The organism is Nonomuraea sp. NPDC049504, assembly GCF_040676845.1.
In the GTDB taxonomy this organism is placed as follows: Bacteria; Actinomycetota; Actinomycetes; order Streptosporangiales; family Streptosporangiaceae; genus Nonomuraea; species Nonomuraea salmonea.
Genome location: NZ_JBFAPT010000002.1, coordinates 335497 through 449856 on the forward strand (window position 1 = coordinate 335497; position 114360 = coordinate 449856).

The 114360-nt window shown below is 70.9% G+C and carries 101 protein-coding genes (2 of these 101 cut by a window edge); 61 read left to right on the plus strand and 40 right to left on the minus strand.

All coding sequences use genetic code 11. The features are described 5' to 3' along the window. From AB0K28_RS04885 to AB0K28_RS04905, 5 genes are all read right to left on the minus strand, one after another. Positions 1-613, minus strand: the 5' portion of a protein-coding gene (locus tag AB0K28_RS04885; protein ID WP_364365177.1) for a DUF4097 family beta strand repeat-containing protein. It extends 116 nt beyond the left edge of the window; 613 of the gene's 729 nt are visible here — the first part of the coding sequence; the start codon lies at positions 611-613; the stop codon falls past the left edge of the window. A gap of 102 nt (positions 614-715) precedes the next feature. Further along, positions 716-1552 (minus strand): LLM class flavin-dependent oxidoreductase, encoded by an 837-nt coding sequence (locus tag AB0K28_RS04890; RefSeq protein ID WP_364365180.1) that lies wholly within the window; start codon positions 1550-1552, stop codon positions 716-718. After that, positions 1549-1734 carry a hypothetical protein gene (locus tag AB0K28_RS04895; protein WP_364365183.1) on the minus strand — a complete coding sequence of 62 codons (186 nt, stop codon included), beginning with the start codon at positions 1732-1734 and terminating at the stop codon, positions 1549-1551. The genes AB0K28_RS04890 and AB0K28_RS04895 overlap by 4 nt, the downstream gene beginning before the upstream one ends. A gap of 74 nt (positions 1735-1808) precedes the next feature. Beyond that, on the minus strand, positions 1809-2156 hold the full coding sequence (locus tag AB0K28_RS04900; RefSeq protein ID WP_364365186.1) for an STAS domain-containing protein: 348 nt from the start codon (positions 2154-2156) through the stop codon (positions 1809-1811). A gap of 34 nt (positions 2157-2190) precedes the next feature. Continuing rightward, entirely contained in the window at positions 2191-3630 is a 1440-nt protein-coding gene (locus tag AB0K28_RS04905) for an LCP family protein (RefSeq protein WP_364365189.1), read from the minus strand. A gap of 82 nt (positions 3631-3712) precedes the next feature. On the opposite strand from AB0K28_RS04905, the gene AB0K28_RS04910 reads away from it, so the two are divergent. Continuing rightward, positions 3713-4729 carry a glycosyltransferase family 2 protein gene (locus AB0K28_RS04910; protein WP_364365191.1) on the plus strand — a complete coding sequence of 339 codons (1017 nt, stop codon included), beginning with the start codon at positions 3713-3715 and terminating at the stop codon, positions 4727-4729. A 326-nt stretch (positions 4730-5055) separates the two neighbouring features. Here AB0K28_RS04910 and AB0K28_RS04915 read toward each other — a convergent pair whose 3' ends face one another. Together AB0K28_RS04915 and AB0K28_RS04920 are read right to left on the minus strand one after the other, a co-directional pair. After that, entirely contained in the window at positions 5056-6792 is a 1737-nt protein-coding gene (locus tag AB0K28_RS04915; RefSeq protein WP_364365194.1) for a CDP-glycerol glycerophosphotransferase family protein, read from the minus strand. A gap of 26 nt (positions 6793-6818) precedes the next feature. Beyond that, positions 6819-8078, minus strand: a complete 1260-nt coding sequence (locus tag AB0K28_RS04920; RefSeq protein WP_364365197.1) for a bifunctional cytidylyltransferase/SDR family oxidoreductase — start codon at positions 8076-8078, stop codon at positions 6819-6821. A gap of 111 nt (positions 8079-8189) precedes the next feature. Between AB0K28_RS04920 and AB0K28_RS04925 the strand changes: the two genes are divergently transcribed. The 6 genes from AB0K28_RS04925 to AB0K28_RS04950 all read left to right on the plus strand — a co-directional run bounded on the left by AB0K28_RS04925 (position 8190) and on the right by AB0K28_RS04950 (position 13946). Then, entirely contained in the window at positions 8190-9608 is a 1419-nt protein-coding gene (locus AB0K28_RS04925; RefSeq protein WP_364365200.1) for a CDP-alcohol phosphatidyltransferase family protein, read from the plus strand. An 11-nt stretch (positions 9609-9619) separates the two neighbouring features. Further along, entirely contained in the window at positions 9620-10228 is a 609-nt protein-coding gene (locus AB0K28_RS04930; RefSeq protein ID WP_364365203.1) for a DUF5941 domain-containing protein, read from the plus strand. A gap of 76 nt (positions 10229-10304) precedes the next feature. After that, the gene (locus tag AB0K28_RS04935; RefSeq protein WP_364365206.1) at positions 10305-11039 is read left to right on the plus strand and encodes a phosphocholine cytidylyltransferase family protein; all 735 of its coding nucleotides are present in this window, start codon (positions 10305-10307) and stop codon (positions 11037-11039) included. Positions 11040-11067: 28 nt separating this feature from the next. Beyond that, on the plus strand, positions 11068-12108 hold the full coding sequence (locus AB0K28_RS04940) for an iron-containing alcohol dehydrogenase family protein (protein ID WP_345409547.1): 1041 nt from the start codon (positions 11068-11070) through the stop codon (positions 12106-12108). After that, on the plus strand, positions 12086-12853 hold the full coding sequence (locus tag AB0K28_RS04945; protein ID WP_345396486.1) for a CDP-alcohol phosphatidyltransferase family protein: 768 nt from the start codon (positions 12086-12088) through the stop codon (positions 12851-12853). Before AB0K28_RS04940 ends, AB0K28_RS04945 begins: the two co-directional genes overlap by 23 nt. A 208-nt stretch (positions 12854-13061) precedes the next feature. Further along, the gene (locus AB0K28_RS04950) at positions 13062-13946 is read left to right on the plus strand and encodes a glycosyltransferase (protein WP_345396489.1); all 885 of its coding nucleotides are present in this window, start codon (positions 13062-13064) and stop codon (positions 13944-13946) included. Between the two features lie 45 nt (positions 13947-13991). On the opposite strand, the gene AB0K28_RS04955 is transcribed toward AB0K28_RS04950, so the two are convergent. The 5 genes from AB0K28_RS04955 to AB0K28_RS04975 form a co-directional block, all read right to left on the minus strand. Then, positions 13992-14705: an acetoacetate decarboxylase family protein gene (locus tag AB0K28_RS04955; RefSeq protein WP_364365210.1), complete on the minus strand. Its 714-nt coding sequence runs from the start codon at positions 14703-14705 to the stop codon at positions 13992-13994. Positions 14706-14717: 12 nt separating this feature from the next. Further along, the gene (locus AB0K28_RS04960) at positions 14718-15758 is read right to left on the minus strand and encodes a glycosyltransferase (protein WP_364365213.1); all 1041 of its coding nucleotides are present in this window, start codon (positions 15756-15758) and stop codon (positions 14718-14720) included. A 56-nt stretch (positions 15759-15814) separates the two neighbouring features. Further along, positions 15815-17602: an acyltransferase family protein gene (locus AB0K28_RS04965; RefSeq protein ID WP_364365216.1), complete on the minus strand. Its 1788-nt coding sequence runs from the start codon at positions 17600-17602 to the stop codon at positions 15815-15817. 173 nt (positions 17603-17775) lie between these two features. After that, entirely contained in the window at positions 17776-19434 is a 1659-nt protein-coding gene (locus AB0K28_RS04970) for an LCP family protein (RefSeq protein ID WP_345396504.1), read from the minus strand. A gap of 162 nt (positions 19435-19596) precedes the next feature. Beyond that, a complete protein-coding gene (locus AB0K28_RS04975; RefSeq protein ID WP_364365219.1) occupies positions 19597-21051 on the minus strand; it encodes a hypothetical protein in 1455 nt (484 codons plus the stop codon). Between the two features lie 363 nt (positions 21052-21414). On the opposite strand from AB0K28_RS04975, the gene AB0K28_RS04980 reads away from it, so the two are divergent. The 3 genes from AB0K28_RS04980 to AB0K28_RS04990 all read left to right on the plus strand — a co-directional run bounded on the left by AB0K28_RS04980 (position 21415) and on the right by AB0K28_RS04990 (position 25528). Next, entirely contained in the window at positions 21415-23433 is a 2019-nt protein-coding gene (locus tag AB0K28_RS04980; RefSeq protein WP_364365222.1) for a hypothetical protein, read from the plus strand. A 100-nt stretch (positions 23434-23533) separates the two neighbouring features. Further along, entirely contained in the window at positions 23534-24463 is a 930-nt protein-coding gene (locus AB0K28_RS04985; protein ID WP_364365225.1) for a glycosyltransferase family 2 protein, read from the plus strand. A gap of 3 nt (positions 24464-24466) precedes the next feature. Next, on the plus strand, positions 24467-25528 hold the full coding sequence (locus AB0K28_RS04990; RefSeq protein ID WP_364365228.1) for a glycosyltransferase family 4 protein: 1062 nt from the start codon (positions 24467-24469) through the stop codon (positions 25526-25528). Here the strand turns inward: AB0K28_RS04990 and AB0K28_RS04995 are convergent. Genes AB0K28_RS04995 through AB0K28_RS05005 form a run of 3 tightly spaced genes read right to left on the minus strand, consistent with a single transcriptional unit; the run spans position 25429 to position 26960 of the window. After that, on the minus strand, positions 25429-26388 hold the full coding sequence (locus tag AB0K28_RS04995; protein ID WP_364365231.1) for a lysylphosphatidylglycerol synthase transmembrane domain-containing protein: 960 nt from the start codon (positions 26386-26388) through the stop codon (positions 25429-25431). The two genes, AB0K28_RS04990 and AB0K28_RS04995, sit on opposite strands and share 100 nt — an antisense overlap. 9 nt (positions 26389-26397) lie before the next feature. Beyond that, positions 26398-26754 (minus strand): hypothetical protein, encoded by a 357-nt coding sequence (locus tag AB0K28_RS05000; RefSeq protein WP_364365233.1) that lies wholly within the window; start codon positions 26752-26754, stop codon positions 26398-26400. Further along, positions 26748-26960 (minus strand): SPFH domain-containing protein, encoded by a 213-nt coding sequence (locus AB0K28_RS05005; RefSeq protein ID WP_345396524.1) that lies wholly within the window; start codon positions 26958-26960, stop codon positions 26748-26750. Before AB0K28_RS05005 ends, AB0K28_RS05000 begins: the two co-directional genes overlap by 7 nt. A gap of 93 nt (positions 26961-27053) precedes the next feature. Here AB0K28_RS05005 and AB0K28_RS05010 point away from each other — a divergent pair, with 93 nt between their 5' ends. From AB0K28_RS05010 to AB0K28_RS05040, 7 genes are all read left to right on the plus strand, one after another. Then, positions 27054-27881, plus strand: a complete 828-nt coding sequence (locus AB0K28_RS05010) for a class I SAM-dependent methyltransferase (protein ID WP_364365236.1) — start codon at positions 27054-27056, stop codon at positions 27879-27881. Further along, complete coding sequence (locus AB0K28_RS05015) at positions 27878-28783, plus strand: lysylphosphatidylglycerol synthase domain-containing protein (protein WP_364365239.1); 906 nt, start codon at positions 27878-27880, stop codon at positions 28781-28783. Before AB0K28_RS05010 ends, AB0K28_RS05015 begins: the two co-directional genes overlap by 4 nt. A gap of 94 nt (positions 28784-28877) precedes the next feature. Next, the gene (locus AB0K28_RS05020; RefSeq protein WP_364365242.1) at positions 28878-29993 is read left to right on the plus strand and encodes a glycosyltransferase family 1 protein; all 1116 of its coding nucleotides are present in this window, start codon (positions 28878-28880) and stop codon (positions 29991-29993) included. Positions 29994-30013: 20 nt separating this feature from the next. Next, the gene (locus AB0K28_RS05025) at positions 30014-31105 is read left to right on the plus strand and encodes an NDP-sugar synthase (RefSeq protein ID WP_345396539.1); all 1092 of its coding nucleotides are present in this window, start codon (positions 30014-30016) and stop codon (positions 31103-31105) included. 20 nt (positions 31106-31125) lie between these two features. After that, a complete protein-coding gene (locus tag AB0K28_RS05030; protein WP_364365245.1) occupies positions 31126-32022 on the plus strand; it encodes a DNA-3-methyladenine glycosylase 2 family protein in 897 nt (298 codons plus the stop codon). Positions 32023-32072: 50 nt separating this feature from the next. Further along, positions 32073-34619: a bifunctional FO biosynthesis protein CofGH gene (locus AB0K28_RS05035; protein ID WP_364365248.1), complete on the plus strand. Its 2547-nt coding sequence runs from the start codon at positions 32073-32075 to the stop codon at positions 34617-34619. Positions 34620-34701: 82 nt separating this feature from the next. Next, on the plus strand, positions 34702-36450 hold the full coding sequence (locus AB0K28_RS05040; protein ID WP_364365251.1) for a substrate-binding and VWA domain-containing protein: 1749 nt from the start codon (positions 34702-34704) through the stop codon (positions 36448-36450). A gap of 3 nt (positions 36451-36453) precedes the next feature. On the opposite strand, the gene AB0K28_RS05045 is transcribed toward AB0K28_RS05040, so the two are convergent. Both AB0K28_RS05045 and cofD read right to left on the minus strand, forming a co-directional pair. Beyond that, complete coding sequence (locus AB0K28_RS05045; RefSeq protein ID WP_364365254.1) at positions 36454-37731, minus strand: coenzyme F420-0:L-glutamate ligase; 1278 nt, start codon at positions 37729-37731, stop codon at positions 36454-36456. Then, entirely contained in the window at positions 37728-38666 is a 939-nt protein-coding gene (gene cofD, locus AB0K28_RS05050) for a 2-phospho-L-lactate transferase (RefSeq protein WP_364365257.1), read from the minus strand. Before cofD ends, AB0K28_RS05045 begins: the two co-directional genes overlap by 4 nt. A gap of 181 nt (positions 38667-38847) precedes the next feature. Between cofD and AB0K28_RS05055 the strand changes: the two genes are divergently transcribed. The 4 genes from AB0K28_RS05055 (at position 38848) to AB0K28_RS05070 (ending at position 45676) form a co-directional block, all read left to right on the plus strand. Next, a complete protein-coding gene (locus tag AB0K28_RS05055) occupies positions 38848-40707 on the plus strand; it encodes a hypothetical protein (RefSeq protein ID WP_364365260.1) in 1860 nt (619 codons plus the stop codon). Positions 40708-41024: 317 nt separating this feature from the next. Further along, a complete protein-coding gene (locus tag AB0K28_RS05060; protein WP_176903063.1) occupies positions 41025-41285 on the plus strand; it encodes a WhiB family transcriptional regulator in 261 nt (86 codons plus the stop codon). A gap of 114 nt (positions 41286-41399) precedes the next feature. After that, positions 41400-44372, plus strand: a complete 2973-nt coding sequence (locus AB0K28_RS05065) for a glycosyltransferase family 2 protein (RefSeq protein WP_364365263.1) — start codon at positions 41400-41402, stop codon at positions 44370-44372. After that, on the plus strand, positions 44372-45676 hold the full coding sequence (locus AB0K28_RS05070; RefSeq protein ID WP_364365266.1) for a DUF5719 family protein: 1305 nt from the start codon (positions 44372-44374) through the stop codon (positions 45674-45676). The genes AB0K28_RS05065 and AB0K28_RS05070 overlap by 1 nt, the downstream gene beginning before the upstream one ends. A gap of 306 nt (positions 45677-45982) precedes the next feature. Here AB0K28_RS05070 and AB0K28_RS05075 read toward each other — a convergent pair whose 3' ends face one another. Further along, positions 45983-46423: a metallopeptidase family protein gene (locus tag AB0K28_RS05075; RefSeq protein WP_364365269.1), complete on the minus strand. Its 441-nt coding sequence runs from the start codon at positions 46421-46423 to the stop codon at positions 45983-45985. A 287-nt stretch (positions 46424-46710) separates the two neighbouring features. Between AB0K28_RS05075 and AB0K28_RS05080 the strand changes: the two genes are divergently transcribed. The 5 genes from AB0K28_RS05080 to AB0K28_RS05100 are packed head-to-tail and all read left to right on the plus strand — an operon-like array spanning position 46711 to position 50729. After that, positions 46711-47079 (plus strand): DUF3499 domain-containing protein, encoded by a 369-nt coding sequence (locus AB0K28_RS05080; protein WP_106236645.1) that lies wholly within the window; start codon positions 46711-46713, stop codon positions 47077-47079. Positions 47080-47123: 44 nt separating this feature from the next. Next, positions 47124-48479: a phosphomannomutase/phosphoglucomutase gene (locus AB0K28_RS05085; RefSeq protein WP_364365272.1), complete on the plus strand. Its 1356-nt coding sequence runs from the start codon at positions 47124-47126 to the stop codon at positions 48477-48479. Beyond that, positions 48476-48643: a Trm112 family protein gene (locus AB0K28_RS05090; protein ID WP_345396568.1), complete on the plus strand. Its 168-nt coding sequence runs from the start codon at positions 48476-48478 to the stop codon at positions 48641-48643. The genes AB0K28_RS05085 and AB0K28_RS05090 overlap by 4 nt, the downstream gene beginning before the upstream one ends. Next, positions 48640-49746 (plus strand): SIS domain-containing protein, encoded by a 1107-nt coding sequence (locus AB0K28_RS05095; RefSeq protein WP_364365275.1) that lies wholly within the window; start codon positions 48640-48642, stop codon positions 49744-49746. Before AB0K28_RS05090 ends, AB0K28_RS05095 begins: the two co-directional genes overlap by 4 nt. Before the next feature lie 47 nt (positions 49747-49793). Beyond that, positions 49794-50729 (plus strand): cation diffusion facilitator family transporter, encoded by a 936-nt coding sequence (locus tag AB0K28_RS05100; RefSeq protein WP_345396574.1) that lies wholly within the window; start codon positions 49794-49796, stop codon positions 50727-50729. Between the two features lie 7 nt (positions 50730-50736). Here the strand turns inward: AB0K28_RS05100 and AB0K28_RS05105 are convergent, their stop codons facing one another. Further along, the gene (locus tag AB0K28_RS05105; RefSeq protein WP_364365278.1) at positions 50737-51078 is read right to left on the minus strand and encodes a MerR family DNA-binding transcriptional regulator; all 342 of its coding nucleotides are present in this window, start codon (positions 51076-51078) and stop codon (positions 50737-50739) included. Between the two features lie 104 nt (positions 51079-51182). Between AB0K28_RS05105 and ahcY the strand changes: the two genes are divergently transcribed. Then, the gene (ahcY, locus tag AB0K28_RS05110) at positions 51183-52610 is read left to right on the plus strand and encodes an adenosylhomocysteinase (RefSeq protein WP_364365281.1); all 1428 of its coding nucleotides are present in this window, start codon (positions 51183-51185) and stop codon (positions 52608-52610) included. 77 nt (positions 52611-52687) lie between these two features. Continuing rightward, on the plus strand, positions 52688-53923 hold the full coding sequence (locus AB0K28_RS05115; RefSeq protein ID WP_364365284.1) for an adenosylhomocysteinase: 1236 nt from the start codon (positions 52688-52690) through the stop codon (positions 53921-53923). Positions 53924-53929: 6 nt separating this feature from the next. Here AB0K28_RS05115 and AB0K28_RS05120 read toward each other — a convergent pair whose 3' ends face one another. Then, complete coding sequence (locus tag AB0K28_RS05120; protein WP_364365287.1) at positions 53930-54568, minus strand: DUF305 domain-containing protein; 639 nt, start codon at positions 54566-54568, stop codon at positions 53930-53932. A 167-nt stretch (positions 54569-54735) separates the two neighbouring features. Between AB0K28_RS05120 and AB0K28_RS05125 the strand changes: the two genes are divergently transcribed. Together AB0K28_RS05125 and AB0K28_RS05130 are read left to right on the plus strand one after the other, a co-directional pair. Continuing rightward, entirely contained in the window at positions 54736-56136 is a 1401-nt protein-coding gene (locus tag AB0K28_RS05125; protein ID WP_364365290.1) for a hypothetical protein, read from the plus strand. A gap of 94 nt (positions 56137-56230) precedes the next feature. Further along, positions 56231-57664 (plus strand): hypothetical protein, encoded by a 1434-nt coding sequence (locus AB0K28_RS05130; RefSeq protein ID WP_364365293.1) that lies wholly within the window; start codon positions 56231-56233, stop codon positions 57662-57664. 33 nt (positions 57665-57697) lie between these two features. Here the strand turns inward: AB0K28_RS05130 and AB0K28_RS05135 are convergent, their stop codons facing one another. Beyond that, entirely contained in the window at positions 57698-58687 is a 990-nt protein-coding gene (locus AB0K28_RS05135) for an RDD family protein (RefSeq protein ID WP_364365296.1), read from the minus strand. Positions 58688-58738: 51 nt separating this feature from the next. Between AB0K28_RS05135 and AB0K28_RS05140 the strand changes: the two genes are divergently transcribed. Then, positions 58739-59731: a stage II sporulation protein M gene (locus AB0K28_RS05140; protein ID WP_364365299.1), complete on the plus strand. Its 993-nt coding sequence runs from the start codon at positions 58739-58741 to the stop codon at positions 59729-59731. 24 nt (positions 59732-59755) lie between these two features. Here AB0K28_RS05140 and AB0K28_RS05145 read toward each other — a convergent pair whose 3' ends face one another. From AB0K28_RS05145 to AB0K28_RS05165, 5 genes are read right to left on the minus strand one after another with little or no spacing between them, the layout of a single operon-like run. Then, on the minus strand, positions 59756-61129 hold the full coding sequence (locus AB0K28_RS05145; RefSeq protein ID WP_364365302.1) for a DUF58 domain-containing protein: 1374 nt from the start codon (positions 61127-61129) through the stop codon (positions 59756-59758). A 34-nt stretch (positions 61130-61163) separates the two neighbouring features. Then, positions 61164-62147, minus strand: coding sequence for a MoxR family ATPase (locus AB0K28_RS05150; RefSeq protein ID WP_364365305.1), 984 nt, complete (start codon positions 62145-62147; stop codon positions 61164-61166). Further along, the gene (locus AB0K28_RS05155) at positions 62137-63306 is read right to left on the minus strand and encodes a DUF4350 domain-containing protein (protein ID WP_364365308.1); all 1170 of its coding nucleotides are present in this window, start codon (positions 63304-63306) and stop codon (positions 62137-62139) included. The genes AB0K28_RS05150 and AB0K28_RS05155 overlap by 11 nt, the downstream gene beginning before the upstream one ends. Further along, the gene (locus AB0K28_RS05160; protein WP_364365311.1) at positions 63303-64058 is read right to left on the minus strand and encodes a DUF4129 domain-containing protein; all 756 of its coding nucleotides are present in this window, start codon (positions 64056-64058) and stop codon (positions 63303-63305) included. The genes AB0K28_RS05155 and AB0K28_RS05160 overlap by 4 nt, the downstream gene beginning before the upstream one ends. Then, positions 64055-65347, minus strand: a complete 1293-nt coding sequence (locus AB0K28_RS05165; RefSeq protein ID WP_364365314.1) for a glycerophosphoryl diester phosphodiesterase membrane domain-containing protein — start codon at positions 65345-65347, stop codon at positions 64055-64057. Before AB0K28_RS05165 ends, AB0K28_RS05160 begins: the two co-directional genes overlap by 4 nt. Before the next feature lie 268 nt (positions 65348-65615). On the opposite strand from AB0K28_RS05165, the gene mtrA reads away from it, so the two are divergent. The 6 genes from mtrA (at position 65616) to AB0K28_RS05195 (ending at position 72667) form a co-directional block, all read left to right on the plus strand. After that, positions 65616-66293: an MtrAB system response regulator MtrA gene (gene mtrA / locus AB0K28_RS05170; protein WP_043620615.1), complete on the plus strand. Its 678-nt coding sequence runs from the start codon at positions 65616-65618 to the stop codon at positions 66291-66293. 18 nt (positions 66294-66311) lie between these two features. Further along, on the plus strand, positions 66312-68057 hold the full coding sequence (gene mtrB / locus AB0K28_RS05175) for an MtrAB system histidine kinase MtrB (RefSeq protein ID WP_364365317.1): 1746 nt from the start codon (positions 66312-66314) through the stop codon (positions 68055-68057). Further along, positions 68044-69780 carry an LpqB family beta-propeller domain-containing protein gene (locus AB0K28_RS05180; RefSeq protein ID WP_364365320.1) on the plus strand — a complete coding sequence of 579 codons (1737 nt, stop codon included), beginning with the start codon at positions 68044-68046 and terminating at the stop codon, positions 69778-69780. Before mtrB ends, AB0K28_RS05180 begins: the two co-directional genes overlap by 14 nt. A gap of 52 nt (positions 69781-69832) precedes the next feature. Continuing rightward, positions 69833-70501 (plus strand): phosphoribosyltransferase family protein, encoded by a 669-nt coding sequence (locus AB0K28_RS05185; RefSeq protein WP_364365323.1) that lies wholly within the window; start codon positions 69833-69835, stop codon positions 70499-70501. A 626-nt stretch (positions 70502-71127) separates the two neighbouring features. Beyond that, positions 71128-71796, plus strand: a complete 669-nt coding sequence (gene raiA, locus AB0K28_RS05190) for a ribosome-associated translation inhibitor RaiA (protein ID WP_364365326.1) — start codon at positions 71128-71130, stop codon at positions 71794-71796. A gap of 172 nt (positions 71797-71968) precedes the next feature. After that, the gene (locus tag AB0K28_RS05195; protein ID WP_364365329.1) at positions 71969-72667 is read left to right on the plus strand and encodes a response regulator transcription factor; all 699 of its coding nucleotides are present in this window, start codon (positions 71969-71971) and stop codon (positions 72665-72667) included. A 312-nt stretch (positions 72668-72979) separates the two neighbouring features. On the opposite strand, the gene AB0K28_RS05200 is transcribed toward AB0K28_RS05195, so the two are convergent. Together AB0K28_RS05200 and AB0K28_RS05205 are read right to left on the minus strand one after the other, a co-directional pair. Then, positions 72980-74164 carry a crosslink repair DNA glycosylase YcaQ family protein gene (locus tag AB0K28_RS05200; protein ID WP_364365332.1) on the minus strand — a complete coding sequence of 395 codons (1185 nt, stop codon included), beginning with the start codon at positions 74162-74164 and terminating at the stop codon, positions 72980-72982. Positions 74165-74528: 364 nt separating this feature from the next. Then, entirely contained in the window at positions 74529-74789 is a 261-nt protein-coding gene (locus tag AB0K28_RS05205; protein WP_345396606.1) for an HGxxPAAW family protein, read from the minus strand. A gap of 224 nt (positions 74790-75013) precedes the next feature. Between AB0K28_RS05205 and secA the strand changes: the two genes are divergently transcribed. Further along, entirely contained in the window at positions 75014-77803 is a 2790-nt protein-coding gene (secA, locus tag AB0K28_RS05210; protein WP_345396609.1) for a preprotein translocase subunit SecA, read from the plus strand. A gap of 174 nt (positions 77804-77977) precedes the next feature. On the opposite strand, the gene AB0K28_RS05215 is transcribed toward secA, so the two are convergent. The 4 genes from AB0K28_RS05215 to AB0K28_RS05230 form a co-directional block, all read right to left on the minus strand. Then, positions 77978-78388 (minus strand): Rv3235 family protein, encoded by a 411-nt coding sequence (locus tag AB0K28_RS05215; RefSeq protein WP_345396612.1) that lies wholly within the window; start codon positions 78386-78388, stop codon positions 77978-77980. A 221-nt stretch (positions 78389-78609) separates the two neighbouring features. Next, a complete protein-coding gene (locus AB0K28_RS05220; protein ID WP_364365863.1) occupies positions 78610-79842 on the minus strand; it encodes a PTS transporter subunit EIIC in 1233 nt (410 codons plus the stop codon). Between the two features lie 240 nt (positions 79843-80082). Further along, complete coding sequence (locus AB0K28_RS05225) at positions 80083-81396, minus strand: PTS transporter subunit EIIC (protein ID WP_364365337.1); 1314 nt, start codon at positions 81394-81396, stop codon at positions 80083-80085. A gap of 70 nt (positions 81397-81466) precedes the next feature. Then, positions 81467-82207, minus strand: coding sequence for a GntR family transcriptional regulator (locus tag AB0K28_RS05230; RefSeq protein WP_345396618.1), 741 nt, complete (start codon positions 82205-82207; stop codon positions 81467-81469). Positions 82208-82334: 127 nt separating this feature from the next. On the opposite strand from AB0K28_RS05230, the gene AB0K28_RS05235 reads away from it, so the two are divergent. The 11 genes from AB0K28_RS05235 to AB0K28_RS05285 all read left to right on the plus strand — a co-directional run bounded on the left by AB0K28_RS05235 (position 82335) and on the right by AB0K28_RS05285 (position 91126). Further along, positions 82335-83369 (plus strand): SIS domain-containing protein, encoded by a 1035-nt coding sequence (locus AB0K28_RS05235; protein ID WP_345396621.1) that lies wholly within the window; start codon positions 82335-82337, stop codon positions 83367-83369. 38 nt (positions 83370-83407) lie between these two features. Continuing rightward, the gene (locus AB0K28_RS05240) at positions 83408-83644 is read left to right on the plus strand and encodes a PTS glucose/sucrose transporter subunit IIB (protein WP_345396624.1); all 237 of its coding nucleotides are present in this window, start codon (positions 83408-83410) and stop codon (positions 83642-83644) included. 10 nt (positions 83645-83654) lie between these two features. Then, complete coding sequence (locus AB0K28_RS05245) at positions 83655-84101, plus strand: PTS glucose transporter subunit IIA (RefSeq protein ID WP_364365341.1); 447 nt, start codon at positions 83655-83657, stop codon at positions 84099-84101. A gap of 183 nt (positions 84102-84284) precedes the next feature. After that, positions 84285-84545: an HPr family phosphocarrier protein gene (locus AB0K28_RS05250; protein WP_345396628.1), complete on the plus strand. Its 261-nt coding sequence runs from the start codon at positions 84285-84287 to the stop codon at positions 84543-84545. Further along, positions 84542-86209: a phosphoenolpyruvate--protein phosphotransferase gene (gene ptsP / locus AB0K28_RS05255; protein ID WP_364365344.1), complete on the plus strand. Its 1668-nt coding sequence runs from the start codon at positions 84542-84544 to the stop codon at positions 86207-86209. Before AB0K28_RS05250 ends, ptsP begins: the two co-directional genes overlap by 4 nt. Positions 86210-86267: 58 nt before the next feature. Continuing rightward, positions 86268-87563 (plus strand): beta-N-acetylhexosaminidase, encoded by a 1296-nt coding sequence (gene nagZ / locus AB0K28_RS05260; RefSeq protein ID WP_364365347.1) that lies wholly within the window; start codon positions 86268-86270, stop codon positions 87561-87563. A gap of 41 nt (positions 87564-87604) precedes the next feature. Continuing rightward, positions 87605-88249: an HAD family phosphatase gene (locus AB0K28_RS05265; RefSeq protein ID WP_345396630.1), complete on the plus strand. Its 645-nt coding sequence runs from the start codon at positions 87605-87607 to the stop codon at positions 88247-88249. An 89-nt stretch (positions 88250-88338) separates the two neighbouring features. Beyond that, entirely contained in the window at positions 88339-88845 is a 507-nt protein-coding gene (locus AB0K28_RS05270; protein ID WP_364365350.1) for a hypothetical protein, read from the plus strand. A 103-nt stretch (positions 88846-88948) separates the two neighbouring features. After that, positions 88949-89389, plus strand: a complete 441-nt coding sequence (locus AB0K28_RS05275; RefSeq protein WP_345396635.1) for a DUF2690 domain-containing protein — start codon at positions 88949-88951, stop codon at positions 89387-89389. A gap of 223 nt (positions 89390-89612) precedes the next feature. Next, the gene (locus AB0K28_RS05280) at positions 89613-90239 is read left to right on the plus strand and encodes an HAD family hydrolase (RefSeq protein ID WP_364365353.1); all 627 of its coding nucleotides are present in this window, start codon (positions 89613-89615) and stop codon (positions 90237-90239) included. 179 nt (positions 90240-90418) lie between these two features. Next, the gene (locus tag AB0K28_RS05285) at positions 90419-91126 is read left to right on the plus strand and encodes a haloacid dehalogenase-like hydrolase (RefSeq protein WP_364365355.1); all 708 of its coding nucleotides are present in this window, start codon (positions 90419-90421) and stop codon (positions 91124-91126) included. 64 nt (positions 91127-91190) lie between these two features. On the opposite strand, the gene AB0K28_RS05290 is transcribed toward AB0K28_RS05285, so the two are convergent. Next, the gene (locus AB0K28_RS05290) at positions 91191-92702 is read right to left on the minus strand and encodes a penicillin-binding transpeptidase domain-containing protein (RefSeq protein WP_364365358.1); all 1512 of its coding nucleotides are present in this window, start codon (positions 92700-92702) and stop codon (positions 91191-91193) included. A gap of 147 nt (positions 92703-92849) precedes the next feature. On the opposite strand from AB0K28_RS05290, the gene AB0K28_RS05295 reads away from it, so the two are divergent. The 3 genes from AB0K28_RS05295 to AB0K28_RS05305 are packed head-to-tail and all read left to right on the plus strand — an operon-like array spanning position 92850 to position 96640. Then, positions 92850-93767 (plus strand): LysR substrate-binding domain-containing protein, encoded by a 918-nt coding sequence (locus AB0K28_RS05295; protein ID WP_345396640.1) that lies wholly within the window; start codon positions 92850-92852, stop codon positions 93765-93767. Continuing rightward, the gene (locus AB0K28_RS05300; protein WP_364365361.1) at positions 93764-94621 is read left to right on the plus strand and encodes a serine hydrolase; all 858 of its coding nucleotides are present in this window, start codon (positions 93764-93766) and stop codon (positions 94619-94621) included. Before AB0K28_RS05295 ends, AB0K28_RS05300 begins: the two co-directional genes overlap by 4 nt. Before the next feature lie 57 nt (positions 94622-94678). Beyond that, on the plus strand, positions 94679-96640 hold the full coding sequence (locus tag AB0K28_RS05305; RefSeq protein WP_364365364.1) for an acetoacetate--CoA ligase: 1962 nt from the start codon (positions 94679-94681) through the stop codon (positions 96638-96640). On the opposite strand, the gene AB0K28_RS05310 is transcribed toward AB0K28_RS05305, so the two are convergent. Next, positions 96627-97265, minus strand: coding sequence for a GNAT family protein (locus AB0K28_RS05310; RefSeq protein WP_364365367.1), 639 nt, complete (start codon positions 97263-97265; stop codon positions 96627-96629). The two genes, AB0K28_RS05305 and AB0K28_RS05310, sit on opposite strands and share 14 nt — an antisense overlap. Positions 97266-97406: 141 nt before the next feature. Here AB0K28_RS05310 and AB0K28_RS05315 point away from each other — a divergent pair, with 141 nt between their 5' ends. Then, a complete protein-coding gene (locus tag AB0K28_RS05315; protein WP_345396652.1) occupies positions 97407-98204 on the plus strand; it encodes a L,D-transpeptidase family protein in 798 nt (265 codons plus the stop codon). 162 nt (positions 98205-98366) lie between these two features. On the opposite strand, the gene AB0K28_RS05320 is transcribed toward AB0K28_RS05315, so the two are convergent. From AB0K28_RS05320 to AB0K28_RS05335, 4 genes are all read right to left on the minus strand, one after another. Next, positions 98367-99950: an NADH-ubiquinone oxidoreductase-F iron-sulfur binding region domain-containing protein gene (locus AB0K28_RS05320; protein ID WP_364365866.1), complete on the minus strand. Its 1584-nt coding sequence runs from the start codon at positions 99948-99950 to the stop codon at positions 98367-98369. A gap of 61 nt (positions 99951-100011) precedes the next feature. After that, entirely contained in the window at positions 100012-100851 is an 840-nt protein-coding gene (locus tag AB0K28_RS05325; protein WP_364365370.1) for a ferric reductase-like transmembrane domain-containing protein, read from the minus strand. 74 nt (positions 100852-100925) lie between these two features. Continuing rightward, positions 100926-102395 (minus strand): DUF1996 domain-containing protein, encoded by a 1470-nt coding sequence (locus AB0K28_RS05330; RefSeq protein WP_364365373.1) that lies wholly within the window; start codon positions 102393-102395, stop codon positions 100926-100928. Between the two features lie 15 nt (positions 102396-102410). Further along, the gene (locus AB0K28_RS05335; RefSeq protein ID WP_364365376.1) at positions 102411-103037 is read right to left on the minus strand and encodes a DUF4142 domain-containing protein; all 627 of its coding nucleotides are present in this window, start codon (positions 103035-103037) and stop codon (positions 102411-102413) included. 108 nt (positions 103038-103145) lie between these two features. On the opposite strand from AB0K28_RS05335, the gene AB0K28_RS05340 reads away from it, so the two are divergent. From AB0K28_RS05340 to AB0K28_RS05355, 4 genes are all read left to right on the plus strand, one after another. Beyond that, positions 103146-103700: a sigma-70 family RNA polymerase sigma factor gene (locus AB0K28_RS05340; RefSeq protein ID WP_345396666.1), complete on the plus strand. Its 555-nt coding sequence runs from the start codon at positions 103146-103148 to the stop codon at positions 103698-103700. Beyond that, complete coding sequence (locus AB0K28_RS05345) at positions 103700-103903, plus strand: zf-HC2 domain-containing protein (RefSeq protein ID WP_345396668.1); 204 nt, start codon at positions 103700-103702, stop codon at positions 103901-103903. The genes AB0K28_RS05340 and AB0K28_RS05345 overlap by 1 nt, the downstream gene beginning before the upstream one ends. Positions 103904-103987: 84 nt before the next feature. Next, positions 103988-104791, plus strand: a complete 804-nt coding sequence (locus tag AB0K28_RS05350; RefSeq protein ID WP_345396671.1) for a tryptophan 2,3-dioxygenase family protein — start codon at positions 103988-103990, stop codon at positions 104789-104791. 38 nt (positions 104792-104829) lie between these two features. Then, positions 104830-109704 (plus strand): NAD-glutamate dehydrogenase, encoded by a 4875-nt coding sequence (locus AB0K28_RS05355; protein ID WP_364365380.1) that lies wholly within the window; start codon positions 104830-104832, stop codon positions 109702-109704. A gap of 35 nt (positions 109705-109739) precedes the next feature. Here AB0K28_RS05355 and AB0K28_RS05360 read toward each other — a convergent pair whose 3' ends face one another. Beyond that, positions 109740-110756, minus strand: a complete 1017-nt coding sequence (locus AB0K28_RS05360) for a hypothetical protein (protein ID WP_364365383.1) — start codon at positions 110754-110756, stop codon at positions 109740-109742. A 47-nt stretch (positions 110757-110803) separates the two neighbouring features. Here AB0K28_RS05360 and prfB point away from each other — a divergent pair, with 47 nt between their 5' ends. Continuing rightward, a complete protein-coding gene (gene prfB, locus AB0K28_RS05365; protein WP_345396680.1) occupies positions 110804-111922 on the plus strand; it encodes a peptide chain release factor 2 in 1119 nt (372 codons plus the stop codon). Here prfB and AB0K28_RS05370 read toward each other — a convergent pair. After that, positions 111905-112099 carry a hypothetical protein gene (locus AB0K28_RS05370; protein WP_364365386.1) on the minus strand — a complete coding sequence of 65 codons (195 nt, stop codon included), beginning with the start codon at positions 112097-112099 and terminating at the stop codon, positions 111905-111907. The two genes, prfB and AB0K28_RS05370, sit on opposite strands and share 18 nt — an antisense overlap. A 202-nt stretch (positions 112100-112301) precedes the next feature. On the opposite strand from AB0K28_RS05370, the gene ftsE reads away from it, so the two are divergent. The 3 genes in view from ftsE to smpB are tightly spaced (at most 47 nt apart) and all read left to right on the plus strand, a layout consistent with a single transcriptional unit that may run on beyond the window. Next, the gene (gene ftsE / locus AB0K28_RS05375) at positions 112302-112991 is read left to right on the plus strand and encodes a cell division ATP-binding protein FtsE (protein ID WP_020541427.1); all 690 of its coding nucleotides are present in this window, start codon (positions 112302-112304) and stop codon (positions 112989-112991) included. Positions 112992-113011: 20 nt separating this feature from the next. Further along, complete coding sequence (ftsX, locus tag AB0K28_RS05380; protein WP_345396686.1) at positions 113012-113923, plus strand: permease-like cell division protein FtsX; 912 nt, start codon at positions 113012-113014, stop codon at positions 113921-113923. Positions 113924-113970: 47 nt separating this feature from the next. Continuing rightward, positions 113971-114360: the 5' portion of an SsrA-binding protein SmpB gene (gene smpB / locus AB0K28_RS05385; RefSeq protein WP_345396689.1), read on the plus strand. The gene runs 78 nt beyond the window's last position; only the first 390 of its 468 coding nucleotides appear in the window; its start codon is at positions 113971-113973; the stop codon falls past the right edge of the window.

The window sequence follows — 114360 nt, forward strand, 5'->3', positions numbered from 1 at the left end:
CCGCGTACGCGCCCGACGGCACCCGAGCCGTCACCCGCCCGTCCTGTGACCGCAGGTCGAGGTCCTTGGGCCGGGTGGCGAAGGTGAGGTCGATGGCGCCGTCGGAGGTGCGGACGCGGACGTCGGGCGACTTCAGGTTGACGCCCCGCACCGAGCCCTCGGCCCGCAAGCGAAGGCGGCCGGATGAGCCGGTCACCTGGATGCGCTCGCGGCTGACGGCGTCCACGTCCTGGGCCAGGTCGTTGAGGACGACGCCGTCAGGGGCGTCGACCGAGAGCCGGACGCCGGGCGGCACCCTGACGTGGTAGCGGGCGCCGCAGTCGCCGAACACCATGGTGCAGTCGGCGCTGAGCCGCAGGGTGCCGTCGCGCAGGGACCACGCTGATTCGCCGGTGGCCGCCTTGCCGCGCAGCCACCGGTCGACCTTCACGGTGTCGCCGGTGCCCTGGAGCACGCGGACGCCGCCCACGGAGACGTTGATGGTCAGGGCGGTGCCCGTGTGCGGGAATGCCCTGGTCGTGTGGACGTCCTTGGCGTCCAGGTCGATCCCGCAACCGACGGTGGCCGCCGCCAGGAGCGTCGTACTTGCCGCAAGTGCCGCGATCTGCCTCATGCCCTCGATGCTGGCCGAACGGGACGCCAGGGCCATCAGCCGTCCGGCCGAACGAACCGCCGCGGGCATCGACCATTCGGCCAAAGAGGGTCAGAAAGAGGGTCAGAGGGCGGACAGCAGAGTCCTCACCTGTCCCAGGGGGTCGGGGCCGAGCGGCCGGACGGCGACCGTGGTGGCGCCGGCCGCCCACAACTCCTTGACGTGCGCCGCAGCCTGTTCGGGCGTGCCCTCGGCGACCGCCACCTCCGACGGCTCGACCCCGAGGAACCCGGCCTGCCCCTCGACAAGGGCCTGGGAGCCCGCGGTGGTGGCGCCGAGCCGCAGGTAAGCGAACACGACCAGCTCATGCGCGGAGGAAGCACCGATCCGCGAGACGTAAGGGGGCAGGTCGGCGGGCGCGATGCCCTCGGGCAGGATCGTGCCGTCGGCCACCCGCCCCGACAGCGCCAGCGAGCGCGGCCCCTTCACCCCGGCGAGCACGGGCGGCACGACGACGGGCGGGTGCACCAGCGAGACCCCGTCAAGACGTACCTCCTTGCCGGCGAGGGTGACGGTCTCGCCGCGCAGCAGGGCGCGTACGGACGTGATCGTCTCCTCCAGAAGGGAGAGCGGCGACGGGACGGCGGCGCCCACCTGGCGCATCCAGTCGCCCACCCCGTGGCCGATGCCGGCGGCCAGCCGCCCCGGGTGCAGCCGTGCGAGGTTGCCCAGCTCCATGGCCAGCAGCGCCGGGTTGCGCAGCGGCGCGGGCGTGATGCCGATGCCGACGCGCAGCCGGGAGGTGACGGCGAGCGCGGTGGCCGCCGCCGAGACGCCGCCGGTCCAGCCGAGGTCCTCGACGACCCAGAGGTCGTCGACGGACGTCTCGTCGAGCGCCCGCGCGAACGGGACGAGCTGCTCGGGCGGAAGGTCCCGGTCGTACATGACCGCGAGTCTCACGATGTCCTCCAGTAATAGCGGAACAACCGGCCGACCTCCGAGTATCCAGCACGGCGGAACGCGGCGGCAGTGGGGGCGTTCGCGACGTCGGTGGCGGCCACGATGCGGCGCGGGCCCTCGGCGGCGAGGGTAGGGGTGCCGTGCGCGAGGAGATCGCCGACGTAGCCGCGCCCCCCGGCCATGTTCTCGCACGCCTGTGCGCCGCGGACGGCACCGGGGCACCGGCGTCCAGCGGATTTCACCAGGAAAGGTGGAGTCAGGCGGCGCTGCCGAGCGCAGCGCGTGCCGCGTTGAGCGAATCGCTCGTCTCGAAATGGCGGTCGAGATGGGTGATCGTCAGCAGATGGCGGATCATTCCCGGCGCGACGACGAGGATCATCCGGCCGTTCATGTTCTGGATCATGTTGTACGCCGCCACGAGCACCCCGAGCCCGACGGAATCGCAGAAGGGCACCTCGGTCAGATCGACCACGAGATTGGGCGGGCCGGGGGCGGCCAACGCCTGCTCCAGCTCCGCGCGGAGCCTGGGCGCTCCGGCCACGTCGAGATCGCCCACGACGTGCAGAACCGTGCAGGGGTCCTCTCGCCAGCAATCGACCACCATGGGCCTCACCTGCCCGTCACCCGGATTGTTATACCTATTTCTTACATATGTTCTCCATTGCCGTTTTAGTGGTTGGTGTAACGCTCGGCTTGGCACTTGGGGTGGCCGTTGACTTCCGTTGCTGGACTTTCGGCTGGTCGCTGCCCAGAATCAGCTCGATGCCGTCGATGTCGGCCGCGCGCAGCTCGGCGCCTGGAATGGCGGTGGCGACCAGTTTCGCCGATTGCTCCATGCCTGCGCCGTACCTGATGAAGGTCTGTTTGTAGTCCTTCTTGCTGGTGTTGCCGGGCTTGCCGGGCACCTTGAACCCGTACGCGACGAGTGCCTCCTTCGTCCGCGCCGCCAGGCCGGTGATGAGCGTGCCGTTCTTGACCTTGAGCGTGACGTCGCCGGGCGCGAGCGCCGTCGGCTTGGCCGACGGCTTCGGGGACGTGGACGCGGTCGGCTTGGCCGGGTCCTCGTCCGCGCCGATCTTCCTGAACATCTCGCGGGCCGCCGCCTTGTCCCACAGCACCGCCGACTCGCCGGTGGGCGTCTTGAAGTCGACGTCGGCCAGCGGCACCTCGGCGAACTTCACGTCGCCCAGCGACACGTCGCGCAACTGCGTGGCCAGGCCCAGCAACCCGTCGTCGGGATCGACCTTCACCGTGCTGAGCGTCGAGTTGACGAACGAGGCCAGCTTGCCCGGGTTGGCCAGCGTGTCGGCGCTGAGCGCCCGGTTGAGCAGCGCCGAGATGACCTGCTGCTGACGGTCGATGCGGTCGAGGTCGGAGCGGGCGGTGGCGCGGGTGCGGGCGTAGCCGAGCGCCTGCACGCCGTTGAGCTGGTGGGTGCCGGCCGGGAGGTTGAGAGCGATCTTGGTGTCGTCGATCGGCACCGGCGTGCACACCGTGACCCCGCCCAGCGAGTCGACGACGTCGATGAAGCCCAGGATGTTGACCTCGATGTAGCGGTTGATCTCGAGCCCGGTCGCCGCCTCGACGGTCTGCTTGGCCAGCTTCGGCCCGCCGAACTGGTACGCCGAGTTGATCTTGTGGTCGCCCTTGCCGGGGATCGTCAGCCACGTGTCGCGCGGCAGGCTCACCACCGTCACCTTCTTGTGGTCCTCCGACAGGTGGATGACCATCATGGTGTCGGTGCGCTGACCGGCCTCGCGGCCCAGCTTGAGCCGGTTCTGCTGCTGGCGGGTGAGGTCGTCGCGCTTGTCGACGCCGACCAGCAGGATGTTCTCGGCGCCGCTCGACGAACGCGCCGTCACCCCGGCGTCGACCGTGCCGATCTGGCGCGGCGTCGCCCACACCACGCCCGTCGTCGCCAGCACGCAGGAGGACAGGAAACCAGCGAGTATGACGTTGCGGCGGCGGGCCTTGGCGCTCCTGCGCGGCTTTCGGGTGCGTGCGGGTGAGAGCTTGACGCCGCCGTAGGCGTCGCCGCCCACGAGCACACCGCCGTCCTCCTCGCCCGGGTCGCCCATCCCGTCCCCCTCTTGCTCACGCCGGAGTATCGGGCGTTGGATTGCCCTCCTGCCTCGGTCGTACAGTAGCGTGAGCCCCGCCATGAAGCAGTTCCCCGACTCGCCGCACGCGCCCGCGGAGACGCGCGGCTGGCCCCCCATCTCCGTCATCATGCCGGTCCTCAACGAGGAGCGGCACCTCCGCGAGGCCGTCGATATGGTGCTCGCCCAGGACTACCCCGGCGAGATCGAGGTCGTCCTCGCCGTGGGGCCGTCACAAGACCGCACCCAAGAGGTCGCCGACGCCATCGCGGCGGCCGACCGGCGGGTGACGGTCGTGCCCAATCCGACAGGACGTACGCCCAACGCCCTCAACGCGGCCATCGGCGCCTCACGCAACGGCATCGTCGCCAGAGTCGACGGGCACGCCATGCTGCCCTCCGACTACCTGCGCGTCGCCGTCGAGACGCTGGCCGAGACCGGCGCCGACAACGTGGGCGGCATCATGGCCGCCGAGGGCATCACACCCTTCGAACAGGCCGTCGCCTGCGCCATGACCTCGAAGATCGGGGTCGGCGCGGCGGCCTTCCACGTGGGCGGCACCTCCGGCCCTGCCGACACCGTCTACCTCGGCGTCTTCCGCCGCTCGGCGCTCGACCGGGTGGGCGGCTACGACGAGCACTTCCAGCGGGCCCAGGACTGGGAGATGAACCACCGCATCCGCCAGACCGGCGGGCTCGTGTGGTTCCAGCCCCGCATGCGGGTCACCTACCGGCCGCGGCCCAACGTCAAGGCGCTCGCCAAGCAGTACTTCCACTACGGGCGGTGGCGCCGGGTGGTGGCCCGCACCCACGAGGGCACGATCAACCTGCGCTACCTCGCGCCGCCGGCCGCCGTGCTGGCGATGCTGCTCGGGCTGGTCGTCTCGCCGATCTTCCCCCTCGGGCTGATCATCCCCGGCGGCTACCTGCTCGCCATCGTCGCCGGCTCCGTCCTCACCGGTGGCGGCCTCCCGATGAACGCCCGGCTCCGGTTGCCGCTGGTGTACGCCACCATGCACTGCTCCTGGGGCTGGGGCTTCCTGACCAGCCCGAAGAAACTCTCCCGCCCCCTTCGCTGACCCCCCGTACGCCAAGGACCCCGCCGCACTCCGGCGGGGTCCTTTTAGAGAGAATAGGGGTACGGCGCGCCCCCGCAACGGGACGGCGACGCGTCCACAAGAGCCCCACACCTCAAAGAACCCACGTGGTACGGCGGAGGATGGCGCCTTGCCCACCCCCACACTTCCTGCGTGGTACGGCGGATGATGGTCTTGCTCACCTCCACACTTGCTGCGTGGCGCGGCGGATGATGGCCTTGGCCACCCCCACACTTGCTGCGTGGTGCGGCGGAGGATGGTGTTGCCCACCCCCACAGCCCGAAGGGCCTGTTTTGTGCGGTGGGTGGTTAGGAGTCGGTGAAGTGGCGTTCTATGGCGGCGTCGAAGCGGGTCAGGGCGTCTGGGTACTCCGGGCCGAACAAGTAGCTGCGGAGCTTGACGCGGGCCCTGGCCAGGGTGTCCTCGCCGTCCAGGAACTCCGTCAGGCCCGACAGGTCGGCGTCGATGAGCATGCCCGCCTCCGTGCTCGGGTAGCGCTCGTGGAAGGCGGACTCCGGGAGGCCGGCGACGTTGGTGACGGCGTAGGGCTTCTCGCTGGCCAGGAAGTCGGCCACCACGCTGGAGATGTCGCTGATCAGCAGGTCGCACTCGTTGAAGCAGTCGTACAGGTGCGGCTCGGGGCCGGTGACGATGAGATGGCGGATGCGGGGTTCCTCTGCGGCGGCGCGGGAGGGGTGGCGGGCCTTCGACGCGGCCAGCTCCGCGGCCTCGATCATGGCGACGATCTTGCGGTGCGCCCGGGTCGCGGCCTTGTCACGCTGCCCGGTGAGCGGGTGCGGCTTGTAGATGACGCGCAGCGGCGGCTGGTGGTCGAGCAGCGCCCGCACGATGCGCGGCCCCATGGTGACGAGCGAGGTGTGGAACAGGTCGTCGTTCCAGCCCTCCCAGGTGGGCGCGTAGAGGACGGTCCGGTACGGCAGCCCTGGCCCCTTCGTCGAGATGCCCTCCAGCTGCGGCCTGCCGACCTCGTGGATGTTCTCGTCCCTGACGCCCACCTTGGCCCGCCGGTAGCGGTCGCGCCCGGCGGGCCCGGCCACCCACACCTCGTCGTAGACCCGCGAGAACGGGTTGAACGACGCCTCCTTGTCGCTGTCGCCGTGGTTGAGGAAGGCGCTGCGCAGGGTGGGGATGCGCAGCATGTGGACGTTCCTGCCGACGTTGGAGACGTACAGGCAGAGCTTGGCGCCGGCCAGGGCACGAAAGCTCATGAGGTCGGCCGACGACGGGATGCACACCATCGGCAGGCTGGTGCCCTCCAGGTGGGCGGCCATGCCGCGCTCGCGCAGGACGACGATGGCGCGGCGGCGGATGCGTTCGAGGGTGGGCAGCCACATCCTGGCCTGGTAGGCGGCGGCGGTGGCGCCGGAGAAGTACAGGATGACCTCGGGGGCGTACCGCTCGATCTGCTCGCCGACGACCTCCAGGACGCGGGCGCGGTCGGTGAGGGGCGCGGCGCGGCGGACGTACGGGATGAGCGCGAGCGCCCCGGCGAGCCCGGCCGCGAGCGCGAGGGCGGCTCCGAGCGTGGCGGGCGCGGCCCCCTGGACGGCGCCGAGCACGGGCAATGCGTCGAGGTAGAGGAAGACCACGCTGCGGCCGTCGCGCAGCGGCCCTGGCGGCAGCTTGGGGATGCGCAGCGCGGAGACGTCGAGGTTGCGGGTGGTGACCGGCATCCTGCTGAGCATCTGCCGCAGCCGCAGGGCGAGGCCGGTGTGCAGGGCGCGGACGCCGTGCACGGCGAGCATCCCGGCCGCCAGCGCCACGAACCACGGCGAGTCGGCGCCCGTCGTCCGCGCGACCAGCAGCAGCGCCAGGGTCTCGCGGACCGCGAAGCGCAGCGTGATGCCGAGGTGCACCTTGGCCAGCGCCTCGGTGAGGGGGCGGGCGGCGCGCGGTGCGGCGTACTCGACGGCGTAGGACGCCAGAGCTGCCGCCCCGAACAGCATCGGCGCCGGCCACAGGGCCGCGACCAGCAGGACGGGGTAGCAGCCGAGCAGTGCCGCGCTCACGATGAGTCTCCTCATGCGAACGCACGGTAACAAGGTGCGGGTCAAGCGCCGTCAACGCGCACGTCTATGACTTGCCCTGATAGGTCGGAGATGAGAATGTCCAGCGAGGTCTGAGCGACCAGGAGCGGAGAGGCACCGGTATTGACGCAGTTGACCCGGATGCCGTCAGAGGCCCATTCGAGGGCCAGCGCCCGGGTCAGCGCGGCCACCGCCGCAGCGCCGGAGGCGTGCAGCGCGCCCGAACCGGGCGGCACCTGGAACAGCAGGCTGCGCCGCAGGTGGGGCCGGGCGGCGCGGGCCACGTTGAGCGCGCCCAGGTGGAGGGCGGCGACCGCGTCGGCGACGGTCTCGCCGCCCGCCCGCGCCAGCTCGCCCCGATGGCCGGGCCCCGCCGCGACCACCACGTGATCGGCGGGGCCCACGTCGCCGAACGCCTTGGCCACGGAGTCGTAGTCCTCGACCCGCACCCCATCGGCCCTGCTCAGCACGCGGACGTCGGCCCCCTTCGACGGCACCGGCAGCGCCTCGCCCACCACGACCACGACCTGCCCGGCCAAGGCGTCGTCGCCGCCGCGCGGCACCGGCGCGGGCAGCTCGAAGAGCAGCTCGGCGATGTGCAGGTCGGCGGGATGGGTGACCTTGATGTTGCGCTCGCTGCCCGGCACCAAGTGGATCGGCACCTCGGGAAGGTAGCGCAGCACCACGCCGCAGTCGTCGGTGCCGCCGGCGAAGCCGGGATCGGCCATCGCCAGCTCGTAGGCCCGCCTGATCACCGACAGGCGGAAGCACTGCGGGGTCTGGCTGCGCCGCAGCCGCGACCGGTCGAGCACCTCGCCGATCACCTCGCCGCCGTCCTCAGGCACGGCCGTGAAGATCGTGTCGGAGCTCGGGATCGCCACGTTGACGGCCTCGTGGGTCTCCAGCGCGCGGACACAGTCCGTGATGATCCGGGGCTCCAGAAGCGGGCGTACGGCGTCGTGCAGCAACACGTTGCACTCCTGCGCGCCGATCGCCTGCAGGGCCCGCCACGTGCTCTCCGTACGGCTCGACCCGCCGTCCACGACCTTGCTCACCTTGCGGTAGCCGCCGGCCGCCACGATCTCCCGCACCCGGTCGGCGTATCCGGGCGTCATCAGCACCACGACCTCGTCGATCTCCGGCGCGCGCTCGAACGCGGCCAGCGAGTGCTCGATGATCGTCCGCCCCGCCACCTCGATGAGCTGCTTGGGCGTGGCCGCCCCGACCCGCTGTCCGACACCGCCCGCGAGGAGCACTCCGACCGATCGCAGCCGTGAATTCATACGGGCAGCGTAACGGTGCCGGTCCGTGATATCGCGTTGACCTGTCGCTACGCTGTGTCTACGCACCCCCCAGTCCACGCACTCCACCCCGACCGGGAGGAGACCTGCGCTTTGCCCGACTCATTGACCCGCGAAAGCACGGCCACGTCGGTCGTGCTGCTCGCCACGACGCCCGCCGGCAGGCTTCTCAGCGGCGACGGCACCCTGCTCGACCGGCTCAACGACCAGCTCGCCACCCTGCCCGTCCGCGAGGTGCAGGTGATGAGCGCGGGCGGCGGCCTCGCGGCCGACCTGCGCGGCATCGCCAAGATCGTCCGCACCACCACGGGCGCGGTGGCCGTGCTGCCCGCCGACCTGGTGGCCCACACCGAGGCGCTCGCGCTGCTCCTCGAACATCCCGCGCGCTGCACCGCCGCGCTCATCTCGCACGACGCGACCGCCGCCCCGATGCGCCCGCCCGTCCGCGTCGAGGGCGGCAAGGTCGTGGCCGCGGGCAGCTCGTTCCACCTCGTGCCCGAGTCCAACGCGACCTTCCGCGGCGTGCTGCAGGCCGGCGAGGCCGACCTCGGCACGCTCGCCGACGTCGCCGAGGAGCTGGCGGAGCTGGCGGAGGAGGGCAGGCTCGGCCCCGTCACCCCGGTGGAGGCGGTCGACCTGCTGCTCGTCGGGCTCGTCAGGTCGGGGGTGGGCGTGCGGGCGGCGGCGATCGGCTCGCTGCACGCCGACCGGGTCACCGGCCAGAACGCCGCCGACGCCGCCGTACGCCGGCTGGCCGAGGTCGACGAGGCCAAGGTCAGGCTCGACACCTCGGTCAAGGCCGACGACGGCTTCTTCGCCACCTTCTTCGTCTCCACCTGGACCCGCCACCTCATCAAGCCCGCCGTACGGCTCAAGCTCACGCCCAACACCGTCACCGGCATCTCGGCCGGGCTCGCGGTGCTGGCCGCCGTGTGGTTCTCGGGCGGCACCCGCGGCGCGCTCGTGCTGGGCGCGGCGCTGCTCTACCTGTCGTTCGCGCTCGACTGCCTCGACGGGCAGCTCGCCCGCTACACCCGCGGCTTCTCGCCGCTCGGCGCGTGGGCCGACGGCATGTCCGACCGGTTCAAGGAGTACGCCGTCTACGTCGGCCTGGCGGCCGGCTCCGCCGACCCCGGCATCTGGTACCTCGCCGTGGCCGCCATGGTCCTCCAGGTGGTCAGGCACGGCATCGACGCCACGTACGCGGGGGCGGTCGAGGACGGCGCCCGCGTCGGCGCGTCCTGGGGCCGGCCCACCCGCAGCCTGCTGGAGACCCAGGACGTGCGCCGCGCGCCGGGCGGGGTGCTCAAGCTCGCCCACCGGCTCGAACGCGACACGATCGCCCGCTGGCTGAAGAAGATGATCGTGCTGCCGATCGGCGAGCGCATGGCGCTGATCGCCGTCACCGCCGCGTTCTGGAACGCCCGCGTGACGTTCCTGGCGCTGCTCAGCTGGGGCGGCGTGGCCGCCCTCTACCAGCTCGCCGGAAGGATCGCGAGGTCGGCCAGGTGATATCGGTGCAGATGACCCCCGTACCCAACAGCACCGTCGTCGCCTACCGCGACGACGGGCCGCTCTCGCGCGCCATGGGCCTGCTCGTGGCCGGCCAGCTGCCGCCGCTGCCGCCGGTGCTCGCCGGCACGTTCGTGACGGGCGTGCTGCTGGTCATCGGCGTGGCGGGGGCCGACGGGCTGGCCGTGTTCGCGCCCGCCGTGACGCTGCTGCTGGCGGGCCCAGGCAGCACGCACCCGCACGACGGCAGGTTCGACTGGCTCGTGCCGCCGATCCTGCGGCTCATCGAGTACACCTTCATCGCCGCCTGCGGCTTCGCCAACGGCGTGCACCCCGTGCTGATCTTCGTGCTGCTCGGCGCGCTCGCCTTCCATCATTACGATCTGGTCTACAGGCTGCGTCAGCGCGTCTATCCGCCGCCGTGGCTGGCCACCCTCGGGCTCGGCTGGGACGGCAGGATGATGGCGATCTCGCTGATCGCCCTGTCAGGGTGGCTGAGCAGCGGTTACGTCGTGCTCGCGGTCTATCTCTGGGGCCTGTTCTGCTGGGAGAGCCTCACGTGCTGGCTCGCCGCACCCCGATCCGGGGTCGAGGCCGCCGAGGCGGGAACGCAAGACTGACGCCGGATTACCCGCACGGGGTCCAAAGACGAATACTCTTTGGGCCACGGAAGTCATGCCGACTGAGGAGTGCACGTTGCTGGGAATGGTTCTGGCCGCTGGGGCCGGACGACGCCTGCGGCCGTACACCGACACGCTGCCCAAGGCGCTCGTGCCGGTCGACGGCGAAACCACGATCATGGACATCTCGCTGCGCAATCTCGCCGAGGTGGGCCTGCGCGAGGTCGTGGTCGTCGTCGGTTACGCGGCGCAGGCCGTGCAGGAGCGTAAGGACGAGCTGGAGGAGCGCCACGGCGTCCGGCTCACCCTCGTGCACAACGACAAGGCCGAGGAGTGGAACAACGCCTACTCCCTGTGGTGCGCGCGCGACTACTTCGCCCAGGGCGTGCTGCTGGTCAACGGCGACACCGTGCACCCCGTCTCGGTGGAGAAGACCCTGCTGTCGGCCCCCGAGACGAGCGACGTGCTGCTCGCCGTCGACAACGTGAAGAAGCTGGCCGACGAGGAGATGAAGGTCACGCTGACGCCCGAGGGCGCGCTGCGGCGCATCACCAAGCTGATGGACCCGGCCGACGCCTACGGCGAGTACATCGGCGCCACCCTCATCCGCCCCGGCGCGGCCGACCGGCTGGCCGACGCACTGAAGACCACGTACGAGCGCGACCCCCAGCTCTACTACGAGGACGGCTACCAGGAGATGGTCGATCGCGGCGAGCTGATCCACGCCGCGCCCATCGGCGAGGTCGACTGGGTCGAGGTGGACAACCACGACGACCTGGCCAAGGCCCGCACCATAGCCGTCCACTACTGAGGGGGCGCGCATGCCGCTTCTCGCGAGGATGTTGCCGGCGCCCTTGACGATGGACGTCAGGCGGGGCGCGGTGGCCGAGCTCGGCGCCCTGCTGGCCGACAGCCGCGTGGCCACCTCCGGCCGGGTCGCCGTGGCGGTCGGCCCCGGCCAGGGCGACCACATCGAGAGTCTCATCGCGCCCACGCTGGGCGAGGCCGAGGTGTTCAGGGTGGCCGACGGCACGGTCGACGCGGCCGTCTCGCTGGGTGCCGACCTGCGCAAGGGCGCCTACGAGGTGGTGGTGGGCGTCGGCGGCGGCAAGACGATCGACGCGACCAAATACGCCGCGTCGCTGGCCGGCATCCCCATGGTGGCCGTGGCCACCAACCTGTCCCACGACGGCATCTGCTCGCCCACGGCCTCGCTGGTCTACGAGGGCGGCAAGGGCACGTTCGGGGTGCCGATGCCGCTCGCGATCCTCGTCGACCTCGACTTCGTGCACAGCGCACCGAAGTCGCTGGTGCGGGCGGGCGTCGGCGACGTCATCAGCAACCTGTCGGCGATCGAGGACTGGCAGCTCGGCAACGTCGAGCGCGGCGAGCCCATCGACGGGCTGGCCTGCTCGATGTCGCGCACCGCCGCGGAGGCGCTCATCGGGCGCAAGGACTCCATCGAGTCCGACGCGTTCCTGACCGTGCTCGCCGAGTCGCTGATCCTGTCGGGCATCTCCATGGTCGTAGCGGGCTCATCCCGGCCCGCGAGCGGTGGAGATCATGAGATCCTTCATGCCGTGGATCAGCTCTTCCCCGGCACCTCCAACCACGGCGAGCTCGCCGGCATCGGTGCCGCCTTCTGCTTCTTCCTGCGCGAGGACGCCGCCCGCGTCGAGCAGGTCGTCGGCTGCCTGCGCCGCCACGAGCTGCCCGTCGTGCCCGGGGACATCGGGCTGAGTGCCGAGCAGTTCGCCGAGGTCGTCGCACTGGCCCCGGCCACTCGCCCCGGCCGTTACACGATCCTGGAGCACCTGCGGATGCAGGATTCGGAGATTCGCGATCGGGTGGGGGACTATGTCCGGGCCTTCGGTAGCTGAGCTGAGGCGGGTGGCCCAGCCCGCGGGCCACCTGGAGCGCCGCAACGGCGAGCACTGGGCGGGCGTGCTCTACATGCGCCGGCTGTCCATCTACGTCACCTGGGCGATGACCAAGACGCCCGTCACGCCCGACCAGCTCACCTGGGTGATGACGGTGGCCGGCGTGGCGGCCGGGTTCGTGCTGGCGCTGCCGGGGCTGTGGGCGGCCGTGCTCGCCGCCCTGCTCATCCAGGTCTACCTGCTGCTCGACTGCTCCGACGGCGAGCTGGCCCGCTGGACGGGCAAGACCTCGCTCGCCGGGGTCTACCTCGACCGGGTGGGCGCCTACTTCGCCGAGGCGGCCGTGCTGGCCGGGCTCGGCTGGCGGGCCTCCGAGGTGCTGCCCGACTGGTACACCGTGCTCGGCTTCGCGGGCGCGCTCGGCGCCATCCTCATCAAGGCCGAGAGCGACCTGGTGGAGGTGGCCAGGGCCAAGGGCGGGCTGGGCGCGGCCACCGAGGCGGCGGCCGTGCAGTTCCGCTCGGGGCTGCTCGGGCTGGGCCGCCGGATCCTGGCGGCGACGCAGTTCCACCGCATCATGCAGCCCATCGAGCTGTCGCTGCTGGCCGTGGTGACCGCGATCATCGACGCGGTCATCGGCGTGCCGACGGCCACGCGGGTGCTCGTGGTGGCCTGCGCCATCGCCGCCGCCGTGCAAGTGGTGCTGCATCTGATCAGCATCATGGCATCGAGACGACTTGCTTGATCTCCACCGGAGACGACTTGCTTGATCTCCACCGGAACCGCCGAGGCGTCTTGTCCGTCGTATTGATCGGACGTCCGCGGTTCGGTGGGGGTTCACTGTCGGTTCCGATACGCTTAGCTTCACCATCCAGGACCATGCAGACCAGCAGACTCGGTGATCATGAAAGAATGCTCCGCTCGTGTTCTCAACGCGTCAGGACGATGATTCGTTGAAGATCTCGTGCGTCATCCTCACCATGGGCAACCGGGTTGCGGAGCTGAACCGGGCGGTCGATTCCGCGCTCAACCAGGTCGACGGCGACGTCGAGGTGGTGATCGTAGGCAACGGAGCCGACGTGCCCCAGTTGTCGGCGACGCCACCCGAGGGTTCGGCCGCGGTCGTGAAATCGATCCGGCTCGACCACAACACCGGCATCCCGGCCGGCCGTAACCGGGGCGTCGAAGAGTGCTCAGGCGACGTCGTGCTGTTCCTCGACGACGACGGCTGGTACGCCGACCAGAAGGTCGTCTCCCACGTGCGCGACCGCTTCGCCACCGAGCCCGACCTCGCGGTCATCTCCTTCCGGGTGATGGACCCCGACGGCGGCATCGGCCAGCGCCGCCACGTGCCGCGCCTGCGGGCCGGCGACCCGCAGCGCTCGTCGCCCGTCACCACGTTCCTCGGCGGCGCGTCGGCGATCAGGCGCTCGGCCTTCCTCCAGGTCGGCGGGCTGCCCGAGCGGTTCTTCTACGCCCACGAGGAGACCGACCTGGCCTGGCGGCTGCTCGGCGAGGGCTACCGCATCGAATACGACGCCGAGACGGTGATGTACCACCCGCAGGTGCCGCCGACCAGGCACACGGAGTTCTACCGCCTCAACGCCCGCAACCGGGTCTGGCTGGCCCGCCGCAACCTGCCGTGGCCGCTGGCCTTCCTCTACCTCACCAACTGGGTGGTGCTCACGCTGGTGCGCGAGCGCGGCTCCTCGGCCGCGCTCAAGGCGTGGTTCTCCGGCTTCTTCGAGGGCCTGCGCACCCCGGCCGGCGAGCGGCGGCCGATGGCGTGGCGCACCGCGTGGCGCATGGTCAAGCTGGGCCGCCCGCCCATCGTCTGACGTTCACGGCCCGACGCTCACGGCCCGACGCTCGCAGCCCGACGTTCACAGCCGTCTGGCCTCGCCGAAGCACATCGCGGCGTGCGCGACCGTGCTGCTGAACATCGCCCGCTTGGGCAGCCCCAGCTCGCTCAGCTCCTTGGCGATGGGGTGGTTGCCCAGGCGGATCAGCGCGCCGCTGGGACGCACCTGGGCGCCGCGCGCCCGCACGGTCCACGGCACGACCCTGGTGAGGCCGTCGCGGTGCGTGTAGGCGTCGAGCGGCGCCATCACGCTCGCCCCCGGCACCGGCACGCCCGGTTTGACCAGAAGATCGAGCACCAGCCGCCCGTCCTTGCGCAGGATGCACCGCTTGTACGGCGACCGCAGCCGCAGCTCGATGTCGGCCAGCTCCTTCGGAAACCCCCACAACGACCGCCCGGCCTCCAGCGTGAACGTCTGGTCGACCGGCAGCCAGTGCACGAACACCCCCGCGTGCCGCAGCTCGCCAGGGCCCACGCTCGCGGGGACGCCCGGCCTGCGCACCAGGAAGGCCATGCCGAACTCGTGGTAGGCGTCGAGGTCACCGTCGCGGTAGTCGGCGAACACCAGCACGCACACGGCCTTGCCGGGCAGCACCTCGGCCACGTCGAGCCCGGAGTAGGCGATCACCGCCCGCGCGGCGTCGGCACGCACCGGGTAGAAGGCACTGCACACCTCGGCGTCCCTCACCCGCACGGGCATGTCCAGCGTCCGGCCCTGGATCAGATGCGATGCCATGGCACCAGTACATCAACCGCCACGTCCTGTGGCCATTCCCGCGCCGGGTGGCGTCCGGCTGTGTCGGGGCAACGGAAACCAGCCCGCGGCGCCATCGTGGCCCGCCCTGGACGGGCGCGCGGCCCACGTCTCGGCCCGCTGGACGAACGCGGCCGCGTGGTCGGGCCAGTGGTGGTGCAGGCGGGCCTCCACGTGCCCGAGCGCGCCCAGCTTCAGCCGCAGCGCCGGGTCCTCCTTGAGGTCCAGGACGGCGTTCAGCACCGCGTCCACGTCCAGCGGCACCACCAGCCCGCAGCCGGCCGGCTCGACCGTCGCCGCACCCTGCGGGGTGGTGATCACCGGCAGGCCGCGGCCCATGTAGTCGAGGATCTTGGTGGGCGGCGTGGCCACCGTGGCGTCGGCCAGCGACAGGCCCGCCAGCGCGCCCTCTGCCATGCGCAGGGCGTGGCGGAGCGGGACGTGGCCGTACCAGTCGAGCAGCCCCACCCGTTGCGCGTCGCGCAGCAGCGGGCGGACGCCGGGGGCGGCGGCGCCGATCAGGTCGAGCCTGATGCCGTGCGGCACCAGCCGCTCGGCCAGGCCGATCAGCTCCATCACGCCGCGCTCCACCGACAGGCGGCCGAGGTGCACGACCCTCGTGTCGCCCGGCGCCGGCGGGGCGGGGGAGACCAGGGTCGCCTCGGGCACCTCGGCGGGGGTGATCACCTCGTGGCGCCGGTGCGCGCGGGCCAGCCGCCTGGGGGAGACCTGCTCGCGTACGTCCCAGACGACGTGAGGACGCCGGTGGGGCAGCATGCGCAGCAGCCGGTGCTCGTGCACGATCAGCAGGTCCGCGCCCCGCAGGCCGCGTCTGAGCGCGGCCCGCGCGCGGCCCGGCGAGGCGAGGTGCGCCACGTCCACCGCGGTCAGCTCCATGGCGGGTGTCACGTTGAAATGGGTGAACGGCGCCACGTAGGTCACCTCGTGGCCCGCGTCGAGCAGCGCCCGGATCTGCCGGTGCATGATCCGGGCGTCCTCGGGATGATGGACGGTCGTGGCGACACATGCGCGCATGTGTCGATGCTCCGCGCCCACCCGGTCAACGGCGTTAATGCGGGGAAAACGATCGCTTAACTTCGTGAGGGGCGGCGATAGAGCCAGGTCAGGCGGGGTTCGAGCACCCACTTGAAGAGCGTGCGGGTCTCGGCCAGGCACAGGATGATGGCCAGCGCGAAACAGCTCGACGCGATCGCGAGCACGCCCAGCGGGCCGTAGAGCCACGGCACCGACAGCCAGCCCATCTCCTTGGCGATCAGCACCGGGATGCCGTGCAGCAGGTAGCAGTAGAGCGTGCGGGTGCCGAGGTCGGTGTACCAGGTCTCCTTCCTGGGCACCAGCGCCAGCACCGCGAAGCACATCGCCAGGGCGCAGATCAGCAGGCCCGTACGCACGCCCAGGCCCATCCACCAGGACAGGTGCAGGTCCTGGTAGCTGTTCTTGTAGTAGAACGGGCCGAGCGGCGACTTGGGCGCGATGTAGATGGCCACCGCCGCCGCGCCCAGCACGGTGAACACCGCGACGATCTTGATCCAGCGGCGGTTGAGCATCTCGAAGTGCTCGGGCTGCATCACGAGGCCGATCACGAAGAACGGCAGCAGGCCGAAGAAGCGGTCCATGCTGAAGTCGCCCGAGATCTGGGAGAACCCGGCGAACAGGTAGATCGCTATCGCCACCGGCACGGGGTATCTCATCCGCTTCCACACCGGTGTGGACAGGCGCCAGAACAGCAGGGCCAGCAGATACCAGTTGAGCCACGCCGGGTCGATGATCGTCAGGCTCCACTTCTGGCCCAGCGCGAAGCGGAGCGCGGCGTAGCCGACCTCGACGATGACGTACGGGATGAGGAACGTGTCGACCAGTTTGTTGGTCTTGGCGTTGGAGTTCCAGAAGTTTCTGGACAGGTAGCCGCTGATCAGCACGAACAGCGGCATGTGGAACGTGTAGATGAAGATGTAGGCCGCCCGCGCCGAGTCGGCGGCCAGCGTCGGCACCAGGGAGTGGCCGATCGGCACCAGGGCGATCAGGACGAACTTGACGTTGTCGAGGAACGGGTCGCGCTTGCGCTTCGGCTTTTCCGGCTGCTGCTGCGGCTCCGGCCGCTCCTGGCCGCCCGCGCCCGGCGTCGCCGCCGGCCGCTGCCCGGCGCCCGCTGCCACCGGAACGGCGGGCTGCTCGGCACGTCGGCCTGCGGTTCGCCCCGCGGGCCGGCCGGCCGGCTGCCCCTCGGGCTGTCCAGAGGGCACCGCCTGTCCCGGCTCAGGGCCCCCCGCCACCAGGACCCCGTCAGGCCCCGCGACCGGCTCCTTGGCCCGCCGCCCGCGCGGCGCCACGGGCTCGTCACCCGCCACGGCCCGAGCCCGCCTGCCCCCAGGGGCGGCGGCGTCGCGGCCTTGCGTACGCGGCTCGCCGATCTCGGGGGCGGCGGCGCGAGCCTGTCCGGCCTCGAAGCCACGGCCACGGGCCGGGCCGGCCTCGGGGGCCCGGCCGCGGTGTTGTCCTGCCTCCGCGCCACGGCCGTTGGCGAGCGGTGGGCCCGGGTCCGCGCGCCGGTCGTCGGCGAGCGGCCGGGCCGGCTCGGAGCCGTGGCCGTTGGAGTAGGGGTGGCCGGCGTCGGCGCCTCTGCGGCCGCGCGAGCGTCCGGCCTCGGGGCTCGTGCCGCGAGACCGGGGGGCGGGAGCGTCCGGGGTGATGGCCGGCTGGGGCTGCGTCAGCTCGCCTGGCGCCACCCCGTGCGGGTCGGTGGACTCGCTCCAGAAGGTCTCTTCCGGCAGCGGCCAGCGGGATCCCGTGTTGGCAGGTCCCTCCTCTTCGGGACGCCGCGGGGTCGTGGCCGGTCGGGAGGAACTGGTGTCAGACACAGAAGGAAGTCGCTCAGCTTCGCTCGGGGCCGGGGAACACGACGGCAGCGCGGTGATGGACTGTTGCGGGCCCGTTCAGCGCTGCGTCGCCGACCGCCACAGACTATCCCGCCTTCAGACTCCTGTCTCTCGTAGCGAGCCAGAACGGCTCGTTACACAGGGAACTTGGAGCCTCAGGTGCACACGTTCTTCTGCTCGGACGCGGTGATGGTGCTGTTGTTGACGCTGTCGGGCAGCTTGGTCACCTTGACCGAGTCGAAGTCCTCGCCGACCACGAGCTGGATCACCGGCGTGCCCTTCGCGGGCGCCCCGGCACCGGCCGTGGTGGCCACGGCCCCGGTGTACGGCTGCGCCCCGACCGCCTTCACCTTCCCGGACGCGGCCTGCGGCTTCGGCAGGACGGACCCGCCCAGAGTAAGGGCGTGGTCGGCGGCGGTCTCGGCGGTCTTGGAGTAGTGGATCTCGCTCTTGGCCAGGCTCGCACCGCCCGGGGCCTCGTAGTTGCCCAGGCCCACGACCGTGAAGCCCTGCTTGGCCAGCTCGTCGGCGACCTCGCGGGCCTTGCCGACGGTCTTGGTGCCGTTGAGCACCTGGACGCGCACCTGCTCAGGCTTGATCTTGGCCTTCGGCTTGGCCGGCGTGTCGGCGCCCGCCTCGGCGGTCTTGGTCACCTCGGTGTCGGTCTTGATCGAGGTGAACAGCTCGTTGGCGTCGGGCTGCTTCCAGACCACCCGGTTGGTGTCCTCGGGGTCGGGGACCCAGGGCACGGTGGTGAACTTGACGCCGTTGGCGGTCATCTCCTTCGCGCTCAGCGCGATCTGGATGAGCTGCTCGGTGTCGTTGGCCAGCTCGGGGTCCATGGTGACCGAGCCGGCCGCCGCGGCGATGAAGTCGCGCAGCCTGCCCACGTCGGTCAGCAGCTCGCTGCTGGTGGCCTTGGCGACGACCTTGCTGAGGAAGATCTGCTGGCGCTTGATGCGCTGAATGTCGCTGCCGTCGCCGTATTTGCGCAGGCGTACGTAGCCGAGCGCCTTCTCGCCGTTGAGCAGGCTCTTGCCGGGCGGCAGCACCAGCTTGGACGCCTTGTCGTTGACGCCCGACTTGAGGCAGATCTCGATGCCGCCGAGCGCGTCGACGATGTTCTTGAAGCCGCTGAAGTCCACCTCGACGAAGTGGTTGACGCGGATGCCGGTGAGGGTCTCGATGGTGGAGATCGTGCAGGCGATGCCGCCCGAGTTGTACGCCGAGTTGATCATGTCGCGGCGCGGCGGCATCTCCTGCTTGGTGGCCTCGTTCTTGCACTTGGGGATCTGCACCATGGAGTCGCGCGGGAAGCTGATCAGCCGCGCCTTGTCGCGGTCGGGCGACAGGTGCAGCAGGATGATCGTGTCGGTGCGCTTGCCGCCCGCGTTGGCCTCGCGGGCCAGCTGCTGGCCGTATCTCGCGTTGCCGGCGCCCGCGCGCGTGTCGGAGCCGACGAGCAGCACGTTGAGCGCGCCCGTGTCGGGCGGGCGCGGGTTGATGATGTCTTCCTTGACGCTCTTCTCGTTGATGTTGCCGAAGGCGTCGCGATAGGCGGTGTACGCCGTCAGCGCACCCGCCACCATGACCGTGGTGACGCCGATGCTCACGTACGCCAGCACGCGCATCTTGGTCTGGCCGCCGCCGGAGCCGCCGGAGCGGTGGCTGCGCGGGGGACGGTCGTCGGGCGGCGGTGGCGGCGGCGGGGCGGCGGCGGCCGCTCTGCGGGCCATCCTGCTGCCCGGCTGGGTGGCGGCCGATCGGCGGTCGTGCACGGAATCGACTACCGGCACGCTCCTGTAGTCAGTCATACGCCCCCGACCTCACTCCTTGCGCCGCCGGCATGGTCGCTCCGCGCCACGAGACTAGGTCACGTACGGCGTGCCACGGGTCATGAACGTGGGGAACGGCCGTGACCCGGGTGTGATGTTTCCGCCGCACAGCATACTCAGAGCCGGACATTGGGTGGAATATCATCGCCAAACTCTTTCTCCGCGACCAGGGCGTCCTCGCTCGTCACGCCCCCGGCCGCTTCGCTCTCGTTCGCGTCCTTGTTCGCGTCGTCTCCGCTCCGCGGGCCCGATGGCGAGGGCCGCCGCCAGACAGGCCACCGGCACGGCCGGCAGGACGTACCGGTAGTCGAACTCAGCGGCCGCGGCCGGCGTGATCAGCAGCACGACGGCCACCGACCAGGGCGCCAGCCAGGGCGGAGGCGTCGTCAGGCCGTTGCCTGGGCGGTCGCCCGCGCGTCTGCGGGCGATCGCCGCCACCGGTGGCACGAGCAGGACTGCCAGCAGCAGCGTGCCGGGCAGGCGCGCCACGCTCTGGTAGGCCCGTAGCCAGCCGGCATATGGCTCGACGATCTCCGTGCCGATCGCACCCTGCTCGTAGAGCTTGGCATACTCGGCGCCGACCTGCGCGGGATAGCGGCCAGGTGGCCCGGGGCGCTCGTCCGGGAACTGGTAGTAGCCGTAGATCTCGGCGTCCGGATAGACCGGGCGGTCCCAGCGGAACGTGCGGGCCAGCTCCGACAGCACCGACCCGGCGTAGTCGAGCGGCTGCTTGGTGATCGCCAGCATCGCGAACCTGCCCGCCAGGTCGTCGGTCTCCTTCGTGAACGTGATGCCGGGCCGCCGCACCAGCGGGGAGTCCTGGGCCCAGATGTACTCCTGCGAGGGCGGCCGCTGGTCGGGCGGGCGCGCGTCGCACAGCTCCCGCAGGTCGGGCGGCGGGTCCATCTCGGCGCAGTCGGCGAAGGACATCGTGCGGGCGTACAGGAAGACGCCGTTCGCGCCGATCAGGCCCACCCGCTGGTACGTGGCGTAGAACCAGGCCCCGTACGCGAGGAGCGGCACCAGCGCGACCGCCACCAGCACACCCGCCAGTCTGATCCGCCCGCGCAGCACGAACCAGGCCGCCAGCAGGACGATCAGCGGCTGCCCGACGGTCCTGGTCAGCGTGGCCGCCGCCAGCAGCAGGCCGATGCCCGCCACCGTCGCAGGGCGGGCCGTCGTGGCCAGCACGACCGCCGTCGCCACGAGGAACATGAAGAGCGTGTCCGAGACGAGCAGGTGCTCCAGCTCGATCTGGTACGCGTCCAGCAGCACAGGAACCGCCGCCAGCGTCGCCGCCCACCTGGGTGCTCTGCGCGCCGTCCGGTAGATCAGCACCCCGGTCGCCAGGCCCAGCAGGTGCTGCGCCACCGTCACCGCGCCGAACGCGTGCAGCGGTTCCAGCAGCTTGAGGAACATCGAGTAGCCGGCCGGGCGCACCAGGTCGGGGCGGGGCCTGAAGACGGTGACGATGTAGGTGTAGGAGTCGGGGAACCACAGCGCGGGCCGGTACCCCAGCATGGCGAGCAGCCGCAGCACGGCCCCGAGCCCCAGCACGGCGAGGAACCACCGATGCCGCCGCACCCGCTCCCGCACCCCGGCCCCCCTCCGCCGCCTTCCTGCCCGCTCCTCCGGAGGCTCGGCGCGCTGAGCCGGCTCGGTGCGTTGCCCATGCTCTTCCGCGCGCTGAGCCGGCTCGGTGCGTTGCCCCTGTTCCTCCGCGCGTTCTTCCGCGCGTTCTTCCGCGCGCGGACGCGGGCTCGCGGGTCGCGCGGGCTTTTCTGGGGGTGCGGGGTTCGCGGGCCTTTCGGCGTGCGGGTCCGCCATCAACGGCTGGTCCTTCCCATCTCCGGCACGTCGCGTACGCTACCGGCGTTTTCGCCTCTCCCGTGCCTCCGGGGCCTCTGGCGGCTGCCGTGGCCGCGAGGGGTGTGCGGGGTTGGATACGCTCGGTCTCCGATGGAACACGATCATCGTCCCGGCCGGTGGCTCGCCGCGCTGTCGGTGCTCCCCGCGCTGGCCGTGGCGGGCTGGTTGCTGGCCGGGCTGCCGCTGTTGCTGCTCGGCCGGTTCACGCCGGTGCTCGTCACCGTGCTCGGGGTCCCCATGGCGGTGCTGCTGTGCTGGGCGGGGACCCGCGGCCTGTGGGCCGGAGCGCTGCGGGCGGCTTGGTGGCAGCTCGGCGGGGTCGTCGGGGTGGCGGTGGCGTCCGGGGTGTTCAACGTGCTCCTGCACAGCGAGCAGCTCGCCGTCAGGCGTGATCCGGCCACCTACGCCCAGTACGCCGCCTGGATCGCCGCCCACGGCTCGCTGCCGATCCCGGCGCAGGCCGAGGCGTTCGGCGGGCCCGACGCGGGGCTGGAGTTCGACAGCGTCGGGTTCTACGCGGTGGACGGCGGGGTGTTGCCGCAGTTCATGCCAGGGCCGCCGATGCTGTTCGCGATCGGTGACTGGCTGGGGGCGCCGTTCGTGGTGCCGGCCGTGCTGGGCGCGCTCGCGGTGCTCACGCTGGGCGGCGTGGTGGCGCGGCTGGCGGGCGCGCGGTGGGCGGTGCTGGCGGCGACGGCGTTCGCGGTCTGCATGCCGGTCCTCTACACCTCGCGGACCACGTTCAGCGAGATCCCGTCGATGATCCTGCTGTTCGGCGGGCTGGCCCTGGCGTACGACGCGCTGGAGCGAGCCCGTGACGGCCGGCCGGGCCGGGGCACGGCGGGGCTGGCCGGGCTGGTGTTCGGGCTGGCGGTGCTGGTCAGGATCGACGGGCTGCGCGACGTGCTGCCGGTGCTGGCGTTCGCCGGGCTGCTGATCGCGCTGCGCAGGCTGGGCAGGCCGGTGGGGCGGCTCGGGCCGCCGCTGCTCGCGGGACTGGTCGCCGGGGCCTGCGTCGGGCTGGCGGCGGCGTATCTGCTGGCCAGGCCGTACCTCGACTATCTGAGCGGCTCCGTGCGGCCGCTGCTGCTCATCTGCGCCGCCGTCCTCGTGCTCACCCTCGCAGGTACGGCCGCCGCCCCCGCCCTGGCCCGGATCAGCCTGCCGGGCTGGCTGCCGAGGACCGGCGCGGTGCTGACCGTGCTGCTGATGGCCGCCCTGTACGCCCGCCCGTGGTACCAGACCGTGACCAGGGATCCGGCGAACCCGGAGGACTGGCGCACGTACGAGATGATCCGGCAGATCCAGCGCGCCAACGGCCTGCCGGAGGACGGCACCCGCCTCTACTTCGAGAACTCCCTGCACTGGCTCACCTGGTACGTCGGCCCGGCGACGCTCGCCCTGGCCACGATCGCCGCCGCCCTCCTGGTGCGCAGGCTGCTGCGCGACGGCTCGTCGTTCGCCTGGCTGCTGCCGCTCGCGGTGGTGGGCTGGACGACGGTCACGACGCTGCTGCGCCCTGAGATCACCCCCGACCATCCGTGGGCCGCCCGCCGCCTGGTGCCGGTGGTGATCCCCGGGGTGATCCTGCTGGCCGCGTACGGGCTGGCCCGGCTGCGCCGGCTCATGGACCGGCACGGCCCGCTGGTGCTGAAGTGGGGCACGGTGATGGCGGTGCTGCTGGTGCTGGCGCCGCCGGTGGTGACGTCGATCGGCACCGCGTTCACGCCGGTCGAGCGGGGTGAGGCGGCGGCGGTCGAGGAGATGTGCGCGCGGCTGCCCGACCGGGCGTCGGTGCTGTTCGTGGAGCGGGTGACCGGCGACCGGTTCGTCCAGGTCGTACGGGGAATGTGCGGAAAACCGGCCGCCAAGGTCAAGCGGGCGGGCACCGACGTCGCGCCGGAGCGCGAGGTGCGCCGCCAGATCGAGCGGGTGCGCGCGGCCGGCCGGGTGCCGGTGCTGCTGGGCGCCGAGGAGCCGCAGGTCGCGCCGTACGGGCGGCCCACGCAGGTGATGCGGCTGGTCACCCGGCAGGACGAGCGCTCGCTCATTGAGGCCCCCAATGCCACATGGTCACTGCGGATCAACGTGTGGATGGCCGTCGCTTGACCGGGATGGGTCACACTGGAAGGAACAGCCCTGGAACCGGGGGCACCCGGTGGAGTGATGTGCACTCGCCTTTCGGCGGGGCAGAGTAACCTCGACCCCCGTGAGCACGCCTGAGACCCCCAAGAGTGGAACCGCCGTGGAAGAAGCGCCGTACGTCACGATCGTCCTGCCCTGTTACAACGAGCAGGACCACGTCATCGACGAGGTGGAGCGCATCACCAAGGCGATGGACTCGAGCGGCTACACCTACGAGCTCGTCGCCATCGACGACTGCTCCACCGACGACACGCTGGCCAGGCTCAAGGAGGCCGCGCCCGACTATCCCCACCTGCGCATCCGCGCCTTCCACCGCAACGGCGGCTCCGGCACCGTGCGGCGCATCGGCACGCAGGAGGCCAGGGGCGAGATCGTGGTGTGGACCGACGCCGACATGTCCTACGCCAACGAGCGCATCCCCGAGCTGGTGCAGATCCTGGAGAAGGATCCCTCGTTCGACCAGGTGGTCGGCGCCCGCACCAGCGAGGAGGGCTCGCACAAGCTGCTGCGCGTGCCGGCCAAGTGGGTGATCCGCAAGGTGGCCGAGATGCTGGCCGGCCAGAAGATCCCCGACCTCAACTCGGGGCTGCGGGCCTTCCGCAAGTCGGTGGCGCGGCCCTACCTGCGGCTGCTGCCTCCCGGGTTCTCGTGCGTCACGACGATCACGCTGTCGTTCCTGATGAACCAGCACGACATCTACTACCTGCCGACCGACTACGCGAAGCGGGCCGGCAAGTCGAAGTTCAGCTTCGTCTCCGACGCCTACCGCTACATCCTGCAGGTGCTGCGGATGATCATGTACTTCAACCCGCTCAAGGTGCTCATGCCGCCGGCGCTGTGGCTGGTGGGCATCGGGTTCGTCAAGGGCGTCTGGGACATGATCGAGCACCCGTTCTACTTCCCCGCCAACACCGTCATGATCTTCCTGTCGGGCATGCTGATCGGGTCGGTCGCGCTGCTCGCCGACCTGATCGTGCGCTCGCGGGGAGAGTGACCGGTGCGCATCGCGATCGTCGGGCCGACGTATCCGTACAAGGGGGGCGGGGCCCAGCACACCACGGAGCTGGCGCACCGGCTGGCGGCGCTGGGCCACGACGTGGTGATCGAGTCGTGGCGCGCCCAATATCCGTCGTTCCTCTATCCGGGGCAGCAGACGATCTCCGCGCCTGAGGGCACCCCCTACGACAGGACCGTGCGCCGGCTCGACTGGCGGCGGCCCGACGGCTGGGTGGCCGCCGGGCGGCGGCTGCGCTCGGCCGACCTGGTCGTGCTCGCCGTGCTCAGCCCGGTGCAGGTGCCCGCCTACCTCGGCATCCTGTACGGGCTCAAGCGCCGCACCAAGGCGATCGCCCTGTGCCACAACGTGCTGCCGCACGAGCGCAAGCCCTACGACGAGCCGCTGATGAAGGCGCTGCTCAAGCGGGTCGACGGCGTGCTGGCCCACTCCGAGCAGCAGGCGGAGCTGGCCTGCGGGCTCACCTCCAAGCCGGTCAGCGTGGCCGGCCTGCCGCCCCACCTGCCCTCGACGACCGCGGAGCGCTCCGCCGAGGTGCACCGCAGGCTGCTGTTCTTCGGCATCGTGCGGCCGTACAAGGGGCTCGACCTGCTGCTGCGGGCGCTGCCCGACGGTGTTTCGCTGACCGTGGCCGGTGAGTTCTGGGGCGGGCTCGACGAGACCAAGGCGCTGATCGCCGAGCTGGGCATCGGCGACCGGGTCGAGCTGCGGCCGGGCTACGTCGCCGCGGGCGAGGTGCCGAGGCTGTTCGCCGCCGCCGACGCGCTCGTGCTGCCCTACCGCAGCGCCACGGCCAGCCAGAACGTCTGGCTCGGCCACGAGCACGGCGTGCCGGTGATCGCGACCAGGGTGGGCGCGCTGGCCGAGCACGTCACCGACGGCGTGGACGGCCTGCTGGTCGAGCCGAACGACGTGGGGGCCCTGCGCGAGGCGATCGAGCGGTTCTACGCCTCGGGCGAGCCCGAGAGGTTGCGGTCGGGGGTCAAGGCGGTCGATCCCGAGCCGTTCTGGTCGGCGTACGCGGGCACGCTGCTGGCCGCCTGACGGCCGAGCAGCACGAACAGCCCCGCGAGCGCCGCGTCGGCCAGCGTGAACGCCACCCGCGACACGATCGCCACCGCGAGCGCCGGCGGCGTGCCGATGACCGGCCCGAGCACGAGCACCAGCGCGCCCTCCCTGACGCCGACGCCGGCCGGCACCACGACGGTCAGGATGCCGGTGGCCCAGGCGAACGCGTAGGCGCCGGTCGCGATCACATAGAGGTCGGCGCTCCCGGCGACCAGCCAGATGTGCAGGCCGTAGACGAGCCAGCCGAGCGCCGTCCAGCCCACCGCCACCAGCACCGTACGGCCGGGCAGCACGCTCTCCAGCGGCTCCTTGCGCGCGATGCGCAGGGCCAGGTTGAGCCCCCAGGTCAGCACCTTGGGATGCAGGCAAACGATGATCACCGGCACCAGCAGCACGAGGTACCACGCCTGCCGCACCGCCTCCAGCGTTCCCAGCGTGGCCGCGGCGATCGAGATCGCCACCCCGAGGTTGATCACCAGGCCCAGCGAGATCGTCGCGAACGTGCGCCGCGGCGGGCTGCCGTGGTCGCGGCCGAGGTCCATCATCGCCGCGTACGCCCACACCGCACCCGGGATGTACTTCCCGAGCTGCCCCACGAACATGATCCGCCCGGCCACCCGCACCGGCACCCGCGTGCCCAGCCCCGCGAGGATCTCCCGCCAGGCCACCAGCATGAAGAACTGGCCGAGCAGCACCGAGCCGAAGGCTCCTAGCACCGCCCAGGGCGACATGCGCGCGAGCGCGCCGGTGGTCTCTTCCCAGTTGGCGGCCAGCCCGTAGCCCAGGAAACCGAGCGCGACCAGGGCGAGGAGGAGGCGCAGCAGGCGGCGGAGCATTGGCTCAGGTTACGCGCGGTACGCCTGGTAAAGCCAGACGACGACGGCCACCAGCGCCAGCGCCGCCAGCACCGCAGAGACGATCTTCACCACGCTGTACGGCCGCTCGCCCTGGACCTCCCCGCTCACCCCGTTGATCAGCACCTGGTACGTCCTGCCGCCGATGTCGCGCCGGCAGTCGCCCTCGATGGCCTCGGCCATGACGCCCTTCGCCCGGTCCATGCCCGCCCGCGGCTCGACGTCGTAGCGCAGGCTGTGGTGCCCGGCCACGTACGCGGGCGCGTACGGCACCGCCCGCCCGAGCGGCCACGGCTGCAGCGCGTCGAGGCGGTCGGCGGGGAGCCGGTGCGTGGCCGGGATCAGCACGTCGTCGACATTCCTGGCCACCCTGCCCTGTGCCGGGTACCAGCGGGTGCGCCGCTCGCGGCGGGTGACTCGCGCACGACGAGCCGGGCGCCCATCTTGATCTCGTTGTCGTGGCGGGGGAAACGCCAGACGAGGGTGTCGCGGCTGTCGTCCAGCCATTCGACGATGTCGATGAACTCGCCGCGAATCTTGTCGAGAAGTGCCACTATGCCCCCGTTCGTCAGCCCCCCGCCAGGTCGGACACCGTACCAAAGCGGTTTGACGTCGGATGGGCGCAGAGGTCGGTACGGTTGGGAGTCGTGGTGAAAGAACGGGTCGCGCAGCTCGAATACTCGGAGTTCCAGTCCGCCATGCTCGACGAGGAGAAGCGGCGGCGGAAGGCGGCGAAGATCATCGCCGTCCTCGAGCACTTCCACGGGCCGCTCGACGGGCTCACGGTGGGCGACGTCGGCTGCTCGGCCGGCTTCATCGCCGACGAGCTGGCGCGGGCCGGTGCCCGCCACACGCTGGGCATCGACATCGACGTGCCGGGGCTGCGCAAGGCGGCCGACCGGTTCGGCGAGCGGGTGGCGTTCGTCTGCGGCGACGGCACGGCGCTGCCGTTCCCCGACGGCTCGATCGACGTGCTGGTCTTCAACCACATCTACGAGCACGTCGTCGACCCCGACGCGGTGGTGGCCGAGATGCACCGGGTGCTGTCCGACGACGGCGTGCTCTACCTGGGGCTCGGCAACCGGCTCGGCATCATGGAGCCCCACTACAAGCTGCCGTTCCTGTCCTATCTGCCGCCGGCGCTCGCCGACCGCTACGTCCGCGCGTCCGGCCGGGCCGACCACTACTACGAGCGGTTCAGGACGCGGCGCGGGCTGCGCAAGATGCTGCGGGCCTTCCACATCTGGGACTACACGTTCCCCGTGCTCGCCACGCCGACCACGTTCGCGGGCGGCGAGCTGTTCCCGGGAGTGCTCGGCAAGGTGGTCAAGGCCGTCCTGTCGCGTACCCCGCGCGGAGTGCTCAAGCTGCTGCTGCCGGTCGTGCCGACGTACCTGTGGGTGGCGACCAAGCGGGCCCGCCGCCCGGTGGGCGCGCATCTGCCGCAGCCGCCCGAGCGGGTGCGGCCGCTGTGACCACCGACGAGGCCGCTTCCGAGGCCGTTCCCCGGCGCTCACCTGCTCGCCGGTTGGTGAGATACGGCTTCCTGGCCGTCGCGCTCGGCTTCGGCGCGTGGGCGGTGATCAGGGAGTGGGACGCCGTGGTGGCCGGGTTCGCCAGGCTGTCGGTCCCCGCGCTCGCCGGCTCGCTGGTCGCGGTGGTCGCCGCGCTGCTCGGAGCCATGCTGACCTGGCGCACCCTGCTGGCCGACCTCGGCTCGCCGCTGCGCCTGCGCCCGGCCGCGAAGGTGTTCTTCGTCGGCCAGCTCGGCAAATACATCCCCGGCACGGTCTGGCCGATGCTCGCCCAGATGGAGATGGGCCGCGACCTCGGCGTGCCGCGCCCCCGCAGCGCGACGGCGTTCTTCCTGATGATGCCCGTCCAGCTCGCCACCGGCCTGCTGGTCACGCTCGTCACGCTCGGCTGGGACCGCTACGGCTGGCTGCTGCTGTTCATCCCGCTGCTGCTCGTGCTGCTGGAGCCCAAGGTCGTCAACGCGGTGATCGGCTTCGCCCTGCGCAAGCTGAAGCGCGAGCCGCTCGAACGCTCGCTGACCAGGCGAGGCATGCTGACCGCGCTCGCCTGGGCGCTGGCCGGCTGGGTGGCCTACGGCGTCCACCTCTACTTCGTCGTCCCGCAGGGCGGCCTGGTCTTCGCGGTCGGCGCGTTCGCGCTGTCGTGGTGCCTCGGCATCATGACCTTCGTGATCCCCGCGGGGGCGGGTGTCAGGGAGCTGGCCATGGTCGCGGTGCTGGCCCCGCAGCTCGACCGGGGCTCCGCCATAGCGGTCGCCCTCGCCTCCCGGATCGTGATCATCGCCGGTGACCTGATCTGCGCCGGAACCGCCGGAATCGCAGCTCGTCGCGACTCAGTGTGATTTGGCCCACGATTTAGGGGAGGCTGGTCATAAGCTGAAATTTCAAGAGGGAGACGCCCGTCCCACGTTGATCTTGAGGGGAGAAGATCTTCGTATGCCTCGTGTGCTCGTCGATGCGGCGGCGGTCCCCGCGGACCGCGGCGCGCTGATCAGATACGTGGACGGGCTCGTGGCCGCGCTCGACCGCGCCGGCGCCGAGCTGTCCGTTGTCTGCCAGCGTTCCGAAGCCGAACGCTACCGCCGCCTCGCGCCGTCCGCCGAGATCATCCCAGGCCCCGTCGCCATCACCAACAGGGCCGCCAGGCTCGCGTGGGAGCAGAGCGGCCTGCCGCTGCTGGCCCGCAAGGCGGGGGCCGACGTCATCCACGCCCCCTACTACTCCATCCCGCTCGGCTCCGGCGTGCCGACCGTGGTGACCGTGCACGACGCGACCTGGTTCACCGAGCCCGACCAGCACGGCCCGCGCGCCTCCTTCTTCCGCTCGGCCACCCGCACCGCCGTCCGCCACGCCCGGCGCATCATCGTGCCGTCCAAGGCGACCAGGGACGAGCTGGTCCGCGTGCTCGCCGCCGACCCCACCCGCATCGACGTCGCCTACCACGGCGTGGACCTGGCGCAGTTCCACCCGCCGACCGAGGAGGAGATCCAGCGGGCGGCCACGAGGTGCGGGCTGCACGGCCAGCCGTACGTCGCGTTCCTGGGCGCGCTCGACCCCCGCAAGAACGTTCCCAACCTCATCCGCGGCTTCGCCGCCGCCGTCAAGCGGCTCGACCGGCCGCCCGCGCTGGTCATCGGCGGCGGCGTGCACGAGGACGACGTGGACGCCGCCTGCCGGGAGGTCGAGGCCACGGTCAGGGTGATCAGGCCCGGCTACCTCAGCGCGCCCGACCTGCCCGGCTTCCTGGGCGGTGCGCTCGTCGTGGCCTTCCCCTCGCGCGGCGAGGGGTTCGGGCTGCCGGTGCTGGAGGCGATGGCCTGCGGCGCGCCGGTGCTGACGACTCACCGTTCGTCGCTGCCCGAGGTCGGCGGCGACGCCGTCGCCTACACCGAGCCCGACGCCGACAGCATCGCCACCGCGCTGGGCGAGCTGCTGGCCGCCCCCGAGCGCAGGCGGCAACTGCGGGAGGCCGGGCTCGCCAGGGCCCGCGAATTCACCTGGGACGTCTCGGCCGAGGCGCATCTCAGCTCCTATCAACGCGCGATCGAATAGTTCGGTAACCTCACGGAGTGATGGAGAGCTCTTTGCCAGACCTCGAGGCGATCCTCCTGGTCGGGGGGCAGGGCACGCGCCTGCGTCCGCTGACACTGGGCACGCCGAAGCCGCTGCTGCCGACCGCCGGGGTGCCGTTCCTGGCCCACCAGCTGGCGCGGGCGCGATCGTTCGGCGTGCGCCGGATCGTGTTCGCGACCTCCTACAAGGCGTCCATGTTCGAGCCGGCCTTCGGCGACGGCTCGGGGTTCGGGCTCACGCTCGAGTACATGACGGAGGAGACCCCGCTCGGCACGGGCGGCGCGATCCGCAACGCCGCGGAGGCGCTCACGTCGGGGCCCGACGACCCGGTGCTCATCCTCAACGGCGACATCCTGTCCGGCCACGACATCGGCGAGCAGGTGCGTCTCCATCGCGCGCGCGAGGCCGCTGTAACGCTCCATCTGACGGAAGTGGACGACCCGAGCCGGTTCGGCTGCGTGCCGACCGACGACGAGGGCCGCGTGACGGCCTTCCTGGAGAAGACGCCCAACCCCGTCACCAACCGCATCAACGCCGGCTGCTACGTCTTCACCCGCTCGGTGATCGACTCGATCCCGCGCGACGAGGTTGTGTCGGTCGAGCGCGAGACGTTCCCCGGGCTCATCGAGTCGGGGCGGCTCGTGCTGGGCTACGCCACCCGCACCTACTGGCTCGACGTCGGCACCCCGGCCGCGTTCGTGCAGGGCTCGCGCGACCTGGTGCTGGGCCGGCTGGCCTCGCCCGCGCTGCCCGGCCCGACCGGCGAATACCTGGCGCTCGACGGCGCGCGGGTCTCGTCCGAGGCGAAGGTGCTGGGCGGCACGGCCGTCGGCGCCGGCGCGGTGATCGAGGCGGGCGCCACGGTGGCCGGCTCGGTGCTGAGCGACGGCTGCGTGGTCGAGGCGGGCGCCTCCGTCACCGACTCGGTGCTCGGCCAGGGCGCGCGCGTCTGCGCCGGCACGGTGGTGCGCGACGCGGTCATCGGCGACGGCGCCATCGTGGGGCCCGGCAACGAGCTGCAGCACGGCGTACGCATCTGGCCGGGCGTCGAGCTGCCCGAGCGGGCGCTGCGCTATTCCAGCGACGTCTGAGCACGCGGCAGACTGGACGTGTGAAAGAGCGCAGGTGGGTGCCCGGCGGGCCGCTCGACGTCGAGCTGGCCCTGCACCCGCACCGCAGGGGCGGCGGCGACCCCACCTGGCGCAAGGGCAATGACGGCTCGGTGTGGCGCACGTCAAGGACTCCCGACGGGCCCTGCACGCTCCGGGTGAGCGTCGCGGCCGGCACCGTGCTCGGGCGGGCGTGGGGGCCGGGCGCCGACTGGGCGCTGGAGACGCTGCCCGCGCTGCTCGGCGCGGACGACGACCTGTCCGGGTTCAGTGTCCGGCACGAGGTGCTGGCCGAGGCGGTACGCAAGCATCCTGGGGTGCGCATCGGGCGGACCGGCCGCGTCATGGAGGCGCTGGTGCCCGCCGTGCTGGAGCAGAAGGTCGTCGGCAGGGAGGCGTGGCGGGCCTGGCGCTGGCTGCTGACGCACTACGGCGAGCCCGCGCCTGGTCCCGCGCCCGAGGGCATGCGGGTGGTGCCTGAGCCTGTGGTGTGGCGGCAGATCCCGAGCTGGCACTGGCACCGGGCGGGCGCGGAGGCCGTCCGCGCGCGGACCATCGCCACCGCGGCCTGGCACGCCGGCAAGCTGGAGGCGGCGGCCACCACGCAGGAGCTCGACCGGCTGCTGCGGGCGCTGCCCGGCGTCGGGGTGTGGACCTCGGCGGAGGTGCGGCAGCGGGCGCTCGGCGACCCCGACGCGGTCAGCGTGGGCGACTTCCACCTGGCCAAGCTGGTCGGCTACGCCCTGACGGGGGAGAAGACCGACGACAGGGGGATGCTGCGGCTGCTGGAGCCGTACGCGGGGCATCGGCACCGGGCGACCGTGCTGGTCTGGCTCACCGGGCTGCGCCCGCCGGCCAGGGGGCCGCGCATGCCGGTGCGCGACTACCGGTCGTTCTGAGCCGACCCTGGGTGCGTACGGCGAACTCAGGCCGACGTACTGTGCACCTTATGAGTTCTGACTCCGCGCTCCGCCGCGCCCTCGCCCGCGCCAGGGACGGCAAGACGCTCGACGTCACCGAGGCGACCGTCCTGCTGCACGCCCGTGACGGCCACCTCGACACGCTCCTCGACCACGCCTCCCGGGTGCGCGACGCCGGGCTGCGGACCGTCGGCCGCGAGGGGATCATCACCTACAGCAAGAAGGTCTTCATCCCGTTGACCCGGCTGTGCCGGGACCGCTGTGGTTACTGCACGTTCGCGACGGCGCCCCACAAGCTGCCCGCGCCGTTCCTCAGCCCTGACGAGGTGCTGGAGATCGCCCGGCAGGGGGCGGCGATGGGGTGCAAGGAGGCGCTGTTCACGCTGGGCGACCGGCCGGAGGATCGCTGGCACCAGGCGCGGGAGTGGCTCGACGCCCATGGCTATGACGACACGTTGTCCTACGTCCGGGCCATGGCGATCAGGGTGCTGGAGGAGACCGGTCTGCTGCCGCACCTCAACCCCGGGGTGCTGAGCTGGCGCGACCTGCAGCGGCTGAAGCCGGTGGCGCCGTCGATGGGCATGATGCTGGAGACCACGTCGCGCCGGCTCTATGAGGAGAAGGGGCAGCCGCACTACGGCTCGCCCGACAAGGACCCGGCCGTGCGGCTGCGGGTGCTGGAGGACGCCGGGCGCTCCAACGTGCCGTTCACCACGGGCATCCTCATCGGCATCGGCGAGACCGTCGAGGACCGCGCCGAGTCGATCTTCGCGATCAGGAAGGTGGCCAGGGAGTACGGCGGTGTCCAGGAGGTCATCGTGCAGAACTTCCGCGCCAAGCCCGACACCGCGATGCGCGGCCTGCCGGACGCCGACCTGCAGGAGCTGGCCGCCACGATCGCGGTCGCCAGGCTCGTGCTCGGCCCCCGCGTACGCCTCCAGGCGCCGCCCAACCTGGTGGACGCCGAGTACGAGCTGATGATCAGGGCCGGCATCGACGACTGGGGCGGCGTGTCCCCGCTCACCCCCGACCACGTCAACCCGGAGCGGCCGTGGCCGCAGATCGACGAGCTGGCGGCACGCACGCGCGATGCCGGGTTCGCGCTCAGGGAACGCCTGACCATCTACCCCGAGTACGTCCGCGCCGGCGAGCCCTGGCTCGACCCTCGCCTGTTCGCCCACGTCGCCGCGCTCGCCGACCCCGACACAGGCTTGGCCCGCGAGGACGCGGTGCTCGAAGGCCGCCCGTGGCAGGAGCCCGACGGCGGATTCGCCGCGTCCGGCCGGGTGGACCTGCACGTCGAGGTGGACACGACCGGCCGCACCCACGACCGCCGCGACGACTTCGACCACGTCTACGGCGACTGGGACGCCCTGCGCGAACGGCTCGGCACGGTCGCCGCCGCCACGCCCAGCGACGTGCGGCAGGCGCTGCGGCGCGCCGGGTCCGACCCGGCCGGGCTGACGGACGCCGAGGCCGTGGCCCTGCTCGGCGCCGACGGCGAGGCGCTGGACGAGCTGGCCGCCATCGCCGACGGGCTGCGCCGAGAGGCGGTGGGCGACGACGTCACCTACGTCGTCAACCGCAACATCAACTTCACCAACGTCTGCTACACCGGGTGCCGTTTCTGCGCCTTCGCCCAGCGCAGGACCGACGCCGACGCCTACACCCTGAGCCTCGACCAGGTCGCCGACCGCGCCGAGGAGGCGTGGGCGGCTGGGGCGACCGAGGTGTGCATGCAGGGCGGCATCCACCCCGACCTGCCCGGCACCGCGTACTTCGACATCGCGCGGGCGGTCAAGGAGCGCACGCCGGACATGCACGTGCACGCCTTCTCCCCGATGGAGGTCATCAACGGCGCCAGCCGGACGAACCTGTCCATCCGCGACTGGCTGGAGGCCGCCAAGGAGGCCGGCGTGGACTCGCTGCCCGGCACCGCGGCCGAGATCCTCGACGACGACGTGCGCTGGGTGCTCACCAAGGGCAAGCTGCCGGCCAAGGAGTGGATCGAGGTCATCACCACCGCCCACCGGGTGGGCATCCCCACCACCTCGACCATGATGTACGGCCACGTGGACAACCACCTGCACTGGGTCAGGCACATCAAGCTCATCCGCAGGCTGCAGGAGGAGACCGGCGGCTTCTCGGAGTTCGTGCTGCTGCCGTTCGTGCACACCAGCGCGCCCATCTATCTCGCGGGCGTGGCCAGGCCGGGCCCCACCGCGCAGGAGAACAGGGCCGTGCACGCGCTGGCCAGGATCCTGCTGCACGGCGCCATCGCCAACATCCAGTGCTCCTGGGTCAAGCTCCAGGACGATTTGTGCCGCCAGGTGCTCCAGGGCGGGGTCAACGACCTCGGCGGCACGCTCATGGAGGAGACGATCAGCCGGATGGCCGGGTCGGAGAACGGGTCGTACAAGACGATCAGCGAGCTGCGCGCGATGGTCGAGGTGAGCGGCCGCCCGGTCAGGCAGCGCACCACCGAGTACGGCGTCCCGAGCGCGGAGCGGCTGGCGGCCTCGGCGGCCAGCGACGGCGTCTGCCAGAGCGTCAGAAAGGTCCTGCCACTGGCCTAGTTGTAACATGTTCTAACAACGTCTTGCGTGCGCCAGGTGAGGCGCTGGGAGAATCGTCACTCCCCCGGGAGAGAGGTTCACCGTGCGGTTGGGTCGGCACCACGCCGCGCTGTCCCCCGAGCAGCGCCGCAGGAAGGCGTTCAGGCGCGGCATGCTGGCGGGGCTGACGGCCGTGGCGATCGTCGCGGCCGGTCTCGTCGTCGTCTTCGGCGGCGGCGGCCTGCTGTGCCGCACGCGAGAGCCTGTTCTGGTCGACGTCGCGGCCGCCGTGGACATCGCGCCGGCCGTCATGGAGGCGGCCGACGCGTTCAACGCGACCAAGACGGCCGCGGGTGGCCGGTGCGTGCTCGTCCAGGTGACCGAGCAGCCGCCGGCCACGGTCCTGCGCACGCTCATCGGCGACCGGGCCGGCGTACTGCGCGAGCGGCCCGACGGCTGGATCGCCGACTCCTCGGCCTGGATCAGGCTGGCCCGCCAGCAGGGCGCGAGCGCGCTGCCGGCCGAGGAGAGCGTGGTGGCCACCTCGCCGCTGGTGTTCGCCACGCGGTCGTCGCTGGCCAGGCGCTTCTCCGTGGGTGGCACGCAGATGAACTGGCGGATGGTCTTCCCCTCGACCGTACGCGGGCGGCTGGCGCCCACCGCGGACGAGCCCGACGTCGTCCGCGTGCCCGACCCCTCGCTGGCCGGCGCCGGCATCGCGACCGTGGCCGCCGCGAGGGACGTCGTCGGCTCGGGGCCCGACGCCGACAAGGCGCTGACCGCGTTCGTCCGGTGGGCGCAGGCCGGCTCCGCGCCCGACTACCGCAGCATGCTGGCCGCCGTGGACGACCGCACGTTCTGGCAGCGGCCCGTCGTGATCGTTCCGGAGCAGTCGGTCTTCCAGCACGGCCTGCGGCCGTCGGCCGACCCGGTGGTGGCGCTGCACCCGCGCGAGGGCACGATCAGCCTCGACTACCCGTACGTCGTGACCGCCGGCGACCCGGCGGTGGCCGAGGCGTCCAGCGCGTTCGCGGCGTGGCTGCGCGGCCCGCAGGCGCAGGAGATCGTCAGGCGGGCCGGGTTCAGGTCGGGCGACGGCCGCCAGGGCCCGATCTCGCCAGGCCCGCAGCTCCCCACCACCGCCCCCCTGACCAGGACGTCGGTCTCACCGGATGACATCGACGAGGCCCTGCGCGCCTGGAGCCGCCTGGCCCCCGCGACGAACATCCTCGTGCTGGCCGACACCTCCAAGCACATGGCCGAGCGGCTGAACGGCCGCCCCCGGCTGGACGTCGCCCTCGAAGCCGCCAAGATCGGCCTGCGGCTCTTCCCCGACTCCACGCACATGGGCCTGTGGGAGTTCGCCGGCGGCATCGGCGGCATCAAGGGCTACCGGCAGCTCGTCGGCCTCGGCCCGATCAGCGAGCCGGAGCGCGGCCAGGTCGTCCGCAAGGGCCGCCTCGACGAGCTGACCAGCACGATCACCGCCCATCCGCGCCGCGACAGCTCCCTGTACGACGCGGTGCTCAGCGGCTTCCGCAGGGTGACGAGCGACTACCGGGAGGAGATGAACAACGCGCTCCTGGTCATCACCGCGGGCAAGGACGACGGCGAGGGCGTCAAGCTGCCCGACCTCGTACGGCGGCTGCGCGAGGAGTGGGACCCCGACCGGCCCGTGCAGATCATCGTCATCGCCTTCGGCAAGGGCGTGGACCGCGACGGGCTGGCGCAGATCGCCGCCGCCACCAACGGCTCGCTGCACGAGGCGCAGGAGCCCGGCGAGATCATCGACGTGTTCCTCGCCGCGCTGGCCCGCCGCCTGTGCCACCCCACCTGCAAGCCGACGACCTGACCGTCAGCGGACGACGATGAAGTCGGCCGGGTCGCGGGGGGCGCGGTCGCGCGGCGGCGCGGCGGCGTGACCGACGGCCACGCAGCCCATCGGGTCCCACGACTCGGGCAGATCGAGCACCTCGCGCACCACAGGCCGGCAGAACATCGTGGACGACACCCACGCCGAGCCCAGCCCCTCGACGGCGAGCTGGATGAGGAAGTTCTCCACCCCCGCGCCCGTCGCCACCACGAACATCTCCCGCTCCGAGGCGTTGCGCCGGTCGTCGCGGTAGGTGTGGGAGCCCTCCATGACCAGGCAGGGCACGACCAGGTAAGGGGCGTTGCGCAGCACGTCGCCGCGCCTGACCCGCTTGGCGATCGACTCCTCGGAGAAGCCGTCGCCGCGCAGGTCGGCGATCCACGCCTCGCGCATGGCGTCGAGCAGCTTCGTCCTGGTCTCGGGCGACTCCAGCAGCACGAACCGCCACGGCGTCGTGTGGTGCGGCGCGGGCGCCGCGATGCCCGCCGCGACCGCCCTGCGCACCGCCGCCGGATCGACGGGCTCGCCGGAGAACTCCCTGATCGTCCGGCGGGCGAACACCACGTCACGCGAGCCGTGACGGAACAGGTCCTCGTCGGCCGGGCGCACCAGCGGACGGACGCCTGGCCCGTCGTCGTCGGTCACCAGATGGGAGAGCCCGCGCACGATCGCCACGGGGACGCCGTCGAGCTTGCCCTTGACCAGCTCGGCCGCGCTCGCGATCTCGTCGGCCAGCGCGGTGACCGTGGCGCTCAGCTGGTTGCCGTAGGAGTCGGCGCGGCCGCGGTAGTCGTCGAGCGGGCGCAGCCCGGCCACGCCGATCGCCACGTCGGTGAGGCCGTTACGCCAGGGACGCCCGAACGTGTCGGAGACGATCACCCCGGCGCGGCGGCCGAGGCCCGCCCTGATGCGCCGGGCCGAGGCGTCGGAGTCCTCGGGCAGCAGCAGCACCGTGCCGGCCTCGGTGTTGGAGGCGTCGACCCCGGCGGCGGCCATCACGAAGCCGTGGCGGGTCTGGGTGATGACGGTGTCGCCGCGCCGTGCGACCACCCGCGCCGTCTCCTCCGCGATCGCCGCCGTGCGGTCGGGCGCGTGGCGTACGCGGCCCTCCGCCTTGCTCACGATCTTGGACGTGACCACCACGATGTCGCCGTCGCGCACGTCCGCGCCGGCGAGCAGCGCCGCCACGTCGTCGCCCGGCCGCACCTCGCCGATGCCGGTCACCGCAATCACTTCGACGTGCTGGGGAGTGGTGGTCATCGGCTGAGCTCCTGAGCGAGGTCGAGTGCGGTACGGGCGATGCCGGCCGCGGCGTCGGCGTCGTGCATGAGGATCGGCCCGGCGACCACCTTGACGCCGTCGAGCGCGACCCCGGCGTCCTCCCCGGCCACCAGCCAGCCGTCGATCAGGTCGGCGCCGTACAGCTCGAGCACGGCCTGCGCGGTCGTCTCGACGCCGATGGCGGTCAGGCAGGCGTCGGCCATGCCGCGCACCGGCGCGCCGCCGATGATCGGCGAGACGCCGACGACGGTCTTGGGCAGCAGCGCCTCGCGGATGCCCGGCACCTGGAGGATCGTGCCGATGCTCACCACCGGGTTGGACGGCGGCAGCACCACCACGTCGGCCTGCTCGATCGCCTCCAGCACGCCCGGCGCGGGCTTGGCCGTGTCGGCGCCGACCAGCGCGAACGACTGCGCGGGCACCGAGGCGCGCAGGCGTACCCACCACTCCTGGAAGTGGATCGCGCGCCTGCCGTGCTCGTCCTCGATCACGACGTGGGTCTCGCAGCGGTCGTCGGTCATCGGCAGCAGCCGCACGCCCGGCTGCCAGCGCGCGCAGAGCGCCTCGGTGATCTGCGAGAGCGGGTAGCCGGCCTCCAGCATCTGCGAGCGCACGATGTGGGTGGCGAAGTCGCGGTCGCCGAGCCCGAACCACTGCGGCTCGACGCCGTACGCGGCCAGCTCCTCCTTGACGACGTGGGACTCCTTCGCCCTGCCCCAGCCCTGCTCCTCGTCGATGCCGCCGCCGAGGGTGTACATGATGGTGTCGAGGTCGGGGCAGACGCGCAGGCCGAACAGGGTGATGTCGTCGCCCGTGTTGCCGATGACGGTGATGGAGGCGTCGGGGGCGGCGGCGCGCAGGCCGCGCAGGAACCGGGCGCCGCCGATGCCGCCGGCGAGGGACACGATGTGCATGCGGACCAGTCTTCCACCGGCCCGCGGCGAGCCCGTCGCGGGATCTGTTTTGCAGGAGCGGTCCGCCTTATATGTCGAGGTATTAGCCGATTTGATAGGCAAGTGCTTTCTGTGACTCCCGGCGGCTGAGTCGGTGATGTGGCAAACTCCCTTCGGACCAATGGGTCTGATGGGGGTACTTGTGAGCAAACTTGACGTAGCCCGGCTGAAGGAGCCGGCCGCTTGGATCATGCTCGTCACCGGGTTGATCAGGGTGTTGCTGGCGATCGGCCACCTTCTGGTCGGGTCGTCGGCCCTGTCGTCGTTCACGGAACGCGCGGCCACCAACCTGTCGAGCCTGACCAACCCGGTGGTGACGGCGCTGCTGCTCGGGTCCGTGCTCCTGGTGACCAAGGTGGGCGAGCCGTCGCCCAAGGCCAAGCCCATCGCGTACGGCGCGGCAGCCGGTCTCGGCCTCGCCGCCCTGTTCGGCCTCGTGGCGTTCTTCGCCGGGCTGGCCGCGGGGCTCGGCGGGCGCGGCGTGATCGAATTCGTGCTGACCGGGCTGACCTCCCTCGCCCTGACCGCCATCGCCCTGGTCTACCTCCTTCCGCAGGTGCTGCCCGAGCGGCCGGCGGCGCAGGTGTACCACGGCCAGTTCGGGCCGCAGCCCGGCTTCTTCGACCAGCAGCCGCCGTACGGGCAGCCCGGCCAGCCTCAGGCGGGGCCCGGCCAGCCCGGTTTCCCGCAGCCCGGCTACAACCAGCAGGCCCCCGGCGGGCCCGGTTACGGCCAGCAGGAGCCCGCGTACGGCCAGCAGCCGCCCTCCGCGCCCGGCTACGCCCAGCAGCCGATGAGCGGCCAGCAACCGGCCCCCGGCCAGCCCGCTCAGCCCGGCCAGCCCGCCCAGAGCCAGCAGCCCGCCCAGCCCGCCCAGCAGCCCGTTCCCGGCCCGCACCCCGGCTATGGCCAGGAGCCCCCGTCAAGCCCCGGCTACGGCCAGCAGGACCCCGCGTACGGTCAGCAGCCGCCCTCCGCCCCCGGCTATGGCCAGCAGCCCCCTTCCACGCCCGGCTACGCCCAGCAGCCCCCTTCCACGCCCGGCTACGCCCAGCAGCCGATGAGCGGCCAGCAGCCCGTCCAGAGCCAGGAGCAGCCCCCCGCTCCCGCCTACGGCCGGCAGCCGCCCTCCACGCCGGGCTACAGCCCGCAGCCGCCGAGCTTCGGCGGCCAGCCGGAGCCACCTGCGGCCCCGCAGATCAGGGGCGCCCTGCCGGCCGCGCCGTCGGACCAGCAGCAGCCCGAGCCGTTCGCCCCTCAGAGCTTCGAGCAGCAGCCGGAACCGCAGCCGTTCGCCCCTCAGAGCTTCGAGCAGCCGGAACCGCAGCCCTTCGCCGCCCAGAGCTCCTACGCCCCCGCGGACACGGCGCCCGCGGTCCCGCCGGCCGGTGAGTACACCCCCGCCCCTTACGTCCCGGCCGACAGCCAGCCGAACGTCTACGGCCAGGCCGGCCAGAACCCGTACGCCCCCCAGGGGGACCAGAGCCCGTACGCTCCGCAGCCCGAGCAGAGCCCGTACGCGCCTCAGGCGAACGACCAGGCGTACCCCACGGGCGACACCGCGCCCAACGTCTCGTACCAGGGACAGAGCGCCTTCGACCAGCAGCAGGGCGGGCAGCCGTTCACCGGCTACTCGGGCCACGAGTTCGCCCAGCCCGCCTACCAGGAGCCCGACCCGCCCGTGGACCCGCGCTCCCAGCAGCTCATGGACGCCTACCAGCAGGCGGACACGTACCAGTCGAACGCCGGCGCCCCGCAGCCCCGCCCGTACGACGACCCGTTCGGCCACCCCCAGGGCGCCGGGTACGAGCCGCAGCAGGGCCAGTACCAGCCCACCCACCAGGCACCTGCGGCCCAGCAGGGGCAGTGGGAGAGCGCGCCTGCGGACTCCACGATGCGGCTGGACCAGTTCCAGCAGGGCGCGTTCGGCGATCAGCGCGGGCCGGGGGACGACCCCATCGACCCGACCGCCATATACACCCCCAATGAGCCACGCAGGTAACGGACCGGCAATGAACGACTAGAGAGAAGGTGGGCCACGGGCGGGCGTCTTTCCCGCCCTGGTACGGTTCCGACCGCTGAGAGTGTTGCACGAGCCAGGACGACGCCACGCGCACGGTGTCAGTCCGGCTTCGAACATGACATGCCGAGCACACCGGGGCGAGATCTGGTCTTTCCCCGGATACCTGCATGCCGCTTGACGCCGCGTACAGCACACGCGTGTAATTACAACCATGTTGTTACGCCTTCCCGTGGGTGGGTAATAAGGAAGGCGTCCATGGGGGGCTCCATTGCGGGCGGGCGGCAGGGAGGTGTGCAGTGACCGATCCGGTCATCGCACAGGAACAGCTTGACGCTGAAGAACTCGGCTGGCAGGAACGCGCCTTGTGCGCGCAGACGGATCCGGAGGCGTTCTTCCCGGAGAAGGGCGGCTCCACCCGAGAGGCCAAGAAGGTCTGCCGATCGTGCGAGGTCCGTGCCGAGTGCCTGGAATACGCACTCGAGCACGATGAGCGCTTCGGCATCTGGGGTGGGCTGTCCGAGCGGGAGCGCAGACGGATCAAGCGCCAAGCCGTATAGGACGACAAGGGGGGAAGGGGTCACGCGGAACGCCGTGTGACCCTTTTCGCATCTCTTGATCGGCTTGTCACTGTATGGTGGGCGCGCCTGATCATCCCCCCAGGAGCCCCAGCGATGTCACGTCCCTACGTCACCGCGATCGTCGTCGCTCATGACGGCGCGCGCTGGCTGGGGGAGACCCTGCGTGCGCTGATCAACCAGAGCCGCAGGCCGGACCGCGTGGCCGGCGTCGACAACGGCAGCAGAGACGGCTCCGCCGACCTGCTGGCCCAGGCGCTCGGCCCCGGCAACGTGCTCTCCCTGCCCCGTTCGACCGGGTTCGGCGAGGCGGTCGCCGAGGTGGTGGCGAAGCTGCCGCCCGCCGGGCGCGAGGAGTGGATCTGGCTGCTCCACGACGACTGCGCCCCCGACAGGCGCGCGCTGGAACAGCTGCTCACCGCCGCCGCCCAGGACCCCAAGGCCGCCGTGCTCGGCCCCAAGCTGCGTGACTGGCTCGACCGGCGGCGGCTGCTGGAGATCGGCGTGACCGTGGGCCGCACCGGGCGCAGGGACACCGGGCTCGAACCGCTGGAGTTCGACCAGGGGCAGCACGACGGGACGCGGGAGGTGCTGTCGGTCTCCACGGCCGGCATGCTGATCAGGCGGGACGTGTGGGAGCGTACCGGTGGGCTCGACCCGTTCCTGCAGATCTTCCGCGACGACCTCGACCTGTGCTGGCGGGTCCGCAACGCCGGGCACAAGGTGCTCAACGTCACCTCCGCCGTCGCCTGGCACGCCGAGGCGGCGGCCCGCAGGCGGCGGCGCATCACGGTCAGCGGCGACCACCCGCGCCGGCTCGACCGGCGCAACGCGATCTTCGTGGTGATGGCCAACCTGCCGTTCCGCGCCATGCTCTGGGCCCTGCTGCGCAACCTGCTCGGCTCGGCCTTCCGCACGCTGCTGTTCATCGTCAGCAAACAACCCGCGAACGCCCTGGACGAGCTGGTCGCGCTCGGCTCGGTGCTGGCGCATCCGTTCCGGCTGATGCGCGCGCGGCGAACCCGCCGAAACGGGCGTAAGAAGGGGTACGGGCGCATCAAACGGCTGATGACGCCCCGAGGTGCCACCTGGCGCCGGCTCACTGACATGGTGCAGAGCTTCCTCGCCGGCCAGGCGCCCGTGGACTCGGCCGGGCGGCACCACGTCGCCGCCGCCGACCCCGATCAGGAGGTCGTGCCGCCGCCCGACACCGGGGCCTTCCAGCGCTTCATCGGCCGGCCAGGCGTCATCCTCATGGTCGCGCTCACGCTCGTGACGCTGGTCGCCGGGCGCTCGCTGCTCGGCGGCGAACGGCTCGGCGGCGGCGCGCTGGTCCCGGTGATCGGCGGGGCCCGCGACCTCTGGGAGTTCTACACCGAGGGGTTCCACGACATCGGGCTCGGCTCGACCGCCCCTGCTCCTCCCTACGTGGCCGTGCTCGCCGCCCTGTCAACGCTGGCGTTCGGCAAGACGTGGGTCGCCGTGTCCGTGCTGTTGCTGGGGTCGGTGCCGCTGGCCGGGGCGACGGCGTACCTGGCCACCCGGCACGTCATCCCCGGGGTGCCGGCGCGGGCGTGGGCGGCGGGCACGTACGCGCTGCTGCCCGTCGCCACCGGCGCCATCGCGGCTGGACGGCTGGGGACGGCGGTGGTGTTCGTGCTCGTCCCCGTGTACGCGTGGCTGCTCGGCATCACCCTGCTCGCCGCCGACCGGCGCAGGGCGCGGCGGGCCGCGTGGGCGCTCGGGTTGTGGCTGGCGATCGGGACGGCGTTCGTGCCGCTGGTGTATCCGCTGTTCGCGGTGCTGGGCGTGCTCGGCGCCGTGGCCTTCGGCGGCACGTCACCGGCCGGCCGCCAGGTGGGCGGGCGGCTTCGCGGTGGGCGCGCGGCCGGGCGCGGGGGTGCTGGGCGTGGCTCCGGGCGCGGCGGTCCCGGACGGAATGGCTCTGGACGGAACGGCTCTGGACGGAAGGGCTCTGGGCGTGGGCGTTTCGGGCGGGGCCCGGGTGCGCGGGGTGGGATCGCGGTGTCGATGGTCATCGCGCTCGCCGTGCCGCCCGCGCTGCTGCTGCCCTGGCTGGCGAGCCTGGTGACCGACCCCGGCAGGCTGCTGCTGGAGGCCGGGCTGCACGACCCCGCGCTGGTGGACCAGGCGCTCGCCCCCGAGTCGCTGCTGGCGCTCAGCCCCGGAGGCCCCGGGCTGCCGCCGTACTGGGTGACGGCCGGGCTCGTCCTGACCGCGCTGGCCGCGCTGCTCATGCGCCGCCAGCGGATGATCGTCGCCATCGGCTGGGCCGTCGCCCTGTACGGCGTGCTGGCCGCCATCCTGGTCAGCCGCATCACCGTGGAAGGGGCGCGGGTCTGGCCGGGGGTGCCGCTGGCGTTCGCGGGGACCGGGCTCGTGGTGCTCGTGGGCCTGACCGCGCACCGGCTGCCCGAGCTGCGCGCCTCGGGCGGGCTGCGGCGGCTCGGCGCGGGCGCGGTGGCGGCCGTGGCGTTCAGCACGCCGCTGCTGGCCGCCGGGTTCTGGATCGCCACCGGCGTACGCGGGCCGCTCGTCGGCGACGCCCCCGACGTCATGCCGGCCCTGGCCGCCGCCCGTACCGTGAACGGCGAGCGCACCCTCGTGCTCAAGGGCTCGTCGTTCACCCTGCTGCACGGACGCGGCCCGCTGCTCGGCGAGTCCGAGTTACCCGCCGGCTCCCAGGAGCGCGCCCGAGTGGGCAACGCCGTGCGCGGCCTGGTCGGCGGCCGGGGCGGCGATGCGGCCACGCTCGCCCAGCAGGGCATCGGGATGGTCGCCGTCGCGCCGCCCGTACCGGCCGCGCTGGCCGCGACGCTCGACTCGCAGCCGTCGCTCGAACGCATGAGCCTGTCCCAGACGGGCGGCGGGTTGTGGCGGCTGGCCGAGCCGGTGACCCGGGTGCCCGCCCAGCCGGTCGGCGTCCTGCACACCATGTGGCTGTACGTCCAGGGCGCGATGGTGCTGGCCGTGACCCTCCTCGCGGCTCCCGGCCGGCGCCAGGAGGAAGGCGCTGAGGCGGGCGCCGTGGCACTGGCGGGGGCGTGATGAAGGCGTTCGTGGAGAACAGGTTCGGCCTGCCGGCCCTCGTCGTGGTCGCTCTGGCCGCCATGTACGGCATCGCGTACGTCACCAGGCCCGCGCCCCTCCCGCCCCCGCCGACCGGCCCCACCAAGGTGGCCGTCGAGTCCGTCACCACCGTCTGCCCCGGCGCCAAGGACCGCCGCGTGGACGTCTACCTGCCCGGCTCCCTCACCACCGAGACCATGGAGAGCGGCGGCCCGTACGTCACCAAGGGTCCAGGCGGCCTGGAGGCCGGCTACCTCACCCGCGCCACCTCAGGCGCCGCCCGCGGCCTGGCCGGGGTCCGCTGCACCGAGCCCGCCCCCGCCACCTGGCTGCTCGGACCCGGCCCGGCCGACGCCGACGTACGCCTGCACCTCACCAACGCCGACAAGGCGCCCGCCATGGCCGACGTGCAGGTCTACGCCGTAGAAGGGCTCGTCTCCGGCGACGCCGGGATCGGCCTGGAGATCAAACCTGGCGAGCACCGCGAGATCGACCTCAAGACCCTCGCGCCGTCGGCCGACGTGATGGCGGTGAGCGTCACCACCACGTTCGGGCGGGTGGCCGTGGCCGCCAGGACGGTGCTGGAGAGCGGGGGGGTGGACTGGCTGCCCGCGGCCGGTACGCCCGCCACCCGCGTCGTCGTCCCCGGCATCCCGAAGGGCGGCGGCCTGCGCCGGCTCCTCGTCGCCGCCCCCGGCGAGACGGACGCCGCCGTGCAGATCAGGGCGGTCAGCGAGGACGCCGAGTACGCGATGAAGGGCCGCGAGACCCTCGACGTCCCGGCGGGCACCGTCGCGGCCCTCGACGTCACGACCGGCATCGCCGGCTCCGCCGCCGCCCTCGTCCTCACCTCACCGACCCCCATAGTCGCCGGCGTGACGATCATCGGGACGGGCGAGAAGCCGGACGTCGCGTACACGGCCGGCACCCCCTCACTCGCGCTGGGCAGTGCCGTGGCCCGCAACACCACGGGCGCCCGTCTCCTCCTGACCGCCGTGGGCGCCGCCGGAAAGGTGCGGGTGCAGGTGGTGGGGGCCAAGGGCAAGGCGGAGTCGCCGTACGAGCTGGAAATCCCGGCCGACCGCACCCGAGACGTCCGCGTGAAGGCGAAGGGCGACTTCGCCGTGGTGCTCACCCCCATCGCCGGCGAGGTCTACGGCACCCGCCTCCAGGAGGAACGCCACAAATCCGGCACCCTCCTCACCGCCCAGCCCCTCGCCCCAGCTCGCACCTGGACCATGCTCCCCGCCCTCACGGACACCCCTCGCGTGGTCCTGCCATAACGGCGGCACGCGTATGGCACAAGTGTGCTGACGCTCAACATGAACTGTCGCCGGGGTCGAAGAGCAGCCCGGGAGGGAAGCCTTCCGGCGGGGGGTTTGCGCCACCGGCGGCGCGGGCTGGGCTGGAAGTGAAACCGCTGGTCGCCGCGCCTGGCTCGCCTCCGCAAGTGACGGAACAGGTATCCAGCATCGCACACGGTGACGACCCACGCCCGCGATACGCGGAGCCGATCGAGCGGGCGAGGAGGGCACTCCCAGCGCCGACCGGGCAACGCCTGTAGGTGGTCGCCGCGACGGAATCCGGGGTCAGCGGCGGTCGTCGTAGCCGGGGTCCACGGTTTCCGGGGCCAGGCCGAGCAGGGTGGCGACCTGTTCGACGACCGTGTCGTGGACCATGGCGCCCAAAGTGTCGCGGTCTCTCGCCCTCGCCTCCAACGGGCGGCGGTAGACCACGACCGAGGCGGGGGAGTGGCCGGTGGCGGCGTCGGCGCGGCCGAAGGGGATGGGGTCGGAGTCGAGCCCGGGCCCGTCGCCCAGCTCGCTCAGCGGCGGCACCTCCTCCACCGCGAACTCCACCGCCGACAGTTGCCGCTCCCACCGGGGACGCAGCCGGTCGACGGCGTCGAGCACGAGGTCGTCGAAGCGTTCGCTGCGCGACTTGGCCAGGGGGACGTGGGAGGGGGCGAGCGGGCCGCGGAGGCCGCGACCGTGGCGATCGCGCCGTCTGGGACCGCGCTTCTGAGTCACGTGTGCCAGTGTACGGGCCCGTTCAGCCGATGCCCGGGAGCGGTCGCGGGGTGTCCGAAAGGTGGGGGTGCCAACCGGGACGAACGTGATCTTCAGTGAAGATCGGAAGGGCAGGATTGGGCTGGTGGCGGGGTGGGGAAAGGCGGGAATGGAAGCGCGGGCGAAGGGCCGGAGGTCTCGGGGCATGTGGGTGGAAACGCTGCGACAGGTGTCCGAATTGTGGCGACACGCTCGTTAAGAGCGCTCAGGTAGTGGCGCCTCGCACTCTTACCAGATACGGTCCCTCCGTGAGCCCCGTCCGCCGCTGTTCCCGCACCGCCTGCAGCCAGCCTGCCGTCTTCACGCTCACGTACGTGTACGCCGACTCGACCGCTGTCCTCGGCCCCCTGGCGACGTACGCGGAGCCACACTGTTATGACCTGTGCGCCGAACACGCCGAGCGACTGACCGCCCCCCGCGGCTGGGAGGTGGTGCGGCTGCCCACCGACGGCGCCTCGCCCAGCTCCGACGATCTCGAAGCGCTGGCCAACGCGGTCAGGGAGGCCGCGCGACCGACGCCGTCGGGCGGTGGCGAGCCGGTCGGTCAGGGCGTCGAGGTCGGTCGGCGCGGGCACCTGCGCGTTCTGAGATCGGCCCAGCAGCACCGCGACCGGTAGGCTCCTTCTGTAAGGCGGAAACGACCTAGGGGCGGAGCTGGAGAGTGGGCGACCTCGCCAAGATCTTCAAAGCGTATGACGTTCGCGGGGTGGTGCCCGACGAGCTTGACGAGCAGACCGCCGAGGCCGTGGGGGCGGCGTTCGTCGAGGTGACCGGGGCCGGGTCGATCGTGGTCGCGCACGACATGCGCGAGTCGTCGCCGGTGCTGGCCGAGGCGTTCATCCGCGGCGCGCGTTCGCGCAGGGCCGACGTCGTGCACGCGGGCCTGGGCTCCACCGACCTGCTCTACTACGCCAGCGGCAGCCTGGGGCTGCCCGGCGTGATGTTCACCGCCAGCCACAACCCGGCCCGCTACAACGGCATGAAGATGTGCCGCGCGGGCGCGGTGCCGATCGGCGGCGACACCGGCCTGACGGAGATCCGCGACAGGGCGTCCGAGCTGCTCGCGACGGCCGCGCAGGACACGAAGGCCGGCTCGGTGATCGAGAAGGACCTGCTGTCCGGCTACGCCCACCACCTGCGCACGCTCGTCGACCTGAGCGGCATCCGCCCGCTGAAGGTGGTCGTCGACGCGGGCAACGGCATGGGCGGCCACACGGTGCCCGCGGTGTTCGACGGCCTGCCGATCGAGCTGGTGCCCCTCTACTTCGAGCTCGACGGCAGCTTCCCCAACCACGAGGCCAACCCGCTGGAGCCCCAGAACCTGCTCGACCTGCAGCGGGCGGTCGTCGAGAGCGGCGCCGACATCGGGCTCGCCTTCGACGGCGACGCCGACCGCTGCTGGGTGATCGACGAGCGCGGCGTGTCAGTCTCGCCGTCGGCGATCACGGCGCTGGTGGCCGTACGCGAGCTGGCCAAGGACCCCGGCGCGACGATCATCCACAACCTGATCACGTCGCTGGGCGTGCCGGAGATCGTCCGCGAGCACGGCGGCGTGCCGGTGCGCACCCGGGTAGGCCACTCCTTCATCAAGGCCGAGATGGCCCGCACCGGCGCGGTGTTCGGCGGCGAGCACTCCGCCCACTACTACTTCAGGGACTTCTGGTTCGCCGACTCCGGCATGCTGGCGGCGATGCACGTGCTGGCCGCGCTCGGCGAGCAGGACAGGCCGCTGTCGGAGGTGGCCGCCGCCTACTCCCGCTACCACGCCTCGGGCGAGGTCAACAGCGCGGTGTCCGACCAGGACGAGGCGCTGCGGCGGGTGCGTGCGGCGTTCGCCGACCGGGGCGAGTTCGACGAGGTCGACGGGCTGACCGTGACGGGGTCGGACTGGTGGTTCAATCTGCGTCCCTCCAACACCGAGCCGCTGCTCAGGCTGAACGCCGAGGCGGCCGACGAGAGCAAGATGACGGCGATCAGGGACGAGGTCCTCGCCATCGTGGGAAAGGTGTCAGAGTGAAGATCGACGACTGGCTGCTGGAGATCCTGGCCTGCCCGGCGTGCAAGGCTCCGCTGCGTGCCGAGCACGAGGCGGAGGAGCTGGCCTGCACGGGCTGCGGCCTGATCTACCCGGTCAGGGACGACATCCCGGTCCTGCTCGTCGACGAGGCCAGGAAGCCGTGACCTGGGAGCCGGAGCGGCTCGACGACCAGGGACACCTCACCGAGGCCGACCCCGGCGGCATGCTTCCGGCGGTGGCCGCCTCCGCGGCCCACATCCGCACCGGCCACCGCGTCGCGATCGAGGCGGGCGTCGAAAGGCTGGCAGGCCACGGGCGTCCGCGGGCCATCGTGGTCGCGGGCATGGGCGCCGCCGGCCTGGCCGGCGACATCCTGGCGGCCGTCGTCGGCAACGGCGCGCCGCTGCCGATCGTGACCGCGCGCTCCTACCAGCTCCCCGGCTGGGTGGGGGCCACCGACCTGGTCATCGCCGTCTCCGGCTCAGGCGACACCGAAGAGACGCTGGCCCTGGCCACCCAGGCGGTGCGCCGGGGCTGCTCGCTGCTCGGCGTGGGCCCGGCGGGCTCCCCGCTGGAGGCCGTGGCGCTGCAGGCGTCGGCCGTCTACGTGCCGGTGCCGGTCACCGGGCAGTCGCGGTCCAACCTGTGGCTGCTGAGCGTCCCGCCCATCGTGGCGGCCGCGGCGCTGGGGCTGGTGCAGGCCGACGCCGACCTGTTCGAGCGGGTGGCGCGCTCGCTTGAGGACATCGCGCACCGGTGCCGGCCCTCCAGCGAGTCGTTCATCAACCCCGGCAAGTCGCTGGCCCTCGACCTGGCCGAGACCGTGCCGATGGTGTGGGGGTCGTCGCAGGTGGCGGGGGTGGCGGCGTACCGGATGGTCTGTCAGCTCGCGGCTAGCGCGAAATATCCCGCCGTGCACGGCGAGCTGCCCGAGGCCGGCCACCATCAGGTGGCGGCGTTCGACGGGCCGCTGGCCGAGCGTGACATCTTCGCCGACACCTCGGGCCGCACGCTGAGGCTCGTCGTGCTGCGCGACGTCGAGGAGCATCCGCAGGTGACGCGGCTGCGCGAGGCGGCGCTGCGGCTGGCGGGCGAGCGCGACGTGCCGGTCACCGAACTGGCCGCCGAGGGCGTGCATCCGCTCGAACGTCTCGCCTCTCTCATCGCACTCGGCGACTACGCCAGCACCTATCTGGCGCTGGGATATGACGTCGATCCCGCGGCCGTATCCGCAATCACTGAGGTCAAAGCAAGAATTACCCCATAGGATCCTCTTTCAAGAGTTTGACGTGATCTTATGAGTGGAGAAGATCGGTGAGCGCGAGCGGCGGAACTAAAGCAATCATCGCGGCATTGTCCGCGAACTTGGCGATCGCCGTGGCCAAGTTCGTGGCCGCGGTCTTCACCGGTTCCTCGTCGATGCTGGCCGAGGGCATCCACTCGGTCGCCGACTCGGGCAACCAGGTGCTGCTGCTGGTCGGCGGCAAGCGGGCGGCCAGGGCCAGCACCCGCGAACACCCCTTCGGCTACGGCCGCGAGCGCTACTTCTACGCGTTCGTGGTGGCCGTGGTGCTGTTCACGATCGGCGCGGCGTTCTCCCTGTACGAAGGCATCCACAAGATCGGCGACCCGCACCAGGTCGAGTCGCCGATCTGGGCGTTCGCCGTGCTGATCTTCGCGATCATCGCCGAGGCGCTCTCCTTCCGTACGGCGGTCAAGGAGTCCAACCCGCTGCGCGGCAAGCAGTCCTGGATCAGCTTCATCCGGCGCTCCAAGTCGCCCGAGCTGCCCGTCATCCTGCTCGAAGACCTGGGCGCGCTGCTCGGTCTGATCTTCGCGCTGTTCGGCGTCACGATGGCGGTGGTCACGGGTGACGGCGTCTGGGACGGCATCGGCACCCTCATGATCGGCGTGCTGCTCGCCATCATCGCGGTCGTGCTGGCCATCGAGACCAAGTCGCTGCTCGTCGGTGAGGGCGCGTCCCCCGAGATGGAGACCCGGATCAGGGCCGCGCTGGAGAGCGCGCCCGAGGTGGAGCGGGTCATCCACATGCGTACGCTGCACCTCGGCCCCGAGGAGCTGCTGGTGGCCGCCAAGATCGCGGTCGAGCACAACGACACGGCGGCCGACGTGGCGCGCGGCATCGACGAGGCCGAGCGGCGCATCCGCGATGCGGTGCCGATCGCGCGGGTCATCTACCTCGAGCCCGACCTCGACCGGCTCCGCAGCACGAGCGGCTCCGCCAGCTAGCCACAGGTCAGCGCCGGGGCCTGGGGCCGAGCAGGCGCAGGGCCTTCTCCTTCTCGAAGTCGAGGGCCCGGCGCGGCGCCTGGATACGCCCGATCCGCACCCCCAGGTCCCGTACGGCCGCCGCCACCGCGGGCTCGCTCAGCACCCGCAGCGCGAACGCCAGCTCGGCCGGCGAGACGTCGAACCGTTTCTCCAGCTCCACCCCCTGCGCCACGGCGGCCAGCTCGTCGGGGCCGAACCGTCTGTGCGCCCCCTGCTCCCTGACGGGCGGGAGCAGGCCGAGCGCCTCCCGGTATCGGAGCATTCGCGGGGACATGCCGAGCCGCTTGGCCGCTTCGGTGATGCGCATTCTTACATTCTTACGTCAGATTCGGCCTTCTCGGCGTGCATCGGCGTACGAGCGCCGCCTAGACTCGTCGGCGTCAACCATCCTGTGACGCGAGGGGACACCCGATGGACTTCAAGGTCGCCGACCTTTCACTTGCCGACTTCGGCCGTAAGGAAATCCGGCTCGCCGAGCACGAGATGCCCGGTCTCATGGCGGTACGCAAGGAATACGCGGCCTCCCAGCCCCTTCGCGGCGCGAAGATCATGGGCTCGCTGCACATGACGATCCAGACGGCCGTCCTCATCGAGACCCTGGTCGCGCTCGGCGCCGAGGTGCGCTGGGTGAGCTGCAACATCTTCTCCACGCAGGACCACGCCGCCGCCGCCGTGGTGGTCGGCCCCGACGGCACCGCCGAGGACCCCAAGGGCGTTCCGGTGTTCGCGTGGAAGGGCGAGACGCTGGAGGAGTACTGGTGGTGCACCGAGCAGGCGCTCACCTGGCCTGACGGCACCGCCCCCAACATGATCCTCGACGACGGCGGCGACGCCACGCTGCTGGTGCACAAGGGCGCCGAGTACGAGAAGGCCGGCGCCGTGCCCCCGGCGACCGCCGACGACCCGGAGGAGTGGCACGTCATCATCGACCTGCTCACCCGCACGGTCGGCGCCGACAAGAAGTGGACGAAGATCGCCGAGAGCATCAAGGGCGTCACCGAGGAGACCACGACCGGCGTGCACCGTCTCTACGAGATGCACAAGAACGGCCAGCTCCTCTTCCCGGCCATCAACGTCAACGACTCGGTCACCAAGTCGAAGTTCGACAACAAGTACGGCTGCCGCCACTCCGTCATCGACGGCCTCAACCGCGCCACCGACGTGCTCATCGGCGGCAAGGTGGCCGTGGTCTGCGGCTACGGTGACGTCGGCAAGGGCTGCGCCGACGCGCTGCGCGGCCAGGGCGCCCGCGTGATCGTCACCGAGATCGACCCGATCTGCGCGCTGCAGGCGGCCATGGACGGCTTCCAGGTCACCACGCTCGACGAGGTCGTCGGCATCGCCGACATCTTCGTCACCTGCACGGGCAACTTCAACATCATCACCGCCGACCACATGGCGCGGATGAAGCACCAGGCGATCGTGTCCAACATCGGCCACTTCGACAACGAGATCGACATGGCCGGCCTGGCCAAGCTGCCCGGCATCGAGAAGCGCAACATCAAGCCGCAGGTCGACGAGTGGGTGTTCGCCGACGGCCACTCGATCATCGTGCTCGCCGAGGGCCGGCTGATGAACCTGGGCTGCGCCACCGGCCACCCCAGCTTCGTCATGTCCAACTCGTTCACCAACCAGGTGATCGCGCAGATCGAGCTGTTCACCAAGACCGAGGACTACCAGCTCGGCGTCTACACGCTGCCCAAGCACCTCGACGAGAAGGTGGCCAGGCTGCACCTCGACGCGCTCGGCGTCAAGCTCACCGAGCTGACCAAGGAGCAGGCGGCCTACATCGGCGTCCACGTCGAGGGGCCGTACAAGTCCGACCACTACCGCTACTGAGCGACCCCTTCTTCCTGAGCTCCGGGAGGTCCCCGCGCCTCCCGGAGCTCCCTGTTTCTTCGCTTCCGAGGCTGGCCATGGATCTCAGTGAAAGCGGCGAGCGGCAGATCTCCTGGGCCGCTCGTTCGATGCCGGTGCTGACCGCGATCGGCGAGCGGTTCGCGCTCGAACGGCCGCTCGACGGGCTGAAGATCGCGGCCTGCCTGCACGTCACCGCCGAGACGGCGGTGCTCATGGGAGCGCTGCAGGCCGGCGGGGCGGAGATCGCGCTGGCCGCGTCCAACCCGCTGTCCACGCAGGACGACGTGGCCGCGGCGCTGCGGTCGTACGGGATCGGGGTGCACGCCAGAGCCGGTGTCGATCGGGCGACCTACTACCGGCACATCCACGAGGCCCTCGACGTGGGGCCCGACCTGGTGCTCGACGACGGCTGTGACCTGGTCAACATCCTGCACACCGAGCGGCGCGACCTGCTCGACGGGGTGAGCGGCGGCTGCGAGGAGACCACGACCGGCATCATCCGGCTGCGCCAGATGGCGGCCGAGGACGCGCTGCGCTTCCCCGTGGTCGCGGTGAACGACACCCGGACCAAGCGCATGTTCGACAACCGGTACGGCACCGGGCAGTCCACCTTCGACGGCATCATGCGGGCCACCAACACGATGCTGGCCGGGCGTACGGTCGTGGTCGCCGGGTTCGGGTTCTGCGGGCGCGGGGTCGCCGAGCGGGCCAAGGGGCTCGGGGCTCGGGTGATCGTCACCGAGATCGACGCCGTGAAGGCGCTCGACGCCACCTTGCAGGGGTACGAGGTGCGGCCCATGGCGCAGGCGGCGCTGATCGGGGACGTGTTCGTCACCGTCACCGGCAACCGCGACGTGATCAGGGCCGAGCACCTGTCGGTCATGAAGGACGGGGCGATCCTGGCCAACGCGGGGCACTTCGACGTCGAGATCGACGTGCGGGCGCTGGACGAGCTGGCCACCGAGGTGCACCGGGGGGTGCGGCCCAACACCGACGAGTACGTCATGCCCGACGGGCGCCGCCTCCTGCTGCTGGCCGAGGGGCGTCTGGTCAACCTGACGGCGGCCGAGGGGCATCCCGCGGCCGTCATGGACATGTCGTTCTCCGCCCAGGCGCTCGCCGTGGCCTGGCTGGCGGCCGAACGGGCGGGCCTCGCGCCCGGCGTCTACGACGTGCCCGAGGAGATCGACCACGAGGTGGCCAGACTCAAGCTGGCGGCGGCCGGCATCGGCATCGACCTGCTGACAGCCGAGCAGGAGGACTACTTGCACTCCTGGCGCGTCGGCTCCTGACCGCGCCTACAGGGCGGCTTGCATTTCCCGCATGCGGCGGATCTCCGCGGCCTGGGTGACGCTGACGTCGCCGGCCAGTTCTTCGATTCTGATGTGGGTGCCGTTTGTCAGGACTTCCTCGGACATTTTGATCGCGCCGAGGTGGTGGTTGATCATGAGTTGCAGGAACTGGCGGTCGAAGTCCTTGCCCTTGGCCGCCTTCAGGGCGTCCATCTGTTCGGGTGAAGCCATCCCCGGCATGTTCTCGTGGGACGCGTGATGGTCGGGGACCTTCTGCTCCTGCTCGTGCAGCCACGTGGTCATGAAGGCGATCTCCGGCCCCTGCGCCGCTTTGATGCGGTCGGCGAGCGCCTTGAGCTTGGCCGACTCGGCGCGGTTGGGGGCGAGCAGTGCCATGTCCACGGCCTGGCGGTGGTGGACGACCATGTCCTGGACGTACTTGACGTCCGCCGCGTTGGGGGTGGCGGACGGTACGGCGGTGGCGGCCTCGCCCGGTGAGAGCGTCCTGGCCTGCTCGCCAGGCCGTCCGGGAGCGAGGACCGGAGCCGTCGAGTCAGCCCTGGGGGCCGGTGGGGTGGTGGAGCCGGCGGTGCACCCGGTGAGGGCCGCGATCAGGCCCACGATGACGACGAGCGCAGCGCGCACCCGACCTCCTGACTGATCTGGTCCAGATTGCGCACTCTAGGCGATAAGTCCCGAGATGAGAAGGGGTCGAAGCGCAATAAAATTTGACATCTTGGACGCTGGTCAGGTCACGCCCGAAAGGGTGAGGATGGCGTAGATTTATGCCCCCTTTATTCGGAGGTTCCTCCGTGTTCTCCCTCCGCAGACCCCTCATCCTGGGTGCGGCGCTGATCGCGCTGGCAGGCGTCGTAGCGCCGGCCCAGGCTGCGGACATCCCGGCTCCCGGCGAGATCGTCATGAGCCCGAACATCAAGCACGTCACGAACGTGCCCAAGCCGGAAGCCCTGGCCGACATCCACACGGACATGGCCTTCCAGGGCGACTACGCCTATGTCGGCAACTACTCCGGCTTCTCCATCTACGACATCAGGAACCCCAAGAAGACGTCGCTGGTCAGCTCCGTGGTCTGCCCCGGCGGCCAGATGGACGTCTCGGTCTACGGAAACCTCCTGTTCGGATCGGTCGACTCCTCGCGGAGCGACGACTCCTGTACCAGCACCGGGCAGAGCGCCACGATCAAGGAGTCGTGGGAGGGCATCCGCATCTTCGACATCTCCGACAAGACCAACCCGCAGTACCTCAAGTCGGTCGAGACCAACTGCGGCTCCCACACGCACACGCTGGTCCCCGACCGCAAGCGGCAGAACGTCTACCTCTACATCTCCTCCTACAGCCCGAGCGAGACGTTCCCCGACTGCAAGCCGCCGCACGACCTGATCTCGATCATCAAGGTGCCGGTGCGCAACCCGACGGCCGCCTCGGTGATCGCCACGCCCAACCTGTTCCCCGACGGCGGCTTCCCGGGTGTGCCCGGGTCGTACCCCGACAGCAAGTCGGCCACGACCGGGTGCCACGACATCACCGCCTACCCCGAGAAGGGCATCGCGGCGGGCGCGTGCATGGGTGAGGGCGTCCTGCTCGACATCCGCGACCCTGAGCGGCCCCGCGTGACCGCGACCGCCAGGGACGAGACGAACTTCGCGTTCTGGCACTCCGCCACCTTCAACAACGAGGGCACGAAGGTCATCTTCACCGACGAGCTCGGCGGCGGCGGCGCGCCCACCTGCAACGAGGCCATCGGCCCGAACAGGGGCGCCGACGCGTACTACGACATCGTCCGCGGCAAGCTCGTCTTCAGGGGCTACTTCAAGATCGCGCGTCACCAGGACGACACCGAGAACTGCGTCGCCCACAACGGCTCGCTCATCCCGGTCAAGGGCCGCGACATCATGGTCCAGGCGTGGTACCAGGGCGGCATCTCGGTGATCGACTTCACCGACTCCAGCCGGCCGAAGGAGATCGCCTTCTTCGAGCGCGGGCCCGACAACACCGCTCCCGCGCTGTCCGGCGGGTTCTGGTCGGCGTACTACTACAACGGCTACATCTACGGCTCGGACTTCAACCTGGGCCTCGACGTCCTCAAGATCAACGACCCGCGGACCAACAAGGCCAACGGCGTCAAGACGGACCGGCTGAACGCCCAGACGCAGACGTCGTACCCCGAGCGCGGGCACGGCCACGGCTACTGACCCCCTCCAGGCGGCGGGGACCCTCGGCGAGGGGCCCCGCCGCTTCCCCGTTCTCTCCGGTGACCCAGATATCCCCGTTCAAGGAGGCTCCCGAGTGTCCCTTTCGCGCCGTTCCATCGTGGTGGCGGCAGCGGCCACCGTGTTAGCGCTGGCGGGACTGCCCGCCGCCGCCGCCGCGGACATCCCGCCCGCCGACGCCGTGGTCCACAGCCCGAACGTGACCCACGTGCTGAACATCCCGAAGCCCGACCCCATCGCCGGCACCATCAACACCGACATCGCCTTCCAGGGCGACTACGCCTATGTCGGCAACTACGGTGGCTTCTCCATCTACGACATCAGGAACCCGAAGAAGGCGAAGGCGGTCAGCTCCGTCGTCTGCCCCGGCGCCCAGATGGACGTCAGCGTCTACGGCGACCTGCTGTTCACCGCCGTCGACTCCTCGCGCAACGACGACTCCTGCAACAGCACCGGGCAGAGCGCGACGGTCAAGGAGTCGTGGGAGGGCGTCCGCATCTTCGACGTCTCCGACAAGACCAACCCGCAGTACATCAAGTCGGTCGAGACGAACTGCGGCTCGCACACGCTGACCCTGGTGCCGGGCAAGGGCCGCGACAAGAACAAGAACGTCTACATCTACGTCTCGTCGTACCAGCCGGCCGCGAACTTCCCCGACTGCGCGCCGCCGCACGACAAGATCTCGATCATCAAGGTGCCGCTGCGCGACCCGGCCGCCGCCGAGGTCGCGGCCACGCCCGTCGTCTTCCCCGACGGCGGCAACGAGACGCAGCCCGGCCTGCTGCTGCCCACCAGCGGCTGCCACGACATCACGGTCTACGCCGAGAAGGACATCGCGGCCGGCGCCTGCATGGGTGACGGCGTGCTGTTCGACATCAAGGACCGGCTGAACCCGAAGGTCACCGCCAGGACCACCGACCCGAACTTCGCGTTCTGGCACTCGGCCACGTTCAGCAACGACGCCAGGAAGGTCGTCTTCACCGACGAGCTCGGCGGCGGCGGCGCGCCCACCTGCAACGAGGCCACCGGGCCGAACAGGGGCGCGGACGCCATCTACGAGATCGTCCGGGGCAAGCTCGTCTTCAAGAGCTACTTCAAGATCGCCCGCTACCAGGACGACAGCGAGAACTGCGTCGCCCACAACGGCTCGCTCATCCCCGTCAAGGGCCGCGACATCATGGTCCAGGCGTGGTACATGGGCGGCCTGTCGATCTGGGACTTCACCGACTCCACGCGGCCCAGGGAGATCGGCTACTTCGAGCGCGGGCCGCGCTCGGACGGCGGCGGTGGCGGCATCTGGTCCGCCTACTACTACAACGGTTACATCTACGGCGCCGACTTCAACGAGGGGCTGGACGTCATCAAGATCGACGACCGGCTCACCGACAGCGCCAAGCACGTTCGTTTCGACCGGTTGAACACGCAGACGCAGGAGTCGTACAAGGACGGGCACGGCCACGGACCCGGCCACGGACCCGGCCACGGCCACGGGCCTGGGCACGGCCACTAATAATGCCCCGTCCCTGACGTCCGCTGATCGCGCTCACTGAGGTGGCGCGAACCCGCCCGGAGCCGCCTGCGGCGGCTCCGGCGCGGGTGGCGGCGGAGGAGGCTGCCGCTCGGCCGGCGCCATCGGACCCGGCTGTGGGAACGGCGGCGCCGGCTGTGCCCCGGGCGGCGGCGCATATGGCTGCGGCCGCACGGGGCCGGGCTGCGCGTAGGGCGGGCCGGGCTGGGCCGCGTAGGGCGGCTGCGGGGCAGCGTACGGCTGCTGCTGGGCGAGGCCCATGCGTTGCGCGAAGCGTGCCTGCTCCCGCCGCCGGCGCTCGGCCAGGACGGCGCTCAGGTAAGCGTGCGGCGGCACCCCGGCGGGGGCGGCCGGCGAGACGTAGGCCGCCGTCTGGGTGGCGATGCGCACCCCCATCTCATGCTGGACCTGCGGCGACAGGTCGTGCCATCGCGCCAGGTATTGCCGGGCGGCATGCGCCACCTCGTCCGGCAGCTGCGACAGCTCAAGCGTGGCGGCCCAGGCCGCGAGCTGCGGCGGCATCATGACCTGCTGCGCCCGGTCGCGCGGCGGCCGGTCGGAGATCACGATCGTGCCCGCGAAGATGTCGCCGAGCCGCTTGCCCCGCTGCGAGATCAGCGACGAGATCAGTGCGGGCGCCCCCGACAACAGCCAGAACTCCAGCACGCCCGCCAGCCCCCTGAACAGCGCCTGGCGGAACCGCACGGGGCTGCCGTCGTCGCCGACCACCCGCAGCCCGAGTATCAGCTTGCCGATGCTGCGCCCCCTGGTGAGCGTCTCGACGGTCACCGGAAAGCCGACGAGCACCAGCACCACCAGCGTGATCATCGCGGCGCCGAACATGGCGAAGTCGGTCACCGCGGCGAACATGCCCAGCAGCGAGTAGGCGGCGAACAGCAGGAGGACCTGCACCACCAGGTCGATGATGATCGCCAGGGCGCGCGTGGGCATCTGCGCCACGCGTACTTCGACGACGACGGCATCCCCGGTTACGACCTCGGACATATGTGGAGCCTAACGGCTCAGCCGCGGTGATCGAGCGGCCAGAATGGTCGGGTGGACATCGATGCGTTCGTCACGGCACACCGCCCGGTCTGGGACCGGCTTGACCATCTGGTCAAGCACCGCTCGTCGCTGACCGGCACCGAGATCGACGAGCTGGTCGAGCTCTACCAGCGGGTGGCCACGCATCTGTCCATCGTGCGCTCGTCGTCCACCGACGCCATGCTCGTGGGGCGGCTCTCGGCGCTGGTGGCGCGGGCCAGGTCCGCGGTGACCGGCGCGCACACCCCCGCCTGGCGCGAGCTGACCCGCTTCTTCACCGTCTCGTTCCCCGTCGTGGCCTACCGGGCGCGGTGGTGGTGGCTGGCGAGCGCGCTGGCGTTCCTGCTGGTCTCGTGGGTGATCGCGGCGTGGGTGGCGGCCAACCCCGGCGTGCAGGCCACGATCGGCAGCCCCGACGAGATCGCCCAGCTGGTCAACGAGGACTTCGCCGACTACTACTCCGAGCACCCCGCCGCCTCGTTCGCGGGCCGGGTGTGGACGAACAACGCCTGGGTGTCGGCTCAGATGATCATGTACGCGCTGGTGCTGGGCCTGCCGATCCCGTACGCGCTCTACGCCAACGCCGAGAACGTCGCGGTCTCCGCCGGGCTCATGGCCTCCCGCGACAAGCTCGACATCTTCTTCGGCCTGATCCTGCCGCACGGCCTGCTGGAGCTGACCGCCGTCTTCCTGGCCGCCGCCGTCGGCATGCGGCTCGGCTGGACCGTCATCGATCCGGGCCCGCGCCGGCGGCTCGACGCGCTGGCCGAGCAGGGCAGGGCCGTGATGAGCGTGGCGCTGGGCCTGGTCGTGGTGCTGTTCGTGTCGGGGCTGATCGAGGCGTTCGTGACGCCGTCGGGGCTGCCCACGTGGGCGCGCGTCGGCATCGGCGTGCTGGCCGAGGTCGCTTTTCTCGCGTACGTGATCGGCTTCGGCCGGCGCGCCGCCCGCCGCGACGAGACGGGCGACATCGAACGGGCACCCGACGTCGCCCCCACCGCCTGACCCTTCCTGACCGCCTGACCCTTCCTAGAGGCGGCCGGCGGCCTTCAGCGCCAGGTAGGCGTCCGCGAGCGCGGGCGCGATGTCGTCCGGTGGCGCGTCCACGACCTCGACCCCGTGCCTGCGCAGCCGGGCCGTGATGCGCCTGCGCCCGAGCCTCGCCTGCTCGGCCGCCGCCGCGTCGTAGACCTGCTCGGCCGTGTCGCGGCGCTCGGCCATGGCCGCCACGCTCGGGTCGGACACCCCGGCCACCAGCACGAGGTGCCGCGAGGAGAGCTGCGGCAGCACCGGCATGAGCCCCTCGTCCATCGCCGCCGGGTTGAGGTCGGTCAGCAGCACGACCAGGCAGCGCCGCTTGGCCCGCGCGAGCACGGCCGCGACCATGCCTTGGGCGTCGGCCTCGACCAGCTCGGCCTCGATCGGCGCCATCACGTTGACCAGCGACGACAGCAGCTCGGTGCGGGACGCGCCGCTCACCCAGGCGCGTACGGCCCGGTCGTGGGCCAGGAAGTCCACCTGGTCACCGGCGCGGGCGGCGAGCGCGGCCAGCAGCAGGGCGGCGTCCATCGACCAGTCGAGGCGGGGCCAGCCGGGCGCGGGCGGCGCGTCGGGGCGTGCCAGCAGGCCGCCGCCGCCGGGCTGCGCCCCGGCCAGTGGCACGGGGGCGGCGCCCACCCGGCCCGCCGAGGTGCGTCCCGTGTCGAGCACGATGAGGACGCGCCGGTCACGTTCGGGCCGCCACGTCCGTACGACGACGTCGTGCCGGCGCGCGGTGGCCCGCCAGTCGATCGAGCGCACGTCGTCGCCCACCACGTATTCGCGCAAGGAGTCGAACTCGGTGCCCTGGCCGCGGACGAGCGCCGGGTGCTGCCCGTCGAGCTCGCGCAGCCGGGCCAGGCGGGAGGGCAGGTGCTTGCGCGACAGGAACGGCGGCAGCACGCGCACGGTCCAGGGGGACTGGTGACTGCCCTGGCGGGCGGCCAGCCCCAGCGGGCCGACCGAGCGCACGGTCACCGCCACCGACGACCGGTCGCCGCGCCTGGAGGGGGAGAGCGTGATGGTGATCTTGCGGCGTTCGCCGGCCGGCACGTCGAGGGGCGCCACCCTGGGAGCCGCGCCCGCGGAGGGCGGCCAGGCGTCCCTGAGCGCGCCGCGCACCCGCCGGCCGCCCGGGTTCTCCACCACCAGCTCCACGGTGGCCCGCTGGCCGAGCCGCAGCAGCGTGTCGCCCGAGCGGTGGAAGCGCAGCGGGCGTACGGCGCCGGCGAAGGCCAGGTCGATCACGATGCCGGCGGCCAGCAGCAGGCACACCCCGGCCAGCGCGGCCCCCGGTTGCGGCGCGAACAGCACCACCACGATCCCGATCGCCGCCAGCAGCCCGGCACGTCCGGTCAACGCCATCGGCACACCCGCCCTGCGAGTCCGGTGGCCGGCATCAGCGCGGGACCGGGACGGAGGCGAGGATGCCGTCGAGCAGGCCGTCGGCGGTCGCGCCCTCCAGCTCCGCCTCGGGGCGCAGCTGCACGCGGTGCCGCAGCGCGGGCCTGGCCAGCGCCTTGACGTCGTCGGGCGTGACGTACGCGCGGCCTGACAGCCACGCCCACGCCCGCGAGGCCGCCAGCAGCGCCGTCGCGCCTCGGGGCGAGACGCCGAGCTGCAGCGAAGGGGAGCTCCTGGTGGCGCGGGCGACGTCGACGATGTAGCCGAGCACCTCGGGCGCCACGTGCACGGCGGCCACCGCCTCGCGCCCCGCCGCCAGGTCGGCGGCCGACGCGACGGCCTTGACCTGCGACAGGTTACGCGGGTCGAAGCCGAGCGCGTGGCGTTCGAGCACCGTGATCTCCTGCTCGCGCGGCGGCAGCGGCACGGTCAGCTTCAGCAGGAACCGGTCGAGCTGGGCCTCGGGAAGCTGGTACGTGCCCTCGTACTCGACCGGGTTCTGCGTCGCGCACACCACGAACGGGTCGGGCAGCTCGCGCGCCGCGCCCTCCACGCTGACCTGCCGCTCCTCCATCGACTCCAGCAGCGCCGCCTGCGTCTTCGGCGGCGTACGGTTGATCTCGTCGGCGAGCAGCAGGTTCGTGAACACCGGCCCTTCACGAAACTCGAACTGCGCGGTCTTCGTGTCGTAGATCAGCGACCCGGTCACGTCGCCCGGCATCAGGTCGGGGGTGAACTGCACGCGCTTGAAGTCGAGCGACAAGGCGGCGGCCAGCGTACGGACCATCAGCGTCTTCGCCACGCCAGGCACGCCTTCCAGCAGCACGTGCCCCCTGCACAGCAGCGCGATGACCATGCCCGTCACCACCGCGTCCTGGCCGACCACGGCCTTGGACACCTCGGCGCGCAGCGCGCTCAGCGCCTCCCTGGCCGAGTCGCCGCCCTGCTGTGGCGCGCGGTATGTGCTGTCAAAGCTCACTGACGGTCCTTTCGATGGAGTCCAGATAGCGGGCCAGCGCCACCAGCCCCGCGTCGTCCTTCGGCGGCGGGCCGTAGAGCGCGTCGCCGACCAGGTGGGCGTCCTCGCCCGTACGGGCCGCGAGCGCGGCCACCACCTCGTGCCTGCCCGCGCCCGATGCGAGCCCCAGCCGGGGCGTCAGCCGGTCGATCGTGCCCGCGCGCAGCGCGTCCGCCGCACGTTCCCTGGCGCGCCTGGCGCGGTAGAGCCGGCCCCTGCCCTCCACGGTCTCGGCGGCCCTGACCACGACGGGCAGCTTCTCCGCCACCACCGGGCCGAGGCGGCGGCCCCGCCAGAACGCGGTGACCAGCACCGCGATGGCCGCCATGTAGATGGCCCAGCGGATGCTGCCCGGCATCAGGTCGTACATCGAGGCGCCGCGCTCGCCCGGCAGGGCGGACGGCGGCGGGGTCTCCGGGCGGACGACCCAGATGACCGGTTTGCCGGTGCTGACGAGGTTGAGCGCCAGCGCGGCGTTGCCGTCCTCGGCCAGGCGCTGGTTGGTCATGAACGAGCCGTCGCCGACGACCGTGATCGTGCCGCCGCCGTACGGGTAGCGCACCAGCGCGTGCCCGTCGTCGGCCGGGTAGCAGGCGGTCGCCCCCGACGGGCCGCGCAGCCGGAGGCCGCCCAGGTAGGCGCTGCCCGCCGCGGTCGCCGCCGGCAGCCCGCACTCGGGCTCGCGCGACCTGGTGCGGGCCGCTTGGCCCGGCTCGATCTGGATCCCCGGGGCGAGTGCGCTCAGGCCCGGCACGGCGCCGACGATCACCCGGTCGCCCGGGACCCTGGCCAGGGCGTACTGGTCGATGAAGGTGGTGTCGGTGACCAGCAGCAGCCGGTCGCCCGCCGCCCCCTTGGCCGCCGCGGCCTCCGCGGTGTCGACCCGCTCGACGGTCACCCCCTGCTTGCGCAGCAGCTCGGCCAGCGCCTTGGAGCCGGACAGCGAGGTGTCATCGGGGTCGAGCGGCCGTGACGGGCCCGAGTCGCCGGACAGCAGCACGGACAGCACCCCGAAGAGCACCGCGATGATCCCGAGCAGCACGAACAATCGCCCGGCCCGCCAGGCGGAGCGCGCGGTCGGCGAGGTGGAGTAGGACGTGCCTGGGGTGGTGAGGCTCACGGGCGAGCCCCCGTCGGTCCAGCGGGACCCTCAGGGCCGGCGGGGCCCATGGGGCCAGGGCCGGCGGGGCTGTCAGGGCCGGAGGGGCCATTGAGAGTGTGAGAGCCGGTCGAGCCGGTCGAGCCGGTGGGGCCGGTGGCGGCCGTTACCAGGGCGACCGGGCGGGCTTGGCGAAGGCGGTCGTCCAGGCTCGCCATCGTCTCGTACGCCTCCCTGGTGCCCGCCACCCCGCCGTAGGTCACGTCGTCGAACGAGCGGGCCGCGGCGGCGAGTTCCCCGGCGAAGGCGGGCAGCGCCAGGGCGGCTTCGGCGGCGAGCTCGTCGGCCGTGCGCCCGGGCAGACCGTCGACCAGCGCGCGTTCCTCCAGGTCGCGGGCGATGGCGCGGAGCCGTTCCTGCAGAGCCTCCGTCCAGCGGCCCTCCGCGGCGAGACGCTCGGCGGCCTGGCGGTGCTGGACCGCCGTCATGGCCTGCGCGCCGAACAGGGCGCCGTCAGGCGCGGTGTTGCGGCGGGAGGACTTGCGCAGCCGCCAGCCGATCAGCGTGATCACGCCGAGGATGATCGCCGTGATCACGATGGCCGCGATGACGCCGCCCGTCGTGCCGCCGCCGGTGGCGACGTCGATGATGTCGCCGAGGAACTGCGTGACCCGCCGGTAGATCAGGTCGAGCAGCGGCTCCCTCGCGTAGTCGGGGTGGAGGAGCTCTTCCGCGGCCCGCCGCGCTGCCTCCTCCCGATCGATCGGGCTCACGACCGCGCGGAGTTGCTCGGGTGCCACAACTCGTCGGCCGAGTCGTGCACCCAGCCCTGGCGCTGCTGCTCGATGGCCGCCGTCTGCAGCACGAGGTCGAACGCCTCACTGCGCATGCGGCGGTCGGCGTACAGCAGGCCGGACACGCCGGCTTCGAACGGGTAGGTCAGCATCGAGCCGAGCATGGTGCCGAGCGCCAGCAGCACGGCGGCCAGGACGGTGGTCGCGATCGAGTCGGCGCCGAGCATGCCGAACAGGGTGCCGGCCATCGTGAACGGCACGGTCAGGATGCCCGCCACGAGCCCGACCAGCAGGGTCGTGAGCAGCAGGATGCCGAACACCCGCCAGAAGTCGCCGGTGACGAGCTGCCACGAGCGGCGCATGGCGTCGATGGGCCCCCGGCCCTCCAGCACCACGGCGGGCGAGGCGAACGCGAAGCGGGTCCTGAAGAACAGGTAGTAGCCGACGTACAGGATGAGGAACAGGATCGTCGCCCCGAACAGCCACCCGAGGTCGGACGCGCTGGCGTTGAGCGCGAGCGCCACCATGATCAGGGTGAACACGATCAGCGGCACGATCATGATGACGGCCATCAGCCCCACCACCCCGAACAGCGCGGGCACCCGGCCCTTGACGAGCCGCCAGGCCTCGCCGGCGCTGAGGTTGCCGCCGAAGACGGCCCGGCCGAGTATGCGGGTCAGCACGCCGGTCAGCAGCGTGACCACGACGAACTGCACGGCGTAGGAGATGAGTGTGCCGCCGTATTGGCCGATGACGCCGTAGACGCTGTTGAGCTGGGCCTCGGCGGCGCCGGTCGGGTCGTCGAGCGCGACGCGGGTGGCGTCGATCACGAACGCCTGCCCCACGGCCAGCGGGACGGCGGCGATCAGGGCGGCGATGGCCGACAGGCCGAGCACCGCCTTGGGGTTGGACCTGATCAGCTTGATCGTGCCGTCGAGGATGTCGCCGAGGCCGAGCGGGCGCAGCGGAATGATGCCGGGCCGCAGCGCCGGCGGGTGCGGCATGTGAGGGCCGTAGGGCGGCTGCTGCCCATAGTGCTGCGCGTACTGTTGCCCGTATTGCTGCCCGTGCTGCTGGTACGGCGGGGGCGGCGGATAGGGAGCGTGCGGCCCTTGCGGCGCCTGCTGGTGCGGCGGACCGCCATGGGGCCCCTGGTGCGGCGAGCCGGGCGCGGTCCAGGGGGAGGCCGGCGGGGCGCTGTAGGGCGGGGGCTGTTCGGCCGACCAGCCTGATGGCGTCTCGGGCGTGGGACCGTGACCGTCTGACATATCCCAATCCTGGCATGCGGGGCCGAGGGTTGCGTCACGGAGCGGAATCGCCGCCTCATCTTGACCACATTGGCTGACGAATCGGGGCAAGGTTCGCGTCCAGGGATGGCCGAAAGTCGCCTTGTTACCGCAGACTGAGATTGCGGTCGCGGGGGCGGACCTAAAATTCGCCTTTTGTAGGGCTCAGGTCACACTCATGGGTCGACCAAGGGTAACCTTCAGCGATCGTGCGGGTATGTCCCACAATGCGTAGAACGAATGAGGGGCCATGAAAGGTCGCGTGCTGGTCGTCGACGACGACGCCGCTCTCGCCGAGATGCTGGGGATCGTGCTGCGAGGGGAAGGCTTCGAGCCGTCATTTGTCTCCGACGGCGACAAGGCCCTCGACGCGTTCCGGGATACACGCCCGGACCTGGTGCTGCTCGACCTGATGCTGCCGGGAGCCGACGGCATCGATGTCGCGCGCAGGATCAGGGCGGAGTCGGGGGTTCCGATCGTCATGCTCACGGCGAAGAGCGACACGATCGATGTGGTGCTCGGCCTCGAGTCGGGCGCCGATGACTACATCGTCAAGCCGTTCAAGCCGAAGGAGCTGGTCGCCAGGGTGCGGGCGCGGCTGCGCCGCACCGATGAGCCGACCCCCGAGATCCTGCAGATCGGCGACATCACCATCGACGTGGCGGGCCACTCGGTCAAGCGCGGCGAGGAGACCATCAACCTCACGCCGCTGGAGTTCGACCTGCTGGTGGCGCTGGCCCGCAAGCCGCGCCAGGTCTTCACCCGCGAAGTGCTGCTCGAGCAGGTGTGGGGCTACCGCCACGCCGCCGACACCCGGCTGGTCAACGTCCACGTGCAGCGGCTCAGGGCCAAGATCGAGAAGGACCCCGAGCACCCCGAGATCGTCGTGACGGTCCGTGGCGTGGGCTACAAAGCCGGCCCGGCCTGACCCTCGTTCCGCTCCGCCATGCCCCCGACGACGAGACCTAGAACCCGCAGACGGACGCTTCGCCAGATCCTCGGCGGCGTCCGCCGGCGGGTTCGGCGTGCGGCGGGCAGGACGCGGAGCGTCTGGCGGCGCTCGCTCCAGCTCCAGGTGGTCACCAGCACGCTGGTGATCTCGGTGATCGTCGTGGTGGTGCTCGGCACCTTCCTGTACGGCCAGATCTACCGCTCGGTCGTCGACAGCAGCACCCAGTCGGCCACCAACGAGGCGTTCACCGACCGGTTGCAGATCGCCGACGCGCTGGCCCCCGAGACCGACGACCCCGCCCAGTCCACCGACTCCGGCAAGCAGGGTGTGGTCAACCGGCTCGACGAGGTCATGAACACCGTCGCAGGCACCGGCGAGGACGGCTCTGGCAAGCGCTACGACGTGCTGATACTCAACCTGACGACCCCGGGGGAGTCGCGGGCGTCCGGCAACGTCGTGCCCGCCAACGTGCCCGAAGGGCTGAAGCAGAGCCTGCGGCGCAACATCAAGAACCACCGCTTCGACAAGACGGTCGCGTCGATCCAGACGATCAAGTTCTCCGGCGAGAGCCAGCCGAGGCTCACGTTCGTGGTGGTCGGCGCCGTGCACCAGCCGGACGGCCGCAACTACGAGGTCTACCACTTCTTCCCGATGACCGAGGAAGAAGAGATGCTCTCCAACGTCCGGCTGGCCATCGTCGTGGTGGGGCTCGGGCTGGTGATGCTGCTCGCCGCCATCGCGTACCTGGTGGCCAGACAGGTCGTCACCCCCGTACGCCTGGCCCGTCAGGCCGCCGAGCGCCTCGCCGCCGGCAAGCTGGACGAACGGCTCAAAGTGCGTGGCGAGGACGACCTGGCCAGGCTCGCGAACTCGTTCAACGAAATGGCCGCCAACCTCGCGCTCAAGATTCACCAGCTCGAAGAGCTCTCCCAGGTGCAGCGGCAGTTCGTCTCCGACGTCTCCCACGAGCTGCGCACCCCGCTCACCACCGTCCGCATGGCCGCCGACCTGCTCTACGACGCCCGCGAGGACTTCGACCCCATGGCCTCGCGCTCGGCCGAGCTGATGCAGGCCCAGCTCGAACGCTTCGAGTCGATGCTGGCCGACCTGCTGGAGATCAGCCGCTACGACGCCGGCGCCGCCACCCTCGACCTCGACCCCGTCGACATCCGCGACGTCGTGCTGCGCGCCATCGGCGACTCCGAGGCCCTCGCCGAGCGCCACTCCACCCGCTTCGAGCTGCGGCTGCCCAACGAGCCCTGCATGGCCGAGATCGACAACAGGCGGGTCGAGCGCATCCTGCGCAATCTGCTGTTCAACGCCATCGAGCACGGCGAGGGCCGCGACATCGTGGTCACCGTGGGCGCCGACCGCGACGCCGTCGCCGTCGCCGTACGCGACCACGGCATCGGCCTCAAGACCGGCGAGGAGACGATGGTGTTCGACCGGTTCTGGCGGGCCGACCCGTCGCGGGCCCGCACCATCGGCGGCACCGGGCTCGGCCTGGCCATCTCCCGCGAGGACGCCACCCTGCACGGCGGCTGGCTCCAGGCGTGGGGCCAGCCCGGCGAGGGCTCCCAGTTCCGGCTCACGCTGCCGCGCACGGCCGGGGCCGACCTCAAGGGCTCGCCGCTGTCGCTGGTGCCGCCCGAGATCGAGATGCGGCGTACGTGGCGGACCTCCATGACGCCCGTGCTCCTGCCCGCCTCCGCAGACGGGGCCGGTCATGACGAGGACTAGACGGCTGGCCGCGATGGCCCTGCTCGCGGTCGTCGCCGTGCTGGCGGGGTCCGGGTGCTCGGTCATCCCGGTGAGCGGGCCGTACACGGTGAACGACGAGGGCGCGGGCGACCCGCTGACCAAGCCGTTCCAGCGCATGATCGCCATCGGGCCGCAGCGGGCCTGGGGGCCCATGGAGACGTTCAGGGGCCTGCAGAGCGCGATGGCCGCCTACCCCGAGGACCCTGCCGTCCTGCAGCAGTACCTGACGCCGCAGGCGCGGCAGAAGTGGAGCGCCGCCGGGCCTGTGACGGTCATCGAGGACCTGTACGAGGTCGTGCCGCCCGCCTCGATTGACGGCACCGAGCCCACCATGAAGATCACCGTCAAGGGCCGGTGGGTGGCGCAGATCAACGAGGACGACTCGTACAAGCCGACCGCCGGGCCCTGGTCGCAGGACTTCGAGCTGGTCAGAGACCCGGGCGGCGGCTTCCGGGTCAACAGCCTGCCCCAGGGGCTGCTGCTGACCGCCGCCGACGTCGCCCGCGCGTACCGGCCGACCAACCTCTACTACCTCGGCCGCGACGGGCAGCCGCCGCTGGTCGTCGACCGCGTACGCCTGCGGCTCAAGACCACCGAGACCTACGCGCAGACCGTGCTGAAGCGGCTGCTCAAGCCGCCGACCGAGGCCCTGCGCGGCGCGGTCACCACCGGTTTCCCGCCCGGCAGCGCGATCGAGTCGATCCGCTCGGGCGAGGAACGCGTCGTGATCAACCTCTCCGGCGACTTCGACGTGCTCGACCTGAGCGCCGAGGACGCCCTGCGCGCACAGATCAGGCACAGCCTCAACAACAACGAGATCGCCAAGGGCCGCATCCTCGAGGTCCAGGTGGACGGCGAGCCGTACATCACCGACCGCCCCAACACCGAGGACAGCTGGCTCGGCGACGGCGGCGAGCGGGCCTACTACGTCAGCCGCGGCGCTCTGCACTACCTCGGCCAGGACGGCGCCGCCGGCGCCGTCGCGGGGGCGGCGGGCGAGCAGCGCGACGGCTACTCCGACTTCGCCGTCTCCAAGGACGCCGGCGGCGTCTCGGTCGCCGCGCGCACCTCCACCGGCGTCTCGGTCGCCGGGCTCAGCCCCGACGGGCGCTGGCAGCAGGTCATCCAGGGCGCCGACCTCACGCCGCCGACCTGGCGCAGGGACGGCACCCTATGGACGTACGACCGCAAGAACGCCGACCTGCTGCGTTACGACCCCAAGAGCGGCCGGGGCCCTGACATCGTCCCCACGCCCAAGCAGCTCGTCGGCCTGAACATCACCGGGCTGCGCATCGCCAGGGACGGCGTGCGCGTCGTGGTCACCATCGACGACGAGACCGTCCAGATCGGGGCGCTCATCGGCGAGGGCGGCGGGGTCGAGCTGGGCAACCTGCAGTCCCTGACCACCACCGAGGGCAGCGACCAGATCACCGACGTGGCCTGGGCCGACGACCTGCGGCTGCTGGTGCTGGTGGAGAGCAAGGCCGGGCAGATACTCAACGAGATCAACGTGGGCGACGGACAGACCAGCGGCGTGCCGCTCAAGGACCGCGTCACCTCGCTCGCCGCCCTCAACGATCGCATCCTGGCGGCGGTCGGCAGCGGCGGCGACGCCAAGATCCTCGAGCTCAACCAGGACCGCCAGACCTGGACCGCCAAGATCGAGTCCGACGCCGCCGAACCCCTGTTCCCCCTGGGCTGACGACGCGCTCTCCGCAGCGGAATTGTCGGTGGCGGGGGGCATGCTGGGCCGCGTGCTGAGCGACGTACTCGATCTGGTGTTGCCCGCCTCCTGCGCGGGGTGCGGGGCGAAGGGGGCGTCGTGCTGCGGCCGCTGCCAGGCCGCGCTCACCGCCGCGCCCGCGCGGCGGGTCCCCGTGCCGGCGCCGGCCGGCCTGCCCGACTGCTGGTCGGCGGCGCCGTACGACGGGGTGGTCCGCAGGATGATCCTGGCCTACAAGGAGCGGGGAGCGGTCGCGGTGGCAGGGGCGCTGGCGGACGCGATCGCGCTCACGGCCGTGATGGCGCTCGGGCGGGTGCGGGGCGGCTTCGCGGTGGTGCCCGTGCCCAGCTCGCGCCGGGTGCGAAGAGGAAGGGGGCACGACCCCGTGGGGCGGCTGGCGGTGCTGGTGGCGGCCCGCCTGCGGGCGTCCGGGCTGGCGGCCGAGGTGTGGACGGGCCTGGGGCAGGCGCGCGGCGTGACCGACCAGTCGGCCCTGAGCGGCACGGAGAGGGCCGCCAACCTCGCGGGGTCCCTTGAGGTCCTACACGCCGCGAGAACGCCTCCAGGAGCCTTTGCGCTGCTCGTGGACGACATCGTCACGACGGGGGCCACGCTCGCCGAGGCGGCGCGGGCATTACGAGCGGCGGGCGTGGGAGCGCCGCTGGCCGTGACCGCCGCCGCGACACGCCGAAGATCTTGAAGATTATTACGGTCACCGTCCGTGAGAAAAGATCGTTTTCACCAACCGCCCATGAGGTCACATGTCTCTGTCCTGTCACCCCTGTGCCCCACTCCGGACACACGGGACCTGCTTCCGCACAAGGGATCCCGACCGGTTGGCCCATGCATCGCACGTCGCTTACCCACCCAGGGAAAACCACGGAAAGTGATCCTTCGGGCAAGGCTCCGGCTGACATTCGTGCTGGATGCGGATAGCGTTCTGACATGGCACCCGTTCGGGTCCGTGGTTGCGCAGGGTCGGGGTCCCCGGCTCTGCTAGCCGATGCCAGCCGCAGGCAAAACGGTCCACGTAAGGCGACTCTTTGTCGACCGATCACGGTGCGGCTTAGGGGTAAGTCCTGCCTTCCCGGGGGTCCAGATGTCCCCCGTCAGAAGAGAAGGGCAGTAGTGGCGACAGCGCTGCGAGACCCTCAGCAGGCGAATGTGGGGTCGAAGACCAGGTCGGCCGGGCGGGTGCCGCCCGAGATCCCGGTGACGCGACGTCGGAAAGGGGAACGGTGAGAGAAAGGCGAACAGTGCACCCCGTCCGGCGCACCCGTCGTCGGGCGCTCTTGCTCAGTCGTTAGACCGAAGGGGGGCTGTTGCATGGACATCATCGTCAAGGGCCGGCACACAGGAGTGAGTGAACGGTTCCGCGACCACGTGACGACCAAGCTGGCCAGGATCGAACGTCTGGACAACAAACTCATCCGGGTCGATGTGGAGGTGTCGAAGGAACGCAACCCGCGTCTCGCAGGACAGCGCGAGCGCGTCGAGCTCACCATTCACTCGCGAGGGCCCGCGATCCGCGCCGAGGCGTCGGCCGACGATCGCTTCGCCGCCCTCGACCTAGCCCTCGACAAGCTGGAAGGCCGCCTCAGGAGGCTCGCCGACCGGCGCAAAGTCCATCACGGCAACCACTGCCCGCCCTCCGTGGCGGAGATCACCAGGACGCTCCCAGGCGCCGTCGAGCCGGCGCCGCGCACCCAGACCGCCGTCCCCCAGCAGGCCGAGGCCGAGCAGGACGAGCGGCAGGAGAAAAGCGATCAGCTCTACGACGACATCGTCCCGATCGAGATGGACGGCGACGGGCCGCTCATCGTCCGCGAGAAGTTCCACCGAGCCGAACCCATGACCATCGACCAGGCCCTGCTGGAAATGGAGCTGGTAGGACACGATTTCTACCTGTTCCGTGACAAGGAGAGCGGGCAGCCGTGCGTCGTCTACAACAGACGCGGGTACAACTACGGCGTGCTGCGGCTCGTAGAGCCCTGATCGCGCGCTGAAAGATCTTCTCGACCACCCGAGAACCGCCGGGTACATGCCATCATGGCGGTTCAACGGCTCTGGCCCCCCGACGAGGAGGAGACGTGAGCGAGCTCAGTCAGGCGCAGGTGAGCGAGCGAAACGAGGGAATGTCAGGCGCGAGGCGGATCAAGGAGGCCTCGTGACCGAGTCTGGCGAGTCCCGCACACAGGCGAGCGAGCCGATCCGCGTGCTGATCGTGGACGATCACGAGCTGATCAGGCGGAGCCTGGCACTGGCGCTGGCCGCGGAGCCTGACATCGAGGTGGTCGGTGAGGCGAGCGACGGGCAGGAGGCGGTCGAACTGGCCGATCGCCTCATGCCCGACGTCGCGCTCATGGACGTGCGCATGCCCCGGCAGGACGGCATCGAGGCCACGAAGGGCATCAAGGCCTCCGTCCCGAGCACCCGGATCATCATGCTCACGGTGAGCGACGAGGAAGAGGACCTCTTCGAGGCCATCAAGGCGGGAGCCACCGGCTACCTGCTGAAGGACGTCCAGATCAACGACGTACCCGCCGCGGTGCGGGGCGTGCACGAGGGCCAGTCGTTAATCAACCCGGCGATGGCGGCCAAGCTGATCAGCGAGTTCGCCAACATGAGCCGCAAGGAGGCCGAACGCCCGCCTCAGCTGCCCGTCCCCCGGCTCACCGACCGGGAGATGGAGGTGCTGCGGCTCGTCGCCAAGGGCATGAACAACCGGGAGATCGCCAAGCAGCTGTTCATCTCCGAGAACACGGTGAAGAACCACGTCCGCAACATCCTCGACAAACTGCAACTGCACTCGCGGATGGAAGCCGTGGTCTACGCGGTACGCGAACGCATGCTGGAAATCACCTGACCCCACCCGCCACCCCACCCCAGCGACCAGACCGCCGGCAAGCGGCGCCTGCCCCCTCCAGCAGCGTACGCACCGCATGCCGCCTCCCGGCGAGCACCACACCCGGTCGAGTGCGCGTCCGCTGAGGTCACGTTGTGCGTGGCTGGTGCGTCCCGCCTGCGCACGCCCTCGCCTTTGGTCTCGTCCGCGACACCGACGAGCCGACACTTACCTGCTATGCCCGGTGGTGCAGCCCAGTCCCTGAGGTGCGGCTGTGTGGCCCTGGGGTATGCAGCCCTACCCGTGACGCGCCACAGGGCTCGGCGGGTGGGGTCAGGGGGTGTTGAGGAGTGAGAGGAGTTCTGGGTCGGCGCGTTCGACGCGTACGTTGTCGCAGCCGACCCATGAGGCGGCTGACCACAGGGCCTCACGCATGGCGTCGGCCCACTTTCCTGCCGAGAGGCCCGGTTCGAGGCTGAGCTGGCGAGCCACCAGGGTCGAACCTTCCCGTGCCGGGTCGACTCGGCCGATCAGGCGGCCGCCTGCGAGCACGGGCATGGTGAAGTAGCCGTGGACGCGCTTGTGCTTGGGGACGTACAGCTCAAGGGTGTAGTTGAAGCCGAAGACCCGCTCGGTGCGGCCCCGATGCCAGATCAGGGAGTCGAACGGCGACACCAGCGTGGTGCGGTGGCGGCCGCGGGGCTCGGCGGCCAGGGCGGCCGGGTCGGCCCAGGCGTTGGGCCGGCCGCGCTTGCCCGGCCAGCCGGCGACCGTCACCGGCACGAGCCCGGCCGCGCCGCTGTGGAGGGCCTCGTCGAGGATCTCGCCGAAGCGGCCCCTGACGCGGATGAAGTCGGTGAGGTCAGTGCGGTTGGCGACGCCGAGGCTGCGGCCCGCGATGGCGGTCAGGCGGGTGATGCACTCTTCGTCGGACGGCTCCTCGGCCAGCAGCTCCGGCGGGACGGCGCGTTCGGCAAGGTCGTAGACGCGGCGCCAGCCGACGCGCCGGGTGCAGACCAGCTCGCCGATGTCGAGCAGCCACTCCAGGCCGATCTTGGAGTCGGACCAGTCCCACCACGGGCCGCCGTTCTTGGCGCCGCCCACGTCGGACGTGGTCAGCGGGCCGAACTCGCGGGCCTGGTCGAGCAGCTTCTCGACCCCGTCGGGAACCTCGTGCCAGCGCTGCTTCCGACGCCGGTAGGCCCGGCGGCGGAACGAGTAGAGGGGCCAGTGCTCGATGGGCAGGAGGCAGGCGGCGTGGCACCAGTATTCGAAGCTGAGCGCCGGGTCGTGCCAGTAGGCGCGCTCGACCGCCGGCCGGCCGACCGCGCCGAGCCTGGCGTAGGCGACCAGCTCGTGGGAGCGGGCGAGCACCGAGATGGTGTCGAGCTGCACGGCGCCCAGCCTGCGGAGCATGGTGTGCACCCCGCCCTTGCGCGCGTCGGCGCCGATCAGGCCCTGCGCGCGGAGGATGATGCGCCGGGCCTCGTCGGGGGTGAGGTCGATGACGTCGCTCATGTCTGCGGGTCCGTACGGCGATGCATGCGAGCAATCTAGCGGCGCCCACCGACAAAACCGCCCGCCCTGCACGGCGGAGCCTCTGGACAACGAGGTCGGCGTCGACACGCGATCGCCATGGGATCGGGACCCGTAAGCCGGTCCGGCGCGGTATGCCGGCCCCGAGGCTCGTAAGCCGGTCGGGCGCGGTGTGGCGCCCCGAGGCTCGTGAGCCGGTCGGGCGCGATGTGGCTCGCGGGCCGCCGGAGTCGGGGGGAATGGGATGGTTTGGGTTAGGGGGACACGCCCGGGTGTAGACGTAAAGGTCAGGATATGGAAACGGCGGGCGGCCCGGTGATCGGGCGCCCGCCGGACGATGCCTGCGTCAGCGGTGATCCTCGGCGCGCATCCCCACCCGGGGCGCGTCGATCACGACGTCGGTGAAGATGTCGAAGACGAGGGCGAGGATTCCGCCGACGACGAACACACCGGCGCCGATCCAGACGACCGTCCAGTTGTCGGCCGTCAAACCGAAGCCGGCGACGACCGTTCCCACCAGCATCACGGTCACCGCGAGCCACGAGGACGCGCGCCCGCCGTGGCTGCCGAGATGCTCGGTTTGCTCCGACTTCTTCCCCTCAACCATGACTAATCCTTCCTTTGCCGGAAATCCCGCAATTGGTGCGAGCCGGCTCTCCACCGGCATACCCTCTGCCTTCCCCCCATTCTCCCAGACCCGTTCCGTGCCCTCGTCGGCACGGTGGCTGTGTCTGGTTGCGGAACCGCCTACGATGGCAGGCGGGGAAGTTTGTCTCGGCCTCTCCTCCTGGCGGCGCCGCCGGGGTAGACCTGCGAGGAGCTTTACATAAAGTGGCAGCCATTCTCGACAAGATCCTACGTGCCGGCGAAGGCAAGATCCTGCGCAAGCTCAAGCGGATCGCAGACCAGGTCAACTCCATCGAGGACGACTTCACGAGCCTGTCCGACGCGGAGTTGCGCGCACTGACGGACGAGTTCCGCCAGCGCCACGCGGACGGCGAGAGTCTCGACGACCTCCTGCCCGAGGCGTTCGCGACCGTGCGCGAGGCGGCTCGCCGCGTGCTCGGCCAGCGGCCCTACGACGTGCAGATCATGGGCGGCGCCAACCTTCACATGGGCAACATCTCCGAGATGAAGACCGGTGAGGGCAAGACGCTGACCTGTACGCTGCCGTCCTACCTCAACGCGATCGCGGGCAAGGGCGTCCACGTCATCACGGTCAACGACTACCTGGCCAAGCGTGACGCCGAGACCATGGGCCGCGTCCACCGCTTCCTCGGCCTCGAGGTCGGCTGCATCGTCTCCGGCCAGCAGCCCGACGAGCGGCGCAAGCAGTACGAAGCCGACATCACTTATGGCACCAACAACGAGTTCGGCTTCGACTACCTGCGCGACAACATGGCCTGGACGCTCGACGAGTGCGTGCAGCGCGGCCACTTCTTCGCCATCGTCGACGAGGTCGACTCGATCCTCATCGACGAGGCCCGCACCCCGCTGATCATCTCCGGCCCCGGCGAGCAGTCGGGCAAGTGGTACCAGGAGTTCGCCAAGATCGTGCCCCGCCTGCGCAGGGGCGTCGAGGCGAAGAACCCGGGCGAGGAGAGCACCGGCGACTACATCGTCGACGAGAAGAAGCGCACGGTCGGCATCCTGGAGTCGGGCGTCGAGAAGGTCGAAGACTGGCTCGGCATCGACAACCTCTACAAGCCCGAGCACACCCACCTGGTCGGCTTCCTGAACAACGCGCTCAAGGCGAAAGAGCTGTTCAAGAAGGACAAGGACTACATCGTCGCCGACGGCGAGGTGCTCATCGTCGACGAGTTCACCGGCCGCATCCTGCACGGCCGCCGCTACAACGAGGGCATGCACCAGGCCATCGAGGCCAAAGAGGGCGTGAAGATCAAGGACGAGAACCAGACGCTCGCCACGGTCACCCTCCAGAACTACTTCCGCCTCTACGAGAAGCTGGCCGGCATGACCGGTACGGCGACCACCGAGGCCAACGAGTTCCACCAGACGTACAAGCTCGGCGTCGTCCCGATCCCGACCAACCGGCCGATGATCCGCAAGGACCAGCCCGACGTGGTCTACAAGACCGAGGACGCCAAGTTCAACGCGGTGGTCGAGGACATCAAGCAGCGCTACGAGGCCGGCCAGCCGGTGCTCGTCGGCACCACCTCGGTCGAGAAGTCCGAGCGGCTGTCCAAGGCGCTCAAGCGGCGCGGCGTGCCGCACGAGGTGCTCAACGCGAAGAACCACGCGCGCGAGGCGTCGATCATCGCCGAGGCGGGCCGCAAGGGCGCCGTCACGGTCGCCACCAACATGGCCGGTCGAGGCACCGACATCATGCTCGGCGGCAACTCAGAGTTCCGCGCCGACCTGGAGCTGCGCCAGCGCGGGCTCGACCCGGTCGAGACGCCGGAGGAGTACGAGAAGGCGTATGCCGAGGCGCTGGAGAAGGCGCGGGCGGCGGTCAAGGCCGAGCACGACGAGGTCACCAAGCTCGGCGGCCTCTACGTCCTCGGCACCGAGCGCCACGAGTCGCGCCGCATCGACAACCAGCTCCGCGGTCGTTCCGGCCGTCAGGGCGACCCCGGCGAGTCGCGCTTCTACCTGTCGCTCGGCGACGACCTCATGCGCCTGTTCAACTCGGCCAGGGTCGAGATGATCATGACGCGGCTCAACATCCCCGACGACCAGCCGATCGAGTCCGGCATCGTCTCCAAGGCCATCGCCTCCGCCCAGCACCAGGTCGAGCAGCAGAACTTCGAGATCCGCAAGGACGTTCTGAAGTACGACGAGGTCATGGACCGCCAGCGCAAGGTCATCTACGCCGAGCGCCGCCGCGTCCTCGAGGGCGCCGACCTGCACGAGCAGGTGCGGGGCTTCATCGGCGAGGTGATCGAGGGCTACGTCCAGGGCGCCACCGCCGAGGGCTTCGCCGAGGAGTGGGACCTCGAGAAGCTGTGGAAGGCGTTCGGCGAGCTCTACCCGGTCAGCGTCCGCATCGACGACCTCGTCGAGGAGGCCGGCAACCGCGAGGAGCTGACCGCCGAGCTGATCAGCGAGCGGGTCAAGGCCGACGCGCTGGCCGCCTACGACCGGCGGGAGGAGGAGTTCGGCCCCGACACCATGCGTGACCTCGAGCGCCGGGTGATCCTGTCCGTCCTCGACCGCAAGTGGCGCGAGCACCTCTACGAGATGGACTACCTGCGCGAGGGCATCGGCATGCGGGCCTACGCGCAGAAGGACCCCAAGATCGAGTACGCCCGCGAGGGCTTCGAGATGTTCTCCGCCATGCTGGAGGGCATCAAGGAGGACTCCGTCGGCTTCCTGTTCAACCTCGAGGTCGAGGTCCAGGAGAACCCGATCGTCGAGGAGGAGGACGCCGCCATCGCGGAGACGCGCTCGATCATCGCGCGCGGGCTGCGCGGTCCGCAGCGGCCGGCCGAGCTCGAGTACACGGCGCCGGGTGAGCAGGGCGACGTCGAGCACGTGAAGGTGCGCACGACCTCCGAGGAGCGGGCGGCGTACGGCAACGTCGAGCGCAACGCGCCCTGCCCCTGCGGGTCGGGCAAGAAGTACAAGCGCTGCCACGGCGACCCGAAGAACGCCGCCTGAGCCGGTAAGGCGACCGAAGAACCCCCGCTCTTGCGAGAGCGGGGGTTCTCGCGTTCTCCGGCGGTCTCGATGCCGGTTCAGGCCCGCTGCTCGCTGCGGCGTTTCTCCGGCGTTTCTCCGGCGTTTCTCCGGCGGTTTCGACGTCGGTGCGGGCCCGCTGCACGTCGTGGCGTTTCAGGCGGTTTCGACGTCGGTGCAGATCCACTGCATGCCGCGGCGTTCCAGGCGGAGGGCGAGGACGTGGTCGCGGGTGGTGCAGTGGATGACCGTGCACAGTTCGAGGGCGCCGTCGCGGGGTTCGGTCAGGTGGACGCGGCCGGCGAACGGCGGGCGGTCGCTGTTGTACATGCGGCCCGCCTTCACCAGGCCGCGGTAGGCGCTGTCGGTGAGCCGGTCGGCGACGCTCTCGGGCGGGCGACGGCCGGCCAGCACCTCGGCCACGGCCTGACTGAGGTGGCGCAACCGGCGCTCGTCGGGCGGCGTGCCCGCCGGGCCCCACACCATCGGAGGGCGGTCGAGGGCCAGGGAGCCGTGCGTGCTGGGGCCCTCGTCGTACGGCGCTGCGGCGATGGGGCTGAGGGCCATGCGAAACCTCCAACTCAACGGCGAAGAAAGAATCGTTATAAGGAGTTTTCGGTCCGGCCGAAGAATACAAACGCCACCAACTTCGGCGGGTGGGGGTGGGGTATGTCCGCCGATGCGGCGGAAGTCGGCAGGAAGTTGGAGTGGTTCTGGGGCGGGCTTGATCATTTGCGGGCAGCGACCCCGGCATATGAGAGCGTCCCCAAAGGTTTGGGTCCAGCAGGTCAGGGAGTTTGCGCGGTGTCCTTATCCGGGGTATCCGGTTCGCGGCCGGGAGTCGGCAGGTCGAGGCGGCGGATGAGGACCGCGAAGAGGGCGTAGTAAAGGACGAAGTAGAGCACGCCGAACGCCAGGATCAGCGGCACGCCGTGGGTGTTGGACTTGGTGGCGTTCAGGGCCAGGTCGATGGCGCCGCCGGAGAACGTGAAGCCGAGCCTCGCGCCCAGCTCGGCCATCAGGGCCATCGACAGGCCGGTCAGCAGCGCGTGCAGGACGAACAGCACGGGCGCGACGAAGATGAACGCGAACTCCAGCGGCTCGGTGATGCCGGTGACGAACGCCGTCAGCCCGGCCGACAGCATGATCCCGCCGACCGCCTTGCGGCGATGGGGTGGCGCGGCCCGCCACATCGCGATGGCCGCGCCCAGCAGGCCGAACATCATGACGGGGAAGAAGCCGGTCATGAAGATCCCGGCGCCCTGCTCGCCGGCGAAATAGCAGTTGAGGTCGCCTGCCGCGTCCCTGGTGGCGCCGTGCACGCCGGCGTGGCACTCGGGGAGGGTGAACCAGACGATGGTGTTGAGGAAGTGGTGCAGGCCGATGGGGATGAGCAGGCGGTTGGCGACGCCGTAGATGCCGGTGCCGGCGGTGCCGTTCGCCGACAACCAGTCGCCGACGTGTGAGAGCCCGTCGCCGATCGGGCGCCACACCAGGCCGAAGGCGACGCCGATGAGCAGTGCGGCGACGGCGGTGATGATGGGTACGGCCCTGCGCCCGCCGAAGAAGGCCAGCCAGGATGGCGGCTTGACGCGGTGGAAGCGCTGCCAGAGCAGGGCGGCGGTGAGGCCGATGACGATGCCGCCGAGGACGCCGGTCGGGTTCTGGGCGCCCAGGTCGAGCGCGGGGGTGCCGTCGTGCAGGGTGACGGCGACCTTGGCGTAGACGGCGCCGTGGCCGGCCTCGAAGAACAGGGTCTTGGTCACCCGGTCGAACACCAGGTAGCCGACCAGGGCTGCCAGGGCCGTGGAGCCGTCCGACCTGCGGGCGAACCCGATGGCGACGCCGACCGCGAACAGCAGCGGCAGGTTCTCGAACAGGGCGCCGCCGGCCGCCGCCAGCACGCCGGCCACGGGGAGGAGCCAGGGCAGGGTGCCGCCGAGCCCGTCCGCGCCGAGCAGGTCGGGCTGGCCGAAGCGGAACAGCAGCCCCGCGGCCGGCAGGACCGCGATGGGCATCATGAGCGAGCGGCCGATGCGCTGCAGCACCGCGAACGCCGCGGACGACCAGGCGGGCGGCACGGCCGTCGATCACCCCTCTTCCCGCGCCGGCCTCACACGCCCGGCTCGCGTCGCGGGGGATCGCCGGTTTCCTGGCCTGGGGGAGAACGGGGGAAACGCCGGCAGGTCCCGCCCGGGCGCGGGGTGCCGGGGAGGGGCTGGGACGCCGTCAGGTCTCGCCGGGGTGGGGCTGGGATGCCGTCAGGTTTCGCCGGAGTCGACGTCGGGCTCGGGTTCGCGGCCGGGGGTCTGGATGTCGAGGCGGCGGATGAGGAAGGTGAAGACGGCGTAGTAGAGGACGCCGTAGACCGCGCCGATCGCCAGGATGCCCGCCAAGTTCTCGGTGTTCGACTTGCTGGCGTTCAGGAGCAGGTCGAGCAGGCCGGCGGAGAAGCCGAAGCCGAGCTGGCCGCCGATCAGGGTGGTCACCGCCATCGCCAGTCCGGTCAGTACGGCGTGGACGACCAGCAGCAGCGGCGCCACGAAGATGAACGCGAACTCGATCGGCTCGGTGATGCCGGTGACGAACGAGGCGAGCGCCGCCGACAGCATGATGCCGCCCACGGTGGCGCGCCGGTGCTTGGGCGCCGCCCGCCACATGGCGAGCGCGGCGGCCGGGAGGGCGAACATCATGATGGGGAAGAACCCGGCCATGAACTCGCCGGAGTGCGGGTCGCCGCCGAAGTAGCAGTTCCAGTCGCCGCTGAGGACGCGGCCGTTCACCTCGCACTGCGGCACGACGTACCAGACGACGGAGTTGGCGAAGTGGTGCAGGCCGAGGGGGATGAGCAGCCGGTTGATGAGGCCGTAGACGCCGGTGCCGATCGGGCCGATGGAGGCGAGCGCCTCGCCGGCGTGGCTGATCCACTCGCCGATCACCGGCCACAGCCAGCCGAAGAGCACGCCGATGAGCAGCGCCGCGATGGAGGTGATGATCGGGACGAAGCGCCGCCCGCCGAAGAACGCCAGCCACGCCGGCAGCTTGATGCGGTGGAAGCGCTGCCAGAGCAGCGCCGCGAGCAGCCCGATGACGATGCCGCCGAGCACCCTGGTGGGGTTCTGGAGGCCGTAGTTGATCATCTCCTTGATGCCGTCGGGCTGGACCTCCTTGATCAGGACGGTCTCCCTGATGTCCGAGCCGGCGAACATCACCTTCGTCACCCGGTCGAAGACGAGGTAGCCGACGACGGCGGCGAGCGCGGTGGAGCCGTCGGACTTGCGGGCGAACCCGATGGCGACGCCGACGGCGAACAGCAGCGGCAGGTTCTCGAACAGGGCCGCCCCGGCTGCCTCCAGCACCTCGGCGACCTGGCTCATCCAGGCCAGCCCCGCCACGTCGGCCAGGCCGCCCGGCTCCGCGCCGTTGGCGCCGAGCATGTCGGGCTGGCCGAAGCGCTGCAGCAGGGCGGAGGCGGGCAGGGCGGCGATGGGCAGCATCAGGGAGCGGCCCAGCCGCTGGAGCACGCTCATCGTGCGGGCGAACGGCGATGGCCGGGCGGCGGTGGTCTCGTTCACCGGGCGTTCCTCCGGAGGCATCTCTGCCGGGGACTGGGGGGTCGTACGGCGCGGCGAACCCGGGCCGGCGTCAGCCCCGGCGGGCCGGCCCCTCCAGGAGGGTGCGCAACTGGTAGCGGTCGGCCCGGTAAGTGGACACGCCCAGCTCAGCGCACACCCCGCCGGAGAACGACCGGCGCTGCAGCAGCAGGACGGCGCCGCCCCGGGGGAGCTTCAGCAGGTCGGCGTCGCTGGGGTCGGCCAGGCCGCCGTCGATGGTGAGCTCGCCGGCGTCCATGACGAGCCCGTAGCGGCGCTCCAGCAGCTCGTACAGTGATTTATCCGACAGATCGTAGTCTGCCAGGTCGGGTGCGAGCTTGACCGGGATGTGCGCCCGCTCGATGGACAGCGGCTCGCCGTCGGCCGTCCGCAGCCGCTCGATGAAGTGCACCTCCTCGCCCGGCTGGATGCCCAGCTCCTTGGCCAGGTGGGCGCTGGCACGCACCACGCGGCGGTCGAGGTCGCGCGAGCCGGGGATCATGCCGCGGGCCCGCATGTCGTCGGTGAACGAGGTGAGCTGCAGGGCCAGCTCGATCTTCGGCCGGGCGACGAACGTGCCCTTGCCCGGCACCCGGTGCAGCCGGCCCTCGGAGACGAGGTGGTCGACGGCCTGGCGTACGGTCATCCTGGACAGGCCGAAGCGCTGGCAGAGCTCGCGCTCGGACGGGATGGCCGCGCCGATGCCGAACTCGTCGCTGTCGATGAGGTCCAGCAGGATCTCGCGAAGCTGGAAGTATTTGGGCACCGGGCTGTCCGGATCGATGTGCGCCACGGATCCTCCCCTCGTCTCCGTCTGGGCTATGAGCTATGGTTCGTACTGGTCTAGTCCGGACTAGACCACCATAAGACGCAAAAGACGGTCAAGTCTGAAACCGCATGAGTTGAGGGAAGAGCGCGAGATGACCACCAAGATGCGCAGCGAGATCGCCGAGCAGCCGACCGCGTTGCGGAACACTCTGGACTCCCTGCTCCCCAAGGCCGGCGAGATCAAGGCTCTGGGCGAGCAGACCCGCCAGTTGCTGTTCATCGCGCGCGGCACTTCCGACAACGCCGCAGTCTATGGGCGCTACCTGGTGGAGGCGCACGCCGGGCGGCTGGCGGCGCTGGCCGCGCCGTCGATCGCGACGACGTACAAGCGGCGGCTCGACCTCGACGGCGTGCTGGCCGTCGCGATCTCGCAGTCGGGACGCACCGAGGAGATCGTCGAGACGCTGAGCTGGGCCAAGGACTGCGGGGCCAGGACCGTCGCCGTGACGAACGGCGGTGACCAGAGCCCGCTCGCGCAGGCCGCCGACGTGGCCCTGTGCACCGTGGCCGGCGAGGAGAAGGCGGTGCCGGCGACCAAGACGTACACGACGCAGCTCGCCGCCCTCGCGGTGCTCGCCATCGGGCTGGGCGCCGACGTGGACGTGGACGACCTGCGGCGGGTGCCCGAGGCCGTCGAGAAGCTCATCGCGGAGCCCGGCGACCTGGCCGCCGTCGTCGAGGGGCTGCTGGACAAGCCGGGCGTGGTCGTCTCCGGGCGCGGCCTGGCCTTCTCCACGGCGCTGGAGACCGCGCTCAAGCTCAAGGAGGCCTGCTACCTGCACGCCATGGGCCTGTCGTACGCCGACCTGCTGCACGGCCCCATCGCGGTCGTGGACGAGGACACCCCGGCGCTGCTGGTCGCCTCCGAGAACAGCCCGACCCTCCAGGGCACCGTGGCGCTGGCCGAGCGGGTGGTGGCCGCGGGCGCGGCGGCGTACACGATCGGCGGCGGCAGCGCGCTGGCGCAGGCGGGCACGGCCGCGCTCAACGGCCCCGACCTGCCCGAGTGGGTGGCCCCGATGGGCCTCATCGTGCCGGGGCAGCTGCTCACCGAGGCGCTGGCCCGCCGGCTCGGCGTCGACCCCGACGCGCCGCGCGGCTTGAACAAGGTCACCCAGACCGACTGATCTAGCCTGGTCGGAGAGGTGACCCGAGGGAGGACCTGATGGCGGCGGACGTGAACGCGATCATCGCCGCGCTGGGCGGCGCCGGCAACATCATCGACATCGAGCCCTGTATCACCCGCCTGCGTACGGAGGTGCACGACGCCTCGAAGGTGGACCAGGCGGCGCTCAAGGCCGCGGGCGCGCACGGCGTGATGGCCACGGGGAACGTGGTCCAGGTCGTCGTCGGGCCGGAGGCGGACACCATGGCCAGCGACATCGAGGACATCATCGGCTAAGGGCGAGATCATGACGACTGTTCTCGCCCCGGTCGAGGGGGAGGCCGTGGGGCTGGCAGCCGTGCCCGATCCGGTGTTCTCGGCGGGCATGGTCGGCCCGGGAACGGCGATCGACCCGCTCAGGGGGCCGGGCGAGGCCCTGGCCCCCATAGCCGGAAAAATCATGAAACTGCATCCGCACGCGTACGTCATCGTCGGCGACGACGGCAAGGGCGTGCTGGTGCACCTGGGCATCGACACCGTGCAGCTCAAGGGCGAGGGTTTCGAGCTGTTGGCGTCGGAGGGCGACCGGGTCGCGGCCGGTCAGCCCGTGGTGGCCTGGGATCCCGCGGTCGTCGAGGCGGGCGGCCGGTCGCCGGTCTGCCCGGTCGTCGCGCTCGACGCGCTGTCCGGCGCGGTCACCGGGGTCACGCTGGGGGCGGTGCACGCCGGGGACCAGCTCTTCGAATGGGCCTGAGCGCGCGGTTTCCGACTTTAAGCGCAGTTTCGTGCCCAATGGGGGAATAAGAGCGGTCCGGGGGGATGAACGGTCGTCGGCGGGGTCGCCGGACCCGTCACAATATTGTCGGTCGTCCGTTTTGGTGGCGATCGTACGAAGGTCCGGCTGGTCTGGACCGGCACAGAAGGAGGAACGACGACAATGGGTGAACGCAAGGTCACCGTGGCGGCGGAGGTAGGGCTGCACGCCCGGCCCGCGGCGACGTTCGTCCAGCGGGCCAAGCAGGCGCCGATGGACATCACGGTCGAGAAGCCGCACGGTGGCGGGCCGGTCAACGGCAAGAGCATTCTCGCGATCATGGCCCTCGACGTCAGGCAGGGCGAGACCGTGGTGATCTCCGCCGAGGGCGAGGGATCGGAAGAGGTGCTCGACGAGCTGGCCACGATCGCCAGTACGCCATGAACCTGCGGGGGGTGGGGGTCAGCCCGGGCATCGGGCACGGACCCTCTTTCGTTCTGACCGTCTCCGTGCCCGAACCCCCCGAGGGCGCCACCTACACCGGTGAGGCGGAACAGGAGAAGGAGCGTGCCATGGTCGCGCTCCAGCAGGTCGCGGGCGAGCTGGAGGCCCGCGGCAACCAGGCGGGCGGCGAGGCGGAGGAGATACTCAAGGCCCAGGCGCTGATGGCCGAGGACCCCGGGCTGGTCGTGAAGGTGCGCTCACTGATCGACCGCGGCCTGGCCGCCCCCAGAGCGGTCTTCGAGGCCTTCTCGAAATACCGGGACGTGCTCGCGGGGTCCGGCGGATACCTGGGCGAGCGGGCCGCCGACCTGAGTGACATCAGGGACCGCGTGATCGCGCTGCTCTACGGCCAGGCGCTGCCCGGGCTGCCGGTGGCGCCGGAGGAGCCGTACGTGCTGGTCGCCAGGGACCTCGCGCCCGCCGACACGGCGCTGTTGTCCAGGGACGACGTGGTCGCGTTCGTCACCGAGGAGGGCGGCCCGACCAGCCACACCGCGATCATGGCCAGGTCGATGGGGGTGCCCGCGGTCGTGGCCTGCCCCGGCGCGACCCGTATCCCGCCGGGCGTCGAGGTGATGGTGGACGGCACCTCCGGCGAGGTCCGCGTGGCGCCGGAAGAGGCGGACGTGGCCGACGCGGTCGGCGCCGCCTCCGCCCGCCAGGCCGCGCTCGCGACCTGGACCGGTCCAGGCGCCACCGCCGACGGCCACCCCGTGCCGCTGCTGGCGAACATCGGCGGCCCGGCCGAGATCGACGCCGCGCTGGCCGCGGGGGCCGAGGGCATCGGCCTCTACCGCACCGAGTTCCTCTTCCTCGACCGCGCCGAGCCGCCGTCGATCGAGGAGCAGGAGCGGGCCTACCGGGCCGCGCTCGACGCCTTCCCCGGCGGCAGGGTCGTGGTGCGCACGCTTGACGGCGGCGCGGACAAGCCGCTGCGGTTCCTGCCCACGCCGGCCGAGCAGAACCCGGCGCTCGGTGAGCGGGGCCTGCGCCTGTTCAGGCGCGCGCCCGAGGTGATGGACGTCCAGCTCCGCGCCCTGGCCACGGTGGCCGTCCCCGAGCTGCAGGTGATGGCGCCGATGGTGGCAACGGCCGAGGAGGCCACCTGGTTCGCCAGGGAGTGCGCCGACAAGGGCCTGCTCGACGTCGGCGTGATGATCGAGATCCCGGCGGCCGCGCTGCGCGCCGCCGACGTGATCTCCCAGGTCGACTTCGTCTCCGTCGGCACCAACGACCTCAGCCAGTACGCCTTCGCCGCCGACCGCGGCCTGGGCGCCGTCAGCGGGCTGCACGACCCCTGGCAGCCGGGGTTGCTCGACCTCGTCGCGCTGGTCGCCGAGGCGGCCTCGCGGGCGGGCAAGCCGTGCGGGGTGTGCGGGGAGGCAGCCGCCGACGCGGCGCTGGCCTGCGTCCTGGCCGGGCTGGGGGCCTCGACGCTGTCCATGGCGCCGTCGGCGCTGGCCGGCGTACGCGCCGGGCTGGCCGCGCACACGCTGGAGCAGTGCCGTACGGCGGCGCAGGCGGCCAGGGCGCAGCCGTCGGCGGCCGACGCCCGAGCGGCGGCCCGCGTGCACCTGCCGGGGCTCGCCAGGCTCGGGTTGTAGGTGCGCTGAGAGCGAGCGCGGGGTTCGGGCGCGTCGTCCGATGGATACCTTTGGAGTCATGCTTCGACGGATCGGTACGACAGGGCTCCTGGTGATCGCGCTCACCGCGTGCGGCGGTGGCGGCGGAACGGCGGGGGCCGAGCCGACCGGAGGCAAGGCCGCCCCGCCCGCGCGCACCACCACGTCCGCGGTCCCGTCGGCGGCCCCGACGCCCGCTCAGAGCGAGGTCCAGCGGGTGCTGGGGCGGCTGACCACCGAGGAAAAGGTCGGCCAGCTCTTCATGCCCGTCCTCTACGGCACCACGGCCGGCTCCGCCTCTGGCGAGAACCAGGCGCGCTACTCCGCGCGCACCCCGGCCAAGGTGATCGCGAAATACCATCTGGGCGGCGTGATCCTCTTCCCCCACAACGTCAAGAGCGCGAGCCAGGTCGTCGGCCTGACCAACGGCCTGCAGCGCGCCTCGGCGAAGGTGCCGCTGATCATCGGCACCGACCAGGAAAACGGTCTGGTGTCGCGCATGTCGGCGCTGATGACGAAGTTCCCCGGCGCGGGCGACATCGGCGACACCAAGGACACCGGCCTGGCCCGCCAGGTGGCCAAGGCGACCGGCGAGGAGCTGCGGGCGCTCGGGGTCAATCTCGATTTCGCGCCCGTCGCCGACGTCAACGTCAACCCGCGCAACCCCGTCATCGGCCGCCGCGCCTACGACGACGACCCCAAGCGGGCGGCCAAGATGGTCGCGGCGGCGGTCAAGGGCTTCGGCGAGGCGAAGATCGCGGCCACCGCCAAGCACTTCCCCGGCCACGGCGACACCAGCGTCGACAGCCACACCGGGCTGCCGATCATCAAGCACACCAAGGCGCAGTGGGAGCGCCTCGACGCGCCGCCGTTCAAGGCCGCGATCGACGCGGGCGTCGACGCGGTGATGAGCGCCCACATCGTCTTCCCCAAGCTCGACCCGTCGGGCGACCCTGCCACGCTGTCCAAGCCGATCCTGACCGGCCTGCTGCGCGAGAAGCTCGGCTTCAAGGGCGTGATCTCCACCGACGCGCTCAACATGGCGGGGGCGCGCAAGAAGTACGACGACGGCGAGGTCGCCGTGCGGGCCGTGCTGGCCGGGGCCGACCTGCTGCTCATGCCCAACGACCTGCCCAAGGCCTACAAGGCGGTGCTGGCGGCGGTGAAGTCGGGCCGCATCTCCGAGCAGCGACTCGACCAGTCGGTCACCCGGCTGCTGACGCTCAGGCACAAGCGCGGCTTCCTGACCGAGGCGCCGGTGGCCTCGGCGGCGAAGGCGTTCGACGTGCTGCGCTCGTCCGCGCACCGCAAGCTGGCCGCCAAGGCAGGCGGCTGACCGGAGTTATCGGGCTTTTCCGGACGCTCTACCCTAGAACGATGGTTACGGGTGTGCTCATCGACTGGGGTGGGGTGCTGACCACCAGCCTGTCCGACTCCATCGCGCGCTGGATCGCCGCCGACCGCATCGACGCCGACCGCTACTACACGGTGATGCGCGAGCTCATCGACCACGCCTACCGGGGCGGGAACGGCGACAACGTCGTCCACGCCCTCGAAAGGGGCGAGATCGACGGCGCCGCCTTCGAGCGCGACCTGGCCGCCCGGCTGCTCACCGTCGACGGCGTGCCGCCGGTCGCCGAAGGGCTGCTGGAGCGCATGTTCGCGGGCTTCGACCGGGTCGAGGCCATGTACGACATGCTCCGCGACGTCCGCGGCAACGGCGTGAAGACCTGCCTGCTGTCCAACTCGTGGGCCAACACCTATCCCCGCGACGACTGGGACGACCTCTTCGACGCCGTCGTCATCTCCGGCGAGGTCGGCATGCGCAAGCCGGAGGAGCGCATCTTCCGCCACGCGCTCGACCTCGTCGGCCTGACCGGCGCCGACTGCGTGTTCATCGACGACATCGAGGCCAACATCACCGCCGCCCGCGCGCTCGGCATCAACGGCATCCACCACCGCGACGCCGCCACCACCATCGGGCACCTGGAGGGCCTGCTGCGTCTCACCTTGCGGAAGTAGCCCATCACCACCGTTGTGACCAGGACCATGAGTAAGGTGGCGATCGGGCTCCCGCCTGAGCGAGCCCCGCACGTTTGGAAAGGTTCGTCATGCGCGTCTATCTGCCGTCTACTCTCCCGGCGCTGGCCTCGGTGCTGAAGGCAGGAGAGGTGGGCCCGGCCCCGCTGACCGGCTACGCGGTGACCCCCGCGCTGATCGAGTGGTACGCATCGGGCGACACCGAGGAGCTGGAGTACGTCGCGCTCACCGAGGCCGCCCGCGCCTCGCTGCGGATGCTGGCCGCCGACCGCGCCGACGGCGTCGACGCCCCCGCCCGGCGGGTGGTGATCGCCGCCGAGGTGCCCGAGGGCGCCGTCTCCGCGGGCGCCGCCCTGGAGGAGCGCGGGCGCGTACGTCTCGCGCAGCCGGTGCCGATGACCAAGGTGGCCGCCGTGCACATCGACGACCACGACGCGGAGCCCGACATCGAGGCGGCCGTCGCCGCGCTGCCCGCCTCCGACGCGGGCGACGACGACGCCCGTTTCACCGTGGACGGCGCCGAGGCCCACGAGCTCATGTGGTACGCGACCCAGGAGATTCCTGACCTTCTCGGTTGATAACGGGAAGATCACGGCTCGTGCGGCTCGCGCCTATGTGTCGTCACATCACGCTAAGGTCACGACGCAGCACGGTATGTCGCACTGAAGGAGTCGGTTCCACGTGAAGCGTCGAGTCTTGGCGGTCGCCATCGGAGCGATGGCCGTCCTGGCCAGCTCACCCGCAGCAGTCCAGGCAGCGTCCTACGACCACAAGGACCCGTACAAGTCGGGGTGCGGCAGCACGGCACGCGCCGTCCGGTCGGCCAAGATCGTCAGCCGGGTCAACGGCGAAGTGGGCACGATCAAGCTCATGTGGTCGAGCAGGTGCCAGACGAACTGGACGGAGGTCAAGACCGGCACGTCCATGACCGGCACCGTCAAGGTCTACACCGCCGACGGCCGCACCGACTCCTTCCGCTTCAAGAAGGGCAACGGCGGCCGCCACTGGGGCAACATGCTGAAGGCCAGGGGCATCTGCGCCTGGGGCAGCGTGAGCGTCCAGTGGAACGGCGGCAGGGGCGGCCAGAACGCCCAGGGCACGACCAGCAAGGCCTGCGGCTGATCTGAGGCTGACCTGCGGGACGCGCGGTCGACCGGCGAAACGCCGGGCCGACCGGCAGGACACCGGGCTGATCGGCTTCGCCGGTCGATGACCCGCTTGCTTCGCCCGTACGGGCCGGGCCGGTGCTTCCCTTCGGAGGCGCGGCCCGCCCCGTGCGGGCGCCGTCGTTTCGGGGAGGGGCAGCATCGGAATGTCATAGCGGGCATTTAGGCTTGGGTCCGACATGACACAGCACATCATCTGGGACTGGAACGGCACCCTTTTCCACGACATCGACGCCGTCGTAGGGGCCACCAACGAGGTCTTCAAGCCGTACGCGCTGCCCGCACTCACCGCCGACGGCTTCCGCGCGGTCTACACCCGCCCCATCTGGGTCGCCTACGAGCGCATGCTCGGCCGCCCGCTCACCGAGGGCGAGTGGGAGCGGCTCGACCAGGGTTTCCACGAGCACTACTTCCGGCTGGCCGAGGTGTGCCGGCTGGCCACCGGCGCCGAGACGATGCTCGCGGCCTGGACCGGCAGCCAGTCGCTCTGCTCGATGGCCCCGCACGCCCACCTGGTGCCCAAGGTGGACTCGTTCGGCATCACCCGGCACTTCACCAGGATCGACGGCCTGCACGGCGCCACCGGCGGCGAGAAGGCCGCGCACATGGAGGAGCACATCAGGGCGCTGGACGTCGATCCCGCCCAGGTCCTCGTGATCGGCGACAGCGTGGACGACGGGCTGGCCGCCCGCCACGTCGGCGCCAGGGCCGTGCTCTACACCGGCGGCATGACGACCAGGCAGGAGCTGGAGAGCACCGGGTTCCCGGTGGTCGATCGGCTCGCCGACGCGCTCGACCACATCTGACGGCCCGTCCCTGACGGCCGTCCCTGAAGGCGGGCCGTCTCGCCGTCCCTGAAGGCCGGCCGTCTGGCCGGCCGTCTTCGGCGGCCGGTCATGCCGGAATCCACGTGGTGAGGATGCCGGACGCCGTGATGGCCTACTCTGCTGCAGAGATCCTTCAGGAGGCCGCCATCAATCGCCTTGTGCTGTGGAACGTCGACCTGACGCTGGTCGACGTCGCCATCGTGACCAGAGACGCCTACGCCGAGGCGTTCCGCGTCGTGACCGGGCGTCCGCTCGTCAAGCTCGTCCCTCCGCTCGGCCGCCCTGACTCCGAGATCGTCTTCGAGACGCTCGCCGTCAACGGGATCGTGGCCGAGGACGACCATCTGCCCAGGTTCCTCGCGGCGCTGGCCACCGCCTTCGCCGACCGGCGTGGTCGGCTGGCGAAGGAGGGGCGCATGATGGCCGGGGCCAAGGCCGCGCTCAAGGCCGTCTCCAGGCTCGACGGCGTCGCCCAGACCGTGCTCACCGGCACGATCAAGAGCAACGCCGTGCTCAAGCTCAAGGCGTTCGGGCTCGACAAGCACATCGACTTCGAGCTCGGCGGCTACGGCGAGGAGGTCTACCCCAAGGCGACGCTGCTCCAGGTCGCCCAGTCGCGGGCCAAGCAGCGGCTCGGCACGCCGTTCACCGCGGCCAACACCGTCGTGATCGGCGACTCCACGCGTGACGTGCAGGCCGCCAAGATCGGCGGGGCGGCGATGATCGGCGTCGCGTCGGGCCGGTCGATGGCGTCCGAGCTGCGCGACGCCGGGGCCGACGTGGTGCTGCCCGACCTGTCCGACGCCTCCGAGGTGGTGGCGGCGGTCGCGGCCCTGACCGCGCCCCTGGACAGCCGCGCGGTCTGAGCGTCCCACGCGGCATGGGAAGACCGGCTGATCCCCGAGCCGGCGGGGTCCGTGCGTGCCGGGGTCAATCGAGGGCTTCGAGGAAGCGGGCGGCGATCGGGGCGGCGACCGCCGATCCGGCGCCGCCGCCCTCCACGATCACCGAGAACGCCACGTCCCCCTTGTAGCCGATGAACCATGAGTGCGCGGGCGGCTCCTTGCCCGAGCCGTACTCCGCGGTGCCGGTCTTGCCGGCCGTCCCCGACGGGAAGCTGACGCCGTGCGCGGTGCCGTCGGTGACCACGGCGGGCATGAGGGCGCGCAGCGCGTTCACGACGCCCTTCTCCAGCGGGCGCGGTGTGTCGGGCTGCTCGCCGGGGATGCGCTCGCCGGTGACCAGCCGGGGCGGGATCCACGCGCCCGAGGCGATCGCGGCGGCCACCGAGGCCATGTTGAGCGGGCTGGCCAGCACCCTGCCCTGCCCGATGGCGGCGGAGGCGAGGTCGGTGTCGTCCTTGGGGTCGGGGAACTCGGCGCGTACGGCGGGCACGCCCGGCGTGATCGGCGTGCCGAAGCCGAAGCTCCTGGCCACCTCGGCGAGCCGGCCGCCGTTCAGCCGGTCCACGCTGAGCTGCCCGAACGTGGTGTTGCATGAGTGCGCGAACGCGTTCTGGAAGGTCAGCGTCCCGAAGTCCTCGTAGCCGGCGTTGTGGAACGGGAAGCCGCCGATGTTCTGCTCGGCCGGGCAGGTGACCCGCTGCCCCGGCTGGATGCCGCCGGCGACCAGCGCGGAGGCGGTGACCACCTTGAACGTCGAGCCGGGCGGATACTTGCCCATGAGCGCCCTGTTGAACCCGCCCGGGGCGTTGACCACGGCCAGGATCTCCCCGGTCGAGGCCCGCAGCGCGACCAGCGAGACGGGCTTGTCCACGCCCTTGAGCGCCTGCGCGCCGGCCCGGTGCACTTTGAGGTCGAGCGTGGTCTGGATCGGCTGCTCGCCGCCCGTCTCCCCGGCCACGTTCCGCAGCAGCTCATCGCCCCGGTAGAGCCCGATGACAGTGTTCCCGCGCGCCGTGAACCGGTCGGGAAAGGTCTGCTTCATGCCCTCGACGAGCTGCTGCACGGAGCCGGGCGCCGACGGGTCGTTGACCTGGGTGCCGTCGGCGGCGAGCACGCGTACCGGCTCGGCGTCGCGCTTGACGGCCCGCAGCGACAGGCCCTTGCGAAGCTGCGGGTGCATGGTGGCGGGCGTCCACGCCACCTTCCACGTACGGTCGCGCTCGACCAGGCGCAGCCGCCCGGTGTAGGCGAGGTCGCGCGGCCCGGACAGCGCGGCGCGGAAGGCGATGACCTCCTTGCCCTCGCTCGGGCCGCGGCGCTCGAAGTGCGCGGCGGTCAGCTTCAGCCCGGTGCGGAAGTCGCGGTGGGCGCGCTCGAAGTCGGCGGGCGGGTCGGCGACCAGGTTGCGCATGGTGGCGTAGTCCTGGGCGCTCCAGGCCGCCAGGTAGTGGTCGGCGGTCTCCTCGGGCGAGCCCTGGGTCCGCATCATCCAGACGACGCCGCCCGCCACGACGACCGGGACCAGCAGCCCGGCCACGATCCAGGGCCATCGCCTGCGGCGACGCCTGCCGTAAATTCTCCCCGTTTGTGGTGCCATGCCGCAGAGAACACCAGATGGCAAGTAACGGTGTCCAATATTGATATGAGGGACGCGTAGTTATAAAAGTGGATATATTGGCTGGTCATGGACCTTGTCCGGCACCTGCGCTACTTCATCGTGGTGGCGGAGGAACTGCACTTCGGCAACGCGGCGATCCGGCTCGGCATGGCCCAGCCGCCGCTCAGCCAGCGCATCAAGCGGTTGGAGGAGGAGCTCGGCGTACGGCTGTTCGACCGCTCGGCCCGCCAGGTACGCCTCACCGAGCAGGGCAGGCTGCTGCTGGGCGAGGCCCGCGCGATCGTCACCCGCGTCGACCGGCTGCACGAGCTGGCCAGGCAGGGCGGCGGCGCCGTGCTGAAGGTCGGCGTGCCGCCCGACCTGGCCGCGTCCGTGCTGGCCGCCCTGATCGCCGCCTTCCGCGCGGCCAGCCCCGACGTACGCGTCGCGCCCGCCGAGATCTGGACCGCCGACCAGGTGGCGGCCCTGGCCGACGGCACGATCGACGTCGGGCTCGTCCGCCATCCGATCACCGCGCCAGGTCTGCGCTTCGGGCAAGTGCTCGTGCAGCCCCAGGGCGTGCTGCTGGCCGACAGCGACCCGCTGGCCGCCGTGGGCGAGGTGCACCTGGCCGACCTGGCGGGCCGCGAGCTGCTGCTGCCGCCCCAGGAGGGCGAGCCCGGCTGGCGGGGCGAGGTGCTGGCCGAGTGCCGCCGCCACGGGTACGTGCCCGCCCAGGTCCATGACGGCGCAGGACTCGGGCTGGTGCTGGCCGGGGCGGCGGTGGCGTTCGGGCCGAAGGTGGAGCTCCCGGGGCTGGCCTGGCGGCCGCTGCTAGGCTCGCCGATCGCGAGCCGGGTCTCCACGGCCTGGCGCACGGCGACGGCCGCGACCACCGACTTCGCGGCCGTGGCCGTACGGACGTTGAAGGAGAGCGCCGGGATGACCGAGCAGGGCTCCGCGCCCCAGCGGCGGGTCAGCCGCAGACCGGGGATGCTGGCATGACCCCGCCCGACTTCGACGCCCTGTTCACCCGCGCCGGGGTGACCGGCTGGCTGTGCGCCGCCGACGTCGACACCGGCCACGAGCTCGGCCACGGGCCCGACGAGCTGCTGCCGACGGCGTCCATGTTCAAGGTGCCGCTGCTGGTGGAGTTCTGCCGGCAGGCCGACGCCGGGCTGCTCGACCCCGCCACTCAGGTCACGGTGCCCGCTGAGGGGCGCATCCCCGGGCCCACCGGGATCGCCGCGATGCTCGACGACGTGACGATCTCGCTGCGCGACCTCGCGTACCTGATGATCGCGGTCAGCGACAACACCTCGGCCGACACGCTGCTCGACCTGATCGGGTGCGACGCGGTCAACGCCATGCTGGACGGGCTCGGGCTGACACGGACCCGGGTCGTGCAGGGGGCGGGGGAGGGCAACGCGCGCATGCGGGACGACACCGGGCACGGGTGGCCGTACCTCGATCCCGAGGACATCGCCCGGCTCAGCGCGCTCGACCCGGCGCACACGAACCGCAGCACGCCGCGCGAGATGGTCCGGCTGTTCGAGCTGATCTGGCGCGACGAGGCCGCCTCCGCCGAGTCGTGCGCGTGGATGCGCAGCGTGCTCAACATGCAGGTGTGGCCGCACCGGCTGGCCTCCGGCTTCCCGTACGACGACGTCGCCGTCAGCGGCAAGACCGGCACCTACCCGACGCTGCGCTGCGAGTCGGGCGTCGTGGAGTACCCCGACGGCCACCGATACGCGGTGTCGGTCTTCACCCGGTCGTTCAGCACGGCCCTGATCCAGCCGCGCGCCGACGCGGTGATCGGCACGGCCGCGCGTATGGCGGTGGACCACCTACGGAGGTAGCAAGTTATGGGGAACGCCGGGTATGACATTCCTCCGTACGGGCGACAGGATGATGACATGGTTGCTGAGGGCGAGCTTCTCTGGGAGCCGGGCGACGAGGTGGTCGCGTCGGCCAGGCTGACCCGCTATCTGAGGTGGCTGGGCAGGTCAGGCGGTTACGAGGACGCGTGGCGGTGGTCGGTCGAGCACCCCGGCGCGTTCTGGACGTCGATCTGGGACTACTTCGAGGTGATCGGCGAGCGCGGCGACGGCCCCGTGCTGTCGGGCACGATGCCCGGGGTGACCTGGTTCGAGGGCGCCTCGCTCAACTACGCCGAGAACGCCCTGCGCCACGATGAGGGCCCCGGCCTGATCTTCGTCAGCGAGGACGGCGGCCGGCAGGAGCTGAGCAGGGCCGAGCTGCGTGAGGAGGTCGCGCGGGTGCGGGCCGGGCTGGTCAGGCTCGGTGTCGGCCGCGGCGACCGGGTGGCCGGCTACCTGCCCAACATTCCGCAGGCGCTGATCGCGTTCCTCGCCACCGCCTCGCTGGGCGCCGTCTGGTCGGCGGGCTCGCCCGACTTCGGCGTGCCGTCCATCGTCGACCGGTTCAAGCAGATCGAGCCGAAGGTGCTCATCGCCGTCGACGGCTACCACTACAACGGCAAGAGCTTCGACCGCTCGGCCGCGGTCAACGAGATCGCCGCCGCGCTGCCCTCGCTGCGGGCGACCGTGTGGATGCCCTACCTGGCCGCCGCGGAGGAGGGCAGGGCGCCGCAGCAGGCCGAGCCGATCGGCGGTCACGCCGCCGAGGTGCCGCACGGCCAGGTGATCGGCTGGGAAGGGCTGCGGGCCGAGGAGGGGCCGCTGGAGTTCGAGCAGGTGCCGTTCGGCCACCCGCTGTGGATCCTCTACTCCAGCGGCACGACCGGGCTGCCCAAGCCGATCGTGCACGGGCACGGCGGCGTGGTGCTCGAGCACCTCAAGGCGCTCACCTTCCACCAGGACCTCGGCCCCGGTGACGTGTTCTTCTGGTACACCACCACGGGCTGGATGATGTGGAACTACCTCATCGGCGCGCTGCTGGTGGGGGCCACGCCCGTGCTCTACGACGGCTCGGCCACGCATCCGTCGCCGGCCGCCCTGTGGCGCATCGCCGCCTCGGAGGAGGTGACGTACTTCGGGGTGGGGGCGCCGTACATCATGGCCTCACTGAAGGCGGGGCTGCGGCTGGAGGGGTTTGAGCGGCTGCGCGGGGTCGGCTCGACCGGCTCGCCGCTGCCGCCCGAGGGCTTCGCCTGGCTGGCCGGGCAGCTTCCCGGCACGCCGCTGGGGTCGTTCTCCGGCGGCACCGACGTGTGCACGGGGTTCGTCGGCGCCACGCTGCTGCATCCCATCAGGGCCGGCATCATCCCGTGCCGGTCGCTGGGGGCGAAGGTGGAGGCGTACGATCCGGCGGGCGAGCCGGTGATCGGCGAGGTGGGGGAGCTGGTGCTGACCCAGCCGATGCCGTCGATGCCGGTCCGCTTCTGGAACGACCCCGAGGGGCGGCGCTACGCCGAGAGCTACTTCGACGTCTACCCCGGCGTCTGGCGGCACGGCGACTGGATCAAGATCAACGAGGATGGCGGCTGCGTCATCTACGGGCGCTCCGACTCCACGCTCAACCGGGGCGGCGTCCGCATGGGCACCAGCGAGTTCTACCGGGTGGTCGAGCGCTTCGAGGAGATCGCCGACAGCCTCGTCATCGACACCGGCCAGCTCGGGCGGGAGGGCCGGCTGCTGCTCTACGTCACGCTGGCCGAAGGGGCCGAGCTGACCGAGCCGCTCGAACGCGAGCTGCGCGCCACCCTGCGCAGGGAGCTGTCGCCGCGCCACGTGCCCGACGAGATCCGGGTGGTGCCCGGCATCCCGCGGACGCTGTCGGGCAAGAAGCTGGAGGTGCCGGTACGCAAGATCCTCCTCGGCACGCCCGTCGAGCAGGCCGCCAACCCCGACGCCATGGCCAACCCCGAGGTGCTGCGCCACTTCACCGGCTCTTGAGGCCGAACAGGGGCAGGCACGCCTCCAGGTTGTGGAGCTCGAAACCGGGCTCCTCCCGCCAGTCCTCCCTGTCCATGCGGAAGCGACGGGTGACGACCGGCTTGCCCTTGCGGTTGTGCAGGGTCGTGCCGTCCTCCCGGTAGCCGAGCTTGCGCGTGACGGCCAGCGAGGAAGGGTTGTCCTCGAACGCCTCCGTCACCGCCGACCTCGCGCCCAGACCGGCGAAGGCGAAGTGCAGCACGGCCTTGCGCATCTCGGTGCCCACGCCCTGCCCCTGGAAGCGCCTGCCCAGCCAGGAACCGGTCTTGACCTCGCCGAGCACGGGGAAGTCGGAGGCCATGACGCCCTGGGTGCCGATGACCTGGCCCTCGCGGACGACGACGAACTCGATCGCCCAGTCGTCCTCGCTGAAGCGGTTCCACGTGCCGAAGTGGAACTGGATCGTGCGCCTGGCCCGCTCGGCCGGCTCGCCCTCGGTCCACGGGAAGAGGAACGGCATCTGCCCCTCGTCGTGGACGCCCTCTGCGGCGCGGTCGCCCAGCTCGTCGAGGTCATCGAGGGACGGGACGCGGAGGGTGAGGTGGGGCGTGGCGATCGAGAGCTCGAAGAGCGGCCAGTTGCGCATGGCACGGGATGGTGCCAGACGCCCTGGCGGCCGCGCGACTCATTTTTCCGACAAAAGGGTATTTTCCTGAATCTCGATATTAGCCACGTCTTTTCCTCAACAAAACCATGAATTCTCTGCTGTCTGGGTAGGCGTCGATTTATGACGATAAAGCTTCAGACATTCACCGTTCTCGCTCTGTCCGCCGGCGTCCTTCCCTTCATCGCGACCCCGCCGCCCGCCGCCGCCGTCACCGTCCGTCCCGCCGCCCCGCCACCCGCGGAGAGCGCCGAGCGGCCGGCGAGCGAGGAGACGGAGAAGGTCGAGAAGGTGGAGGAGGTCAAGAGCAAGCCGGTGCTGCTGCGCCCGGGGCACAGGGGCGAGGCCGTCCGCTCGCTCCAGCGCAAGCTGCACAGGGGGCGCTACTACTTCGGCCGGATCAACGGCGTGTACGACGAGCAGACCAAGTTCGCCGTCTGGGCGTTCCAGAAACACAAGCGCATGATGCCGAGGAAGGAGGTCGGGCCGAAGATGCTGGCGGCGCTGGACAAGCCCGTCAGGCACAAGGTGCTGGTGCCGGGCGGCGCGCCCGACCGGGTGGAGATCGACCTGCGCAACCAGTTGCTGACCGTCTATCGCGACCGCAGGCCCGCGCTGATCTCGCACGTCTCCACCGGCGCCGAGGTGCGCTACTGCGAGAACGGGCGGTGCGGCAACGCCATCACGCCGACCGGGGACTTCCGCGTGCTGCGCCGCGCGCCCGGCTGGACGACGGGGCCGCTGGGGTCGATGTACAACTCCCTGTACTTCACCGGGGCCATCGCCATGCACGGCTCGACGAAGGTGCCGCTGCGGCCGGCCTCGCACGGGTGCGTGCGGGTGCCGCTGGAGACGTCCAAGCGGCTGTACCAGATGGTGAAGATCGGCGAGCCGGTGCACGTCCGGGGAAAGATTATGTGACCCGCCTTACGGTGAAATTTCTCGAAATATCGGGCTATTCTTCCCCGAGTCATCGCGCCATTCCCGGCGCGGACGTCCGGGCAAGGCTAAGCCCGGCGGGGCGCCGCGCCTTTCTCGGGTGCGTTCCCGATGAGAGGCGTGAAACCCGCCGGGCTCGTCAGCTCACGCCGTGCCGCCCACCCGCGAGATGCGCGGGATGCCGCCCACGCGGCCCAGGCGCGGCACGCTGTCCCCTGCCTTCTTCAGCACGCCGTCCTTGACCAGCCGCAGCGGCGAACCGACCGGCTTGGGGCCGTCGCCGGTGGTCTGCGCCAGGCGCAACGCCAGCGCCGGGCACATGTCGACCGCCCGCCTGGCGTCCTTGGCCATGAAGCCGGGGATCTTCCTGAACGACGGGAAACCGTAGTCGTCCAGGTCCACGAACTCGGGCAGCAGATGCGCGCACAGGCCATGGCCCTGGCAGCGTGACCAGTCGACCTCCAGCCGGTACTCGGGCTCCGGCTCGCGCTCCGGCATCGGCAGCACGCCGCGTACCGGACGGCCGCAGGAGCCGTGCTCCAGGTGGATGGCGATCTCGTCCTCGAACGCGTCCAGCGCCGACAGCACGAACTTGGCCGTCCCGTCGGGGTGGAAGCAGGCGCCGCGGCGCTCCACGACGCGTACGGCGCGGCGGACCGCGTCCACGGAGCCGGTGCCCTCGGCCAGCGCGCAGATGGCCCTGGCGACGTCGGGCAGCCCGAGCCGGCAGGGGCCGCACTGGCCGGCCGACTCGGCCGCCAGGTACGAGGCGACCCTGGCCGCCTCGCCCAGCGGGCAGGTGGACTCGCCGAGCGGCACGATGATCCCTGCCCCCAGGGTCGCCCCTGCCGCTTTCATGCCCTCGCGGGAGATGACGGCCGTCTCGACCGCCTCGGCCGACAGCCACGCGCCGTGATAGCCGCCGATCAGCACCCCGTCGCCGGCCTCCGCCTCGCACAGGGCGAGCACGTCGGCCAGCAGGGTGCCGGTGGGCGCCTCGATCACCGCGCCGTTGGCGGCGCCGCCGCTCACGGTGAGCAGGATCGTGCCGGGCTCCTTGGTGGTGCCCACTTCCGCGTACTTCTGGGGGCCGTACTCGGCCAGCAGCGCGAACTGCGCGTACGTCTCCGTGTTGGACAGCAGGGTCGGCAGCCCGTCCACGCCGCTCTGCGCGGCCCGCTTCTTCCTGCCCGGCGGGATGCCCTCCTCCCCGTTGACCGCGCGGACGAGCGCGCCGCCCTCGCCGGAGATGAACCGTTCCTTGATCCCGACCACTCTGATCGGGACCCGGCTCTCGGCGCCTCCCGAGACGTTGGCGGCGCGGCGCTCGGCCACGGCGGCGGCGACGGACGCCTCGGCGACCTCGCCGCCGGCCGTGGCGACGACCACCTCGCGGGCGCCCAGCGCCTCGGCCGCCAGCACCGCGCCGTCCAGCACGAGGTGCGGGTTGCGGGTCAGCAGCATGGCGTCCTTGGAGCTGGCCGGCTCCCCTTCCGCGCCGTTGACCAGGACGACGCTCTCGCCGGTGCCGGCCGAGTCGGCCACCGCCCGCAGTTTCCTGGCGAAGGGGAAGGCCGCGCCGCCCCGGCCCCGCATGTCCACCTCGTTGGCGTACGAGATGAGCTCGCCCAGTTCGCGTGGCTCCACGAGACCGTGGAGCGTGCGGTGGGCGGGCAGGTCGAGACGGCGGCAATGGTCCAGCCCGGCGGTCAGCCGGGCCGGACCCATGCGCAGCACCCGTGGGACGCGGGCGGGAATCACGAAGCCTCCTGGACGAGTGCGAACAGGGTCATCCCGCCTCCCGGTACCTGCGCCTGGCCTCGGCGAGGCTGACCGGCGCGTCGGCGCGGGCCGCCGCCGCGGCGGGCTGCCTGCTCTTGCCGGGGGCCTTGGCGGCGGGCCGTTCCGCGGGCACGCCCATGGGCGCGGCGGAGGTCACGGCGGGCCCCTCGATTCTTTCCGGTACGACCGGCGGCCTGCGGACCGTGGCGAGCACGCGCACGACCAGCGCACCGCCGACCGCCGCCATGCTGGCCACGTACGACCAGGCCACCCAACCGGCCGGCGGGCGGCCGGCCGTCAATCCGTGCATGATGCCGATGGGCCAGGCCAGGTACGCGGCGGAATGGAGGATCCGCCACATCCATGGCCTGCTCCGTACGGCGAAGCGACCTCTCAGCATCCCCGTCGCCACGGCCACGACCATGAGGTCGAAGGCCAGGGTGCCGAATCCCACCCAGATCCCGGCGATGGGCACGACCGCCGCCCCCGGCGGCACGTGTCCCAGGCTGATCATCAGCGAGATGTGCGTGATCAGGTACGCCAGCCCGATGAGCGCGGTGGCGCGGTGCGCGAGCTGGGCCCTGACCCGGTTCGCCGGGGACAGGAAGACGCGTTCGGTGGTGAGCAGGCCGAGCGCGACGGTCGCGGTCAGCAGCACCAGGGCGAACACGCCCGCGTAGAACTCGAGGAAGCCCACCCCTTGGCCGAGCAGCGCGATGCCGCGTTCCGTCCTGGTCAGCGCGAACGCCGATAACAGGACGGCCGCGATCGAGGCGCTCGCCCCCAGCCGGACCTTCCTGGTGTCCAGCAGAGTGGGGGCGTGCCTGGGGTGTCGTCTGTGGAGCATCTATTTCCCTCCAAGGTCGGGTGAGGGTGCGACTCGGAAGGCTGGGAGCCCGATGATCCGGGCGGACGGTCAGCTCAGCACCGGCGGCCCTGGTTGATGCAGTTGACGACGTTCTGCATCAGTCTGTCGGGCATCACGTTGACGAAGTCAGCGTGGTCGGTGACCGGGTTGTGCTTCTGCTCCGGGAAGGCGTCCAGGGCGAACGAGGGTCCCTGCGGCACCGCGTACGTGAGGGTCATGCGAAGTGCGGGTACCGCCCTGGTGCCCTGCGGGCAGGCGCCATTCTGGTCAGGGAAGACGATGTGCGTGCGGTGGTTGGCGCTGTCGGTGTTCTGACCGTCCCAGCAACTGGGGAAGTCCAGGATACGAACGACCTGGCTGCCGCGCGGGCAAAGCGGATATTTGTCGGTGGCTATGCGATTTTGGAATCCCGTGCAAGTCCAGGCCGAGCGGGCGTTGGCGGTGCCGTTGGTGGCCGCCTTGGCGTCGCCGGTGATGATCCGCAGGAACCTCGGCATGGCCACGACCCTGGAGTTCGCGTTGCCGCGGAACTGCAGCTGCACCGAGCGGGCCCGCAGCACCTGGCCGACGTTGCCGTCCGGGTCATCGGCGTTCGCCTCAGACCTGCGGTCCCTGATGACCGGCCAGAAGTACGTGGACTGGTCGTTCAGCCGGCAGGTGGTGCCCGCCGCCGCCAGGCTCTCGTCGGTCGAGAACGCGTCGGTCGAGAGGTTGCCCACGTAGTCGTGCAGGTGGTGCGCCCCGTTGCTCACGCCTGGGGCGACGATGAAGTTGTCGGGGTTGTTGTGGCCGTCGCGGTTGGTGCCGCACTGCGCGGCGAACGTGCCGCGCGAGCCGCCCCTGCCGATGCCCGCGTCGAGGCGGCGCGGCTGGACCTGGCGGATGTCCACGAAGTCCTGCACGAACGGGCCTAGGCCGGCGCAGGGGTCATCGGCGGTCGGGGAGGGAGAGGGGCTCTGTGACGGGTCGGCATCGCCGTTGTCACCGCCGTCGTCGCCGCCGTTGCCATTCCCGTTGTCGTTCCCGGTTCCGTTGTCGTTGCCGTTCCCGTTGCCCGGGTCGTTGCCGTTGTTTCCGCCGTTGTCCCCGTTGTTACCGCCATTCCCGTTGTCGCCGTTGTTGTTCCCATTGTCGGCTCCATCGTTATTTCCGCTGCCGTTGTCGCCATTGTCTCCGCTATTGTCGCCATTGTCCGGGTTGCCCTGGTTTCCGGTCGGGCTAGGGGTCGGGCTGGTCGATCTGGTCGGCTGGCGGCGGCGCGAGAAAGTGGTGGGGTTGTCCTGGTCGTCGGGGGACTGCGGGTCCACCGCGACGCTGCCGCCCTGCGGCGCCTGCTGGTCCCTGCCCTGCTGGTTCCTGCCCGGCTGCTGGGACTGCCGCCCCTGAGGTGACTGGCCACTCTGTGCGGGGTCGCAGGGCGCGGCGACCGCCGGCCCTACGCCGATGACGGCCGCGGACACCAGGCCGGTCGCCGCCACGGCCAGCGCGGACACGGCCGCGGCCATGCGTCTGGATCTCCTCATGTGCGTTTCCTCTTTTCAACCGCCATTGACGACGGGTGGAGCGGGTGAGGGCGTGGGGGCTTCCGGAAGCCGCTGATGATCCACCAGACCCGTGGACTCCAGGTACGCCATGTGGCGCATCACGTAGTTGATGCCTTCCTGGGCCAGCTTGCGTACCTCGGCATTGCGGGTCCCGGACCGCACGCCCGCCACGACGGAGAACACCTTTCCGTGCGCGTCACGCAACAGGTTGGCGAAGTCCTTGTCGAAGGCGGGGCCGCTCTCCGCCGCCAGCTGGGCCATCCAGCGCTGCTGGTCGGGGTTGGGCTCGTCGGGCAGGGCCACGCCGAGCTTCTTGGCGGCCTGGCGGACCATCAGGTCGAGCTCCTTGTGCTCGTCCTTGAGCAGCTTCCCGACTTCCTTCACACGCTGGGACTCGGCGCGGGTCTGGGCGTACTCGCCGACGGGCATCTCCCAGAGGCCCGCCTGGCGTACCTTGATGAGCAGATCGACGTCGGCGGCCGTGAGCGGGCCCGACGACCGTTGCGTCCACTGGGCGGACGCGGGGTCGATCGCCGGGGGCATGACCAGCGCGATCGTCGCGGCGGCGGCAACCACGAAGCCGCCGAGCATGAACAACTCGCCGCGCAAAAGCCTGTGCATGGTCGGAGATACGCGGGCGTACCCGCCAAGGTTCACGTATGGTCGGAGATAGTTAGAAATGACTGGAGTTATCGGAGTGGCTACCGCTTGGATAACGAAGGTGTAAAGATGTGCCCCGTGCTAGGTCACCTCGACGGCAGGTTCGAGAGTGCGGATGCCGAGGCGGAGCACCGCATCGCGGTGCTTTACCAGGAGTTCGGCGGCCCTCTGCTGCGCCACGTACGCAAATCAACAGGTAACGACCTTCAGTGGGCTGAAGACGTCGTGCAGGAGACGATCGTCAGGGCCTGGCGAAACTCGGCAAGACTGCAATGGGAACCGAGCCTCATATGGGCGTGGCTGCTGACCGTGGCCCGTCGCATAGTCATTGATGGTCGTCGGCGGAAGAGCGTCCGGCCGCAGGAGGTCGAGCCGCCTGAAGTCGACATGATGTCGGTTCCGGATGGATCGGAGCGAGCGTTATCGGCGATGGTCGTCGCTGACGCGCTGCGGTCCCTGTCTCCGGAACACCGCGAAGTCATTGAGCAGACCTACCTCCGAGACCGTACGATAAGTGAGGCGGCGGAGATTCTGGGGATCCCGCCGGGCACGGTGAAGTCCCGGCTCTACTACGGGATCCGGGCTCTCCGTGAGCTGCTGCGGGACAAGGGGGTAGCCGGCTGATGCACGAAGAGGTGGCCGCCTACGTCCTCGGCGTCCTCGATGAGGAGGAGCACGAGGCGTTCGAACGCCACCTCGAAACGTGCGAGCGCTGTCAGGCGGAGCTGGTCGAGCTCGCCGAGGTGCCAGGGCAACTCGACGAGCTCAAGAACGACCCCTCTTCGGCCTCCGGCGACGACCCGCCGATGTCCTCCATGTCACGTTGACGTTTATCCCCTTTTCGGGTGATATCGGTAGGGCAAGGCGTCACGCCCGGCCGCACGTGGCCGGGCGGTCAGGGGAGGTGTTCGGTGGGCATCGACGGTGATGCGCCCGGCCCTCCACGCCGGCGGTTCGGCGAGGAGGGCGGTCTGCTCTCCTACGGCGACTACCTCCGCCTGCCCGAGCTCCTCGACCAGCAGCGGCCGCAGTCCGCGGCCCCTGACGAGTTGCTCTTCATCACCACCCACCAGGTCCACGAGCTGTGGTTCAAGCTGCTGCTCCACGAGCTGGAGTCGGTGCGCTCCGCCATGTTCGCGGGCGAGCTGTGGCTGGCCAGGCACCTGTTCAGGCGGGTGCACGCGGTCGAGCGGGTGATGGTCGAGCAGATCGAGGTCCTGGAGACGATGACCCCGCAGGACTTCCTGGCCTTCAGGGCCGGCCTGGCGCCCGCGAGCGGGTTCCAGTCGGTCCAGTTCAGGGAGCTGGAGTTCCTGTCGGGGCTGAAGGACGAGCGCTATCTCAACTCCTTCAGGCACGCGAGCGAGGACGAGCTCGCCCGGCTGCGCCGCAGGCTCACGGAGCCCACGCTGTGGGATGCTTATCTGACCGCCCTCTCCCAGCGTGGCCTGCCGGTCTCCGACAGCGAGATCATGGACTCGCTGCTGGCCGTGGCGAGGGACCGCGGGTCTTACGACGACCTGTGGCAACTGGCCGAAGACCTGCTGACACACGACGAGACCGCCGCGCTGTGGCGGATGCGTCACGTCCAGATGGTCGAACGCCAGATCGGCACCAAATCGGGCACAGGCGGCTCGACCGGTGCTCCCTACCTGCGCGGCAGAACCCGCCTGCACTACTTCCCGCTGCTGTGGGAACTCAGGGCCTGGCTATGAACAGCCATGGCGAACCCTCACAAAGGAGTGAGAGCGAAATGCCGCTCGACGAGGCCAAGGATGAGCTGCTCCAGCGAGCCGCGGAAAGATGCGCGGCGAGCAGTGGGCACATGAGCGCCGAGGAGGCGCTGTCCTTCCTGCGGCTCTACTACCGACACGTCGCGCCGGAGGACCTGCTCGACCGCAACCCCGTTGACGTCTACGGCCCCGCGATGTCCCAGAGGCAGCTCGCGGAGGTCCGCCCCCAGGGCAGGGCGGTGGTCCGTGCCTACACCCCCACGATCGAGCAGAACGGCTGGGACCCTGGCCACTCCGTGGTCGAAGTGGTGACCGACGACATGCCGTTCCTGGTCGACTCCGTCGCGATGGAGCTCGACCGCCACGACCTCGGCACCCACCTGGTCGTCCACCCCCAGATGCGGGTGCGCCGCGACATGACCGGCCGCATGCTCGGCCGCGGCCAGGAGGACGTCACCGGCCAGATGCTGGTCGAGTCGTGGATCCACATGGAGATCGACCGGCAGTCCGACCCCGAGGTGCTCAAGCGGCTCGAGGCCGACCTGCTGAAGGTGCTCGCCGACGTGCGCCACACGGTCGAGGACTTCGCGAAGATGCGGGCGCTGGCCGTACAGACCGCGGAAGACCTGAGCATGAACCCGCCGCCGCTGGAGCCCGCCGAGGTCGAGGACAGCCTCGACCTGCTGCGCTGGCTCGCCGACGGGCACTTCACCTTCCTCGGCTACCGCGAATACCGGCTGGAGCACACCGACGAGGGCGAGATGCTGCGGGCGCTGCCCGGAGCGGCGCTCGGCATCCTGCGCGACGACAAGGCCGGGTCGGAGAGCTTCGCCGCGCTGCCCCCCGAGGTGCGGGCCAAGGCGCGCGAGAAGCAGCTCATGATCATCACGAAGGCCAACTCCAAGGCCACCGTGCACCGCGCCAACTACCTCGACTACATCGGCGTGAAGCTGTTCTCGCCCGACGGCGAGGTGATCGGTGAGCGGCGCTTCCTCGGCCTGTTCACCCACGTGGCCTACAACGAGTCGATCTCCCGCATCCCGGTGCTGCGCCGCAAGCTGGCCGACGTACTCGACCAGGCCGGGCTCGCGCCCGACAGCCACGACGGCAAGGACCTCATCGAGATCCTGGAGACCTTCCCGCGCGACGAGCTGTTCCAGACCTCCATCGACCAGCTGCTGCCGATCGCGCTCGGAGTGCTGCGGCTGCGCGAGCGCAAGCAGGTCAAGCTGTTCCTGCGCCGCGACGACTACGGCCGCTACATCTCCTGCCTGGTCTACCTGCCGCGTGACCGCTACACCACCAAGGTCCGGCTGAAGATGCAGGAGGTGCTGCTCAAGGCGCTCGGCGGCACGTCGCTCGACTACAGCGCCATGATCGGCGAGTCCGTGCTGGCCCGGCTGCACGTCGTGATTCGCGGCGAGCGCGGCAGGCAGCTGCCCGCGCCCAGCGTCGACGTCGAGGAGCTGGAGGCCCGCCTCGCCGCCATCACCCGCTCCTGGGAGGACGACCTCGCCTCCGCGCTGACCGAGATGACCTCGGAGGAGGAGGCGCCCACGCTCATCAAGCGCTACGCCTCCGCCTTCCCCGAGGGCTACAAGGCGGACTTCCCGCCCAAGGTGGCCGTGGTCGACCTGCGGCGGCTCGAAGAGCTCGTCGAGGCGGGCGACGGCGACAAGGTCGGCATCAACCTCTATGAGCCGTACGACGCGATCGAGGGCGAGCGGCGGCTGAAGATCTACAAGATCGGCTCGCCCATCTCGCTGTCCCGCGCCCTGCCGCTGATCCAGCGGCTCGGGGTCGAGGTCGTGGACGAGCGGCCGTACGAGGTCGACCGCGACAACGACCCGCGCACCAAGAACGCCTGGATCTACGACTTCGGGCTGCGCTACACGCCGGCCGACGGCGTCGGCAGGGACGAGTTCAAGCGGCTCTTCCAGGACGGCCTCAACGCCCTGTGGACCGGCCGGGTGCAGGCCGACGACTTCAACGCGCTCATCCTCAGCGCCGGGCTGACCTGGGAGCAGGTCGAGATCCTGCGGGCCTACGCCAAATACCTGCGGCAGGCCGGCAGCACGTTCTCGCAGCCGTACATGGAGGACGTGCTCAAGGGCAACGTCAGGGTGGCCAGGCTGCTGGTGCGGCTGTTCGAGGCCAAGCACGACCCGCGGCGCGGCGAGGACGTCAGGGTCGATCTCGTGGAGGCGCTCAACGAGGAGATACTCGGGGCGCTGGACGAGGTGGCCTCGCTGGACGAGGACCGCATCCTGCGGGCGTACCTGGAGATGATCCAGGCCACGCTGCGCACCAACTACTTCCAGACCGTCGACGGCGTGCGCAAGCCGTACATCTCGCTGAAGTTCGACCCGCAGGCCATCAGCGTGCTGCCGCTGCCCAGGCCGAAGTACGAGATCTTCGTCTACTCGCCCCGCGTCGAGGGCGTGCACCTGCGCTTCGGCAAGGTCGCGCGCGGCGGCCTGCGCTGGTCGGACCGGATGGAGGACTTCCGTACGGAGATCCTCGGCCTGGTGAAGGCGCAGATGGTGAAGAACACCGTCATCGTGCCCACCGGCTCCAAGGGCGGATTCGTCGTCAAGCGGCCGCCCAAGTCAGGCAAGCGGGAGGACCTGCTCGCCGAAGGCGTGGCCTGCTACCGGATGTTCATCTCCGGCCTGCTCGACGTCACCGACAACCTCGTGGACGGCAAGGTCGTGCCGCCGCCCGACGTCGTCAGGCACGACGGTGACGACACCTACCTCGTCGTCGCCGCCGACAAGGGCACCGCGACGTTCTCCGACATCGCCAACGGCGTGGCCAAGGAGTACGGCTTCTGGCTCGGCGACGCCTTCGCCTCCGGCGGCTCCATCGGCTACGACCACAAGGCCATGGGCATCACCGCCCGCGGCGCGTGGGAGTCGGTCAAATACCACTTCCGCACGATGGGCGTGGACGTCCAGACGACCGACTTCACCGTGGCCGGCATCGGCGACATGTCGGGCGACGTGTTCGGCAACGGCATGCTGCTGTCGCAGCACATCCGGCTCGTGGCCGCCTTCGACCACCGGCACATCTTCGTCGACCCCTCGCCCGACGCCGCCCGCTCCTACGCCGAGCGCCGCCGCCTGTTCGAGCTGCCGCGCAGCTCGTGGGAGGACTACGACGCCAAGCTGATCTCCCCGGGCGGCGGCGTCTTCCCGCGCACCGCCAAGTCCATCCAGATCACCCCGCAGATGCGCGAGGCGCTCGGCATCCCCGCCGGCATCGCGTCCATGGCGCCCAACGACCTCATCAGCGCCATCCTGCGGGCCCCCGTCGACCTGCTGTGGAACGGCGGCATCGGCACCTACGTCAAGGCCAGCTCCGAGTCCCACACCGACGTCGGCGACAAGGGCAACGACGGGCTCAGGGTCAACGCGTCCGAGCTGCGCTGCAAGGTCGTCGGCGAGGGCGGCAACCTCGGCTTCACCCAGCTCGCCCGCATCGAGTTCGCGCTCAACGGCGGGCTGGTCAACACCGACTTCATCGACAACTCGGCCGGCGTCGACACCTCCGACCACGAGGTCAACATCAAGATCCTGCTCGACCAGGTCGTCCGCGACGGCGAGCTGACCGACAAGCAGCGCAACCAGGTCTTCACCTCGATGACCGACGAGGTCGCCGAGCTGGTGCTGCGCGACAACAAGGCCCAGAACGTGGTGCTCGACGCGGCCCGTACGCAGGCCGTCGACATGCTCCACATCCACGCCCGCTACCTGCGCAAGCTCGAACGCGACGGGCTGGTCAACCGGGAGCTGGAGTTCCTGCCGTCGGACAAGACGCTCGCCGAGCGGCGCCAGGCCAGGCTGGGGCTGACCTCGCCCGAGTTCTCGGTGCTGCTCGCCTACACCAAGCTGGTGGCCGACGCCGAGCTGCTCGGCTCCGACCTCCCCGACGACCCCTACCTGGCGTCGTGGCTGGTCGACTACTTCCCCTCCGCGCTGCGCGAGCGGTTCAGGCCGTACATGGACAAGCATCCGCTGCGCCGCGAGATCATCACCACCCGCGTGGTGAACGAGCTGGTCAACTCGGCGGGCACCACGTTCATGTACCGCTTCGGCGAGGAGACCGGCGCGTCCACGCCCGACATCGTGCGGGCCTACCTGGTCGCGCGCGAGGTGTTCGACCTGCCCGGCTTCCACCGGGCGGTGGAGTCGCTGGACAACGAGGTCGACACCGCCACCCAGATCGCCATGCTGCTGGAGGCACGCAAGCTGGCCGAGCGGGGCGCCCGGTGGCTGCTGGTCAACCGGCGGCCGCCACTCGACCTCGCCGGGTCGGTCAGCTTCTTCGACAAGGGCGTCAACGGGATCATCGGGCACATACCCAAGCTGCTCACCGGGCCCGACCTGGCCGCCTTCGAGGAGCGCCGCGACGCGTTCGTGGCCCGCGGGGTGCCGGACGACCTGGCCGAGCGGGTGGCCGCGATGGTGCCCGCGTACTCGACGCTCGACCTGGTGGAGATCTCGTCGCTGACGGGACGCCCGGTCAACGAGGTGGGCGAGGTCTACTTCGACCTGGCCGACCGGCTGCAGCTCTCCCGGCTGCGCGAGCGCATCATCGCGCTGCCCCGCGACAACCGGTGGAACTCGATGGCCCGCTCGGCGCTGCGCGACGACCTGTACGCCGCGCACGCCTCGCTGACCCGCGACGTGCTGGCCCACAGCCGCCCCGGGCTGTCTCCCGAGGAGCGGCTGGCCCGCTGGACCGAGGGCAACTCGGCGGCGGTCGCCAGGGCCAGGCAGACGCTGTCGGAGATCTGGGAGAGCGACAACTTCGACCTCGCCACGCTGTCGGTCGCGCTGCGCGCCATCCGTACGCTGGTGGCCGCCAGCAACCTGCCCCACACGGAGGCCTGAGAAGCGCGGGGGCGGGCTCGCCGGCCCGCCCCCGCCTACTGTCCTGACGCGCGGGTGAGCGCCCCGTCGTGGGCGATCACGGGCGCGGGCGCCGGCTTCGTCAGCGGCGGCACGGCCGTGGCGTATTGGTGGGTCTCGGTCAGCTTGAGCGAGCGGCGCAGCACCGGCGAGCTGATCGCCCAGCGCGCCGAGTCGGGCACCGGGATGTAGTCGTCCTCGGCCGTCTTCGTCTGGGTGGACGTGGTGCGCGACAGCGAGTATTGGATCAGCGCGCCGCCGTCCTCGGTGCGCAGGGCGTAGACCGGGAAGTTGTCGGCGCTGAAGATCGAGTCGTAGCTGAACCCGTCGCTCTTGGCGCTCTCGCGGCGCTCGGCGATCTGCTCGGCCACCTCGGTGGTGTAGGGGCCGGCCGCGAGCAGGCCGTCGGTGACGCCCGCCTTGCCCGTCTCGGCCACGCTGGCGTGGACGGGGCCGATGAACTGCGGGCTGATGGTGACGCTCTTGTCGTCGGCGGCCACGGCCGTGGCGTAGCCCTCGTCGTCGAGCTCGATCGGCGGCAGCTCCTGGCCGGGCAGCAGCTCGGCCGCCGAGCTGAGCCGCCAGCGGTCGAACTTGACGAACGTCAGCAGCGTCGGCGCGTCGTCGCGCGTCACCAGCACGCTGAACCAGGGCGAGCCCGCGCCCTCGTCGAAGCGGGGGACGTAGAACGTGGGCGAGCCCCACTGGTGGCGTGGCGGGGTGTAGCCGGAGGAGAGGTAGGCGGCCTGGATGAGCTGCCACTGACCGCCCGTCGTGATGTCCTGCACCTGCAGCAGCCGCCCCTGGAAGTCGCCGGGCACGTTGCGCAGCAGGTCGTCGGTGCGGATGTAGGCGGCGAACTCCTCGGCCGCCTCGGCCTGGGTGACGGCCGGCGGCTCGGGCGACTTCGACGGCGTGGAGGTGGCCGCGGCAGGGGTGGAAGGGGCCGGGCGGGCATCGCCGGAGCAGGCGGTCACCGCGGCGAGGAGGCCGGCGGCGAGCGCCAGCACCTTCCGCCGACCGTATGCACGCACCTCGCCATGTTATTCGGGCCCGCGTGGGTCGCGTACCCTTGGGAGACGTGGCAGGCATCGATCCGGCAGAAGAGATCAACGAGCTTCGGGGCACGCTCCGCAGCATCCAGGACGTGCTCGACCTCGACGCGATGCGCAAGCAGATCGAGGAGCTGGAGCAGCAGGTTGCCGCCCCCGACCTGTGGGACGACCCCGAGCAGGCCCAGAAGGTGACGAGCCGGCTCTCCCACCTCCAGGGTGAGCTCAACAGGGTCGACGGCGTCGCCAGGCGCCTCGACGACCTGGCGGTCCTCTATGAGCTGGCGGCCGAGGAGGCCGACGACGACACGCGCGCCGAGGCCGACAAGGAGCTCGAGTCGCTGCGCTCCGACATCGGCGCCCTTGAGGTCCGCACGCTGCTGTCGGGCGAATACGACGCCCGCGAGGCGCTCATCACGATCAACTCCCAGGCCGGCGGCGTCGACGCGGCCGACTGGGCGGAGATGCTGCTGCGCATGTACCTCCGCTGGGCCGAGCGCAAGAACTACGCGACCGAGGTCTACGACACCTCCTACGCGGAGGAGGCCGGCATCAAGTCGGCCACGTTCACGATCAAGGCCCCCTACGCCTACGGCACGCTGCGCGGCGAGCACGGCACCCACCGGCTGGTCCGCATCAGCCCCTTCGACAACCAGGGGCGGCGGCAGACCTCGTTCGCCGGGGTCGACATCGTGCCCGTCGTCGAGCAGACCGACCACATCGACATCAACGAGGACGAGATCCGCGTCGACGTCTACCGGTCGAGCGGCCCGGGCGGCCAGGGCGTCAACACCACCGACTCCGCGGTGCGCATCACCCACCTGCCGTCCGGCATCGTGGTCTCCTGCCAGAACGAGCGCTCCCAGCTGCAGAACCGCGCCACGGCGATGAACGTGCTGCAGGCCAAGCTGCTGGAGCGCAAGCGGCAGGAGGAGGCCGAGAAGATGTCGGAGCTGCGCGGCGCCTCCACCACCTCGTGGGGCACGCAGATCCGCAACTACGTACTGCACCCTTACCAGATCGTGAAGGACCTGCGCACCGGCACCGAGGCCGGCAACCCGTCAGCGGTGCTCGACGGCGACCTCGACGAGTTCATCGAGTCGGAGATCCGGTGGATGCGGCGCCAGGAGTCAGGCGCCGAGCAATAGGTGCTCGGCCGCCAGCGTCAGCAGGAGCAGGGCGACGAGCAGCAGGCCGATGAGAGCGGGTGACAGCCCGGCGAAGCCGTGGTTGTGCATCCGCTCCCGGTTGGCGCGGCACAGGGGGCAGCGTCCCTCGATCACGGGGTGGGCGCACTGCGCGCATACGAGGTGTTCGCAACTCATGACAGCCCCAAGTCTAGCCGCACAATCGTTTTGTTTCCGTTATGGACGTTCCATGCCAGTCTTCCCCCTAGACTGTCGTCTGGCCAATCGGAACGTCGATCATCAGTAAAGAAGACGTAACCGATGGTCGCCCGGCGGGAAGTGGGCATATGCCACCCTCGCTTCCGTCCTGACCCCTAGACTGGCATGCCGTGATGCTCTCGTGATCCATTTCGATAATGTCACCAAGGTCTACGCGAACCAGAACCGGCCCGCCCTCGACCACGTATCCGTTGACGTGGACAAGGGTGAGTTCGTGTTCCTCGTCGGTCCCTCGGGATCAGGCAAGTCCACGTTCCTGCGTCTGGTCCTGAAGGAGGAGCGGCCCAACTCCGGCGCGATCCACGTCGCCGGCAAAGACCTGGCCCGCCTCTCCAACTTCAAGGTGCCGCACCTGCGCCGCCGCATCGGCTGCGTCTTCCAGGACTTCAGGCTGCTCCCGAACAAGAACGTCTACGAGAACGTGGCGTTCGCCCTCGAGGTCATCGGTAAGCCGCGGCGGTTCATCCGCAAGGTGGTGCCCGAGGTCATCGAGCTGGTCGGCCTCGAAGGCAAGGCGCACCGCATGCCCGACGAGCTGTCCGGCGGCGAGCAGCAGCGCGTCGCCATGGCCCGCGCCTTCGTCAATCGGCCGATGATCCTGCTGGCCGACGAGCCCACGGGCAACATCGACCCCGCGACGAGCATCGGCATCATGAAGGTGCTCGACCGCATCAACAGGACTGGCACCACGGTCGTCATGGCGACGCACGACGCGGCCATCGTCGACTCCATGCGTAAGCGTGTCGTGGAGCTGGAGGACGGCAAGATCGTCCGTGACCAGTCGCGTGGCGTGTACGGCCAGGCGTACTGACAGGGAGCTGCAGACAAGACATGCGGGCGAATTTCATCTTCTCCGAGGTCTGGATCGGCCTCCGTCGCAACCTGACCATGACGATCGCCGTGATCATCACGGTGGCGGTCGGCATGGCGATGCTGGGCGTCGGTCTGATGATCAACACCCAGATCGGCCTGATGAAGGGCTACTGGGACGACAAGGTCGAGATCTCCGTCTTCCTGTGCAAGAAGGGGACGGCCATACCGGACTGCAAGGGCAAGGCGGTCACGCCCGCGCAGATCAAGGCGCTCGAGACGCACATCAAGGGCACCAAGGGCGTCAAGGAGGTGTTCTTCGAGGACGAGGCCGACGCCTACCAGAACTTCAAGCAGTCGTTCTCGTCCACGAACAAGGCGCTGGTCGACGCGACCAAGGTCGAGGACCTGCCGCAGTCCTTCCGGATCAAGCTCCAGGACCCCGACAACTACCAGCCGGTGATCCAGGCCGTGACGGGCCAGCCGGGCGTGGCCCAGGTGATGGACCAGAAACAGCTCATCGCCCCGTTCTTCGCCATGCTCGACAAGCTCGCCTTCGCGGCGCTGACGGTCGCCATCATCCTGGTGCTCGCGGCGGCGCTGCTGATCGGCAACACGGTGCGGCTGTCGGCGTTCAACCGGCGCCGTGAGACGGGCATCATGCGGCTGGTCGGCGCCTCCAACCTCTACATCCAGCTGCCCTTCGTCATGGAGGGCGTCATCGCCGGCCTCGTCGGCGGGGTGTTCGCGGCGGTCATCCTGATCTGCGCGAAGGTGTTCCTGTTCGAGGAGATCGTCGGCTTCTTCGGTGGCGCGACGGCTCAGCTCGGCTGGAACGACCTGGCCCAGACGATCACCATCACCATGATCATCGGTGTCGTGATCTGTATCCTGGCCTCGTTCGTGACGCTACGTCGCTATCTGAGGGTGTAGCGGTGCGCATGGGCGCCGGGCGCCCCGGTCGCCGGTAAAGTCGAAGCATGCCACGTGAGACCGGGCGGAAGGTCATCGCCCAGAACAAACGTGCTCGGCACGACTACCACGTCGAGGACACTTTCGAGGCGGGTCTCGTGCTGCAGGGCACCGAGGTGAAGTCGCTACGCGAGGGCCGCGCCTCGCTCGTCGACGGCTACGCCATGATCGACGGCAACGAAGCGTGGCTGCTCAACGTGCACATTCCCGAATACTCGCAGGGCACGTGGACCAACCACACGGCCCGGCGCAAGCGCAAGCTGCTGCTGCACAGGAAAGAGATCGACAAGCTCGCCGCCAAGACCAAGGAGGGCGGGCTGACGATCGTGCCGCTGACCCTCTACTTCAAGGACGGCAGGGCGAAGGTCGAGATCGGCCTCGCGCGCGGCAAGAAAGAC

Bases quoted from the DNA above. Each gene is read 5' to 3' on its own strand.
- AB0K28_RS04895 (WP_364365183.1), bottom strand. From the start codon at position 1,734: ATGGCCGGGGGGCGCGGCTACGTCGGCGATCTCCTCGCGCACGGCACC.
- AB0K28_RS04900 (WP_364365186.1), bottom strand. From the start codon at position 2,156: ATGGTGGTCGATTGCTGGCGAGAGGACCCCTGCACGGTTCTGCACGTC.
- AB0K28_RS04905 (WP_364365189.1), bottom strand. From the start codon at position 3,630: ATGGGCGACCCGGGCGAGGAGGACGGCGGTGTGCTCGTGGGCGGCGAC.
- AB0K28_RS04910 (WP_364365191.1), top strand. From the start codon at position 3,713: ATGAAGCAGTTCCCCGACTCGCCGCACGCGCCCGCGGAGACGCGCGGC.
- AB0K28_RS04915 (WP_364365194.1), bottom strand. From the start codon at position 6,792: ATGAGGAGACTCATCGTGAGCGCGGCACTGCTCGGCTGCTACCCCGTC.
- AB0K28_RS04920 (WP_364365197.1), bottom strand. From the start codon at position 8,078: ATGAATTCACGGCTGCGATCGGTCGGAGTGCTCCTCGCGGGCGGTGTC.
- AB0K28_RS04930 (WP_364365203.1), top strand. From the start codon at position 9,620: ATGACCCCCGTACCCAACAGCACCGTCGTCGCCTACCGCGACGACGGG.
- AB0K28_RS04940 (WP_345409547.1), top strand. From the start codon at position 11,068: ATGTTGCCGGCGCCCTTGACGATGGACGTCAGGCGGGGCGCGGTGGCC.
- AB0K28_RS04945 (WP_345396486.1), top strand. From the start codon at position 12,086: ATGTCCGGGCCTTCGGTAGCTGAGCTGAGGCGGGTGGCCCAGCCCGCG.
- AB0K28_RS04955 (WP_364365210.1), bottom strand. From the start codon at position 14,705: ATGGCATCGCATCTGATCCAGGGCCGGACGCTGGACATGCCCGTGCGG.
- AB0K28_RS04960 (WP_364365213.1), bottom strand. From the start codon at position 15,758: ATGCGCGCATGTGTCGCCACGACCGTCCATCATCCCGAGGACGCCCGG.
- AB0K28_RS04970 (WP_345396504.1), bottom strand. From the start codon at position 19,434: ATGACTGACTACAGGAGCGTGCCGGTAGTCGATTCCGTGCACGACCGC.
- AB0K28_RS04980 (WP_364365222.1), top strand. From the start codon at position 21,415: ATGGAACACGATCATCGTCCCGGCCGGTGGCTCGCCGCGCTGTCGGTG.
- AB0K28_RS04995 (WP_364365231.1), bottom strand. From the start codon at position 26,388: ATGCTCCGCCGCCTGCTGCGCCTCCTCCTCGCCCTGGTCGCGCTCGGT.
- AB0K28_RS05020 (WP_364365242.1), top strand. From the start codon at position 28,878: ATGCCTCGTGTGCTCGTCGATGCGGCGGCGGTCCCCGCGGACCGCGGC.
- AB0K28_RS05025 (WP_345396539.1), top strand. From the start codon at position 30,014: ATGGAGAGCTCTTTGCCAGACCTCGAGGCGATCCTCCTGGTCGGGGGG.
- AB0K28_RS05035 (WP_364365248.1), top strand. From the start codon at position 32,073: ATGAGTTCTGACTCCGCGCTCCGCCGCGCCCTCGCCCGCGCCAGGGAC.
- AB0K28_RS05045 (WP_364365254.1), bottom strand. From the start codon at position 37,731: ATGACCACCACTCCCCAGCACGTCGAAGTGATTGCGGTGACCGGCATC.
- cofD (WP_364365257.1), bottom strand. From the start codon at position 38,666: ATGCACATCGTGTCCCTCGCCGGCGGCATCGGCGGCGCCCGGTTCCTG.
- AB0K28_RS05065 (WP_364365263.1), top strand. From the start codon at position 41,400: ATGTCACGTCCCTACGTCACCGCGATCGTCGTCGCTCATGACGGCGCG.
- AB0K28_RS05070 (WP_364365266.1), top strand. From the start codon at position 44,372: ATGAAGGCGTTCGTGGAGAACAGGTTCGGCCTGCCGGCCCTCGTCGTG.
- AB0K28_RS05105 (WP_364365278.1), bottom strand. From the start codon at position 51,078: ATGCGCATCACCGAAGCGGCCAAGCGGCTCGGCATGTCCCCGCGAATG.
- ahcY (WP_364365281.1), top strand. From the start codon at position 51,183: ATGGACTTCAAGGTCGCCGACCTTTCACTTGCCGACTTCGGCCGTAAG.
- AB0K28_RS05115 (WP_364365284.1), top strand. From the start codon at position 52,688: ATGGATCTCAGTGAAAGCGGCGAGCGGCAGATCTCCTGGGCCGCTCGT.
- AB0K28_RS05135 (WP_364365296.1), bottom strand. From the start codon at position 58,687: ATGTCCGAGGTCGTAACCGGGGATGCCGTCGTCGTCGAAGTACGCGTG.
- AB0K28_RS05145 (WP_364365302.1), bottom strand. From the start codon at position 61,129: ATGGCGTTGACCGGACGTGCCGGGCTGCTGGCGGCGATCGGGATCGTG.
- AB0K28_RS05165 (WP_364365314.1), bottom strand. From the start codon at position 65,347: ATGTCAGACGGTCACGGTCCCACGCCCGAGACGCCATCAGGCTGGTCG.
- mtrA (WP_043620615.1), top strand. From the start codon at position 65,616: ATGAAAGGTCGCGTGCTGGTCGTCGACGACGACGCCGCTCTCGCCGAG.
- mtrB (WP_364365317.1), top strand. From the start codon at position 66,312: ATGCCCCCGACGACGAGACCTAGAACCCGCAGACGGACGCTTCGCCAG.
- AB0K28_RS05180 (WP_364365320.1), top strand. From the start codon at position 68,044: ATGACGAGGACTAGACGGCTGGCCGCGATGGCCCTGCTCGCGGTCGTC.
- raiA (WP_364365326.1), top strand. From the start codon at position 71,128: ATGGACATCATCGTCAAGGGCCGGCACACAGGAGTGAGTGAACGGTTC.
- AB0K28_RS05200 (WP_364365332.1), bottom strand. From the start codon at position 74,164: ATGAGCGACGTCATCGACCTCACCCCCGACGAGGCCCGGCGCATCATC.
- AB0K28_RS05205 (WP_345396606.1), bottom strand. From the start codon at position 74,789: ATGGTTGAGGGGAAGAAGTCGGAGCAAACCGAGCATCTCGGCAGCCAC.
- AB0K28_RS05215 (WP_345396612.1), bottom strand. From the start codon at position 78,388: ATGGCCCTCAGCCCCATCGCCGCAGCGCCGTACGACGAGGGCCCCAGC.
- AB0K28_RS05220 (WP_364365863.1), bottom strand. From the start codon at position 79,842: ATGATGCCCATCGCGGTCCTGCCGGCCGCGGGGCTGCTGTTCCGCTTC.
- AB0K28_RS05235 (WP_345396621.1), top strand. From the start codon at position 82,335: ATGACCACCAAGATGCGCAGCGAGATCGCCGAGCAGCCGACCGCGTTG.
- AB0K28_RS05240 (WP_345396624.1), top strand. From the start codon at position 83,408: ATGGCGGCGGACGTGAACGCGATCATCGCCGCGCTGGGCGGCGCCGGC.
- AB0K28_RS05245 (WP_364365341.1), top strand. From the start codon at position 83,655: ATGACGACTGTTCTCGCCCCGGTCGAGGGGGAGGCCGTGGGGCTGGCA.
- AB0K28_RS05250 (WP_345396628.1), top strand. From the start codon at position 84,285: ATGGGTGAACGCAAGGTCACCGTGGCGGCGGAGGTAGGGCTGCACGCC.
- ptsP (WP_364365344.1), top strand. From the start codon at position 84,542: ATGAACCTGCGGGGGGTGGGGGTCAGCCCGGGCATCGGGCACGGACCC.
- nagZ (WP_364365347.1), top strand. From the start codon at position 86,268: ATGCTTCGACGGATCGGTACGACAGGGCTCCTGGTGATCGCGCTCACC.
- AB0K28_RS05265 (WP_345396630.1), top strand. From the start codon at position 87,605: ATGGTTACGGGTGTGCTCATCGACTGGGGTGGGGTGCTGACCACCAGC.
- AB0K28_RS05270 (WP_364365350.1), top strand. From the start codon at position 88,339: ATGCGCGTCTATCTGCCGTCTACTCTCCCGGCGCTGGCCTCGGTGCTG.
- AB0K28_RS05280 (WP_364365353.1), top strand. From the start codon at position 89,613: ATGACACAGCACATCATCTGGGACTGGAACGGCACCCTTTTCCACGAC.
- AB0K28_RS05295 (WP_345396640.1), top strand. From the start codon at position 92,850: ATGGACCTTGTCCGGCACCTGCGCTACTTCATCGTGGTGGCGGAGGAA.
- AB0K28_RS05300 (WP_364365361.1), top strand. From the start codon at position 93,764: ATGACCCCGCCCGACTTCGACGCCCTGTTCACCCGCGCCGGGGTGACC.
- AB0K28_RS05305 (WP_364365364.1), top strand. From the start codon at position 94,679: ATGGTTGCTGAGGGCGAGCTTCTCTGGGAGCCGGGCGACGAGGTGGTC.
- AB0K28_RS05310 (WP_364365367.1), bottom strand. From the start codon at position 97,265: ATGCGCAACTGGCCGCTCTTCGAGCTCTCGATCGCCACGCCCCACCTC.
- AB0K28_RS05315 (WP_345396652.1), top strand. From the start codon at position 97,407: ATGACGATAAAGCTTCAGACATTCACCGTTCTCGCTCTGTCCGCCGGC.
- AB0K28_RS05320 (WP_364365866.1), bottom strand. From the start codon at position 99,950: ATGGGTCCGGCCCGGCTGACCGCCGGGCTGGACCATTGCCGCCGTCTC.
- AB0K28_RS05325 (WP_364365370.1), bottom strand. From the start codon at position 100,851: ATGCTCCACAGACGACACCCCAGGCACGCCCCCACTCTGCTGGACACC.
- AB0K28_RS05330 (WP_364365373.1), bottom strand. From the start codon at position 102,395: ATGAGGAGATCCAGACGCATGGCCGCGGCCGTGTCCGCGCTGGCCGTG.
- AB0K28_RS05335 (WP_364365376.1), bottom strand. From the start codon at position 103,037: ATGCACAGGCTTTTGCGCGGCGAGTTGTTCATGCTCGGCGGCTTCGTG.
- AB0K28_RS05340 (WP_345396666.1), top strand. From the start codon at position 103,146: ATGTGCCCCGTGCTAGGTCACCTCGACGGCAGGTTCGAGAGTGCGGAT.
- AB0K28_RS05345 (WP_345396668.1), top strand. From the start codon at position 103,700: ATGCACGAAGAGGTGGCCGCCTACGTCCTCGGCGTCCTCGATGAGGAG.
- AB0K28_RS05355 (WP_364365380.1), top strand. From the start codon at position 104,830: ATGCCGCTCGACGAGGCCAAGGATGAGCTGCTCCAGCGAGCCGCGGAA.
- AB0K28_RS05370 (WP_364365386.1), bottom strand. From the start codon at position 112,099: ATGAGTTGCGAACACCTCGTATGCGCGCAGTGCGCCCACCCCGTGATC.
- ftsX (WP_345396686.1), top strand. From the start codon at position 113,012: ATGCGGGCGAATTTCATCTTCTCCGAGGTCTGGATCGGCCTCCGTCGC.